Source organism: Pedobacter sp. AC212 (assembly GCF_979258625.1).
On record NZ_OZ409870.1, the window covers coordinates 4,037,004 to 4,152,346 of the forward strand.

Genomic DNA, 115,343 nt, shown 5'->3' on the forward strand with positions numbered 1-115,343 from the left:
CTGCTGTGAAAAATTTTAATATGTTCATGTTTTTAGTATTAAGATATTAGTATCTAGTATCAAGACGAATTTCAGTCTATCAATTCCATACCTAGTATCAAGATATTGGTATCAAGTATCAAGGCAAATCACATAATGCAATTTCTCTAGTCATATTAGATTGTCAAAAGTTTAGTTTTTAGTTGGCATCCAGTCTTGATACTTGATACTAACTACTAAGTACTCCCTAAAAATACCCTCCTTTTTTCCTATCCTCCATTGCGGCTTCCGAAACTTTATCATCCATACGGGCGCCACGTTCGGAGATTTTTGAAGCACTGATTTCAGTGATAATATCATCGATCAAAATTGCTTCAGATTCTACCGCAGCGGTACAAGACATATCGCCAACGGTACGGAAACGTACTTGTTTACGAAAAACGACATCTTCATCATCCATATTTAAAAACGGAGAAGCGGCCATCAATTGCCCGTTTCTGGTAATTACTTCACGCTCATGAGAGAAATAAATGCTTGGCAGTTCTATGTTTTCTCTTCGAATGTAGTTCCAAACATCAAGTTCGGTCCAGTTACTGATTGGGAATACACGCACATTCTCGCCCTTGTGGATTTTACCATTGTAAATATTCCATAGTTCAGGGCGTTGGCGTTTTGGATCCCACTGACCGAATTCATCACGAACAGAAAAGATTCTTTCTTTTGCCCTGGCTTTTTCCTCATCTCTCCGAGCCCCGCCAATGCAGGCATCAAATTCATATTTTGCAATGGTATCTAACAAGGTTACGGTTTGCAAAGCATTTCTGCTGGCATTCTTACCTTTTTGTTCTACTACTTTTCCCTGGTCGATTGATTCCTGAACAGAACCAACAATTAACCTTTCACCAATCCTTTCAATCATCTGATCACGATAGTCGATCGTTTCCTGAAAGTTATGTCCCGTATCAATGTGCACCAACGGGAAAGGAAATTTCCCAGGGCGAAAAGCCTTTTCTGCCAAGCGAACCAAAGTAATCGAGTCTTTACCGCCAGAAAATAGTAATGCCGGTTTCTCAAATTGCCCTGCAACTTCACGTAAAATGTGAATCGCCTCGGCCTCTAGTTCATCTAAGTAATCAAAATTATATGTACTCATTTATAAATGTTTGAATTTTGAATGAGAGAATAAGTGACTGTTATGTTCTACAGCATAATCTCTTTTCAAAGTTTATATTCTTTTGTTGTTGTTGTTTGAAAGTTGGAATGTTTTAAAGTTGAATTATATAGTTCCATACATTTCTATTTCTATAACCTCATCCTATCAATGTTAGGGCTTTGGTTTATTTTGTGCTTTCCTCTCCTTGAAAAGAGGGATTTAAAGTTTCTACGGTTAAACATTCGGTTTAAGGCTGCTGCCCACGGTTTCCCTCTCTTCAAGGAGAGGGATGCAGTGAACCGCGTTTAATTTTTGGCTTTCATAGGGTGAGGTTTTTGCAAGCGTCTTAATCACCCCTCAACCTTTTTACCCTCAACCCCCACAGCTTCCGTAGCATGCAAGCCACATTCCTTTTTACTTTGGTCTTCCCACCACCATCTTCCGGCTCTAAAATCTTCACCAGGTTGTACTGCTCTTGTACAAGGGGCACAGCCAATGCTCGGAAAACCTTTATCGTGTAAAGTATTGTAAACGATATTATTTTCTTTAATAAACATTTTTACATCTTCCAAAGTCCAGTCGAAAATGGGGTGGAATTTGATCAGTTGATTACCTTCATCCCATTCTAAATCGTGCATATCTTCGCGGTTAGCACTCTGTTCAGCCCTAATCCCGGTTACCCAGATTTCGTTTCCCGTTAACGCTCTTTTCAACGGTTCGATTTTACGGATATAACAGCATTCTTTTCTATTCTCTACTGATTCGTAAAAACTGTTTGGACCCTTCGTATTCACCATATCCTGCAGCAATTCATTTTTAGGATAATAAGCGTGAATGGGTTTGTTATAAACTTCTAACGTACGGTTCCAAACATAATAGGTTTCTGGAAATAAGCGACCCGTTTCTAGTGTGAACACTTTTATAGGAATATCATTGGCAAAAATTAAATGAGTGATGACTTGGTCTTCCCAACCAAAACTAGTTGAAAAAATAATTCGATCTGCATATTTATCTGCCAAATACCGCAATTTCTCAATTGTACTTAAGCCTGTAAGTTCCGCCTTTAATTGCTCTACTCCCATCACTAAATTAATTTTAAAATAAACAAGATCACACTACGCAAACTTACGATCATTACGATGATCCCAACTGCTACCATGATCGTTTTCGCTGAAATTTTGTTTGAAACTCTTGCCGCTATTGGCGATGCGATGGCGCTGCCAATAATCAATCCTAAAACGGCTTCCCAGTGTTTGCCCCCTAACATCGTAAAAAAAGTTAAAGAACTTAGCGTTGCGATAAAAAATCTGCTGATTTTTACCGTTCCTAATGAAAATAAGGGATGACGGCCACCGGCAATAAGACTTGAAAGCACGATAGAGCCCCATCCGCCACCAAAAGCAGCATCGATAAAACCACCCACAAAACCTAAAAATCCAATCTTTTTTATCTTTTGATCGGCTTTTTTTCTTTTAATGTTGAATGCCTTCATCAAAATTATACCACCTAAAAACAAGGTATAAACAGCAACTACAGGCTTAACATAAGCACTATAATGCTCTAATGATGATAAAATGTATGCGCCTAAAACTGCACCAATCACTGCAGGAATGATGAGTATTTTGAACAACTTCCAGTTTACATTTCCCATGCGGTAGTGCATCCATCCGGCAATTCCATTACTCATCACCTCAGAGATATGAATGGCCATACTGGCTGATGCCGGCGGTAAACCCATGGCCAAGGAAAACGATGCGGTGGTAACCCCATACGACATTCCAATAGCACCATCAATTAAAGCGAATACAAAGCCTGCGCCTAAGAACCAATAAAATAATGGATCAATATTCAGCAGGAAAGTCTGAAATTCAGGTTCGGTATTCCAGAGCGTTAACCCGATAGAACCAATTAATAAAATTGCAGCAGTCCAGATCAGCCACTTAATATTCCGCTCTGCAAAGCTTTTTCGTGGATTGATTAAACTCTGTGTAACCTTATTCAGCTTCTTTACTTTCGAAGAAAAATCGCCGTTAAGTGTTTGCCGCAAAGCACTCATATTTTGTAAGGTTTCATCCAGCTCCGCCGGAATTCCCTCGTTCAAGATCTGCTTTAACCGTTTTGCAATAGTTGGTGATTTGCCGTTTGTAGAAATCGCAATTTTTAAATCGCCTTTTTGAACGATTGAACCCAGATAGAAATCACATAAATCAGGTTTATCGGCTACATTAATAAGCAAACCTTTTTCATGTGTTACTACCCTAATTTCTTCGTTTAAAATATTGTTATTTGTTGCGGCGAAAACGATGTCGATATTTTCCAAATCAGAAATATCAAAGCTTTTTTGTTTCACTTTGATTTGTGGATAATCTGCGATAAGCGCATAAACCTCAGGAGAAACAATTTCGGCTACAATGGTAATGTTAGCCTGGCGACTGTTATTTATAATTGCTGTTAATTTCTCGAGCCCAATATTGCCCGCACCAATTAATAATGTACGTAGCTTATTCAGTTTAATAAAAACTGGAAAAAGCTGATTCCCTTTTTCCTCATCAGAAAAAGGCAACGCATTATCAGGTTGGTTAGGCAATACTTGCATATTGTTTTACTAAGTTTTTAAATGAAGGATGTAAAGAAACTACCTCACCAAAAATTAAAAGTGCCGGCGCCTTAATATTTTCCTGCTGCACTAAACTTTCAATGGTTTCTACTCTTCCAACAACTAGTTTTTCATCTTCAGATGATCCGTTTTGAACCACCGCTGCCGGCAAGTGGTGCCTACCAGCAGCCTTGAAAATTTCTACAATTTTAGCTAGTTTTTTCAAGCCCATTAATACCAAAACTGTCGCATTAGATTCTGCTGCCTGGTAGATATCGTTCGAAACCTCTCCAGAAGTAGTTGTTCCGGTAATTACCCAAAAACTTTCGCTCAATCCGCGGTGTGTTACCGGAATTTGCTGCAAACCCGGAACTCCGATTGAACTCGAGATGCCAGGAATAACATCAACAGGAATGCTGAAAGATGCTGCATAATCCAATTCCTCGTAACCTCTGCCGAAAACGAAAGGGTCGCCGCCTTTTAGCCGAACCACATGGCCGTAATTTAAGGCGTAATCAATCATCAGTTTATTGATGGTTTCCTGCGGATACGAATGCTCCCCAGAACGTTTCCCCACGTATACTTTAATCGCATCAGCTGGCGCATGTTCTAATAAGGCTTCATTGGTTAAAGCATCGTACAAAACAACATCTGCAGCCTGCAAAGCTTTAACACCTTTTAAGGTTAACAAATCCGGATCGCCCGGACCAGCTCCTAAAAGGGTAATTTTTGATTCTTTATGTTGATTAATCATATCGTTTAAATTATTGATTTTTGAATGAGTGATTTAGTAAATGTTTTTACAAGCGATTTTGCTACTTGCATACAATCATTCTCTCATTCAATAATTCACTCATTCCTTACTTTACTGCTACTGCTCTTTTTTCCCTAATCTGATTTAAAAAGGCATCAGCTTCATTGAAGTATTTCTCTGCAAACGCTGCTGTCGGCTCATTTTTATTGATTTGTAAAACCAAATCTGAAAAGTTGGTCGATAAATTAAATTCGCCAGTTTCCACATAGTGATTATCGAACTCTCTGATTACGCCAAACTGGGTGCTGCTGTTAACCCCTTTATCTAAAAGCAAAGATTTTGCTGCGCTTACGAATGTGCTGTAGGTATGATAGATCGCATCAGCGTAAGCACCTTTTTCTAAATTTTGCTTCGCCCAACCAAATTTTTCATCAGCCTCTAAAAGTAGAGTGGCTACTAAATCGATCACTACGCCAGCACATTCGCCAACACCAATGGCAGTTACAAATTGCTCTACATGGCCCCAATCCACAAATTCTTCTTGCTGAAGATTGGTTAAATCTGCCAATGGCTTTAAAAGTTGATAAAAGTGGTCTTTTCCTTTTCTATCATAATATTGGTGGAAATTTTCGTTCTCTTCATTATTTGCTTTAAAATCATTTAAAATGAAATGCAAAACGCTGGTCGCTCTTTTCGATGGCACTTTAATCACCCGTTCTGCCACACGGCCAACACCATTACCAACTGTTCCGCCGCCGAGCATTACCTGTACCGCTGGAACCACTTTCCCCTCGGCTTTTACCGAACTTCCGTGGAAACCAATTTCTGCTAACCCATGCTGACCGCAAGAATTCATACAGCCACTGATTTTTATTTTGATGTTTTTCTCATAAATAAATTCAGGGAAATCGGTGTAAATCACATCTTCCAAAACTTCTGCTAAAGTCATAGAATTAGAGATACCCAAATTACAAGTATCTGTGCCCGGACAAGTGGTAATATCAGCCAGACTATCGAAACCAGCTGTTGTAAAACCAATCTTATTTAATGCTGAGTATAAAGATGGCAAGGCATTTTCGCGAACAAACTTCAGAAGCAAACCCTGATTTTGAGTGATGCGGATTTCATCAGCGACATAAGGCCTAATGGCATCAACAAAAGCACGGGCTTTATCAGTCTTGATATCGCCAACCTGCACTTTCACATAAACGGCATAAAAACCATCTTGCTTTTGCGGAACAACATTAGTTGCCGACCAGTGTTTATAATGCGTTTCGTTAAGAATTTCAACCGCCGAGTATTCTTGTTCTAATGGTAAGGCCGGCTGTTGAATAACATCTCTATCGATTTTAAAAGTTTTTACTTTGTTCGCGATTCGCTCTTCAGCAACAAGACGTAGAACTTCCTCTAAGCCCAACTTCTGAACTAAATACTTTAAACGGGCTTTATTTCTATTTGTTCGCTCACCATAATGGTCGAAAACACGCAAAACCGATTCTGTAAAAGGAATAAGCTGATCTTCATGCAAAAACTCATGAATGGGACTAGCTAAAAATGGTTGTGCACCAAGGCCACCAGCAAACAGCACCTTAAAACCACGTTCGCCGTTTTCGTCAATTTTTGGGATAAAACCTAAATCATGAATATAACTAAAAGCCGTATCCTTATCGCTGGAAGAGAAAGAAATTTTAATCTTTCTGCCCATCTCCTGGCAAATTGGGTTACGCAAAAAATACTTGAAAACTGCATGCGCATAAGGCGAAACATCAAAAGGTTCGTCTTTATCAATTCCAGCATTTGGTGAAGCCGTTACGTTACGAACGGTATTTCCGCAAGCCTCACGAAGCGTAATGTCATCTTGCTCGAGCTTTGCCCAAAGTTCTGGCGTTCTATCCAAACTCACATAATGCAATTGAATATCCTGACGGGTAGTTAGGTGTAAATTGCCACTCCCATATTCATCGGCAATATCCGCAATACGCAACAACTGCTTAAAAGTAACCTTACCAAATGGGAGTTTAATCCTGATCATTTGTACACCAGGCTGTCTTTGTCCGTAAACACCACGGGCTAAACGTAAACTTCTAAATTTCTCATCGTGAATGGTTCCATCTCGAAAAGCTTTAATCTTGTTCTCTAAATCGATAATGTCCTGCTCGACAATCGGATTTTCGAGTTCTGTTCTGAAACTTTGCATATTGTGTTGTTAGCTTTATTCAAAAAATGCCTCTCTTATAACTGAGAAGCATCAAATATTTTATACCTATAAATTATCCAAATACCATCCCCTATTGCGTTTTACAACAATATTGCATCGATATATTACAAATTTGGATAGATATAAAATTGAAGTTCATCTGCCAAATATATAAAGTATATAGGAATAGTAGTAATTTTTATTAAAAAAGTTTTTGTTGTGAATGCTAGAAGTACAGTTAGCTGCAAATCACGCCGAGAAAAATAAGAATTGATTTAGAAAAATCGACTACACTGTGAGGTGTTTTCACAATGTGATGATATGAACAACAAATGTTATAGGATTGCTTCGTTCCTCGCAATGGCGAACTAGCAAAATACGCAATACGCAATTTCGACCGTGATTACCTGCCTGAGGTGGCGAAGCGACGAGCGAAGAAATCTTAATGATACCTACTAATAAAGAAAAAAATATACGAAACGTAACGGTTTAAATACTATCGATACCCAACTTCAACGTATCTTCCCTACCGATGACATCAGCAATGCTGGTTTCACTGAGCACCTTAAGTGTAGCATCTCTTACATCGATAAATGCACTTCGAATACCACAGGTTTTTTCGTCGACACATTCATCACATTTGTGGTAAAAATTTAAGCTGGCACAAGGAACCATAGCAATTGGCCCATCGGTAACACGCATTACCTGTACCAACAGAATTTCTTCGGGCTTTTTGTTTAAACTGTAGCCACCACCAGCACCTTTCTTACTGTATAAAAAGCCGGCGTTCCGCAAATCTAACAGAATTTGTTCTAAGAACTTTTTAGGAATATGCTCCTCCTCAGCAATCTTTGAGATTTGCATAGGTGGTTTTTCTACATTTTTGCCAAGCGCAACAAGTGCTTTAATGGCGTATTTAGTCTTTTTTGATAGCATATATCTTACAAAGCTAATAAATTAAGTACAATTATGAAATATGCAAATAGGTGTTCAGTGAGCATCACTCATTGCCATATATTCAAAAGATGATATAAATAATTATATCTTTAGAAATTAAATTAAGTTAGTGCTTAAAGTTATCAAAACCTTAGATGTTAGCCAGCATAAAATTAGCACAGAATCGAAACTGTTTGCTGTTTTATGTCTTTGTTTATTTTCGATCTCACTAATCAATATCGCCGCAAACTTTTTCCTTGGTCTGGTTTGGTTTCTTAATTTATATATATTTTTAGGGTCCTTCGTCCATTTGGCTTTTTTTTATTACGCCATAAAAGATCGAGTTAGCGAGGCTGGACGATTTTGGTATTTTATTTATAATATCGCATCTATCGCTCCAGCCTGGTTTTTAAACGACGGAATAAAAGGCTCTACCCCATTATTTTTTGTATTCTATTTGAGTATTGCGATGCTATCTCTTTCGTTGCGATATAGATTGATATTTGTTGTCTTTTTTTTTATCATCACTGCACTATGCGTGGTGTTAGAAACTTTTTTCCCTCACCTGCTCATTCCATATCCGAGTGATGATGCCCGGAATATGGATATCATTCTGGCTTTTATAGACATTTCTGTCATGATGATTGTGATGCTCACGATCTATAAAAAAGTGGCAGATTATGATCGCTTTCTGATGGTGAAGAGCAAGCTCAGGTTAGAAAACTCACAGAAGGAATTAATTATTGCCAAAGAAAATGCAGAGGCTGCGACAGTAGCCAAATCAAGTTTTCTGGCCAATATGAGCCATGAGATCAGAACTCCGCTAAATGGTATTACCGGAGCTTCAGAACTGTTGAAACTCACCAACCTTAATCACGAACAAAGCGAGTTGCTCAACACCTTACAAGCGAGTAACAGCATCATGATTGATATCGTTAACGACCTGCTTGACATCTCAAAAATTGAAGCTAACAAGATGGAGATTCACAATCTGCCATTCGATATTAGAAACTGTATTATAAACGTTGAAAACATCATCCGTCCCTTTTTTATTAAAAAAGATTTGGAGTTTATTATCGAAATCGACTCAAAAGTACCTGAATTATTGGTTACTGATGAAATTAAATATAAGCAAATTGTTATCAACCTATTGAGCAATGCTGCAAAATTTACCGAACATGGTTACGTTAAACTGAGTTTGAAATATGCAGATCAAAATGGCTTAAAACAGCTTGTTACTGTAATTAAAGATACCGGAATTGGTATCGACAAGGATGGGATGACTAAGCTCTTTCTTCCATTTTCGCAAATAAATCCATCTGCAACCCGGCAGTTTGGCGGTGCAGGTTTAGGACTTTTAATCTGCAGGAAACTGGCTGAAATGATGGGTGGAAAAATTTGGGTTAGTAGTGAAATAGGTGCCGGTTCGGCCTTTACCTTTGAAATACCTGCAAATTCCTATCAGGAAGTTCCACCAGCCAAACATAAAAAGAGAACAGTCAAAATCACAAACATGGTTCCTATTGCTGGAATGAATATTTTGATAGCTGAGGATAACGTCTTCAACCAGGTGATTACCTCGAAAATGCTGGAAAAATCTGGCTATAAACACATTATCGCAAACGATGGTTTGGAAGCTGTGAAAATGGTAAAAGAAACGCATTTTAATATCATTTTGATGGACATGCAAATGCCAAATATGGATGGAGTTTCTGCATCTAAAGAAATATTAAAATATTATGATGAAAATAATATTGTCCCACCGATAATTATTGGCTGTAGTGCCAATGCCATGCAAGAGGATATTGAAAAATGCTTAGCTGCTGGCATGAAAGATTTCTTAGCAAAACCTTTCACTTTAGATGATCTCCGCATGGTCATGATCAAGTGGACCAAAATTGAAGAACGCATTTAATCAAACAACCGTAAAAATAGTTCCAGTTTGAAACTTAAGTAGCTAACCCCACGTTTAAAATCTATTTTTACATCCATACTTCATTTTTTTTTTATGAAACGAAAGATTAATTTCTTACCCATACTTGCCATAGTTGTTCTATTTTTTGCGCTTAATTCTTATGTGCTTTCAGGCTTTGGCACGCTGAATCAATCTTCCTTACTTGCTCCATTTTTTTGGGTATTCATTATTGGATTAGCAGTTGCCTTATTTTTCGCGATTACACAAATGCGGACGAATGGAATGGGTAAATTTTTCCAAATCATTACGCATGCATTTTTAATCGTGTTTACCGCGGAAGTAGTTTTTGCTTTTTTTCTACTCGTTGGAGATTTATTTCGGTTGGTTCTTTCGATATCCTCAAACTTTAAGCCAGATGGATTTCAGGTGTTGGGGCGAAGCATTTATTGGGTAGATTTTGCCTTTGTGATGTTCTGCCTTACCGTTCTACTGTTCATTTTTGGAATTACGAGAGGCAAATATGCCTACAGGGTGATCAAACACAGCCTTTATTTCGATGATTTACCGGACAGTTTTGACGGGTTCACCATTACGCAAATCTCCGACATTCATGCGGGAAGCTTTACTAAACCAAAGCAGGTGCAAAAAGGCATCGACTTGATTAATGCGCAAAAAAGTGACCTGTTTGTTTTCACCGGCGATTTGGTAAATAATGCTGCTTCGGAAATCGTACCCTATATTGGCCATTTTTCGCAAATAAAAGCGCCATTCGGCCAATTTTCTGTTTTGGGCAATCATGATTATGGAGACTATATCAAATGGCCATCAGAAGCGGATAAGATTAAAAATTTACAGCAATTAAAAAGCTATCATGCCGAACTTGGATTTAAACTACTATTGGATGAACATGTAGAGTTAACCAAAAATGGGGAGAAAATTATTCTTGCAGGGATCGAAAACTGGGGACTTGGATTTGGGGAACGTGGCGATTTGGCGAAGGCTTTAGCTGGCACAAATGTGAACGATTTTAAGGTGTTGCTTTCTCATGATCCATCCCATTGGGAGGCACAGGTGAAAAATAATCCATCAAAAATTCAGCTGGCATTGGCTGGCCATACTCACGGGATGCAATTCGGTATTGAAGCGTTTGGCATTAAATGGAGCCCGGTTAAATATCGTTATAAACATTGGGGAGGCATAAAATTTGAAAACGGACGATATTTAAATGTAAACAGGGGCTTTGGCTTTTTAGGTTTTTCAGGTAGAATTGGAATCTGGCCGGAGATCACCGTGATTGAGCTTAAAAAGAGCGCAAATAAATGAAATCACTTATCATACGCATATATTTAGCCGTTTAATATTATCTTGTTATAAAATTATAAAACAGATGAAGTTATTACTTTTCTTCCTTTTCACATTTTCAATGTCCGAAACACCAACTATTGAAAAAGACAGAGAAAGATGGAAGCCTTATTACTCCGATACCAAACCTCAAAAAAATGCTGAAAACTGGTTCTTACCGTTTGATGTAAGCGATCGGAAAAAGATTAGCAACATCAAGATTATTAGCATTTTCGGCGATCATCGGGATAGTTATTACAAAGGCCATATTCACACTGCTATTGATATTAATCCGGTAAAACCTACAACAAAATTAATTCCGGTTTATGCCATGGCCAATGGCGTAGTTTGTTCCGTTCATTTAGGCGAAAACCAAAAAACGGTGGTGGTTAGACATACTTTTAAAGACGGAAAAACCATGTTTACCAGCTATAAACACTTAAAAGAAGTTTATGTGAGCAACGGGCAACAGGTAGATGAGAAAACCAAATTAGCTCGGTTATTTACAAAAGACGAAAGCAAAAAGTATGGTGGCGACTACCATCATCTTCATTTAGAAATACGCAAAAAGTTTGATGATTACGGGTGCGCAAGCTGGCTTACGTTTAATAATACACAACTAAATGATCGCTTTTATAATCCCCAGGTATTCTTAAAACAATATGTAAAATAAACAGGCTGAATTTGAGGATAAAGCTGATGATTGATCAATGCTGAAGGATTTGAAATTCTACTAACTCCTAATCATCTCCAGATTATTAAATGGAAAATCGTGAAAAGATTAAAAAATCTGTTCAACACCTACAATCGAAATGAATCTGCAAAACATATTCACTATATCTTGTAAGTCAAATTAATAGCAACTCAAACAAATGCTGCTTTATTTAGTTTACCTTTAGGCGCTGAAAATTATAAAGCAATATATGACCATTTATCCTTTACCAAACAACGAGCCTGAGAGATTAAATGCTCTAGGATCTTATAATATTTTAGGAAGTGGCCAGGAACAAGATTTCGATGATTTAACAAAGCTGGCCGCCGAAATTTGTCAAACGCCAATTGCTTTGGTTACCATTTTGGATGACAAGACACAGTGGTTTAAATCGAACTTCGGAACAGAACTCACTCAAACTTCGAGAGAAGTTGCTTTTTGTTCTCATTCTATTGCTGGCAATGGCGATATCATGATCGTTAATAATGCATTAACGGATGCCCGCTTTGCGCAAAATCCTTTGGTTACCGGACATCCGGAAATTATTTTTTATGCTGGCGTACCACTAATTAACCCCGAGGGTTTTGCTTTGGGAACCTTGTGCGTGATCGATCATCAGGAAAAAGGATTAACTGATAGTCAGATTGCTGCGCTAAAAATTCTTGCCAAACAGGCACAGCATCAGTTGGAACTACGGAGGAAGGTTAAAGAGTTGGAGCTGGCCAACGCTGCCTTGAGTGAAGCGAATCTTTTTATAGAAAAGTTTGCACAGCGGGTAGCTCACGACATTAAGAATCCCTTATCCAGCATTATTTTATCTGCAGAATCTTTAAGGAAGAAATTCGATACACAGGGCGATGAAAAAGCAGTGAGACTAATTCAAATTGCCTTGCGCTCTGCCAGGAATTTGGTGACCTATGTTGATGACATGCTTGATTATTCGAAAGCACCATCAACCTTGTTAGCTAGGCAAGAAGATGTTGATTTTCGTTATCTTTTGGAGAACTTAATTCCGATGTTGAATGTGCCTCAAGATTTCGAGATTACCATGCCTGAAAGCGTAAGCATCAAAACTTCTAAAATTGCGATGGAACAAATTATGCTCAATTTATTAAGCAATGCCATTCGCTATAACGATAAAAATAAGCCACAAATCCAGGTTTCTTGTTGTTTAGAAGATGATCAATATGTATTATCTGTGAAAGATAATGGCAGAGGAATTTCACCGGAGAACCTACAAAATATTTTTCGAGAAGGCTTTACGGCCCAAGGAAATGATCGCTTTAACCGAAAAGGAAATGGCTTTGGGCTAGATGCGGTAAGTAGCCTGGTAGCCAAACTGCAGGGCAGCATTAAAGTCGACTCGATATTGGAGCAAGGAACCACCATTTTTATCTCCCTTCCTGCTTAATTAATCTTTAGCGATATCATTTTTAATCAAAAAGTGATAACGGAAAGTCACAGCTCTATTAAGCCAGACTTATACCTAATCGTATTTAATAGCAATACCTATAATTTTTTTGAGCCTAGTGCTTTATCAACCAAAATTCCATTTACCATTTTTAAGTTAAATGTTAGCTTACGTTTGGCTCTCGATCGACTAAAAATTGAGAGGGAAATGCACAAAAAAAGCCGCCCCTAAATTTGAGACGGCCTTAACCTATTGAATATACTTTATTAGTTAGTAACCATTGTTACCGAATTCGGCAGCATTGGTAATGGCATCTAAAAAGTATTGTGGAATCGGCCTAACCGTATGTTTCTTCGGATCGAAGTTAGGGGCAATAATAGGGTTGGTTTGCTGAAAGTAAGCAGTTGATAAGTTTCCGGTTCTTTTCAAATCAATCCAGCGGGTATGCTCACCAGCCAACTCTCTACCACGCTCTTTTAAAATGTATGCCACATTCATTTCTGCCGGTGTAGCCAGCATTTCGCTTTCACGCCCAGTAACCGCAGCACGTTTACGAATTACATTTACATAGTTAGACGCTTTCAAAACATCGTTATTAGCTAAGATAGCCGCTTCTGCAGCAATTAGATAAACCTCACCTAAACGCAAAATTGGAATATCTCCCAACCAGTTTTGGTTTGATTGTGCGTACATTTTACCAGAGAATTTTTTGAACGCTGGAAAAATATTAATCAAACTTGGCTCATTCGGGAAGGAAGCCGGTAACTTATAGTTATTCGTAGCAGGGTCAAAAAGATCACTAGGATCTGCAACTAACGCAGGGATTTTCTTTTTGTCTGCCGCAGGAATTGTCCAGTTTGGTGTAAAGACAGAAAGACCTACATCATTAGTCATATTTTTTTCCTCTTCGAAAGTACCACCTGAAGCAAGAAAATAATCCGGACCAGTATAAGCTTGTCTGGTACTTAAAATAGTTTTGCCAACAATTGAAGCATCTTTTTGATAAGCAGTTGCCAAAGCCGCAGTAATTACTTTGTCAGCACTTGCATAAAACTTATAAGTAAAGGTGTTCGCAAATCTGGTATCTGGTGTATTTTCCCTCGGATCGAAAATATTCGTTAGTAGATATTTGGTTGGTTTATACTGTTTAGAATTTGATCTTCCATAAAGTACTGTTGTTTCAGTTGTACCCCATTCCGCACCTCTACCGCCTAAATCAGGCAAGTAATACTGACGGGTACGCCCTCTGTTAAAACCTTCAGGATTTAAACCGGAAACATCAACCGCCTGAAGAAAAAGAAACTCTGTATTACTTTTATTATTTTTCAAATCAAAAGCTTTTGCAAAGCCCGAACGTGTAGCATCACTTAAGTACAATGCAGCATTGTATTTTGCCGGATTGTTAATTAATTCTTCGGCAGTTGTTAATGCAAGTTGTGCATATTGTTCTTTTTCGCCTAAACGAGTGCGTTGTAGGTACACTTTTGCCAGCATTCCATAAGCCGCTTTTCTTGCTATCCGTCCTCTTAAAGCACCTTGAGTAATAGGCAATTTTTCACAGGCAAACTTCAGGTCGGAAATAATTAAATCATAAATTTCCTTCTCCGTACTTCGCGTTGGCTGAATATTATTTCCCTCGGTAGCTGCCGATTTTGTAGTCAAGTAAACTGCTCCAAACTGCTCCACCAAATTAAAGTAAGCCCATGCTCTCCAAAAATAAGCTTCAGCAACTTTTGCATCGATATCCGCCTGTGAGGCAAACCCTTTAACTTTCGAGCTGTATTCGATGGCCGTATTTGCTAGTCCAATTGCAGAATAACAACCTCCCCAAATGGTTTTGAGTGTAGACAAGTTCGTGTTTAAAGTGTTATCGTAGGTGGTAATGCCGATATCCGAACCTGCATAATTGATCCATAAATCAGTTCCCATTTCTGATGGACCGATGAAATCTACTTTACCATAAAAGAAGTAATTATCTACATAAATGGTATTAATTAATCCTTCAAAACCGGATTTATTGGTATAAGCCGTTTCTAGAGTAGTGGCACCAGGATTTACTTCATCAAGATATTTTTTACATGAAGTGGTGCTAAGCGAAAAGACTACAATTAAGCCTAGCGAATATTTATATAATGTTTTCATTCCCTATTTCTTTAAAATTAAAATGATGCATTTAAACCAAAAACCATTTGCCTGTATAACGGAAAGCTATCGTTTCCGGCAGTTTCAGGATCGATATTTTTCAGCAAATCACTCTTTGCAAATACAAAACTGTTATAGGCTGTGCCATAAAATCTAATGCGGCTAAATCCAGCTTTGGTACTTACTTTGGTTGGCAGGGTATAACCTAGCGTAATGTTTTTTATTTTAAAATATGATCCATCAACAATTGATAGTGCACTGATTAGATTGTTATTTACTGCCCCAAGCGTTGGTCTTGGAAAATCATTAGTTGGATTGGTTGGTGTCCAATAATTATACGTATCGGGCTGTGCAACAGAATTCCAATACCCCAAAAGTTGAGCATTAATGGTTTGTCCGTACCGCATGGTCATAAATACCGTTAAATCAAATCCTTTGTAGGCGAAGGTGTTTTGTAAACCTAAGCTAAAATCTGGTGTATTGTGCCCAAGAATCATTCTATCTGCGGCAGTGTACGGGTGAACGCCATTATCACTCACACCCGATGCATCGATTCTAGGTACAGTCGCCAATTTCATATCGCCAGGTTTGGCGCCATATTTTGCAGCCTCCGTTTCTTCACCTAATTGCCAAATACCCAATTTTTTATAACCATAAATTACCGTTTGTGGCAATTGGCTGCCCACAAAAAGGTTATTGGTAATTAACGAGGTTGCTGCTACAGAGTTTCCTAAGTCAATCTTCGTTAGCTCTTCTGTAGCTCTGGTAAAAGTAAATGCAGAATTCCATCTGAAATTTTTCGTATCGATATTTCTACTGTTAATAGTGATCTCAACACCTTGATTTTTAGTTTCACCAATATTAGCGTAAATGAAATACTGGTTTTTAGCATCGTAGCCACCATCCGTTGGCGGCAAATTCCTCGGGTATAGTACGCCCTTAGATTTTGTGTGGAAGTATTCGCCGGCAAAATCTACTCTTCCGTTAAATAACGTAAAATCCAAACCTAAGTTGAAATTGTATGAGCGCTCCCAGGTTAAGGCTTCGTTACCTAAAGCACGATTGGTAGAATACAATGGTAATGCAGTAGAACCTCCTAATGTAAGTGGAAAATCGCCAGATCTTGAAGCCACCAAAGTGCTGTTATTGTAAGCAGGGATATTTGGATTTCCGGCAACACCATAACCCGCTCTTAATTTCAGGTTAGTTACATAAGCCTTACTAAATTCCATAAATTTCTCGTCACTAATACGCCACGCCGCAGAAACTGATGGAAAAGTAGACCATTTATCAATTAATTGCGATACACCATCCCAACGATTGGATGCCTGAAAAAGGTATTTTCCTTTGTAACTATAGTTTATTCTTCCGGCGAACGACATTCTGTTTTGTTGCGTATAACCGGTTGCTTTAGTGGTAGACAACGTTGCAGCTGCCAGATTATAGAACTTGTAATCATCAAACTCAAGCCCAGTACCATAAATAAATGAGCGTTCTCCTCTTCTATCTTCGAATGATGTAATCCCTGTTACAGTAAACTGATGGTCCTTTGCAATCGTAAGATTATAGTTGACAATGTTCTCCCATAAATAATTGTAAGCAATATTATTTTCATAGCTGGCTTCTTTTGCGGTTCTACCTTCAGAAAGGATATTATAAGAACGTTCGTTTGCAAAAGTGCCTTGTCGGTTAGCCGAAAGGGTTAAACCTAAATTTGAACGGATAGAAAGATTTTTAATTGGCGTAATTTCCACATAAGGATTTACAGCCAGGAAAAGACTTTTTGTATTGTTGATAAATACACCATCGGCGTAATTAGCAATCGGGCTTACCGCAGAAACACCAGCAAGTGGAAGTGCATTTACCGAACCATCTTCATTATATGCCGACCCTAGCGGATAAACACCAAATGCTTTATTAATCCGGCTATTCGTTTGGTCGCCATCCCTTAAGTTAACGGTAGTTTGTAGCCCGGCTTTGAAATATTTATTGAAGTTTACATCTACCCCACCGCGAACATTATAGAATTTGGATTGATCGCCTTGGTAAATACCCTTTTCTTGAATGTAACCCAATGACATGTATCCTTGTACCTTTTCAGAACCTCCACGAATGGAAATATGGTGATTTTGTTGTGATCCGTTACGTAATGTTTCGTCTACCCAATCAACCCATTGGCCATTGTTAATTGCGGTGATTCCCGATGCCGGAACACCTGCATCTGTTAAGTTTGCCGGATATCTCCCATTTGCAGCAAAGTAACGTTCGTTAATATAATTTAACCAGGCATCGCCAGTTAAAGCTTTTGGAAATTCTGCTTTGCCATTAGTACCGTAATAAGAATCAACATCAATTTGTACTTTACCCGCTTTAGCTTTCTTAGTGGTGATCATGATTACACCATTCGCACCAGCCACACCATAAATTGCAGTTGATGATGCATCTTTCAGTACATCAATGGTTTCAATATCGTTTGGATTTAAGCTGTTGATGTTTCCAATAATTCCATCAATAACATACAAAGGATTTTGAGAAGCACCAGGAATTGAACCGACGGTAATGGATCTATTTCCCCTAAGTAATACATTTGGTGATTGACCCGATTGCCCACTGGTACGCTGAATATCCAAACCGGCAACCCTGCCCTGTAAAGCTTCCATTGGGCTACTTACCGGACTAATGGTAATGTCTTCGCTTTTTACACTAGATACTGCACCTGTTAAATCTTTCTTCTTAACCGTGCCGTAGCCCACTACTACAACATCCTCGAGATTAGCGATATCCTCGCTCATCACGATTTTAACCTCTGTCTTTCCATTTACCGGAAATTCAGTCGACTTAAAGCCTACCAAACTTAAAACTAAGGTTTCATTTCCGGTCTCGAGGTTTAGCGTAAACCTTCCGTCTGCATCTGTAGCCACCGCGGCACCGCCACCCTTAACTTTTACCACTACGCCAGGTAGTGGTCCGCCTTTAGCATCCACAACGGTTCCTCTTACTGGAACCACTTTCGTTAGCTTACTTTTTGAGATGGATACCAATGGTTTTGGCGATGCTACCGCAAAAGATAGAATAGGTAGCGTAACCATTCCTCCTATTACACCGAGAATACCGAGTGTCTTAAACAAAGGATTGTTATGTAAATTTTTGCTCATGGATTTATATTGGTTAGTTGTAAAAAGTTCAATAAAATGTCATAAACGTCAAAAATACGGTTATGAATTTGATCTGGAATATTCGCATCACTTTTTTTACAAATGAGATTAATATTCTCTAATAAATTTTATCTAACCACAAATTTAGAGAGGACTCCTAAATTTTAACTGTACGATACTATCGATGAATTATAAAATATTATCTAATTTCTATCAATACTTCAGCAATAGATTTTTGCAAAATTTCCACAGCATTTTCCATCTCTTGTTCATTCAAACTGCCAAAGCCCAGGCGGGTAGCAGTTAAATTTTTATTTTGATACAACATTGTTTTAGGCAGAAACAGTCCATTATCCAGGCATTTTTTTTGGAACTTTATTAAACTAAAACTGGGCAGCCATTCTATCCAAACCGCCAAGCCTTGGTTAGGAACCTGAAATTTAATCAATCCTTCCAGTTTAAGATGAAGCAGCTCAATAAAATAATCCCTCCGCCCCTTGTATATTTTTTTATTTTTCTTCGCCAGGCGATGAACTTCCCCTTCTTCAATCCATTCGGTAAGTACCTGTTCTTTAATTACGTCAACACCGGATGCTAATATGCGTTGATGTTTTTCCAATTCGTTGATGAAATCTGGCGGTGCGGACACAAATCCATAACCAAAACCTGCCGGAAGAGACTTTGCAAACGAGCCAATATAAACCACACTCTTATAAGTATCAATAGCGGCTAATGGAAGCACAGTATTGTTATCAAAATGAAATTCGAAATCGTAATCATCTTCAATGATGATAAATCCGTATTCTTTAGCCAGCTCCAGTATTTCTATCCTTCGCTTTGCGCTTAAAGAAATTGTTGTAGGATATAGATTTACGGAGGTGAGGTAAAGTACCCTAATTTGATGTGCTTTGCATATTTCACGAAGATTGATCACATTAATCCCCTCCTCATCTATTGAAACGGAAATAATTTGAGCTCCGCTATCAAGTATACTCATGTTGGAAAAGTAATAGCCTGGTGAAGCAACAACAACTTTATCGCCAGTATTTATCAATAATTTTAGCACGAGAAATAAGCTAATTTCATGATTTGTGGTGGTGAGCAGATTCAATGGTGCTATTTTTAACCCGCGGGTTAGGTTTAGGTAATTACAAAACTGCGCTTTAAAATTTAGGTGCGCTTGTGTTTGCAGTTGTTCCCAAACCCCTTTATTTCTGTTTCTCTTTAATTTTGAAACATACAATCGGGCCAGTACATCCGTATGCACAAGCCTGGCGTCGGGCAAACCATCATTAAATTGAAGGGATAAATCACTCCCCTCAACTGGATTATCCAGAATGTTTGATTTCTTAAAATCAAAATGGACAGGAACCGGGAGCTCATTTTGCAAAGGACCAATCCCATCTTTCTTAACAACCTGCTTCTGACTCGATAGTATAAAGGTGCCCTTACTCGCCGAAATTTTTATAAACCCTTGCGATTCTAAATCATCAAATGCTTTAATGAGCGTATTTCTATTTACGCCCAATAGCTTGCATAAAATTCTACTGCCAGGCAATTTCGTTCCCTCCGGAAGAAATCCGAGTTGTATAGCTTTAATAAATTCAAAAACGATTTGTAAATAAATAGCGGTTGCGCTTTTCGAATCGAGCTGAATAAAACTTTTAAAAGGAATTTGAACCGGACTATCCATTTTCTTTAAACTGGTATACTTTAGTGGTACGGCAAGATACTACTTTTGAAAAAAATTAGCCAAGTGAAAAGACTTTATTTTGCGTTACTGCTACTCTTCAGTGCAGAGTTATATGCACAACAAAAACAAGATACTGTAATTAAAATTGATGATGTGGTCATTAATGAGAATGGTTTTAAAACCCCTATCTCAAAACAAAACAGAAATGTTTACGTAATCGATCAAACCATGATTGCTAAATTGCCCGGCCGCAGCATCCAGGAATTGCTACAATATGCTAATGGTGTAGATTTAAGGCAACGCGGACCTTTTGGCGGTCAGGCAGATATTAGTATTGATGGTGGGAGTTTTGAACAAACCGTTGTGTTATTAAACGGAACCAAAATTATTGATAGCCAAACGGCACATAACATGCTTAACCTTCCGATTCCGGTAGAGGCAATTGAAAGGATAGAGATTATAAGGGGCCCTGCTGCCAGAATCTACGGTATAAACAGCCTCACCGGAGCAATTAATATCATCACCAAGAAACCAACACATTCTGGTATGCTGGCAGATGTACATGCCGGATCGAACTTCGAAAAAAATACGGAAGGCACTGGAAAAACTTTTTATAACAACGGAGTTCAGTTGGGTGGCGTATTGAGCAAAGCGAAGCAACAGCATTCTCTATTCGGCGGTTACGATAAAAGCAATGGCTATCGTTTCAATACGCAATTCGAAAACACGAAATTGCTTTATCAGGGAAATTTCCAAATTGATGCTACTAATGAAATTATTGCCGCGGCAGGTTATACCGAAAATGAATTTGGCGCCAACGGTTTCTATGCTGCTCCGGGCGATAGAAACTCGACAGAAAAAGTTCAAACTACGTTAGCATCAATACAATCTAAACACATTTTATCTACCCGATGGACTTTGCTGCCACGTTTAAGCTACCGATATAATTTTGATGATTACCGTTATTTTGGCAATGTAAATCCGAATGCAGGAGTAAGTAAACATGCTACCAATTCATTCGCAGCAGAAGTAACCAGCACATACAAAACCAATACCGGCGAACTGGGTTTCGGTGCCGAAATGCGAAGCGAAAATATCAACTCGTCAAATATTGGCACTCACCGTCGAGAAAATGCAGGCTTTTATACACAATATCGCACCAGTTTCTTCGAAAAACTGGATGTAAATGCCGGTGCCTACGTTAACTACAATTCCTCTTATAAGTGGCAAATTTATCCAGGGATAGATGCGAGTTATGCCATTGGTAACGCACTCAAAATAATTGGTAGTCTCGGCACCAGTCAGCGGATTCCTTCTTTTACCGATTTATACCTTAACCAACGACCAGGAAACATTGGCAACCCCGATGTACAACCCGAAAATGCGTTTCAAAGCGAATTGGGATTCAAATTTCTGAAGCGCAATTTCACTTTCAACTCCAGCTTTTTTTATAGAAACATAGATCAATTTATCGATTGGACAAGACTCGTAGCTACCGAACCATTTCAGGCCAATAATGTGGGCACAATGGTTACTAAAGGGATTAACTTCCGCTCTAATTATCATTTAGCTTTACACGAACAGTCAAACTTCAATTTTAATTTGGCTTACTCTTATTTAGATTCGAAGTTCAAAAACATGGCGCAAGTGCTGGCTTCAAAATACCAATTGTCGGCGCTAAAGCATCAGGTTACCAATACTGTAGATTTTAAGTATCATAACTTTTCCGTGCTTTTGGCAACGCGATTTAATCAGCGGATAACCGGGCCATCTTATTGGATTAACGATTTCAGGCTGAGTCAATCTATTAATAAATTCACCATTTACATGGATGCACAAAATATTTTTGACACCCAATATTTCGAAATTGGAGCCATTCCCCTTCCATCCCGTTGGGTAAGTTTAGGGGTAAAATTTGTAACGCTGTAAATACGATAAGCATTTAAAAAACTTATTCGTAATTTTGCAGCAATGATTTTTTATAAAACTGATGAACAAGTGGAGCTGATGCAAATCAGTGCACTTTTAGTGAGCGAAACCCTTTCCGAAATCGCTAAAATATTACGTCCAGGATTGCAGACCATTGAAATTGATAAACTTGCCAATCAATTTATACTTGATCATGGCGCTGTACCTTCGTTTTACAACTATAGCGGTTTCCCACACCATATTATTACTTCAGTTAATGATGTAGTGGTGCATGGTTTCCCAGGTACAGAAACCCTAAAAGACGGTGATATTATTTCAGTTGACGTAGGTGTTATTAAGAACGAATACCATGGCGATCATGCTTACACTTTTGTAATTGGTGAAGCAAGTCAGGACATCCTGGATTTGGTAAGAACAACTAAGGAATCGCTCTTTATTGGTATTAACGAAGCCGTGGTAGGTAAACGTTTGGGTGATATTGGTTACGCTATTCAAAATCACAACGAAAAGCAAGGTTATGGTGTAGTGAGAGATTTCGTTGGCCACGGGTTGGGCAAAAGTATGCACGAAGATCCTCAAGTGCCAAATTATGGCAAACGTGGTTCGGGTTTAATGCTTAAAGAAAATTTGGTTATGGCCATTGAGCCGATGATTAATATGGGCAAAAAAGATGTTTACATCGAAAAAGATGGCTGGACAGTAAGAACTAAAGATGGTAAACCATCCGTTCACTTTGAGCATGATGTCTGCGTGAAGAAAGGCAAAGCTTTAATCCTTTCAGATTATGCGCCAATTGAGGCTGCCGAGAAAGCAAATATTAATTTGAATACAAGCTACCAGAGCATTTCAGCGGTTTAAAACGCAGTAAATATTTTAAGTTGTGGTGGTTACCAGCTGGGAACAACTACAACTTAAAATCAACTTCTTAATTTTCCCTACTTTCCAGGTTAAAGATCTGATTATCGGCACTCGCCCATTCATTATCTTGGTGCGTCACCATGATTACAGTGGTTTTTTGTGCCTCAAATATCAGTTTCAGCCTTTCCATCATCCGGTTTTTGAGCGCAGTATCAAGTGCAGAAAAAGGTTCATCCATCAATAATAATTTAGGCTTGGTAGATAGCGCTCGCAAAATAGCAAGGCGCTGTTGTTGGCCACCTGAAAGTTGTTTTGGATACCGATGTTTAAGTTGATCTAATTCACCTATTTTCAGCAATTCGCGGATATAATTTAAATCCGTTGTGCCATAGCTCAGGTGCTGTTCAACCGTCATGTTCGGGAAAAGTGCATCATCTTGAAAAACGAAGCCAACCTGGCGCTCCTGCACTTTTTTATTGTATTTCGTTTCACTATCGAACCAAATGGAATTGTCGAACTTAATTGTCCCCTTATCTGGCAAGACAAGCCCGGCAATAATTTTTAACAGGGTTGATTTTCCAGCTCCCGAAGGCCCTAAAATTCTGGTTACTGAATTTGATTGGAAAGCGGTTTTCACCTGAAGTGCCAAACTGCCCGAACCATTACCCATTTTTTTTTCAATATCTAGTTCTATCATTCAAATGGGCTTTTAATTGCATTTCTATTGATGATAAAAACGCCTACAACGATGATGAAAGTGATGGCAAATAAAATAAGTGCGTAAGCGTTGGCAGAAGCATAATCCATGGTTTCCACTGCATCGTAAATCGCTATCGATGCTACTTTTGTTTCTCCTGGAATATTCCCACCAATCATTAAAACTACTCCAAATTCGCCCAATGTGTGTGCAAATGCTAACACCATAGCCGTAAAAATAGAAGCTTTAATGTTAGGCAGAAGCACCTTAAAAAAGGTTTGCGTTTTAGATTTACCCATGATGTAAGAAGCCTCTGCCATAGATTTAGGCAGGTGAGCGAAAGCAGCTTTTATCGGACTGACCATAAAAGGAAGACTATAAATAATGGAAGCAATAATCAAACCGTGAAAGGAAAAGACCAGTTGTAAATCGAAATGCGCTTGCAGCCATTCGCCAAAAGCATTACTGGGACTAAAAGCCAAAAGCAAATAGAAACCAAGCACCGATGGTGGCAACACTAAAGGCATGGTAATCAGCGCTTCGGCAATAAGTTTTAGAACAGTTTGCTTCCGCGATAGCCAATACGCAATAGGAACCCCAATAAAAAGCAGCAAAATGGTAGTAATGGTAGCCAACTTCAAACTTAGCCAAATCGGTTCCAGATCCATTATTTTTTACTGTTAATTTGGGAGATGATAACCATTGTTTTTAATAATTTTTCTGGCCGATGCCGACGAAAGATATTCATAAAATTTTGAAGCGTTATTTATTCCTGATTTTTTTGCATGCGACAGCAAAATAACCGCTTGTTCAATATTTTTATAACTTTTTTGATCTACCCTCGCCCATTTTAGCTTAGCACTAAACCCTTTTTCATACAGAAAGGATTCAGTTGTAAAACCTAAGCTCACAATGCCATTTTGAAGGTAGGTGTTCACTTGCGAGATACTTTCTCCAAATACCAGTTTATGTTTTATTTTGTTCTCTAAATTATAAAATTTTAACGATTGCCGGGCAGCATAACCATATGGTGCAGTTTTTGGGTTGGCAATAGCAATTTTTTTTACCGCATCCGTCGATACCAGATTTTGCCAGTCTTTTATATCACCTTGCACATTTCCACATATAATGAGACTGCCTAATGCATAAAGTTTTGGTTTTTGAATTCCATAACCTGCTGCAAAAAGTTTAGCGGGGAATTCTGTATCTGCAGAAAGAAAGATATCGTAAGGTGCCCCATTCATAATTTGAGTAGTTAGCTTGCCAGATGCCCCAGAAACCACTTCTGTGTTGATGCGTGTTTGTTTTTTAAAATCTGCCTGTAACTTTTTAATCACCGCTTGGGCATTTGCAGCTACTGCAATGCGAAGGGTTTGAGCATAGATTTGTGCATTAAACAGCAATAATATCCCAATGCAGGCCATCATTTTATTGGCAACTGACTTAATTTTTATCATTTCGCAAACTCAATTTTTATACTCATAACTTGTTTTATACATCTCGCCGCCCGCTTATCGTGTTCTACAATAATTCGAAACGGACCTTCAGTAGAAAGAAGCGGCTCATTGTCTACAGTATCTGCCAAAATAATCTTTTCATCTGTAAAATCTGCATCCAATTCGGCCAAAGAAAATACGACCTGATAACCGTCAATCCCTTCAATAATCACATATTTTGTTAAGTTTTGCCCTCGTAAATCTTTACCGAGTGTGGCCCCACCTTTAGCCAAAACCGTAGAAAGTAGCACGCCAGAATATTCATAATTTGTGCTATCACTATCTTTCCGTGAAACTTTAACCCTGGGCATTTTCGCCAAATCGGCTAAGGTTAGCGTGTAAGGTTTAGTAAGCACGCCACTTATCTTTACCACATCGGTAGTTTGGGCGAAGGTTTGTCCAAAAGAGCAGATCAGCAAAAAGGAAAGAATTAATTGGGGGATGATATTGGGTTTCATAAATTCAATAGGTATGCTGATAATCTAAGTGGCAAATATAATTTATAACAATTGGTTTTGGATTTGTTTAATTCAACTTTCGATATTCGTTGGGCGAATGGGCCCACACGCTATTGAAGATTGCGGTAGCTAGAACAACATCATTTTTACGATTATCAAATGCCAAGGATTACTGATATTCCGCCGATTGAAGTTCACATTATGGAAAATGATGAAGATGCTGGTGGTATTGGCGAGCCAGGTTTACCCCCATTTGCACCGGCACTAACCGAGGCTATTTTCGATTTAACAGGAAAAAGGATAAGAAAATTACCATTCGATATGGCAAGTATTTAATTTTTATGCCAATCTTGCGGTTTGGTTCGAATAAAATCCCTGTATGAAAGAAATTGTTGATATTCTGGCTGCTTACCAAAAATCCATCGCCGAAAATAAAAAGTCGGCATTGGCAACGGTTGTAAAAGTAGAAGGTTCATCGTATAGGCGCCCCGGCGCCCGAATGTTGGTAACCGATGATGGATTTTTAACTGGTGCCATTAGTGGTGGTTGTTTAGAAGGCGATGCGCTCAGAAAAGCACTTTCGGCCATTCATCAGCAGGAAAATAAATTGGTCACCTACGATACCACCGACGAAGATGATGCAAAATTCGGTGTTCAACTGGGCTGCAATGGCATTGTTCATATTCTTTTCGAGCCCATTTTGCCTGAAGACAAAGCAAACCCGATTGAGATTTTAAAAGCAGCAAATAGCCGACGGGAAAACTGCGTTATTGCCACTTTGTTTTCATTAGAGAGCAAAAATCAGCCCGGCTCAATCATGTTATTCAGGGAGAAAGATAGCCTGGAAAAAATAACTGATGCCATTATAGGTTCCATTAAAAATGATGCCTTTGATGTATTAAAGCTGGGGCTATCAAGGTTTGAAAGTTACGCCATTGATGGGCAGGATTTTGATGCTTTTCTGGAATTTATCCCTCCTCCTATTCAGTTAATTATTGCCGGCGCAGGAAACGATGCACAACCGCTTGCTGAGATGGCAAACATTTTGGGTTGGGAAATTACCGTTGTTGATGGCAGGCAAACACACGCTTCGCAACAAAGGTTTCTGAATGTGAAACAGGTTTTAGTAGCCAAGCCAGAAGCCCTTTTACCACAAGTAGAAATAGACGGGCAAACCGCTTTTGTGTTGATGACCCATAATTACAATTACGATACGGCACTTTTAAACTTGCTCTTACAAACGAATGTGCCTTACATTGGCACCCTAGGGCCAAAGAAAAAGTTGATCAGAATGTTGGAAGAGCTGAATCAACCGGAAAAGGAAGCGAGGATAAATGGCCCGATTGGTCTGGATATTGGAGCGGAAACTGCCGAAGAAATTGCGATTTCTATTATTGCAGAAATTAAAGCCACGTTTTCTGGCGCATCTGCAGGGATGCTGAAAGACAAGAAAAATCCAATTCACGTTTACGATAACAAAAGCAGTTAATGAGCACCGCAATGATCATTTTGGCCGCAGGAAACTCCAGCAGATTGGGAAAGCCGAAACAGCTGTTAACCTACCAAGGCCAAACTTTAATTGATATTACAATTGCAGCATCGGTAAAAACGAAGTTTCATCCGATTGTGGTCGTATTGGGTGCTTATGCCGAAGAAATAAAGCAACGCTCTGCAGTAGCTGGTGTTTATTATGCTGTAAATGAGCGCTGGGAAAATGGCATGTCATCGAGCATTTCTTTCGGCTTAAGAACCGCGTTAACTATCGAACCTAAAATTGAAAATGCTATCTTTACAGTAGCAGATCAGGCACATATTAAGGCGGAAATATTCAAACAGTTAAATTCTGTTCATCAATCGACACTAAAGAACATAGTTACCTGTGCATATGCTGAAACAACTGGCACGCCAACATTGTTCAACAAGAAATACTTCGAGGAATTGCTAAATTTAACCGGTGAAACTGGCGCTAAGCAATTACTAAAAACGCATGGCGATGATACCGTTAACATTCCATTTGAGTTGGGAAAGATTGATATTGATACTGAAGCAGATTACAATAATTTAATTAACAATAAATGATAGCAGATTCGTTTGGAAGGGTGCATGATTATTTGCGAATATCGTTAACCGATAATTGCAATTTCCGCTGCTTTTATTGTATGCCAGAGGAGGATTATGATTTTACTCCAGCATCGCGTTTAATGAAACCTGCTGAGGTACTCGCTTTGGCAGAACTTTTCGTAGCGCAAGGGGTAAAAAAAATTCGTTTAACCGGTGGTGAACCACTCGTTCGTAAAGATGCTGCAGAAATTATAAAGGGCTTAGGCAAACTCCCGGTAGAATTGGTAATGACTACTAACGGAACCCGCATTGCGGAAATGTTGCCTGTTTTAATCGAAGCGGGGATTAAAACCATCAATATCAGTCTCGATACTTTACAGCCTGAAAAGTTTTTCATGATCACCAGGCGTGATGTTTTTCACCAGGTGAGAAGTAATATCGAACTATTATTACAGCATAAAATCGCCGTAAAAATAAATATGGTGGTAATGAAAGGCCTTAATGATGGTGAGATAAATGATTTTATCAAATGGACAAAACACAACCCTATTCAGATCAGATTTATAGAATTTATGCCTTTTTTAGGTAATAAATGGACAAGCAACAAAATGTTTTCGCTACAGGAAATATTGCATGTTGTAGAAGAAGATTTTACCGTGTTGCCTGTAGAATCTGCGCCTCATGATACGGCCAAACACTTTATGATTCCTGGTCATGAAGGGTCATTCGCCATTATTAGTACCATGACCGCTCCTTTTTGCAGCACCTGTAACCGCATGCGCTTAACCGCTGATGGCAAACTGAAAAATTGCTTATTCTCTGATGGGGAAACTGATTTGCTAACGCCATTAAGAAACAAGGAGGATGTACTTCCCTTAATATTTGCCTCCATTTGGAGCAAGAAAAAGGAATTGGGCGGACAACTAATTACACACTTTGAAAACCTGGATGCTGACGCGATAAAAAACCGAAGCATGATAACCATTGGGGGATAAATGATAAGTGTTGAAGAGGCTAGAAAGCTAATTGGAGACCATATTTCTCCACTTAAACCAGTTTTAAAACCACTGCAGGAAGCTGCTGACCATATCCTTTCGGAAGATATCACTGCCGCATTCGATATTCCTGCTTTTCGTCAATCTTCTATGGATGGTTACGCTATCATTTTCGACGATGTGCATGAAGAGTTGAATTTGATTGGCGAGATGGCTGCCGGAACTGCTCAAAAATTAACCATATCCAAAGGTCAAACCAGTAGAATATTTACAGGCGCACCATTGCCGGAAGGTGCAGATACGGTGGTAATGCAGGAAAAAACCAGTAAAAAAGATGACCGCATCACGTTTGATGATGAGAGGCTGGTAAGGGGTGCAAACGTGAGGCAAATTGGTTCAGAGATCCGTACTAGCGAGCTGGCTATGGCAAAAGGTGATTTACTTGGCCCGGCGGCATTGGCCTTTTTAGCTGGCATTGGAGTAAGCGAAGTAATGGTTTATCCCAAGCCAAGTGTGGCCATAATCCTTACAGGCAACGAATTGCAGCAGCCAGGCTTACCCTTACAATTCGGACAGGTATACGAATCAAATTCTTATTCGCTTGCCGCCGCTTTAAAGAACGAAGGCATTTTTAATGTCGAGATTTTAAAAGCTGAAGATTCTTTAGAAACATTGACGGCTGTTTTGAGAGAAGCTTTAGTCAGAAATGACGTGGTTTTGCTCACTGGTGGTGTAAGTGTTGGAGATTACGACTTTGTGCTTCAAGCTGCGGCGAATTGTGGCATAAATCAAATTTTCCATAAAATAAAACAGAAACCTGGAAAGCCACTATTCTTTGGAAAAAAGGAAGACAAAGTTATTTTTGGCCTTCCAGGAAATCCATCTTCCGTATTAAACTGTTATTATAATTATGTGGTTCCTGCGTTAAACCAGCTTTCAAATAAAGCAAACAGTATAAGCTCAATTCTGGCGGAATTAACACACCCCTATCAGAAACCACCGGGATTAACCCATTTTTTAAAGGGAAATTACAAAGATGGAAAAGCTACACCGCTTGGTGCTCAAGAATCTTACCGATTGAGTTCTTTTGCCCAGGCAAATTGCCTGATTCAATTGAATGAAGGGCAAGAAAATTTCGTTGCAGGAGAAACTATAAATGTGATTTTGATTTAGGATTTGATTTAAAATGGAGATAGAAATCATCAGCTTTGGAAAAATATCAGAATTCATCAGCAATCAAAAAATGACCATTGATTGTGGAACGACTGATGAGTTGAAGACACACCTTGAAAATATTTTTCCGCAGCTTGCGGGAATGAAATACAAATTAGCGCTGAATAAAAATCTTGTTCAGCAGAATAGTGAGATCAAAGATAGCGACAGCATTGCAATTATGCCACCATTTTCAGGAGGATAAAATGAATACGGAACGATACCAGAGGCAAATTATTCTAGGTGGATTCGGTATCGAATCTCAGCAGCGCTTAACCAAAGCGAAAGTTTTGGTTATCGGTGCCGGCGGTTTGGGTTGCCCTGCGCTACAGTATCTTGTAGCTGCGGGTGTTGGCTGTATTGGCATTGCCGATCATGATGTGGTGGAACTTTCCAATCTTCAAAGACAAGTCCTTTTCGGGATGGATGATATTGGATTACCGAAAGTGGAAGTTGCGGCGAAACGGCTTCAGCAAATGAATCCAGAAACTGAATTGATCCTCCATCCTATTTTGGTTAACAGAACAAACGTTATCGAAATCATTTCTGGCTATGATCTCATTTTTGACGGAACAGATAATTTTGAATCCAGATACTTGATTAACGATGCTTGTGTCTTGCTTAAAAAACCATTGGTATTTGCTGCCGTTTCTGGCTTTGAAGGGCAAATTGCTATTTTCAATGTGGCCAACGAGTTTGATATTAGCACCAACTATCGCGATTTATTTCCTGTTCAACCGGGCGCTAACGAAATTCCTAACTGTGCCGAGAATGGCGTTCTGGGTGTTCTACCAGGAATTATCGGAACGATGGCGGCAGGAGAAATTATTAAATTACTTACTAAGATTGGCAAACCGCTAATTAACAAATTACTCCATTATAACCTGCTCAGTCAGGAGCAATATGAGATCAATATCAGTCCTTCAGATGAATATCAAAAAGTAACAACACAAGCCGATTTAATGAATAATAATATTGAGAATCCGATACAAAGTTACATCGAGATTGATGCTGAAAGGATGATGGAGCTGAGTAAAAAAGATTCTACCCTAATTATCGATGTTCGGGAGCGGCATGAATTCCCGAGACTAAATGCCAACACTTTCCAACAAGTTCCCATGTCGGAATTTGATAGATTTGCCTCCTCGACCATCAGGGCAGATCACATTGTTCTTCTTTGCCAACACGGCATCAGAAGTGTTGCAGCAGCAGAAAAACTGCATCAAAGATATGGAGATACAAAAATAATATACAGTTTAAAAGGCGGTATCGCTAAGTGGAGAAACCATTTTTTAACTTTTTAGTATGAGCGAAAAGAAAATCAAAAATATATTTGTCGACGGCCAGGTTTCACCAGAATTTATAGCCAAGAGCATCGCTAACCACAATACCAAAACCGAAATCGGTGGTCATAGTATTTTCATGGGACAAGTGAGAAAGGATGAAATTGAAGGAAAAATGGTTTCAGCAATTGAATATACTGCATTTGAAGACCTGGCATTAAATAAGATGCACGAAATCAGGGAGGAGATTTTTGACAAATATCCCCTGAGTTGCATGCACATTCACCACAGTTTAGGCACAATCAAAGCTGGTGAAATTTGTCTATTCGTATTCACCTCTTCGAAACACCGTAAACCTGCTATCGAAGCCTGCAACGAACTGGTAGAAAGAATTAAATCAGAACTTCCCATCTGGGGAAAAGAAATATTTGCCGATGCAAGTCATCAGTGGAAAGAAAATATTTAAAAAATGGTCAACATCACAAAGAAATCAAATACCTTAAGAAAAGCGATTGCAAGTGCAACAGTTAGAGTTTCCAAACAAGAAACCATCGATGCTTTAGTACAAAGAAAAGTACCTAAAGGTGATGTGTTCGAATTCGCCAGAGCAGCCGGTTTATTTGGCGTAAAACGCACTAGTGATGTTATTCCGGATTGCCATCCACTTCCTGTTGAATATACTTCCATTACTTTTGAGATTAAAGAGATGGAAATTGAGATTTTGGTTGAGGTGCATACCATTTACAAAACTGGTGTTGAAGTCGAAGCCATGCATGGAGCTTCGGTTACGGCGCTAACGATGTATGATATGCTGAAGCCCATTGATAAAGGCATAGAAATTAAAAACATCAGGTTACTTGAGAAATCTGGTGGAAAATCAGATTTAAAAAACAAAAAATTCGCTGAGCTTAAAGCTGCTGTGGTCGTTTGTTCTGATTCGATTTTTCAAAATCAAAATGAAGATTTATCGGGCAAAGCAATAATTGCCAGGCTGGAGCAATTTGGAATCGAAACCTTAAAGTACGATGTTGTGCCCGATGATGTGGATGCAATTAGAAAGGTGGCTACTGAACTTTCTAATGATCAACACCAGCTATTGATTTTTACTGGCGGAACCGGTTTATCGCCACGTGATGTTACACCGGAGGCCATTACGCCACTTTTAGATCGCGAAATTGAGGGCATTATGGAAACCGCAAGGCGCTACGGACAAGAGCGAATGCCTTATGCCATGCTTTCACGCGGTGTTGCTGGCTTTATTGGAGATACGCTGGTACTGACTTTGCCAGGATCGAAAAACGGAGTTGAAGAAACAATAGATGCACTTTTCCCGCAAATACTACACTTATTTAAAGTTAACAAGGGGCAAAAACATTAATGAACGAAAGGTTTTTATCCTTCGTTTTTGAAAAATTTTATTGCTTCTTTAATGTTCTTATCGGTTAGCAAATCATCGAAATGGTCTTGTTTTGAAATTGGTACATCGGGAACAATATTTGGATGATAAACGCCATTTCTATCACTGTAGTAAGAAGTTGTTAAGGCCATTGTCGCATCAAATGGAAGCGGCCAGTAAATATTAGCGGTTGTGGCACCGTAGGTAGCTTCTCCTATAAATTTAGTATTTGGCCTCCCTTTAAATGCAAACGCTGTTACCTCTCCAGAGCTGGCCGTGAAGACGCCTGTCAAAACAGCTACCTTTGATTGATCTAACAATGCTCCGTTTGGTGTAATGTATGACATCTTCTTATTTTCAAATAGATAATTGCCCGCTCTTAATTCATCTACACTTTGGGGTTTCTTATTCACATCCATTACGCCCCAAATTTTATTATCTCCCAGAAAATCATACAAAGCCAAAAGCATTGGCATAGAATTTCCGCCGGTATTGAAACGTAAATCAACTATCCAACCTTCAATTTTATTATTGTTTTTAATAGCGGCTATCTGGTCATACATCGGCTGAGAAATTTTGTGAATGTTTTCGGCGCTCAAATCGAAAAAGACCATTGCAGGCATTAGAATGTAGCCATATTTTTCTCCAATCACTTTTGCCTCAAAGGCAGGCTTACTATCGTACTTTTTCTTCCATTGCTCGCTGTAAGCATCTTTCGAAACTATTCTACTTTTTGCGGCATACTTTTGTTTTTGGTAATAAACATTACAATGAGTTGCTCCAATTTGCTTAAATAGAAGCGGTAGTTCATTTAATGATTGATTAAAATTGCCGTAAGAGGTTAACTTTTTGTTTGTTTCAGCTTCAACTGCTGACCAATCTACGCTTCCCTTGTGTAAGAATTTCTTTTTTAAGGCAGAAAAAACTTCCTTATAAAATATCGCAATACTATCCTGGCTTGTCTTTTTCTGAGCCTTTAAATTAAGAGAAGCGCTTAAAACAAATACGAGCAACAAAATTTTTTTCATCAATTCTTATTCAAAATATTAATCAATGTTCAGCGATTATAAAACGATCAACGCAAAACCGCAGAACTTTATGAATCAGACGATTTTTTTGAAAGAATGGTTGCAAGTTGTCTTCTGGAAAGCTTTTCAATCGTATAATACAATGATCAACAACAAGCTACCTCACTTCGAAAGAATAGCTACCGGCTGAAATATTAATGTTATTAGCAATCAGCTTTCCATCTAAGTATACTTTTTTTCCATTGATAACAGGAATTTCAACATTAGCTGTAGCATTCGCCGGAACCTTAACGTCGTACTTAACACCCTTGGCATTCCGCTTCCATGAAGATAAAATGGTGCCATAAGGGCTCTCGTGACTGGCCGTAAAATGATCTAAACCTGTAACAAAATGTGGTCGTAAAAGAATGTTTTTAAACCCAGGATTTTGTTCATCGATTTTGATACCGCCAATCCCTTTAAAAAACCAGGCACCTATTTCACCAAACATCATATGGTTATCAGAAATATCTCTTGTGGCTTTCATATCCCAGTTTTCGAGCAAGGTAGTCGCACCGTTTACAATCCACCAACCCCAGCCCGGGTAAGTATCCTGCGAGGCCAGCTTGTAAGCCGTTTCGGCTTGTCCATTATCGCTTAGCGCATTTAAAACCGCTTTAGCCCCTAAAACGCCAACATCTATGTGCATACCATCTGCAGCTACTCTTTTTGCCAAATTTTCGGCAACCCGCTGGCGATCGGTATCAGCTACTATATTCCACTGCAAAGCCATGCTCAATTCTGTTTGCACACCCGAACCGTAAATTCCGGTTGCCGAATTGAAGTACTTATCATTGATGGCTTTTTTTATTTTCGCCGCCAATGCGCTATAGGTTAAATAATCGTTCTGGTAATGAAACAGTTTTGCCGTTTTCGCTAAAATATCAGCATCCACATAAAAATAAACCGATGAGGTGTACTCCAGGTTCGATGTAGATTTTACGGGTACCCAATCTCCCCTGCCAAAACTTGTTAAACCATCCTTACTTGTGCTGTTGATATAATTTACATACTGTTTAATGTTCTTATAATTATCTGCAAGCGCTTTAGTATCGCCATAAAATTGGTAAATATTCCAGGGAATGATGGCAATAGTGCTGGTCCAATCGGTCCCATTTGCGGTGCCGTAACCCCATCCGCCTGTTGGAATGATATCTGGTAAAACACCGTTTGGCTGCTGCTCATCGCGGTGGTCACCCATCCATTTCTCATAAACCGTTACAGCGTCGAAATTATACAGGCCGGTTTCTACAGCAAAATGCCCGTCGCCCGTCCATCCGTTCTTTTCCCGTTGGGGACAATCTGTTGGAAAGCCAAATAAATTTGATAAATAGGAGTTGTTTGTTGCCCACCAAATTTTATCAATTAATGGGTTTGATGATGAAATTTTGCCTATCGCAGGTACATCGCTGTGCATAAAATAACCCACTAAGCTTTTTTCTTCCAACTTAATAACCTTGCTGGAGGTAACCTCAACATACCTAAAACCTTTGTAATTAAACAAGGGCATAAACTCTTCTTCTCCGCTACCTTTTAAAATAAAAATATCGGTCTGGAAGGGATCTTTGTCATCTTTAGGGCGATAATAAACATCGATGTTAGATAAGTCTGCACGACCATTCGAATCTAACCTTTCTGCATGTTTTAACCGAATTACTGTTCCTTCTGGCCCTGATACTTTTAGTTTTGATACGCCTGCGATGTTTCTTCCCAAATCAAAAAGATAGGTAGTATCATTAAATTTGCGCAATTTTTTTGTCATTATTTCCTCTACGTTCCGAATGGGATGCATGCTTTGTGCAACAATGTTTCGGGAAGGAGAAGCCCTTAAAGTGATACCTTTCCATTTCGAATCATCAAAATCTATGGTGTTCCAGCCTTTTTGTTCCAGGCGGGCATCGTAATGTTCGGCGGTGTAAATATTGTTCGATATAATGGAGCTCAAACTTGTTTTCCAATCATTACCTGAGGTTACGATATCAGTTGAACCATCGGTGTAAGTAATCCGAAGATCGAGGCAAAAAGTCGGCCGTGCCCTCCACGGTGCTTTATCAAAATTCCAAACCGCTAATGCCTGATGATTGTACCAGCCGTTCCCCAGCAACACACCCACCGCATTTTTTCCCTGTTTAAGCTGTGATGTAACATCATAAGTTACATATAAATTTCTTCTATCAAAACGGGTATACATGGGATCTAACCGATGATTACCTACTTTTTCCCCATTTAAATAAAGTTGGTACAAACCCGATGCAACAATATAGGCCCTTGCGGACTTGATTTGTTTACCGGAATCAAAAACCTTTCTGAAATACGGTGCCGGTCTGGTATCAACGTCATTTCTGTCGCTAATCCAGGTGCCTCGCCAGTTTTCCATCCCCATCATACCTGTTTCAAAACTCGAGATCGTTGACGAAACCAATTTATTATCTTTGTCAGCTACCAAAACCCTCCAGTAATACTTTGTAAACGGCCGCAAAGCCCTACCCTTGTAAACTACTAAGTTGCTACCTGAAGATATTTTACCCGAATCCCAGTTAACATTAAGCTTCCCCGTTAGGTTAAGCGAATCAGTGCCCACAATAACTTGATAGCTTAATTGCAAAGCGCCTCTTCTATCGTCATTCATCTTCCACGATAGCCTTGGCTCTGGATTATCGATGCCAATGGGCCGCACCAAATGATCACATTGAAGACCAATTATTTCTGCTGCAGCAACAACTTGTATTGTCAGCGTGAATATGAACGAAAGGAGAATTAATGTGCTTATGGATTTATTCATTGTTTTGATGCTGCTATTTGATGCCTGATTAGTTTGATTTGGTTAATAAAAGCTTGATGGAAAATATAGGCTCAAGAGCAAATAAAATCACATCAATCGTTTTAGCAATGGCTCGAATATAAAAATATTAAAGTCAATTATCTTCCAACTATCCATAATAACGATTGTCTCTTTTTTGTTTCAATATCAAAACAAGACTTAATAATTCTTTATGCGAATCCATTACCGAGCAAAGCATAATAAAAAAGCAAGCTTACAAAAACAAAATAAAACACCCCAAAGACGATGACTGGAACTTTGTTTATGATTCTGAAAATCCAGACGAAGGCAGGCAAAAGTTGTAAAGCGTGTAAGCCAAAAAAATGTGCTATTCTTAAATCTCCATGCTTTATGCTCCAGTTAAAAAACCAAATTCCCTGCCCACCATCGGGAGCGCCAACGGTATGCGCCATCCGTTGACCGATAAAGCCACCCTGAAAAGCAAAAAAAATAGAGATAATTAACCCTAATCTAATGGCCCAAATCATAGTTTCGGGTAATGCTGATGATAACGGTTTAAAAAACCGGATCGATAAAGCGAGCGAAAATATCGTTTGTAAAACGATAACAACCCCCATCAACGCATATAATATGATATTATAGGTGCCTGTCTGATTGAAGTGAGATAGCTCGCCCCTCGCCGCCTGAGTGGCAACACACAGCATCTCGAAGCTCATTGCAAAAACAGTAAACTTGACAAAATATTTTTTAATCTTCTCTCCCTCGATGTAACCCAGCAATACCACCCAGGTAAGCGAATAAATGGCTATGGAAAGCGCAAACTTAAGTGGCTTGATCCATAAATTGATGCCCAGCACTACCCGGTTTTCAAAGGGCAATAGGATCAGGAAAAACAGGGCCAACAACAGGTGAATAACACCACAATAAAATAATAACTGAGTAGCACTTTGGCGATGCCTGATTAAATTCAACAATGTTTTCATTGGGGCAAAATTGCTTAAAAGAAAAGCATGCAAAAATAACCTAGGTTACTTATTTCCGTTTAACGTTTTAAATTTTCCTGCCCGCAATATTTCTCCTGATTCGACTTAAACTTTGAGGGTGTATGCCCAGGTAGGTGGCCACATGTTGGATTTGTATTCTTTGTAATATTTTTGGGTAGGCTTTAATAAGATTAAGATATCGCTCTTCTGCAGACAAATTGGCGAGATCATACCGGGAGCGCCCAATACTGATAAAAAGGTTTTCGGCAATCAATCTTCCAAAGCGCTCGAACCTGGCACCCAGTGAATAAAGCTCCTGCATATCGTCATAGCTGAGGCAATAAATTTCAGTATCTTCCAGGGCCTGGATAAAACTGGCCGAAGGTTGCCGCGTCAAAAAGCTTTCATAGTCACCAAGCCACTCGCCTTCAAAAGCAAACCAATGGCTTTGTTCGCCTTTTTCAGTGACGGTGAAATATCGCAATCCGCCACGATTGATAATAACCATAGACTTGCAAATATCCCCGGTATTTAGGATAAATTCATTCTTCTTTACATTTCGCCGTTTGAGGCGTTTCATAAACAGAAGGATTTCCTCCTGATCAAAATCAACCAGTTCAGTTAAAGCACTGATGACATTTTCGTCCATAAACCGCAGCTACGTTTTGCGTAAAGATAAAATGTATTTATGATACCTCATCAATCGGAACTCCTTAATAAAGCGGATGGATTTACAATCTCAAATTAACAGTTATCAAAACTTTTAAACGGATGACCACTCAATGTCCTGACGCTACTTACCAGACTTTCGGCTGTTGAGAACTAACTGAGCTACGAGTCCATTTTGTTTATACCTTCGCCTTTTATTTTAAATGATCTAATTAACGCATCCCAATAGACATTTAAAAAACAATGAAATTTAAAAACATCCCAATCTATTCCGGATTTGTCGCAATCCTGCTGCTATCCGCGTGTTCGAAAAAAACCAACATTACAGACGAGCCAACCCTCCCATCCAAACCACCTACAACCTATGCCATTACCGAAACTTTCGAATCTGGTACTAAAGGCGCCTACGCATTAGACAGTGTTCAGCTTTTAACAGGGAAATGGACTATGAGTGATGCCCTGATCGGCAACCTTGCCGCCGACGCCAAAAACGGTGCAAAATCGGTGAGATTGAGAACGGGTTACCTCTCCATGAACTTTGACATCGCAGGCGCTAAAATGATTTATGTTTCTCATTCCAAATACGGTACAGATGCCAACTCCATCTGGCAACTTTTGGCCTCAACAGACGGTGGCAAAACCTACGCCCAGACGGGTGCAGATATTGCCGAAACCAGCACTACTTTGGTAACCGATTCGTTCAAAGTAAGTACCACCGGTAAAATTCGTTTTCAGATTAAAAAAGCCGGTACCACAAGAATCAATATTGATGACATTATTTTTAAAGGCACTGGCGATCCAGGCATTACGGTAGGTGTGCCTGATACTGATCCTGCGGATAACGGAAACTCCACTACCCCAACTCCTGGAAGAGGAACACCAGAAGCTGGTGCTGATGCCCCACCTGCAGGAGGCGATAATTCCAACTTATTATTTGGTAATCCTTCCGGCGCCCTCGCTTCAGTTGTCTCCGCAGAGAATTATCTGATTGATCAAAAATATTATGTAGAAAGTTATAGCATGACCCGCGGTATTCCGAACTGGGTAAGCTGGCATTTAGATCCAAATAACTTCAATGGAACGGCAAGCAGAAAAGATGATTTCGCTTCATACACCGGACTCCCAACAAATTGGTACCAGGTGCAAAGCAATAGCTATTCTGGCTCTGGTTTCGATAGAGGGCACAATTGTCCGAGCGGTGACCGTACCAGTTCCAGCACTGCCAACTCCGCAACTTTTTTAATGACCAACATGATCCCGCAAGCACCAAACAACAACCAGAAAACCTGGGAATCTTTTGAAAGTTACCTTCGTGGCCAGGCATTAAATGGTTATGAAGTTTATGTGATTATGGGAAGCTATGGCACCGGTGGCATTGGTTCGGCAAGCGCATCGGTAGTCAATACCATCAACAGCGGAAAAGTAACTGTTCCGGCAAACGTGTGGAAAGTGGCTGTACTTTTGAAAACAGGTGATAACGATTTAAGTCGTGTAACTTCTTCAACCAGGGTAATCGCCATCAATACACCCAACATCAACAGCACCAGTGCAAGCTGGAAAGATTACATAGTATCCGTAAGAGACATCGAAGCAGCTACAGGCTACAACTTGCTTTCTAACTTACCGCAAAACATCCAGGATGTAGTGGAAAAGGTGAAAGATCCAGGAAACTAGTACATAAAAATCTTTTTCTAACTGCAGAGGCTGTCTCATAAATCAGTTTATCTTTGAATCTTGTCACGTTGAGCTTGTCGAAACGCCTCAAAAAGCATATTTCGCAAGCCCTTCGACAGGCTCAGGATGACATTTTTTATTTATGATACAGCCTCTTTCACAGTCAAGCTGAATAGTAATCGATATTTACTTGCCTGATCATCCATCACTATTTGGATAAAGTGATTAATATTTACCTTAAGGAATAAATATTTGAAGCTGTCCCTTCATCAGCTGATGAAAACGCTGGCTAAGAAACATTACTCACTCATCATAAAATTCGCAATCCTTGCGAAGATAAGATCGTGGATGCTAGAACCGTCGATGCGGTAAAATTCACCCATTCTTTTTTGTATGTAACCTTTAAAAGATTGATTAATCATAATTCTATATAATCCTTCTTCACCTTTAACACCACTAATCACGACCACTTCACTCCCGATTTTTAATTCTTTTAACGTTGTTGCTGCCTTGAAATTCATAAGGCAAAAATTACTAAATTATTTAGCATAAAGAAAATTGTTTATCAACATAGTCTAGAAAATAATAAACCTACAGGGTTTAGAAAGTTGGTTCACAATAAATCTCTTTGCTGCGAAATTTCTTATCTTTAACTCCATTAGCTATGGAAAAATTAAGTCTACAGTTTCTCTTCTATGTGCTCTTAGCGCTCCAAACTATCGTTGTGCATACTCGAAAGCCTTATCACTTGAAGATGCCATCGACCAACTGTGCTGCTATTAATTCAAGTTTCTTTGTATCATTTTAACCTTTGGTCCGCAAAAATTTAAACATGAAATATGTATTCATTTTACTCCCAATATTTTCGTTCAAATCTAGAGCACACAAACTTAGGTGTTAAAACAGTGGTAGTGTTTGCAGGTGCAAACCATAGAAAATACATGCAGGATATTTTCAGCCGCATGCCCGGGGTAAGAGTTCAAAATATTAATGAGGTTAAATGATCACCAAGAAAAATTGAATATAGCAAACACAAAATAATAACATACCTGAGATCAACCAAACGGGCGGGGATTGAAACCCTTACTATACACAATTAATATAATATGGAAAATAAAAGTGACGATATACGAGGAGCGATAAAAATTTTCATTGCAAAACGCTTCAATTTGCACATTGATAAGGCCAATGAAAGTGAAGTGGTGGATTCGATTTCAAGAAACTCCATCTTTGTAGGTGGCCCACTCTGGACACTTATCTTTGCGATCATTATTGCATCTGTAGGACTGAATGTGAATTCCACAGCAGTGATTATTGGTGCAATGTTGATTTCACCGCTAATGGGTCCAATAATGGGTATAGGCCTTGGAATTGGAACGAATGATTTTGACCTCGTTAAAAAGGGAGGAAGAAACTTACTCATTGCCACGATCATTAGCATTATTACTTCAACCATATATTTTTATATTACCCCGCTACACGAGGCGCAGAGCGAACTGCTAGCCAGAACCACTCCTTCTATTTGGGATGTATTCATTGCTTTTACAGGAGGACTTGCAGGAATTATAGCCGCCACAAGGAGAGAAAAAAGTAATGTGATACCGGGCGTAGCTATAGCAACAGCGCTGATGCCGCCACTTTGTACAGCTGGCTACGGCCTTGCAATGGGCAATTGGCTTTATTTTTTTGGTGCGCTTTACCTGTTTTTTATCAATAGTATTTTTATCTGTATCTCTACTTATCTTATTGTACGTTTTTTAAAGTTCGATAAAAAACATTTTGAAGACCCCGGGGTAGAGAAAAAAGTATCGAGATATATCCTTATCAGTGTTCTTGTCACTATTATTCCAAGCATTTATCTCGCTTATGGCATTGTACAGAAAAGTATTTTTGAAAGCAATGCGCAGACTTTCATTCGTGAACAGTTTAATTTCAAAACAACACAGGTGATTAACCGAAACCTTCGTTACTCAAAAGGCGAAAAAGAGATAGACTTGTTGTTAATTGGCGCCGAACTTCCACAACAACTTATAAATACTTTAAAAGGTAATCTTAAAAAGTATAAGCTGGAAGGAACGAACTTAAAAATAAGACAAGGACTTAACGCCCGGCAAGAAATTGATTTCTCACAAATAAAGGCGAGTATTATGGAAGATGTTTTTAAAAAGGAACAACAACCCGGTAAAACTGTCAAAATTGATAAATTTTCTCAGCCGTTGCCAGAGATTAGGGCCGAATTGATTCCCCTTTTTCCAGAAATCAAGAGCTACGTACTTTCTCATGTCGTAATCAACCGGTTGGATACGCCAGTTAAAGATACATTAACACTTTTTAGCGCCGAAGTTTCGAAAATACCTACAGCTACAAACCAGCTCCGCATACGTTCGTGGTTAAAAGAAAGACTGAAGGTAGATACTGTTAAAACGATATTTGAACCGAAATAAAATATTTAGCGGATAACAAATCATCGTTAGGAGTTACGTAATACCAAAAAAAAAGCTAATTGCAAGTTTGATATTTTTTTAATTAGCTATCTATTATATTTTCTTTGCATTGACAAACCTTAAGCTCTTAAAAACCATATTTAGGGTTTGAACGATGCTACGCATATTCAGGTTTGATGACCAACAATTTCCGAATTTCAATCCATCAAAAAAGCCAAACAGATAACATTGCATTAATATCCTGGTAATACGTCGCAGGCATCTTTGTGCCGACAAGCACCTGGTGGAAAATTCTTTAAAAAATTGGCAAATAAAGCACCAGAACAATCATTCTGGCGACTTAGCAATGCTCTATAAACGCTGGTCGATCTTGCTTCGCGGTTACGCCGAGTACTATCTCAACGATTCTGAAGAAGCCAGCAGCATTGTCAACGATGTGTTTTTACAACTCAGTAGCCAGAAAAACGATATCGAAAATATAAAGGGTTATCTGTTTAAAGCGGTAAAAAATGCCGCACTCAATCAAATCTCCAGCAACAAAAGGAAAAAAATTCAATACCTGGAGAGCCAGGAATTAGCGGTTCTTTCTGATCTTTCGCAACCCGCAGTATTTCCACCTTCCGAATCTGCACAAATGGACTTTCTACAAAAAACCATTTCGCAATTACCACAAAAGCGTCAACTGGTTTTTCGGATGCACCGCATAGAGGGTTTTAGTTACGCAGAAATTGCAGAACTCCTGCAGATTTCGCACCGAACCGTAGAGGATCATCTCGCAAAAAGCATGAGATTTATCCATGAGCAGGCTAAACATTTCTGTAACGAACAGTTAACAGAAGCTTAATCTAGCCAGCCCGTATTTTCTGCTTTCAAATCTGTCCTTCATCATGAGTACCTACAAACGACCATGAAAGACGAAATTTGGAATAACATCATCAAAAGATTTACAGATACAGAGACGATCAATTCCCGGCAGGCATTAAATAGCTGGCTTGAAGAAGATCCTGAACACCAAAATACCTTTAACGAAGCGGAAAAAATCTGGAAATGACTGGGCAGCTCATGCCAGAAGAAAGTGAAGATCTTCCTCAATTTGAGTTAGAACATTCCAACACTGCTCCAAAACTAACACTGCGGTCGGTTTGGAAATATGGTTTGGCTGCTGCCAGTATTGGTGCCTTATTGGTGCTGGGCAGCTTGTTCTACAGAAAAAGTATTATTCCACAAACCTCAACATACATTACTCAAACCGCAGCGGCAGGAAAGCTACTGGAGATTAATCTTCCAGACGGATCAAAAGTAAATCTAAATGCGGGTAGCTCGATTCGGTACAAGAAAGACATGTTAAAAGATTCCATAAGGATTATTCAGCTATCGGGCGAGGCTTTTTTTGATGTGAAACACCAACCAACCAAACCTTTTGTGGTAGAAAGCCGTAAAATTAAAACGGTTGTATTTGGCACAAGTTTCAACATTAGGGCATACCAAAATGAAAAGCAGATACAAATCGGGGTAAAAACGGGTAAAGTCGGCGTATTGAAGAGCGGTTCGCCAACTTCTGCTCCCATCTTTCTCCTGCCGGATCATCAGATTTCCTTCGACAACCAAACGGGACAATTTGCTGCGGTAACAAGTAATCACGATGTAGATGCTTGGCGAAGTGGTACGCTTATTTTCGACGAAACGCCAATAATGGAGGCATTGGAAACCATAGCCAGAAGGTTCAAAGTAAACTTTGACACCAAAGGGTATCAACAAAGCTCTTGTAAGCTCAATGCTACATTCGAGAATAAGGATTTAAAAACGATTCTCAAAACGATACAAACTGTAATGAACATCAATATCAAACAAATCGATCAAACTATTTATGTAAAAGGAGGAAACGCATGTAACGGAAACTAAAAAGCCGATCCCAGATAGGAAACGGCCTTAATAGGATCGATCAATGGCCACGAACCGTCGATTGATCTGGAAATATGAATAAATACGAACATTTAAACACACCCAAATTTATGAAAAATTTTAATGGGGCTAGCCGCTCTGTGAAAATAATTATGCGAATAAGCTTGATTTACGCTTTTACCTCTATCCTCTTTATCAACCTGTTGCAGGCTTCTTCGGCCAATGGACAAACCGGATTGGATAGAAAAATAAACCTTGAACTGAAAAACGTTTCATTGAAAGTTGCCTTTAAAGAAATTGAGCATAAAACAGGCGTAAGCTTTGTTTACGTTAATTCTGCTATTACCGAAAACAAAGTAACTGTTATCGATCGCCAGAAAACTGCCAGAATAATTCTTGAATCATTACTGCAAAAAAATTCACTGATCATGATTGAAGAAAATGGAATGGTGATGATTAAAAGCAAACCTCAGGTGCGGAAGATTGCAAAACCCGGATCAATAGTGGGTTATATTAAGGATAAGGAGAACGATAAAACTTTACCTTATGCAACTGTGGTATTAAAAGGCGCCAACAGAAAATTTATCACGGATGTAAATGGCTATTTCATTATCGATAATGTGCCGGTAGGTAAAGCAGTTCTGGCCGTAAATTATATTGGCTATTCGCCCAGTGAGTATACAGTAAGTATTGAAGATGGAAAAATCACCAATGTTGAGCTAAAAATTTCGGGATTGAATAACGACATGAAAGGCATCACCATTAATGGGATTAGACGTGGAGAGGCGGTTGCATTAAGTAGCATGCGAAATGCAGATAACATTAAATATGTGCTTTCTGAAGAACAAATTGAACGTTTTCCGGATGCAACAGTTGGTGAGGCGATGCAAAGAGTTCCTGGAATTGCCATGGATTACAGTTACGGATTACCGCGAAACATCATCATCAGAGGGCTTGATCAATCTATGGGCTCGGTAACGCTGAATGGCAACAGATTGCCTTCCACTTCCACAAGTTCCAGGGAAATAGATTTAAATGGAATTTTATCTTCTACGGTAGAAGCCATTGAAGTCAACAAAACGCTCACCCCAGATATGGATGCTGATGGCACATCAGGATCGGTAAATATTATTTCTAAAACACCAAAACAGGGCCAGGAACAACTTCAGGTAAAAGGTTCATTCGGTCATAATTTCTTATTAGATAAGCAAAACATCGATGGTTCCATCACCTACGGAAAGCGAAATAACAAATGGGCATACCTTGCCGGGGTTAATTACAGCAAGAGCTTTAGAGGCGAAGATCGCGTTCAAAAAGATTATGATACCTATGAAATTAATGGACAGGAAAAAGTGTTGTTATCCAATTTAGAACTTGAAGGTTCTGATTTAAGACGTGAAAACCTGGGCTTGCAAGCAGAGCTCGATTTTTTCCCTACGGAGAAAAGCCAGATTTACCTGCGAGGATCTTTCAATAAGTTTTATGAACTTCAAACCAGAGGAACGAAAAGTTACAGCATTGGCGATTACACCGATATCAACCACGTAACCGGTGTAAACATTGGTTCGAGTGGTTCGCCGAGAAATTACAACCGCGATTTGACCAGTTTCTCATTAGGCTATAAAACCGATTTTAATAACTGGAAAGCGAACGTAGACTTTACTTACTCCACCGGTTTATACGATCAACCGCTATATTTTGATGGTTATTTCAGCAATACAGGTCTTTCAGCTGCGCTGGATGTATCTAATCCTAGAGCCCCTCAATTTGATTTTGGAAATGTAGATGCCAACAATGCCGCAAATTATAAAACAAACTATTACACCAACCGCCATCAGATTGCCCATGACAAAGATGGTCAGGCATCGGCAAACTTGCAACGCACTTTCGATCTGAGCGAAAAAAATAAATTGATGGTCAAGTTTGGAGGACGCTACAAGTATAAAGAAGACGACCACACCAGAGATTATTATCAATATACTTTAAAAACAGGGACACTATCGCTTTCCAACTTCCTTGGAAACTATGAGCGTGAGAAATATTTCGATGGCAATTATAACCTTTCGGGAGCAATTGCCGATGGTTATCTGGTAGAAGAATATTACCAAAACAACAAATCACTTTTTGTAGATAACACCACCTATATCCGTCAGAACACCGACCCAGATACTTACAATGGTAGCGAAACATTGGCCGCGGGTTACGGAATGGGAAAACTAACCTTAAACAAGTTTGATATTATTGCTGGTTTGCGTTACGAACGCACCGGTTTCAATTACAATGGAAATATTGTAAATTTTGATAACACCGGTAATTATGTGAGTACCAATAAGGTGAACACGAAATCATCTTTCGCTGGATTTTTCCCGAGTTTAAATCTAAAATATGCTCTGGATTCGAGAACCAATTTTAGGGCTGCAGTAACCAGATCACTTTCCCGTCCTGGTTATTACGATCTTGTACCGTGGCAGGAAGTGGAACCTCGAAGAAAACGGATGAAAATCGGTAATCCGAATCTTGATCAAGCGACATCCACAAATGTCGATTTCTTATTTGAGCATTATCTAAAATCCCTTGGTCTAATTTCGGGTGGTGTATTTTACAAAAACATAGAAAACTATATTTTCGAAAGTATTTACACCCAGGTAGGCGGGCAGTTTAATGGCTATCAGGTAACACAAACCGTTAATGGTGCTAATGCGCATGTTTACGGCTATGAAATTGCCTGGCAGCAACAGCTTACCTTTTTACCAGGTTTCTTAAATGGCTTTGGTGTCTACGGTAACTTTACTCAAATTCAATCTAAGTTTACTGTTCCTGGAATAGTTAGCGAAAGAACGGTTAGACTCCCATCTATGCGCCCGAAGGTTGGAAATGCTTCTTTGTCTTATGAGAAATATGGTTTCTCTGGTCGTATTTCTGTGAATTTCTACGATACTTTTATCTCCGAACTGGCAGAGGTGCAAGCAAATGATTTGATGGAAAAAGGTAGAGTGCAGTTAGACTTTTCAGCATCACAAAAGATCAGCAAAAAGTTCTCCCTTTTCATGGGAATCAGCAACATCAATAACGCCCAAATCATACTCGATTATGGTGATGGACGCCCGAACGACCACAAATATTATTCATCATGGGCCAATCTCGGCTTCAAATACACTCCTTTCCAATAATGAAAATGAAAAAAATTATTTTATCCATAAGCCTTTTAATATCTACCGCCATTTACAACCAGGTTAAGGCACAAAATTTTAACGCAGGTCCTTTTCCCGATCGGATCATCCTCACCTGGTCTGGCGATCCTAAAACCACTCAGTCGGTTACCTGGAGAACAGATAGCACAGTAAGTATAGGCTACGGGCAGATTTTGCTGGAAAGCAGTTCGCCAAAATTAGAAAAGCCGGATGCGAAGGAATATCAAGCAGTCACTTCTACTTTAAAAGGCAAAGAATACCAATCGGCAAATTATCACAGCATCACTTTTAGCGATTTGCAACCAGATCGTTTATACACCTATCGGGTTGGCGATGGTAAAAATTGGAGTGAATGGTTTCAGTTTAAAACTGCACCAGCTACAGACAAGCCCTTTTCTTTTATTTACCTTGGCGATGCACAGAACGATATCCGTTCAAAATGGTCGAGAGTAATTAGAAAGGCCTTTGCCACACATGGCGATGCCCGTTTTATTGTTCATGCCGGAGATTTGATCAACAGATCAAACAACGATAATGAATGGGGCGAGTGGCACTTTGGTGGAGGTTTTATCAATGGGATGATCCCGAGTATTCCATCATCGGGAAACCACGAATATTTTAGAGATGAGCAGCGTACGTTAACTTTAGATCCGCATTGGCAGGCGCAATACACACTACCAGAAAACGGTCCTGAACAGTTAAAAGAATCAGTGTATTATATAGATTATTCGAATGTGAGGGTAATCTCGCTCAACTCGCAAATGATTGTGCTGGATTCTACCTCATTAAAATTGCAAGCAAAGTGGCTTGAGGATGTCTTGAAAAATAATCCCAAAAAATGGACAATGATCACTTATCACCACCCAATTTATTCTACGGCAAAAGGGCGTGATAATAAAGAATTCAGAGAATTATTTAAACCACTTTTTGATAAATACCATGTCGATTTATTGTTGCAAGGACATGATCACACCTATAGTCGTGGTCAAAACCTGCCTTTTGGAACTTCGGGCAAAGTAGGCGGACCGATGTACGTGGTTTCAGTAGCTGGACCGAAGATGTACAAGGTGGATGTTAACCCAAAATGGATGGATGTTTTTGCCGAAGATACGCAGCTCTTCCAAATCATTTCTGTAAATGGTGACGATTTGAACTATACGGCTTACAAAGCATCTGGAGAAGTGTTTGATCAGTTTAAGCTGAAGAAAACTTCTAAAAACAAAGCAGCGGAATTTACAGATCTGAGAAAGAACAAATAATAAAAAAAACTAAATAAAAATGGCTCAGATCTTCATCTGTGGCCATTTTCAATTTTGATTGGAGCGTTGTAATGTTGCGTTATTTAATTTGAACACCGTTAATGCGAAGCTTCGTCCAGGTTCCTGGAAAACCCTGCCCCTTAATATAACCGACCACAAAGGGATGTCCTTTCAAATTCGGATGATAAATGGAATCGAATGAAAAGCGCATTTCGGAATCTGTTTTTTCGGTAACGGTAACCTGTTGGTCGGTATCAGTACCCGACCCCATGGTAAAAAACACATCACCAACTTTTGCACTAAAGTCGGCTCGTATAACCCTCAAGTCTGGATATTTTGGATCACTAGCGATAAGTTTACCTTGCTCATCAATACGCAAATAAGAAATACTGATCCCATCTCCTCCAATTAAGGAGAAAAACTTGTAGAACAGCTTACCATTGATCAGCGTGCTATCTTGAATTTCCGTGTAGTTTTCTTTGCTGGCATACCAAAGGTTTCCAACCTGCATTGGAAGAAAAGAATCTACTGGTTTAGGTTGAATGACACCAAGGTCTTTTTTACAACTGAGAAAAATAGTTGAGACGAAGAACAATAATAAAAGACTGTTTTTTAGAGCGATATTTTTCATTGGTTTTTGGTTTAGTATTTTATCATCAAAACGAGAACAGATGTGTTTATGCTACACTTGAACGAATATATATTTCATTGATTTGCAGGGCCATCAGCTTTTCTGGTTTGTATCATTTATAAATCTTCGTTTTATAAAGATTGAGTATTAAAAAATTCATCCTTGAAACCGTCGATCGAAGAAAAATAATCCAAACCAAATCCAGTTATTGCTGTTCAGCTAACACCAATATCATCTTTATGAAACAACCGATACAAAACGCATTACTTTTCCTTTTACTGATTACGCTCTTCACCTCATGTAAAAAAAGAAGCATTGAGGATCTCCCCGATTCTTCACCATTTGACATTTATGCCGCAGGAAGAGAAGGCTATGTGGCTAAATACTGGAAAAACGGCAATGCCATAACTTTGGGAAGCGGCTCAGGCTCATCTGATGCAAATGCAATGGTGGTATTGGGATCGGATGTGCATATAGTAGGATATGAAATTAATGCAGCTGGAAAATATGTAGCAAAATACTGGAAAAATGGAAGAGCAATATCACTCACCGATGGCACCAGGGACGCTTATGCCAATGATATTTTTATACAAGGAAACGATGTTTACATTGCCGGTCACGAAATCGCTAACGGGCGAACAACCTATCAGGCCAAGTACTGGAAGAATGGAACGCCGGTAGTGCTTACCGACGAAAACCAACAGGCTATTGCATCGGGTATTGCCCTTGTAGGCAGTGACGTTTATGTGATAGGCGAAAGACGAAATCTTGATTGGCTGACTCCGATTACCTGCTACTGGAAGAACGGACAATTAACCGATCTTTCTGATCGAACAAGAACAGCCGGCGATCAGGCCTTAACACTATCGGGGAACGATCTTTATATGGCATGGTCTGAAAGCTACAATAGTTCAGGGCAGTCTCAAACTCGCTACAGCAAAAACCTGGGGGCACCAGTTCTTATCAATGATGGTTCTGCCGATGTAAGAGGTACTGCTATTGCAGTGAGTGGAAGTGACGTTTACATTGCTGGCTCAGCCATCGGAAGTAATGCCATAGTTGCCAAATATTGGAAAAACGGGGTGCCAGTCGCTTTATCTAATGGTCCTCAAAGTGCCTTTGGTCAATCCATAGCTGTGGTAGGCTCCGACATTTACGTCGCTGGTTACAGTGATGCTGGAGCATCCGGAACAGCACAATATTGGAAAAACGGCAGTGTGGTTACGCTGACCAATGGAAACCAGGCTGCCCTTATCCGAAAGATTGTGGTTGTAAAAAAATAAACCTGGCGGTGAGGCTAAGCGATTCAAAATAAAATTGTCTTATGTAATAAAATCTTAAAAAGGTTCAAAGCAATCTTTGACTTCAGGAATAATAATATACACTTAAAACTCGATGATTTAATCTACTCCCCTATTCTTAAAGGATTAAATTAACGTTATTTAATATTCAGTTTGATATGCAACGGGTCAAGTGTATGCAAGTTCGACAATTGCTTTGAGGGTTTTTTTAATCTCTTCCTGACCGGATGGCTCTTGAAGGTTGATACCACAAAAAGGGTTTTCCTGCATATTGCTATGAAGTGTAAGATAATACACTCCACCCATCAATATCGCATAAATTGCCCGAAAATTCTTATCACTGTCACTGAAGGTTTTATCGAAGATCTCACGCAGTAGCTGATCACCAATATTCTCTCGCTTTGAGTCTAATTCCTTTAAAACAGGTGACTTTTCGCTCAGCCCCCAAGTAATGATCCGTCTCATTTCCTCGCTACTCATCAGGCTATTGAACTGGTTTTCCAGAACCTGGTAGGCAAATGCTTTCCCAGCATCTACTTTACTCGATTCAACAATCTCAGTGATTTCATCCGGACTAATTTTCCAATAGTCCTTGTTATTGAGGTATTCTTTCACCAAGCCCTCTAATCCACCGAAATAGTCATAAATCAATCTTCTGTCCACCTTTGCCTTCTCAGCAACCCTACTGATGCTCACTCCCGAGAAACCATCTTTTTTTAAAATTTCTCCAAGCGCATCGACCAGATTTTTCTTGGTACGTTCCTTGTTCCTGACCGGGCCATCCGTTACTTTTCTTGCCATTTGAATAAACTTTGCTGCAATTTGCATTTTTTTCATGGCACCGTCAAAGCTTCTACCTATTAAACAAAAGGCTGTTTCATTTCTGCCTAATGATAACCTAAAGCTTGAAAGCTGAGTGTTTATTGAACCAAACTAAAAAATCACAAGAATAAATTATGGGCTTTGTTTAACGATAGATGATTCCTCATCGGTTCTTGTTCACCGTATTCATCTCTGCCTTCCTTTAAAAAATTGTTACCTGTTTAAGATTTTGACAAACGTAAAATAAATTTAACTCTCAATGTTGAGATATAATAATATTTTGATAAATTTGAAGCAGGCATTGGGAAATTAATAACTAGAAGCACCCTATAATTTTTACGTAATTCGTAAAGGCATCACCTACTATTGAAACCCATTTTTACAGTTTTGGATAACGTTAGCTTTGTACTGAATGAGATTTTCTCGGTTAAATAAAGTTGGTACATTTTACGATGAAACGATTAACATTTGAAGAATAGCATGCTGCCAGATAAGAATTTGCATCGCCCGTTAACGAATGATATGACGTTAAAACGGAAACACTACCAATCTTGTTTTAACAGAAAAATTATGGTGTTCCTCTATTAAGCCAACATGGTGAGCAGGATAAAATGTTTAGAATTAAGCCTTTAACAATAAATATAAACGAATGAAAACTGAAGTTTCAGATCAAAGTATCGAATCACTAAAAAAACACCGAAACCTGATGAAAGGCGTTGCTATAGGATATGCGCTGGTAATGGCTGTAGCCATAAGCTTAGCATTGTACTTAACCTTTACCAAACATAATGCATATTTACTGGCTATCGTTCCAGTTTGCCTGCTCGTGATGATACCTATCTTGATGAGAGTTAGTCAACTTAATACTGCTATAAAAAACAGAAATAATTGACAGTGGAAGGCTCGAAACATCTAGATCTACATTCCTGCTTAAATTGTCAGTCGGAAACCTCTGGGACTTACTGCGCAAATTGCGGGCAAAAAGCAAGCACTCATCGCTATTCATTAATTCATTTCATGGAACACGATCTGATTCACGGTGTTTGGCATATTGATAAAGGAGTCTTATTTACACTAAAAGAGCTGATTTTAAGACCGGGTGATAGCGTGAGAGAATTCATTCAGGGAAAAAGGGTGAGGTTTTTCAGTTTTGTGACCTTGATTATTCTTTTACTGGCCATTTCGAGTTTACTATCGCCATATGTAAAAATCCATTTATCAGACATCATGCCATTGAACAGTAAGCAGACAATGAGTGCCTATGAGGGTTTCGCCACCAAATACCCAAAGGTGATCATTTTGATATTAATCCCCCTTTACTCTTTATTTAGCTATTTCTGGTTCAAAAAAGCTAAACTTAATTATAGCGAACACCTGGTCTTGAATTCTTACAAGACAGCAGTAGAGCTTATTCTTGCTTTAATATTTACAGTAGTTACGATATTTTACACGCATATCCCTACGCTATTAATCTTCTATTATGTATTTGTAGCGGTAGGTGGCTTCCTTTACAGTATTTGGTTTTATAACCAGTTTTTTACTGGCTATGGTTATTCAAGGAGATCAAAACTGTTAAGAGCAATAATGATCCCTGTCTCTTATTTAATTATTTCGGTGTTGGTAGGTTTTTCAATGGCACTGATCAAGCTGATTAATTAGATAGCACAATCGCCCTCAAATTTTAGTCGAGTGGTTCAGGCAAACAGGAAATTTTAAATGGTGTAAATTACAATATCGAATTTAACCTTATGATTACTATACAGGAAATCAAGCAGCTATCTGACCAAGAGCTTCTTAAAAAACATCAAACAGCAAAATCGAGTTTAATTATTACCTGTATACTTATTGGTGCTTTGGTGGGCGTTGCGATCTATAGCTCAGCAAAAAACGGGCTTGGATTTTTTACTTTTTTCCCTTTATTTTTTGTGTTCCTGATCATTAAGGCCCAAAAAACCAGCAAAGCTATTGCCGCAGAAGTCAAAAATAGAGGGTTAACTTAAGCGATTCATCTTTGAACTACTAACATCAGCCTTCTTCTAAAAGAGGGAAAAGCCTGTCTGTTTAGAAATCAGAATAATCTGCTGGATATAAAAATAAGGTGACGTTTTTGGACACATTATGCTGATACTGAGGCAAACCGCTGATCTTTTTATATTCAGGACCAAAAGCTGCCCAATGGCTATCTCGATCGGCCTTATTATTAAAAGTTGTCAAATACATTAAATTAGGCATTTTACCACCTGAAATCACCTGCCCATAAAAAACAGCATTGAAATTCAACTTTGAAAAAATTGCAACTTCATAATCGTTGAACATCTCAATTTTGTTGAGGGAAAGATTTTCCGTTGCCGCTTCGTAACTTCTTAATTCATAAACCCGTTCATTTTTAGGTGTAGTGAGTTTTGGAAGCGAATATTCTGGCATCGAAGCAAAAGCCTTCAAAATGATTGATTCTATACGGGTATACGGCGGTTCATTATATGACGCATTTAAATAAAGTTTTCCTTTTTCAGCAAACGCTTTATCCTTGCCAACCGTCGTATTGATTCTATCCAGATCCGTTAGCTTTTTAAGCGGTATAAAAACGTAAATCAGCCTATCTGAAGTATCTTTGGCAATCGGTTTAAAAACACCAACATCCTTAATGCCTGCGGTGTGCAAAGCGGGCAAAAACGCAGTTCTTAAATACTCATCAATGATTTTCTCCTGTTGATCAGTTTTAAAATGATATACTTTAATCTGATAATAAAATGACTGCTTTACGGCATAAACATGAGCTGATAAAGCTATGAAAGCAACAGTTGAAAAAAGGATTCTTTTGAGGAAGGATTTCACGATATGATCTGATTTAAATTAACATCTACAACTTTATAAATAAGATTTTGTTTAGTCCAAATTTACGATAATCCTTATTTGAAAATCATCTATTTCAAAAATGGTGGTGCACCATCATACTCTAATACTAACATAAAGTAATTTGATATCACTATCTATGGTATTTAAGGGAAACGTTAAGTTTTAAAAACCGTGCTGTTTTTTGACTTTCATCCCCACGATTGGCCGCTCAATCATCATCAACCATCAGACAATACTAGTTCCCCGAAAGTAAGGTGGTACAATTTACATCTGAAAAAAGATCCCACAGCCATTAGTATTTTCACTATTGTCGAAATCGAAAGCACTCCTGATCATTACACAAGGTGCTGAACCATTCAAGAGCCTCGGGATACAATTCGCTAACTATCCAGGCATAACCTAAGCTTGTCAAATCAAGATGTAATAAATAAAGCTTAGAAGAACTCACTTCTCAAAAACTTGTATCACAAAACAGAGTTTAATAAATTTATAGAAGAACGTGTTAATGATGCAATAAAGAAACAATCGATACGTCGTCTACGCTTATAATTTTAAACCAAAATGCACTCGATATAGCTGCTAATGGTACAGATCGGAAAATCAACATTAGAAATAACTATGACAATAACACAGAAAACAATTTGGATGCGCTATTTACTACTTGGGGTTTTTAGCTTGAGTTTTTTTGGCTTTTCTTGCAAGAAAAGAGTCGATTATGCACAATATGCTGAATTCCATTATATAAACTCAACAAGCAAGAAAATAGTAATGGACTATCCCAAGAAAAAATTCGCAATTGAAGCTAATGGAGGGGAATATTATTTTGAGGTTAAAGGGATTGGGCCTAAAACGATCTCACCAGACAGCTATAATTTTTCACTCCCGATAAATTTAACGGAAGAAAATAGAATACCCGTTACAATAAAAATTGGAGAAAAATGCTTTACTTCAACAGAAACAAGCGAACATACTTTAATTAATGTAAATAGTTATCAAATCGAAAAAATTGATGAGGGCCATTACAAATTCACCTACACCTTTACCGAGGGAGATTATAACCTTGCAGTAAATTGCCCATAGTTTTGAAATTTTGAATAAAGATTGAAGTTTTGGAAATAAAAATGAACTAATATGACGACAAACTATCCACCTGATAAGAATTTTCCCCGCCTCAATTCTAACCTGATTATGCTGTGACAAATAAGAAATTAGGGAAATATCATATTATGATAATATAAACGCAAGTTATCCAATGAAGCAATCCCCACGACATGGGGTGAGTGAAAAGATAACATTATAAAAAATTATGACAATGGTACAGAAGCACATGTCGAAACATTATTTAATCTTAGGCTTAATTATTAGCATTGTCTCTATTTTAGGAGGTTGCGTAAAGGATAACTTTTACGACCAATACGGTCAATACCAATTTATAAATGAAACGAATTATAATATCACTTATAATACAGGCTTAGAAGAATTTAATATTCTGCCAAAATCAACAATTATTTATGAAGAAAAATCTAGAGGTGAAGGTGAAAAACCTGAAGCTTCAAGTTATAATAGCCCATTTAAATATTATAGTAGTGATTTAGTAATTAAATTTAATGGTTTAAAATGTTTAGTAAATATTAAGGATGATGATGTAAATAGTATTAGAAACATTAAAAATTATACAGCTGAACGTGTAAGTGATGTAACTTATAGGTTCACCTACACTTTTACCGAAGCTGATTATAACCGGTCGGTAAATTGTCCATAGCATTATTCTCGTAAGCCATTTCAATAAATCAGAAGCAAATGTCGAAACATTATTTAATATTTGGCTTAATTATTAGCATTATCTCTATTTTAGGAGGTTGCGTAAAGGATTTCACAATGGTGGGGGAATTCCATTTTGTGAATAAAACAAACTATAGCATTACTTACCAAAAAGGTTTGGAGGAATTTAATGTATCGCCAAATTCTACCACAATTTTTAAAAATCAAGCGAGAATAAGTAAAAAAAAATCACAGGAGGATAATTATAACACGCCTCTTGCTAACTTCAATAATATAAAAATTAGCTTCAATAACGTTAAGTGCTTAATAGATATAAAGGAAGTAGATATTAACAGCGTTAGAAATATTAAGAACTACAAAGCTGAGCGTATAAATGATGTAACCTATAAATTCACCTACACTTTTACTGAGGCTGATTATAACCGGGCAGTAAATTGCCCATAGTTTTGATTTGAGAAACCTATTTGAATAAACCAGATGCGCATATTGAACGGATTTAATCATTGGCTTAAGGTATTGGGATACCTTAAGATATCCAGATCGCTAATACAAAAGATAATCTAGACAAAGGTGGGATCTTGTTCTAGACCGTGCACTCACTTATTAAATAATTTCTAAAATACTCATAATTCAAAGTTTAGTTTTATGATTAATGAACTAGGATTAAGCCACTTGTTTCTCTTTTTAACGCTACATAATGTTGGAAAGACAACAATATTGACAAAAGGTAGAATTTGGTAGGGCAGCGATTTTTCAACATAAACATTTAATCTCACAAAACGACAGCACCCCGAGAAAAGTACTAGGGCATTACAAAAACAAATAAAACAACATGAATAAACCAGCTTTTGAAGTTACTTTAAATGGACAAAAAATCGCCACCGCTCAGATCGAATCTGATTTTGGTGTCGTAACAACAATTGTTACTTGGGTTAGGCGGGACGACAATAGCGAATCATTAGATGTCAGTATTAGTGGGCGAGACTCGATAGCGGAGAAAAACATAAAATGGGCTGCCCAAGATCTGAAAATAGGTGATAAATTAGTAGTTTCAATTATTGATGAGACGACTACGCAAACTGATGAAGGAGTAATCGAAATTTTTGATTCCATCACTGTTTTAGATCACAAATTGATGACCTATCATAAATTAAAAGAGGAACTCAAAGAATATTTAAATGAGCTTTAGTATCAGAGAAAAAATTTCTCACAAAATGAAGGTAATATTCCTCAAATTTCCATTTTTTATTTTAGGTCCATCCAGTTTTTGAAACCTTCGGTAACTTGGACAGTGATACATTTATTTTATAAACATTGTTGCCTTTAGTTAATTATCTTTGAGCATGTTTGAGGTATTTGAAGCATACTTACGTGATTGGGTTGAAATTTCAGATGATGAATTAAAAATCATTCGTGCGGCTAGCACGGAGAAAACTTTACGCAAGTGGCAATCTCTCCTGCACGACGGCGAAGTATGGAAAATCAACTGTTTCATTTCTTCGGGTTGCTTCAGGCTTTACCGTTTCGGCAATGATGGAACAGACCATACCTTGCGTTTCGGGGTGGAAAACTGGTGGATCAATGATCAGGAGAGCTATAATCACGGAACACCATCGCTAAATAATATTGAAGCCTTGGCGCCCAGCACCGTTATCATCTGGACGAAAGAGCATTGGGAACATTTAATGATGACCATACCTGCAGTGAAACTGTTTTACGAGAAGCTTCTGGCCCGGGGTTACGAAACGAGCCAGCATCGTATTTATTCCTTGATCAGCGCCTCAGCTGAAGAAAAATATATTGAATTTCAAAAGACCTATCCCAAGGTATTTAATAAAGTCCCTTTGCATATGGTAGCTTCCTATCTAGGGATATCTAGAGAAACTTTAAGCCGTATCAGAAAACAGTTTACGAAACCAAAATAAGAGAGGGACTATCATTTGTGATAAACCCTCTCCCTTTTTTATGCTATTGGATGGAGACTATTTACCTCGCTAACACTTTCCAATAAAGAAGCGACATGTAAAATAGTTGATTCTGCCTGCCAACTCCCTACAAGCTGTACCGCGATCGGTAATCCTTCCTTACTGGTGCCGAAACGCATAGCGATTCCAGGTAAGCCGGTGATATTGAGCGGCACAGTAGCGCCTTGAAGATAAGTTGCATCTACTTTTTGTCCATCGATCACAAATTCCGCTATACCATGCTTATGGGCAGGAATTGGCAACACGTGGGTAAGCAGCACATCGTATTTCTGAAAGTATCCGGCAAAGCCATCTCTTATCCGCTCAGCCGCCTGTTCAGCCGCGATAAAATCTTTCATCGACGTGTCGGGCAGGGAGAGCATCGTTTTGGCCATTTTATAAAGCTCATCCTCTCTTCTGCCTGCCGTAGCCACCCTGAATGCTTCTTTCATTTCCATCACATGCAGCTTGTTGAAAACATCAAGTGCAAAATCTCGCTCAAGCGCAGGTATGTTCACTGGCTCCACGGTAAGGCCAAGATTTTTCAGTGCACCGGCTGCAGCTTCTACAGTAGCGGCCACCTCAGCATCAACCGGACCAAAGCCTGGCCCCACCATCCATCCTATGCGAAGTTTGCGCTGAGGTGAGCTACCCATTCCGGAATCAAACCCGACTGTGCTGCTTGCAAAAGCATCAAGACCATCAGCACCTGACAGTACAGAAAAAGCCAGTTCCAGATCCCGGATACTTCGGGCCATAGGTCCAACATGCCAGAATCGGCGAGGTTCCCGCGGCCATATCCCGGTCATGGGTACCCGGCCATGTGTAGCTTTGAGCGATACAATCCCGGTCTGGGCTGCAGGTCCACGTACCGAAATGGCAAGGTCTGTGCCTAAGCCAAGTGGCGACATGCCTGCAGCTATAGCGGCTGATTCACCCCCACTGGAACCGCCCGGTGTACGGCTCAGGTCCCATGGGTTGTTAGACCTGCCGCTGAGTAAGTTATCACTTTCTATCCAGTAAGAAAACTCTGGTAGATTGGTTTTTGCAAGCAAGATTCCGCCAGCTTTTTTCATCCGTGCAACACTGGTGGCGTCTTGTTCTGGAGTACGTCCTTTGAAAATCGGCGAACCCCGCTGGGTCAGAACATTTGCAGTATCTATTGAATCTTTCACCGTAAACGGGACGCCATGCAAAGGGCCAATTTTATCGCCCCGCATAATTGCCGCTTCCGCATCTTTTGCGGACTTCAACGCGTGCTCTGCAACGGTGACAATAGCATTGATAGCTGGGTTCTGAGCCTCAATACGGTCGAGATGTACTTTTACAACTTCTACCGGTGATATTTCTCGCCTACGGATCAAATCTGCCAAAGTACTTGCATCCTGATAGTAAATTGGATCTGTTTTGCTGGTTTGTGTTTTCATATTGATATCGCTTAATCTTGTTCAAAAATGAGCACCAGTACATTGAAGTGCTTAAACAAAAATGAGAACTAATGGCGAGGGGAAACGAAGTCAGATAACACAAACTGACGTTGACATTTGTCACAACTTTCAACTAGGTGAACGGCAATCATTCTATTTTTTTGGATTGCAAAGGAATATAAATACCAAGTTTTCAGTTTCGAAAAACGAACTTTTATATTGTTGATTTTATACGACAATGTAAGAAGCTTCCTCGCAAGATGAGTTTTCAGATGTGACCATAGAGAATTACTATGTAATTAATATTAATTTAGGAAATCCGAACATTATAATTTCAGTTTGTGGGCACATTTATTATAGATAAGCAAACCTTTAATGATCTAAACATTTTCTCAGAAAATGTAAGTTCAAATTCGATATTAAATTTATTTAAGTATACAAGAACGGTAGGTGGTAGAAAACGATTAATTGAGATTATGAATCATCCGCTCAACAATCGCGATGAAATCATTTCCAGGCGGGATGGTATTAGGTTTTTTTTTGATAACCAAATTAATTTTGATATCAGAAATGAAGAGATTGATTTGATTGATTTCTATCTTGAAAGCAAATTTAAGCACTTTAAAAATAATCCACTTGATGCTTTATCGGATTACTTAATACGTAATTCTAGTAATAATTATTATATTATAAAAACTGGGCTCAAGTATCTTATCAAGATTACAAAATACATTTTAAACTTCATAAACGATCAAAAAGCAAATAACCCTCCAATACATCTTCTAGAAATTTTTGATGAGATTCTTGATATCATTGATGGAGGTGTTTTGATGAAAGCTTCATTGCTCAACGAAAAACATCTTCGTTTCTTAGATGTAACAAAGTTAGACAGAGCTATACGCGGAGCAGAAAAACATAATATTAAAAAATTCCTACAACTGATGTATGAATTAGACGTTTTTGAAAATGTTGCTTTAGTAGCCGCTTCTAAAGAATTTTCGTTCCCGATTTTTAATATTGAGGAAGATTTGAATATATCTATTACTGGCCTCTTTCACCCTTCGATTAAAGAGCCAGTTAAAAATGATCTCCAGATAGATGTTACTAAAAACATAATATTTTTAACAGGATCTAATATGGCTGGAAAGTCCTCGTTGTTAAAGTCCCTGGGATTAACAATTTATTTATCTCACCTAGGCTTTCCCGTCCCAGCAGAGGAAATGAAATTGAGTGTGCTTAATGGTTTGGTAACTACAATTAATCTTCCTGACAATATAAACGATGGTTTAAGTCATTATTATACGGAAGTGAAGAGAGTAAAGGAGGTTGCAGAAATCTTGTTAAGAAGCCAAAATGTTTTTGTAATATTTGATGAACTGTTTCGAGGAACTAATGTAAAGGATGCCTATGATGCATCTTCTCTAATTATATCGGAGCTACAAGCTATTCAAAATTCAGCATTTGTTATCTCTACTCACATCATAGAGCTTGCTACCTCTTTAAATAAATTTAAAAATATCTCATTTCGATACCTAGACACCTATTTTGAAAACAAAAAACCGATTTTTACTTATTCACTTAAAGAAGGGATTTCCAACGAAACTTTAGGAATGTACATAGTAAAGAATGAAGGGATCGTGGAAGTCTTAAAACTGGCTGCAAAAAAATCTTTATATAAATCTTAGTTTTCTACTTTCAATCTTTAAATTCGATTTTCAAAACCTGGGGACTTTCTTGTTTGTAATTTTAGATATGAATTTCAGAGTATCTTGTCTCAAAAAACGAATGTATCCCCCCTTCCTTTTTACTAATGATTTCCTTAAAGATCGGCAAAACCAAATCGCTCGTGAAGTGTTTAGATGTTAAAAAATTAAAGCCCTTGTCATTGAAATCATTATCGAAAACCCGTTGGCGGATTGAGCCGGGCCGTATAACAGTTTACCCATATGGCCTATCCTATATTCTTGCTGCCGTACTGTCCATTTTTTTCCTGAGCGGATACCTGGTCTATCTTTATTATCTCCGAAATTCTTTTACTTCTTCCCTGCCAATACTTATTATCCTGATAGCGGTAGTTATCTTATTCATCCTGTGGGCGGGCACATCTGTAGAGTTTGACATTAGTGCGGGCGTCATGCGAAAAAAACTAATGGGCTTGCTGACTATATCCTCCCTTCCATTTTCTAAAATATACGGCATTTCACCTGTTTCCAACATGGCTGGTTCTTATACCTACAGGTTATTTAAAAAAAATGATCGATATGGAAAAGGGATATTGGTATCATCCAGTTATGGAAAAAATGATGATCCCAATGCAATCGGCTTTGTCGATGAGGTGATCACACCTCTACACCGTTATCTGGAGGCGCATGATAGCCCGGGAGATTTCGCCCCACAGTATATTGATGAGTATAAGTTTTTTATCCCAAATGGTGGCGCATACATTCTTAAAAGAAACAGAATCGGCAGTCTTCTACTTGGCGTTGGTCTTTTGGCTATAGGCATTCATGAACTTACGCCTTATGCATGGCTGGGCGGCGGCTTTAATATCGGGAGAGTTTGCTTTCTGCTCTTTACCCTGGTTGGAGGACCAGCGATTATCCTGTCAGGTTTTACCGAAATTACTCTTGACAAGGGTTCCAGAATGCTCACGCGAAAAAACCCTATCGGATTGGGGAACAGAGCTTATTCATTTGATGATTTTAATGGAATCCAAACGGTTAGAAAATCAACTAATATGATTTATTCGGGAACCGATGTACAGGTATATTTTTTAAGACCTGGTAGCCAGAAAGAAGATGTATTGGTTCTATCAAGTTTTTTTAGCACAAAAAAAGTGGAACGTTTTGTAGCGGAAGTCAACAGCATCCTTCTTTAACAAACCACATAAGTTCAATAGACTAGTAACTCAAATCAAAAGAAATTAAATACAGCAAACGATTAGTCAAATTAGCTGTCATCAATGGCGACCCAAATTGAAACTCACAAAGAATATAGATCTAATGATTTTTTCTTCAGGTTCCGTATTATTTATTAACTCATCAACTAAAAAATTAAAGAATGAAACTAGGCATTGGCAAATAGTAATTTGAACAAAAGAAGAAAATATGCAGGGATTTACTTCAAAGCTTATATTCAACCTATCTTATATAACAAATCGCGAATTACATCACTTTGATATCTGCTTCCTGGAAAGCAACCATAATGCGCAAAAGCGTCTCGCTTTTAAAAGCGGCTTCTACATACACATTGTTAACCCAAATTAAAACTTTAATTTCCACACTATCGGCTGCCAAATTATTAACTAAAATTTCTGGTGGGAGCTTGTTTACGGTGTGGACTGATCCTTTAATCACTTCGGAAATGATTTCCTGAACCTGCTGCATGTTAGCGGTGGAGCTTACTTTGATTAGTAATTCGGATTTCAGATAATCATTGCTTAACGTCCAGTTGACCAACCTGCCGGAAAGCAAATCACCATTTGGGATGATCACTTCTGAGCCTTGTGGCGTGAGTAATTTGCTCGACCGGATACCAATATCCTGAACCTTACCTTTTTTATCTGCAAGTTCTACATAATCACCAATACGGAAGGGTTTCTCGAAGATTAAAATAATGCCGGAAACAAAGTTGTTCACAATATTCTGCATACCTAATCCAATTCCAACACCAAGTGCGCCCAAAACAACGGTAAGTTTATCCATCGGGAGGCCAGATGCAGTAAAAGCCAGAAGCAGTCCAATCACGATAATGATTAACCGAAAAAGTGCCACTTTTGAACCCTTGTGATCACTGGCGCCATCGAAACTGATTTTTTGTTCGCCAAAAAATAGCGGCACATGTTTTTGTAATTTATTGGAAACGTATATAATGATGAAGAAGAAAAGCACATTTCCAAGCGAAAAGTGGATGCTGCCGAAACTTCTTTCTTTGGAGAGTACGCCAGTCATCAGGCTATAAATCCCGGACGACATCCCCAAATTGTTAAATAAGATTAAAAGCCAAACAATAAAACTGAATACCTTAAGTACCTTTTTGAACTGCGATTTCATTGCATCAGGATTTAACCTGGAGAAGAAACCTTTATTGCAAGAACTTATTTTGATCTGTAGTTCGAGTGCATCCAGCATAATCTGAATAAATACAGCCAGCGAAATCATTTGCGTCAGATTAATGACCCCAGCAATGCCAAAGACTTTAGATAAGCTGATTCTGCCAAACACATTCATGATTATCGCCAGCCCATTCATCAATACCAGCACCCAGATAACTAATTTAATGAACCTTTTGGAAAACTGCGGAATTTTTGTTTTCCCATACATCCTCACTCCTAAAAATAGAAAACCCAAATGGATGACCAACAAAATCAATCTTGGCAAGAGCGCCTCACTGATCAGGCTCGAAGCAAAAACCAGGAACACAAAGCCACCGAGAATCATAAACCACAACCTTAGCGCTTCTTTTGGCAAAACTCTTCTCAAGTGGATGGTAATCAAAATCATTAAAATAAGTTGTACCACCTCGATAAAAATAGAGGGTGCATCGGAGTGAAAGGCGAGCAAAAGACATAAAAGAACAATGGAACTGGCCATAATGGGATAAGCCCGCAAATAGTCGAATTTGAGTTCTCCTATCTTTCGTTTAACTGATAAACGACTTGCTGTTACAAAGTTCCGGTGAACCCAGATAAAAAAAGCCAGCACAACAATCAGTAGCACAACGCCTGTATCCCAGATTGAATTGATAAAATATTGGAAGATTTCTCCCTGTCCGAAATAGGCATCGGACAACCTTGAACCAATTTGGCTAAACCCAAACAAGCGTAAAGGTGCCGACCAAATGTATGGAACTTCCCTGTTTGCAGCAATTCGTCCAGATTTTTCTAGCTGGTCATCAAGGGCAACCTGTAAATCATTTACCTCACTACTCATGGAAGAACTTTTCGCCAAAAGCTTGCTTACTTTTGAAAGGTTTTTGCCTGTAACCTCTCCTGTTTCGTGCAACCGGGTTTTTATTTGCAAGAGTTGAGGTCTGTACAACATTTTTTCTGATTCTTCCTGATCTGCAAGAAGCAGCGAATCTGAACTGAGGTCAATTACCTGTTGCGACATTCGCTGAAGTTCAGAATTGGTTTTGACCAGGCGTGCAGAGATTGCCGAAAGTTCAGTCTGCACATCTTTGAGGATCAGTTTAAAACTAACCAGGCTTCTGCTTTCTGCATTACCTTTTCCGTTGCCAAAATCCCTTTTTACGGAAGCAATACTGGAACCAAGTACTGCCAGCCGATCTTGAATTGCACTCACATCATAGCCTTTTTTATTAGCTGCATTAATTTCCGTAATGGCCGCCTGGGCAGTCTGGATTCTGAACAGCAATGTATCAGGGATAACCTGAACAGAATCCTGCGCTCTTTTTAAAGAATCTTGTGCCCTGGATGATCCTACCCAACACAGCGAGATTGTCAATAAAATGATAAGATTCAGTAAAGCTTTTGGAACCTGGGATTTATACATTTTTTTAAAAGTGATTTGAGTTGATAACGGGCCATGATTCTGGCGTCTGCTAAAATAGCACATTATCAGTTTTGCTTTAAGTTTATTTGAAAATATCAATTAATGAGCTCACCTTCTCCCTAAATTTGGTTACCTCATAGACGGCATGGCATTGTCGCGATTGAAGAACATGACTTTGCATATAAATGGGAAAAAATCGCTCGTTGATGTTATTCGAGATGCCCATTCCAACATCTCAAATAACAACAAAACTGGGATGCTTTAAGCAACTAATGTTGTGCTGATTCTCCGTTTAATGCTTCTTTTTCCAGATAAGTTTTTAAAGCTTCCAGCGCTTCTTTCCAACCTTCCTCGTGTGGATGTATTCCTTCAGTTTCACTTTGATTCTCCTGTGTGATCGTTAGTTCAGAGCCTTCTTCCGCAGCTTCAAAGCCAACGGTAAGCAGGTAATTACCATTTTCAAGTGCTGCATCATCAACGATCCAGTTCCAGGTATAAACCAGTTTTTGTTCTGGAATTACAGATTGATACATGCCCTCGATGGTTAATTTACCGGTGGTCTCGGCTTCACTTTCGAAATGATACGCAACTTTTCCGCCTTCCTTAATATCGTTCTCAACATTTGAAAGTGTTTTCCCTGTTGGTTTCCACCAGGCTTTCAATGCAGATTCATCTGTCCAGGCCCTGAATAATGTTGCGGTGTCAACATTAAATTTTTCACTAATTTTAATGGGTTCGTTTTTCATGTTATTGATTTAAAAGTATAATTTACAACATCAAAAAACTGGAAAAGTTCAATTAATCTAAACTTCACAGGTGGCTATTGAGTTTTAGCTTAACGAGAAAATCTTATTATTAAACCATGCGCCACCGTTTCCTAAAAAGCCGCAGCAACAAAGGTTTTCATGCTTAAACAAGATTTAAACCAAGTTCTTCGAGCCTGCTCATAATCCATACCGAGATCCCAAATAAGAAAAACCATGTTCGGTGTTAGTGTCAGAAGTTATTGTTCAGATTATTGCTAAGACACGAATTAATTCTACGGCCGTTTACCATTACAGTACAGGCTCCGCATTGTCCGTGGTCGCATCCTTTCTTTGTACCGTTTAATTTAAGATGTTCCCTGAGGGCATCAAGCAACGTTGTTCTGGTATCAAGTGCTAACTGCTGTTTTTTCCCATTTACAACAAACGAAACATCTGCTAAAGAAATTTTATTTGATTTGCCAGCCGCTATGCCTGTAACTTTAGTAGCAGCTATAGCCGAAATCGCTGCCGTTGTGCCAATTATCATCTCCCTACGGGACAGCTTTAAACGATTATCATTTTCCATAAATTTTTATCAGATGATTACTCTCGAAGCTACGTTTACATTGATTTTCATATCGAATGATGTTCTAGTTGTTCTCAAATTTCACGACAACATTTCCATTGGCTAAAGCCGTGGCAAGTCGGTCGGGATTGTCAACATAGCCCAGTTTTGTATAGCTGTATGACGTGTTGAAGCCTTTATAAAATAAAACAAGAGTCTTGCTTCCGTAAAGCGTTAAATCGCCCACTTTGATATTTCCACCAACCGAGGCATTGGCGGGCAAACTGTTTGGCAGATCGTAATATTTTTCGTTGCCGTTCAGTTCCGTCATATTGATGGTGAGCGGCAACCTCGCCCTCAAAGCGCTCGCACTTGGATTGTCATAAAGCGTTACCGAAAATACATCGCTGCCTATTGTAATTTTCATTTTGGTGGTAGATGGGTTGGTAGTAATTAAATTTGAATCTTCATTCTCCTGGATTGAGATGGTTTCATTACCCTTTTCGCAGCTTGCCATACCTAACGACAGGGAAGCAAACAGCATCATGCTTGTTAATACATTTTTCATCCTGGCTTCTATTTTAAGTGGATTTTAAAGAATGTTTCCAGTTTATCAAATGGGATCAGATCGGTTTTATCGTAAAGGTCTACATGGCCTGCACCTTTTACATAAACCAGCTCTTTGGGCATCGCTGCTCTTTTGTAGGCGTCTTCGCTAAATTCTTTTGAATGCGCCTGGTCTCCGGTAATGAAAAGCAGTGGACGTGGAGAAATGGTTTCGATATCATTGAAAGGATAAAAATTCATAAATTTCGTATTACTGCTTAAGGTTGGTTTTGTTGTGGTTTCTTTAGATGCTCCTTTTGGCGTGTATTCCCCACGGGGAGTTCTGTAAAAATCGAAAAACTCACGCTGGATTGGATGGGTGTTTGCTTCCAATTTTAGAACTGTTCCGCCAGTGTATTTAGTTTCACCACCTGTAAATTCGACATATCTCTGTTGCGCTGCCTCAGCAATAATATGCTTTCTTTGTTCCAGGGTTTGTGAATGGTTCAGCGCATCACGGTTCGCCGATCCCATATCATACATACTCACCGTTGCGATGGCTTTCATCCGGGGATCGATCTTCGCAGCACTGATCACAAAGCTTCCACTTCCACAAACACCGATAATACCGATATTATTCCTGTCAACAAATGGTCGTGTTCCCAAAAAGTCGACGGCCGCACTGAAATCTTCAGCATACACATCAGGCAAGACCGCATTACGTGGCTCACCCTCACTTTCTCCCCAATACGAGAGGTCGATCGCTAAGGTGATAAAGCCTCTTTCAGCCATATTCGAAGCGTACACATCGGCGCTTTGTTCCTTCACTGCCCCCATCGGATGACCGACAATAATTGCAGGGTTTTTCATTTTTCTGTCTATATTATTGGGGATGAAAAGATGCCCTGCAACTTGCATTTGATTTTGGTTCCTGAAGGTAACCGCATACATGGTTACCTTATCACTCACCTTAAACGTGGTATAGTTCTTTCCTGATATTTCTTTCATCGGTAGTGAATTTGATGTGGATTGTGCGACTGCCGTACCATAAGAAAAGATCGCAGTCAGCGCTATAAAAAGTAATTTTTTCATGTTAAATGTTTTTAATGAATTTTGCCGGAACTCCCCCGACAATTGTATCTGAAGCAACATCTTTGGAAACAACTGCTCCCGCGGCAACAACGGCGTTTTCTCCGATGGTTACACCCGGAAGTATGGTTGCACCCGCACCAATCCATGCATTTTTTTTGATGTGAATGGCTTTTGGAACCAATGAATGCCTGTCCTCAATTGATATTGGATGTCCTTCAGATAGCAGACTTACTTTCGGAGCGATAAATACATTGTCCTCAATGGTAATTCCGCCCAGATCCAAGAACACACAATCGAAATTGATAAATACATTTTTGCCTATCTTGGTATGCTTCCCATAATTGATATGCAAGGGCGTAAAAACCACAACACTCTCATCGATTTCCGAACCCGTTATTTGGCTTAAATAATTTCTTATTTCATCGGGATCTGCGGTACTGTTCATCTGTATCAGAAGTTTCTTGGTCGCAAAAGATTCTTCCCGCATTCTGTATGCTTCGGGATCGTTCGATAAAATGGTTTCCCCATTGCGTAACCTCTTGAAAATATTCCTATTGCTCATTGTCCTGATTTTTATACTGAAACAAAGATAAAAGGAACTTAGAGGTATTCTGTTACATTTATTTCGCAAGTAATGTCACATATCACCTATTAATGGATAAATAAGAGTACGTTGACCCATCTGACCAGTACAACATTTGTTGCAAGTTTTAGATTGTTATATTTGATAAATGAAATGAGTTTATGAGAATCATTAACTCAAGATCCAATTCTATTAGCCTGTGTATTAGATAATGCCTCAGAAACATCCATCATTATCAAATATTGCGGGAATAATGGAAAATACACACATTCAAATTAGCTAATGGATAAGTTAACGGACTTATTGGTGTATATAACTTATTACTTGGCCGGATTATAAACTTTGTTTTTCGTGCATGATTCAATTATTTTATCAGAAATTAATGCATGACTGGATAAGCCAATCAGGTTAACCCCTTTCCGCAAATTTGTTAATCAACCGACGAGTAATTCTATAGAAAATTTATTTTTGGTTGAGCGGGGTCAACCCTTTCTGGTTTATGCAAAAAACACTTCATCAACATAAAATCGTCGAACCAATAATACGCGAATCAGTAAATAAACGACAACCCCTAGTTTTCAGGTTCATGATAAAGGGGAGCGCCAGCTGACATCTCCCCCTACCAATCATCCAACTAAAACTATTTTTGTAGCGCCTATTAAAATGAGCCTGACACAATTTATTTAATGAACCTGGACATGCAAAAAGCTAAATAATAGCTATTGTACTTCTTTTGAAATGTTTTTCTATTGCATGTTTATAATCTGTCTTTGTCCACAGATCTTATATTTTTAGATAGAGACTCAGACAAAGACAATTTTGTCAGGTTTGTTTTTCAGGTGATGAAAGCAATTCAGCTTAATTAAAGAGCTACTGATAAGCTCTTTCAGAAGCACTTAGTTTACCACTTTGACCTGACTAGCCTTGACGAGCAGTTTGACATTAAATATCATATGAGGATCCCGATACTGTCCAACTGTCATCTTGATAATCCCAAGGTTTCGCTCAACCCTCTTGTCAAAAACCTTTCTTCCGCCGATGATCACAGTTACCGGTTTATCCAGATCTACCAGCTGATCGTTGAGATTTAGTTCAAGCTCGCTAAAATCATTTTTGGAAACCAGTATTTGGTTACCCTTAATTTCTACCTCTGCTTTCTCCCCAGCTGCTGTTTTTTGAATTGAGGTAGACAGCCAGTAAAAGCGGTCCTGCAGGCGATTGTCCTGAACCCAGATTACCTTTTTTGGCAACGTGTTTCTCACAAAATTTGCCATCCACGGGATGGCTATGGTATCCCTTTTATCCATCCAGTGTGGTTTATCGGGATATAAATGAAACTCATGTGCATAGCCTCCCGGATCTTGCGCACGTAAGCTATCAAGCTTTCCGTTATACCTGGCGGCTAAAGTATTTCTGTTGTATGCGGAGTCCAGGCCACCCATAAATATGGAAAAGGGCAGATTTCGAAGATTGCGCATATCAGCATCTCCGGGATGTCCTGCCATCATGGAAGCTGCTGCAAACCTATCGGCCATGCGGGGTGCCAACTGAAACACCCCGTCGCCACCCGCAGAATATCCAAGAATATAAACTTTATCCGGATTAACGTCCTGAGAAATAACCGCATATGTGATTATAGAGTCCAGCATATTATCAATATGATCCTCATGCCACAAATTCCAGGTATTAGTCGGAGCTCTTGGTACCACCACTAAGCCTTCCTTGATGTTATAAAGCGTTCTCTGGTTTTCCCACTGCTGATTATTAACCGCAACGGGAGCCTGTCCACCACCATGCAGCGAAATATAAAGACTTCGTCCCCCGGCGGGTTTATCGCCAAAAACGCGGTAAGCAATTGCCATTTTATATTTTTCAAAAGTGATTACTCCCTCTCCCCAGGCACGTTCAGCAGCAGGCAATAGTCTTTTTTTCTCTTCATTCCATTCTTTCTGTGCAGCATTCTCAGCTTGCAGTTTAGTTAGCTTTTTTTGAGCTAAAACATCTGGGCACCAAAAAAGCATGAGCAAGCACGCGATCATTGCGCTACGAAATGGGATTAATATGTTGTTTTTCATTTTCCGTATAAGTGTTTAGTCTTTTAAAAGTTGGAGAATGCCTTCGTTTTCTATAATGAGCATTCCCTGGCGGTCAGAGGTGATTCCATCGTCCAACAAATAGGTATATTTCGGTATAGTACCGTTCATGATGGTAGGCAAATACTTAAATTGTATGTTCCCGTTATTTTTCCTGAGTTCCTCACCGACTTCAATAATATGAGTAGAGATAACAAAAACAGTGTTTTGATACTTCGAAAAAGCCTTGGTAACCAATAAGGTTCCATCATAAGCATCCTTAACATTGGTGCCTTTGAAAAGTTCATCAAAAAGGACCACAAAACTTTTCCCCGAGGCTACATTAACCGCCGCTTCCTTTACCCTTAACACCTCCGCATAAAAGTGGCTATGTCCCATTTCCAGATTATCTGCCATGTTGATAGAGGAAAACAGGCCGTCTCTCACTGAAAAACGCATAGATTTTGCTGCAATCGGGAATCCAAGGTGCGCCAGATAGACAGCAATTCCAAAAGATTTCATGAGTGTAGATTTTCCAGCCATATTTGCTCCAGTCAAAAAAACCATGTTTTCAGGTTCGCTGAAACGCAGGTGATTGGCCACGCCTTTGGGCAATGCCGGATGGCGAAGTGAATCAATTTCCATGGTGTTATCCGTTGCATTTAACGATTCGGCATAGGAAAAGTTATTCAACGCGGCGACTTTGGCTACTGCAGTGTAAACATCCAGATGAAATAGTGTCTCCAATAGCAATAACATTTCTTTCCGTAAGCGCTGTCTCAACATAAAGTCAAACTCAGCGATCTGATATAGCGGCATTTCGTTTAGCACTTCGTTTCCAATTAGCTTACCTAAACGCGTATCTTCAAGTACAGTCTTCAAGTTTGCGATCAGGTCATCCAGCGAAGAAGAAGATCGATCCTGGTATTTATTCAAAAAAGCATTGGTGGTATTCAGGATGGAAAGCATAGCAGTTAAACCCTTTACAAGATTATCATACTGCTGCTCTCGTAAAAGAACCCCTCTGATTTTTTTGCTGTAAACTTTAACAAGTGAGATAAAATAGAAATCATTATTCTCTTCAGCTAAGTAGTCATCTGCATCCTTAAAATGATCGCTATTAAATGGAAAGTCTAAACCACTTTGTTGTATGTACTGAAAAATCCCACTGCGTTTATTGATATTTTCAGCGTCTGTAAACGGGGCGTTAAACATTTGCTGCAGAAGTTTTTCTCCGCCTGCAGTCTTTACCTTATTGAATAAGCTGAATATCGAACCGGATCTGTATTTACCCGATAAGTTAAGATCACTCCGGGTTTGTTTGTCTATTATAAAACTCATATCAGCCTTGTTTATTCTGCTCCAGTCCAGATTCTAGAATTTCCAAAATTCCTTCATTCATAATAATTAAAAGTCCGTGTCTATCTGCAGTCAGCCCTTGCTGTATCTTATAAGAATACGAGGGCATATTTTCCTGCATGCTTGTGGGTAAATAAATGAAATTGATACCATTGCATCTTTCCATCAAAACTTCTCCGGCTTCGATGATGTGGGTAGAAATCACAAACATACTATTTCGTTTAAGCGAGAACGCCTGAGTAAAGGCGATAGTTGCCTCACAGGCATCTTTTACATTTGTGCCGCGAAACATTTCATCAAAAAGCACAAAGAGGTTTTTACCGGATTTTAACTCAGCTGCAATTTTTTTCACTCTTAAAACTTCTGCATAAAAATGACTCGCACCCATCCCGAGGTTGTCAGGCAGGTTGATAGTGGTATACATCCCATCCAATACGGAAAATTCCATTTTTTCGGCCGGAACAGGAAAACCCATGTGTGCAAGAAAAAGCGCAATACTGAAAGACTTCATAAAAGTCGATTTACCTGCCATGTTAGCGCCAGTCAGGAAGACCACATTAAGATCGCTTCGCATCGTGATAGAATTGGCTACAGCCCGATCTATATGGGGATGAAAGAACCCCTGCACATCCAAAACCCGCCTGTCCATCGGCAAGGCTTTCGCAAATACAAATTTCCTTTCTGTCGCTACTTTAGCAATCGCGAAATAGGCATCCAACTGATACACAAAATCAAGGACGAGGAAAACCTCTTCTCTGTGAAGGAATCTAAAAAATTCGTCATAAGCAATGAATTCCCTGGCAGAGGGGCCTCGTCCACTGTGCAGCTGGAGAATGCTGGAAAAATCCGGATCGTTTAAAATATTTGCAATAAAATTAAACCTGTCGGCAAATGGATGTTCGAATACCGTCTCCTGAAGTTTGAGAAAATCGCGTAATTGTCCCAGCAATTTAATTAAAGCGGCAATTCCCTGATGAATTAAAGCCGTATCCGAATCTAGGGCAACTAAGTTGTTGATCCGCGAAGTAAGCGAATCTTCTTTAGCCGACAATTTGGTCCGTTCATCCTTCATCCTGATATAAGATTCGATCGGATCGAAATGATCCAGACTTATCGGAAAATCCCCTCCGGATAATTGCAGGTACTGGATAATGGCGGCCCTGCTATTTATTTTTTGGACATCTGTAAGTGGCGAGCGAAACATTTCCTCCATGACACCTCCCCCTCCTCGAGTCTTCGTTTTATTAAAGATTTCGAAGATAGACTTCTGACCTGGTCGGCCAAAGATATTCAGGTCATCCAATGTTTGCTGATCGGTTTGAAAAGACATATTTATTTTCTTTTTCTACGAATTAATATCAAACTGCCACAGGCCAACAACATACCCGGCACAACCCATAGCAGTATTATTTTGATTAATTTAACCTGATCTTTTGCTAAGAAAAGAACGGTATCCTGCGGCGACGGCCTAAAGCTGCTTATCGGGAATGCGCCATAACTCAACCAACTGAATAGTCCGGTGTTAAACACGAAATTTGCTGTCCTCATATTAAAGCGGTTTAGCTCTGCATTTGACATTAGATCTGCATCAGAAAGAACAATAATGCGCTGATCTTTCCCTTTTACGTTCCTCCTTAAGCTTAGCGCAAGTGGCAGGGATTTCTTTAGGTCGCCTTTTGCAGGCTCGAATTCAACCACTGCCGAGTCATTCAAAAACTTATCTCTTTTTAGCCAGCTTCTGCCCGGGTCGGTTACCAATAAGGGATTGATAACAAAATCACTGTGATTCTCGACCGAAAGTGCTCCAGCTGATGGCATAGACACCACAACACTATCCTGATGCACTTTTGCCAATGGCAGAAACATCCCTGCAGCTGCTCCTGTTAGAAAAGGTGCGGCGAGATCAGGCTGAAGTTGCTTACTCTGTTGAACGATGGTACCTTGCATAAACTGAACGCCCATTTGCTGCAGAATCGGATTCAGAATACTTTGTTTACCCGGTTCTCCCGATAACATTAAGTTTCCGCCATTATCAATGTACGTCTGCAAATTTTTCAATGCTGAAGAATTAAGCGCAACTTTTGGATCTGCAATCACTAGCGCAGAAATTCCTTGCGGAACGGCTGTGCTCGACAGGGCGATGGTATCCACATCAAAACCTTGATTCAACAAAGAACTTCGAAAAGTTTTAAGATTGGTAAGGGCCTGGTATTCCCGATCGCCAATTTTATTGATATTACGCTCCAGTTCTCCCGTTGCAAAAAGAATTCTGGGCATTTTTGCCTGAAGTAGTCTTTTCAAGGCAGCTGAAACTTCGGTTTCAGACGGCCAGTGATCGTTATCAGGAAAAACCCGTAAAAAAGTTTTGCGCCCCTTATATTTTAACTGCATGATGTAGAAATTGGGCTCCTTTGAAAGGTCAATATTTTTTCGGATTTCTTCCGGAGTTTTGAAATCGTCGAGGTTCAGGTTCAGATTTTCAGCCACCTTTGCCGCTACCTGAGTAAGGGTCTTGCCTTTATTACCATTCATAACCCCTCCACCTTGCGCAAGCGTGTCATAATACATCACCGTTTTAAGCTCGATATTATGTTTGAAACGGACGTAAGGCAACCATTGATTAATATTTTTCTGGTACGATTCAGGATTTCCATCTTCCATAAAGCCGCCAAATAGATTCATATATCCGGTAACTTCTAAAGGTTCATCTCCAAGTTCACGAATAATCTGCTGAGTGGAAGGTTTAAGGGTATTGGTTTTATTAGTTGTCACATCAAAATAAATGATCAACTGGGGAATTGAACTAATGTATCCGATTGCAATGGTAGTGATCACGATTAAGCTATACCGCAACACCTTTGCTGACGCAGACGTAGTTTCCATCCCCGATTTCAACTTGTAGATCGTTAAACTCACAAAAAGAAAGATGATTGCAAAAAAGTATATTATCCCGTTACTCGTAATCAATCCTGCAAGCATCCAGTCGGTACGGCCGGCTACAGATAAGAAATAGGTTACATCCCTTAAAAACGGAATACCCTTCCAAAGGCCGGAAACGTTATATAAAATTCCAAAAGTTACAAAAGTGCATACTGCAGCTACAATCTGGTAAGTAGTGAGCGAAGACATGAATAAGCCAATTGCCGAATATGCGCAAAGTAACAGGAAAAGACCAAGCACGCCACTCATTAACATTCCTACATCTGGAGACTTCACAAAAAAGCAGCTTAAAATGATATATAGGGAGACAATACTTACCATTACAATGCTCATGACCATCATAGCGGTAAACTTCCCTAACACGATATCGCTTACTCTGATGGGTGAGGAATAAAGTAACTTGATAGTACCACTGCTTATCTCGCGGCTAATCAATCCCATGGTAAGTAGTGGAAGATATAGATAAAGGTTTCCCATTACCGTGGAAAATACTCCGTTAGCGCCGGAGAAAATCTGGGCTATAATACTGAACGGGATTTTATAGCCGCCTTCCTGCACCTGTACCATTCCTTCTACCCCTTTCACAAAGACCAGGCCGCATTGGACCATAAAAATGATGATGAGGAACCACGCAATTGGAGAATAAAAAAGCAGCTTCAACTCTGTTCTGGCGATTCTGAATATTGTTTTCATTAAGAATATGTTAAGGGATTAATGTTGTGAAAGTTGTTTAAATATTTCCTCGACCGAGTTTTTTTCAAGAGTGATTTCCTGTAAACGCCAACCATTGTTTACGCTTTGAGTTACGATCGTCTCTGTAATTTCAGGCTCTCCACTAAAAAAGAGGCGAACAAGCCTGTCATTGAGTAATTCAACCCTCATGATCCCCTGAATAGCCTCGAGTTCCGCGATATTGGGCATATTGTTCAAATGAACGAGCATACTGTGGGGTTCGATGTAGTTGTTGAAAGCATCCATTGTATCTTCGAAAACTATTTTGCCGTTTTCAATCATTTTGATATCCCTGCACAGCAACTGAACCTCAGAAAGTATATGGGATGAAAAAATTACTACCCTGTCTTTCGCTATTTCTCTGATCAGTGAACGCACTTCTATAATCTGATTTGGATCCAGGCCATTCGTTGGTTCATCTAAAACCAGTACATTCGGCCGATGGACAATGGCCTGAGCGATTCCAACACGTTGGCGGTACCCTCCAGAAAGGTTTTTTAGCAAACGGCTACTGAAGTGACTGATGCCGCAACGGTCTTTTGCCTCTTCTACAGCATCTTTTTTGATCTTGCCAGACATGTTTCTCAGCGATGCACAATAATTCAGATATTCATCAACCGTTAAGTCCAGATACAATGGTGGATTTTGTGGAAGAAACCCAATTTCCATCTTGGCCTGCATGGGGTCGTCCCGAAAATTAATACCATTAATATATACGGATCCCTCTGTTTGATTTAGTGATCCGCAGAGGATATTCATTGTGGTGGATTTACCTGCCCCATTTGATCCCAGCAAGCCTACGATACCAAAGTCGGAGATTTCTATATTGATATCACGTATCGCCCAGCTACTACTGTAACGATGTGACAGATGCTCTATTTTTACTATACTTTGTTTCATAATTTTAATTTTTGGACATAAGTATCCTTTATCTATGGTTATCTACCCACAGATAAAACCTTATACCTTTATTTACTCCGGGTTTTGAATAATTTCGGGATTCTGGTTAACGATGATAGAAGAAAAAGGGAAAACGTATCCGTTGCTATTTGGAAGCAATGTATAGGTCTGCCCGGCAAATTCCCTGATGAGCGGTTTCGCAAAAAGAGCATCTTTATTTAATCTTTTCTGGTCAAACCATCTAAGCCCCGTTCCAAAGAACTCCCTCCTACGCTCATCAACGACTAACTGCAGGGCTTGCTGGCTGTTTGCGGCAGCAAGTGATATCAGGTCTGCAGGTTTGAACCGGAATTTTCGGAGATCATTGAGTATTTTCACCGCGGCGTCCGTTTGTCCCAGGCGTGCCAGACACTCGGCTCTTATTAACCAGGTATCACTTGTAGTTAGCCCCACAGATGCCGGATCTACCCCTGCCCCTGCAAAAAAACCTCTTCCCGAAAAATTTGGATAAAAATTTGTGGCATTTCCGGGTCTGGTGAATAGCGTATATCTGAGATCCTTGGTACCGAGTAAAGTAAGCAGATCATTACTTAACTGTAGCGCTCCATAACTGATTCTTGGAACTTTACGCAGGAGCACTTCCTTGTTTTGCAACAGGTTAGGGAAAGCGACGGTGATAAACTGATTATAATCTGTCAGTTCGCCAAAAAGTGCAGTCGATTTTTCTGCGGCATCCAAAGCCGATTCATACCGGCGCATGTTGAGATAAACCCTGGAGAGCAAAGCGTAGGCCGCTGCACGATTGGGTTTTACAGAGTTGACCTGGTTGATCGGTATCAACGGTATCGCAATCTCAAGATCTTTTAAGATCTGCGTATATACTTCGGCTACCGTGGCTCTTTTAAGATTCACAAAAAGTTTGGCTTCCAACAATAACGGAACACCAGGATCCTGGTCTGCCGTGGCCTGGTCATATTGTTTTGAATAGGAATTCACCAAGCTAAAATAGGTGAAAGCACGCTGAATGAGTCCTTCAGCGTAAATGGCATTTCGTTCATCGGGTGTACCGCCTTTACTTTCTAAAACTCCTGCGATAACGGTGTTGAATGTATAAAGGGCCTTATACATGGTGTTCCAATCAAAATCGTCAGTTTTATCTGTGTAAAATGGTTTTCGCCAGGTATAGGCAGCAACTCTCGATGGATCAAAAGCTACATTCTGTTGAACAGCCGGATCGTTGAAACTGATGTCATCGCTACCCAAAACTGCCGGGAGCCCACAACCGATGCCCGAATCGTTGATATTGTTCATTAATAAACGGTAGTCGTTTGTATATACCAACACCCGTTGCCCTTGAACGGGAACATCTTCTACATATTTGCGGCAGGAGAAAAGTGCCATGGTTAATACAGCGATCAAAAACATTTTTAATACGCTTATAGTCTTATCTTGATGCATTATAAACTCAGATTAAGTTGAAAAGAATAGGTTCTTACAGGAGCCAATTGATATGTCGTGCTTGCACTATACAAGTAATCAGGGTCAATCCCTTCTTTATTAGCCGCCCATATCATACCTAGATTGCGACATATAGCCGACGCCGTTAACCCCTTGATTTTAAGTTTGGTTGCAAGGTGCTGAGGAAGTGAATAGGAAAGTCTTATCTGCTGAAGCTTTACATTGCTTCTACTACGTACCAGCAAATCAGAGTTAGCATAACGCTCTACGCTGGAATTATAATTGAATCCCATTGAATAATCAGCATTAATCCCAGGAACATTTGTATTGGCTTCATCTCCAGGATTTCTCCACCGTTGTGCGAGATCTCCTGCACGGCTCACAAAGGCACCTAACACGTCAATGGAGGGTTTGCGAAATACGCCACCGAGCTGGTATTGGAATTGAAAGCCAAGATCAAATTGTTTGTAGGTAAAGTTTGTATTATAGGCACCAAACCAGGGAGATGCCGTTCTTCCAGAATATGCTTTTATATCGTAGTAAGGGAAATCCCAGGTATTATAATATTTACCGGGAACTTTAGGATCTTCGATAAGCGTTTCTCCTTTATTATCAAGACCTGCAAATTTGTACGAGAATAAAAAATCAGTTGGATAGCCGTCATGGATAATCTGACCCTGCGAAACATCTTCATTGCCAATTGGCAGTTTAAATCGCTCATCATGAACTACATTGGTATTATAGGAAAGGTTAACACTGTTGTTCCATGTCCACTCTTTAGAGCGGATCAATGCGAATGACAAGCCTAGATCAACCCCTTCGCCATCAAGCATGGCTGCATTAAAAATTGTATTAGAAAAGCCATAGGTAGCATTTATAGGCAGTTCATAAAAAATATCAGTGGTTTTCTTTTTATAGTATTCCAGGGTTCCTGAAATCCTGTTCTCAAACAAGGAGAATTCGATACCGTAATTAAGCATTTTTGTTTTTTCCCAAGCCAGATTCTCTCTTGCAGGCCGGTTTATGCCAGCTGACGGTAACCCTGTATAGGCGTTGGTACCGAGAAGATCAATCACTGTAACCGGGGCATAACCCTGAGGGGCGTTACCAGTAAAGCCAAGGGTGAACCTTGCAGACAGACCACTCAGCCAGTTGATATCTTTAAAAAGATTCTCTTGTTTGATATTCCAGCTAACTCCTGTTGACCATAAAGGTATTGCTCTTTTACGTCTTTCTACCCCTAACAGGTTTAAATCATCAAAGCGTGCACTTCCCGAAATGGTGTATCTGGTATTGAAGGTATACGAGCCATTTGCGTAATAGGAAAGTGCTCTGGTTGTCCTTTCGATAACTGGCCCTGATGTTGCACCGATAACGGGCCTTTGACCAAATATGTCCAGATAACTTACGCTTGGGTTAACGGGCGAATAGGAATTTATTTCCTTATTGTACCCATATCTAGCCTCACTGCTGCTTTTGTTAAAAACTTCCCGAATCTCATTACCGATGACAATGTTAATTTCATGTTTATTGTCCCAGTTTTTACTTGCGTTTAATTGTCCCCTTAAATTATAGCTTCTTACCAGGGAATTATTAAGGTCGAGTTTCCCTCCATTCGGAATACCATAAACCAGTCTGCCGAGGTTATTGATGCTAGTACCACGGTTAACAAGGATACGGGCCTCATAGCTTTCCGGCTCTTTGTAATTTTCCCGTTCATTGAAATTTCTTCCTATATTACCCGAAAGGGATAGACTAAGCCACGATGTAATTTTTCCAGTAATATCGACGTTAAGTCCGAGATTATTGGTCGTATTTAAAGTGTTATTATAATTCAGCTCATCGATAGGCGAATACTGAAATGGAAGATATCCTAGCCTTTCGAAATTCCTTGCCTGAGCGGGAACCATGAACACATCGTAATAAATGTTTGTCCCATCGGCATTTTTCAGCATATCGTAAGGGCGAAGGCCTAACCCCGACATGCTCATTGCCTGAGCTGATGCCGGATTGGTTTGATCTGTTGTATTGGCATAACTTATTGAGCTATTGATGGTAACCGCCCCTTTAAAAAGTACTGATGATGACCCCAGATTAAAAGAATAGCCCTTATTTTTATTTGCTTTATATACCCTATCATCGGTGTAGTAGTATCCAGACATGTGGTAAGAACTGTTAACTCCACCACCAGATAGTGATAACGTATATTGTCTGGTTGCAGGTCGTTGAAGTAGATACTTGTCAATTTGATCACTATTATCATTTTGGGCAAGGGCGGCAAGTTCAAGATTCATTTGTGTTTCTGAAATCTCTCCACGTTTGTTTCTGAATATAATGGCCTGAGCTTGTGTATTGTTTGCTGCACGAAACGATGATGGCACCGGATCCATAAAAATATTGGCATTGATTAAGTCTTTTTCCAGCGCAATATAATCTGTGATAGACATCATTTGTCCGAAATCCGTTCGGGGCTTAGCACTTGTGCTATAGGTGGTGGTAAAATTAACGGCAGGAGCAGAATTCTTTTTGCCTTTCTTAGTGGTAATCACGATCACACCATTAGCGGCCTGAATGCCCCATATTGATGATGCAGCGGCATCTTTTAAAAATGTCACTTGTTGAATATCCTCCGGATTAAGTAAATCCAAGGCACCTTTAGCAATTGAAATCTGCGATGGAAATCCATCAACTACCAGCAATGGTTCAACACTAACCTGGGTATACTGCCCTACAATTGTAGAGATGCCCCGAATGTTTACCGTACCGTTCCGGCTTTGCCCTGCTATTGTTTTGGTAGAAATATTTACTCCCGGAACCAGTCCTTGCAGCCTCTCCAGTAAGCTAATCGTCGGAAATTTGGCAAGCTCCTTTGCGGTGACTATACCAAATGAGCCGGTCGCACGATCTTTGTTTAAATCCTGATAACCTGTGCTAACCACGGCGACTTCCTCCAGCACTGCAGTAAGGGGTTTCATCGCAATAGCAACGGTTTTTTGTCCAGTTAAAGTAAGTGTATCAGATTTATAACCAATAAAACTAGTCACCAAGGTTTCCTTTCCCGAAAGATTCAGAAAAGAAAATGTCCCATCAGGACCAGTTCTTGCCGACTGCTTCGTTCCAAGGACCGAAACATTTGCCCCTCCCATTGGCTCCCCTTTTTCATTCAGAACCAATCCCCTGATATCGATTTTAAAAAATACTGCGGAGAGGCGATCTAGAAACGAACTCTCTTTTTTAAGTACAATAACCATCTTATCCTGGATTTCAAATTTGAGGGGTTGCTCCTTGGATATGATCTCCAGCACCTCGGGAAGGTCGAGATTTTTTACCCTGATATTGATCGGCTGGATCGATCTGAGTAAATTTGCATCGGCTACAAAATCAAAGCCACTTTGATTTTTTATCTTTGAAAAGATTTGTGTAATCGATGCATTTTTTTCTGAAAGGGAAATTTTTTGAGCAAATCCGGCAGCGGAGACCTGCATCAAGGTTGCTAACAGAAACACGCTGGTTAATCGCATAGTGAGCAAGATTTTATGGTATACCAGATTAGGCATACCTAGATTTACGGTATATTTTCTATACATTAGCTTTAGTTTGGTTTGTCAGTGTACCTCTACTTTCCACGGGAAAGGCATACTGTAGGTTTAGTTGATAGCTTTGTTTGTCGGCGAATGCCAAACTATTCCAGGTCCCTGGTTCGGGGATCTGGCTTATTTACTGAGTTAATTCGTTACGTACACCCTCCTTCCTTCAATTTTAAAGTGAACTAATTTAGTAGTTTCCAAAGCCTTAAGTATCTGGCTTATATTTTTTGTTCTTGAAACATTGCCAGAGAAATTGCCTTTGGGAATCTCTCCAGGATAGATAACCTCGATATTATACCAGCGAGATACATCACGCATGATCTCCTCGATATTACTACCATTGAAGATGAAATCCCCATTTTTCCAGGCTAGTGGCACATCGGTGTCAACACTGCTGATATTAAGTTTCTCTTCGCTTAAAACGGATTGTTGCCCAGGAGCGAGAACAACCTCATCTTTATAGGCTATTTTTGATTTTGCGTTCCAGGTAGAAGCCATGTAAGAGATTTTAACCCTCCCCTCTGCCAGCGTAGTGATTTCCCTTGGATCATTGCTATAGGCTTTCACATTAAAGTATGTTCCTAAAACCTGAACCTCTTGATTAGCTGATTTTACAATAAATGGATGTTTTTCATCCTTTGCTACCTCGAAATAAGCCTCTCCAACCAGTTGAACTGTTCTACTCTTCAGATTTTTGAAAGAGGAGCTGAATTTTATCGATGAGGCTGCATTCAGCCATGCTGTGGAACCATCCGGTAATTTGACACGAAAGGTCTGAGCATTTGCTGTTTTTAGCATATTTAATCCTTCTCCATCTGAAATCTGCTCATTATCCATGTTATAGATAATTTCTCCAGATCGACTTTTAGATATCCTTACTCCTGATTCAATTGCAATTTCTCCATTGTTCACTTCTGAGAGATTAATACTCTTTCCGTTTGCCAGTATTAACGTAGCGCCGGTTTTCCCAGGAGGGATATCTTTTTTTGAAGCAATTGAGGTGGTGATATTTTCCTTCTCTGTAAAATAATTAAAAACCAGATATAGGGATACGATTAATAAGGCGCCGATGAATGAAGCTGCAATAGCTATACGAGGGAAAATTTTTCTGATAGTCTGACGACCCTGAGGCTGTTCAATAATATTTTTAAAGATCTGCTGCGAACGAAACTCATCAATTTCGATAAGTTGTGATTCACTCAACTTGAAATCCGTATCGAGCAATCTAAAAAGTTTGTCTTGAGTCAGGTCCTCATCCAGAAGATTGCTGAATTCCTCCACCTCTGCCAGAGTAGCTGTCTTGGAAAAGAATTTCCTATATAAATAAATTATTCTTAAGTCTTCTTGCTCTGGCATAATTTAAGTGGGCGCAGACTGCCCTTTTTATATATAATCCATGAGAACGCTTTTAGGGGGTATGGAAAATGAAAAAAAAATCAGATTAATCTGAAGATCACTAATAATGCAACAATATCGGTATGCGTTTTAAGATATGCCCTAAGAAAACGGAGTGCCAATTTCATATAGCTTCGTACGGTTTCTACACTCAAATTCATCTGTTGCGCAGCCTGTTCGTACTTAAGGCCTTGTATATGGCAGAGCTCGTAGACCATTTTCTGTTGAGCAGGCAAAAGTGCTATCCCCTCGGTGAGTATTTTTCTGGTATCTGCCAAAAGAATCTCTTCCTCCGTTTCATTATGTTTCTCTGTCCACGCCTTTCCCATTGCAAGCTCAGTTCTGGCTTCAAGTACTTTGCGCCTCAGTATCTGAAAACTCTGGTTTTGGGCCAGGGTGAGGAGATAAGCCGATATGTTGCTATCAGGCCTCAGGCTTCCGGCATTTTGCCAAAGCTTTAGCATCACCTCTTGAAGAACCTCTTCTGCCAATACTTCAGACTTTAATATATAAAAAGCCTTATTGAAAACTTTTTTTTTATGCAGTTCATAAAGAAGCTTGAATGCATGTTGATTTCCTTGTGCTACCTGACGCAACAATTTATATTCATCAACGACTGGCTTGGTATGGATGTGCATGAATAATCAAATATACAGGATTAATTTGAATGCATTAAGCGAAAACACGGCCGGCCGCTCCATTCACTAATTGATTCACTCAAGCCTGATGATAAATTGGTTTGCCCACTTTGTCCTTTTTTAACTTTTTTTTCCTGTATGTCAGATCAGAAGTCATTTCATTTGAAGGAATATTGCCAATGAGCATTTTAAACTGACCGCCTTGGCCAATGCTAATCAGGTTAAAAGCCAATATTACACTAGTTGCATACGCCTTTCTGCTTGCAATCGGGTAATTTTTTATGTAGTATTGATTAATGAATCCCTATCATCGCCATCTCAAGAATTTTTTACTATCCTTGTTTACCCTGATAGGCGTTTTCTTGAGCCAAATTGCGTTTGCTCAAAGTAATAGTCCGTTGAAAACGAAATCGGACAGCGTAAGAGTTAAGACAGAAAGTTTTCTCGAGAAAATGCAGGCATTTGCCAAAAAATCGGAAAAGGAAAGCAAAGAGGATTTTAAGACAGACAATATCTCGCTCATACAACTCAAAGTCATTAATGAGATTCGCGTAAACACAGAAAATGCAAAGGCGTTTCTGAAAACCTCTCAAGATACTTCCGTTATAACAAATCACCTAAAAGATCTTAAATCTGTATTCAAGATAGCGTCTGATGGTGTGTTTATTAATATGGGTTCGATACAAACCTACCGAAACCTTGCTTCTACGAAGCGAATTCTAAGGGAGCTTTTACAGACCACAACTTTAATAAAGAGAAACCTCGATACCAGACAAAAGTCTTTTACCGCATTTCATTACAAACTTGATTCTCTGTCGTCTATTCCTGAGCTTTTCGCTTTCCCAAAAGACTCTTCCTCAGTAGTTGATTATTTAAAAACACTTGGAACTGCTGCCTATGAAACAGCTCCTTTGGATTCTATCCTAAAGGCTCGGAGTTTGCAGGTGCAGAAACAGCTGAATACCTATAATTTAGCAATTAGTCAACTTACCAATAGTATTGAACAGGTGGAGCAGTACGAGCGTAACATGACCTATAATTCATTGGCCCGCGAATTACCAAACATCTGGCAGCATCCGAAACACTTTCGTCACTTCAAAGAGATCATTAGCTTTTCCATTGAAAAGAATCTGCTCACTTTAAAATATTATGTGGGCAATAATATAGGTAGGCTCTTGCTGATTTTTTTATTGACTACCTGTTCTTTCTTATATCTCAGGGCATTAAAAAATATTTATAAACTTAAAGGTCTTCTCAAAAGTGACTTGGATGGTCAGCTCGCCATCCGCTACCCATTATTATCGGCAATGGTAATTGTGTTAAGCCTATTCCAGTTTATCCTCATCTCACCTCCATTTATACTTAGTTTAGTTATCTGGATAATCAGTGCTATTTGTCTTACCATTTTGTTTAGAAATTTCATCACCAGCTATTGGATGAAGGTGTGGCTGTTCATGGTGGTGGTACTTTTGGCTGCCTCATTTGGTAATATTTTACTTCAGTCGTCCCGCGATGAACGTTGGTTTATGCTCGGTTTCTCAATATTGGGTGCAAGTGCAGGAGTAGTTATACTTCTGCAAAAAAGGTATGCTGAGCTGAAAGAAAAATGGATCTGTTATTCCATTGGTATCATGGTCGCATTTGAACTTATTTCTGCTATCTTCAATATCTATGGCCGTTTCAATCTTTCTAAAACATTATTCCTGGTCGGATTTTTAAATGTAGTTATATCGATCATTTTCCTTTGGGTGGTCAGATTAATCAACGAAGGACTTCTCCTGGCATTCGATGTTTATACCGTGCAGGATAGAAAACTTTTTTATCTGAATCTGGGAAAGGTTGGCAGCAAAGCTCCGACTATTTTATATTTCCTGTTAGTAGTGGGATGGCTAGTGCTCATGGGCCACAATTTCCCACAGTTTGATCTCCTTTCCAGGCCATTGCTTAACCTTCTGGAGAGCGAACACCGCATAGGAGATTATAGCTTTAGCATTAATGGACTTTTGCTATTTTTCGGCATCATGGCCATAGCAGTCATCGCATCAAAAATTGTTTCATTTTTCACCTCGGATGACCATCTTGTAAATAGTAGAAACGGGCAATCTGTTAAAAAGGGTTTAGGTAGCTGGGTGCTCTTGGTGAGACTTGTGATACTTTGCACAGGCTTGTTTCTAGCACTGGCTGCCGCAGGTATTCCACTTGACAGGATTACCATCGTCATTGGTGCTCTGGGGGTAGGAATTGGTTTTGGTTTACAGACTTTAGTGAACAACTTAGTCAGCGGGTTAATCATTGCATTTGAAAAACCGGTAAATGTTGGCGATCTGGTGGATGTGGATGGCCAGGGAGGAACAATGAAATCAATAGGATTTCGCAGTAGCGTGATTACCACTTTTGATGGTGGGGATCTCGTGATGCCAAATGGCGATCTTTTGAATTCGCATTTAATGAACTGGACACTCGCCGGAGGAAGAAAACGAATGGCCATCAATATTGGTGTAGACTATGAAACAGATCTCAGAAAGTGTAAGGCGTTAATTATTGAAATTCTGGAAAGTGAAGATAGGATTTTAAAAAACCCGAAGCCTGTTGTCCAATTTGAATCATTTGGAGAAAATGCTATTGATCTTAATATACTGGTTTGGACAAGAACCCTGAAGGAAAATGGCTCAACAAAGAGTGACCTGATCATCGCCATAAATGAATCTTTTAGGCAAAACAGCATTAAAATTCCATTCAGCCAGCAGGAAATTTATTTACATAAGACAGAGGATTCTTAAATTTAATGGCCGAGAATTTTTAAAGTGATATAATGAATAGCAGATTCATTTAAGCCATTCAGGGCAAATGACAACTTCAACTGCAGCGAAAAAAAAAACTGCAAACAGAAAAAGTCATAAAAAACGAACGTAAAATAATTTACCGATTGAACATTGATATTTTCGCCCAATTGTACAAATCTTCTATCTTATTTACGTTTAAAACGATTAAAATTATGGGCTTATTCAACAGTAATTTTAGGTTGGTAATCAAACTCAATCAACCCTTAACCAATTATTCTTATTATGAAATCATTTAATATTCTATCAATCATAGTAGCTGCACTGATCATATCTTCATGTGTGAGACATGAGGGCACAGACCAAAAGAATCAGGAAGTTCAATCTGAAACAGTTGAGATTGAAAAACAGGATATACTCATAACTGAACCATTATCTAAACAAGAGCAAACTAAATTAAAGCCAGAAGATGTTGTAAAAAGGTTAATGGATGGAAATAAAGATTTTGTAGAGGATAATCTTACTGTAAGAAACACTGCTGAACGGGTAAGAAAAGCATCTTTAGGCCAATATCCCAAGGCGGTGATTCTCTCCTGTTTAGATTCCAGAGTTCCAGTCGAAGATGTTTTTCATAGTGGAATCGGAAATTTATTTGTGGCAAGGGTTGCAGGAAATATTGTTAACAACGATATTCTAGGAAGTATGGAGTACGCATGCAAAGTTTCGGGAGCAAAAGTGGTATTTGTTTTAGGACATGAATATTGTGGCGCAGTAAAATCTGCTATAGATGGTGTTAAACTCGGAAACATAACCGGCTTACTTGAAAGGATAAAACCTGCGGTATTTAAGGTAGCAAAAAACTTTACACCTAAAACAGATTCCTCTGATGCCAGATTTGTTGAAGATATATGTGAAGAAAATGTAAGACAGGCGATTATCGAAATCCGGAAAGGGAGTCCCATCCTGAAAGAAATGGAAGACAAAAATCAAATTTTAATAGTTGGAGGTGTATATGACATGAAAACCGGAAAGGTTTCAATGCTTGACTTGAACTAAATAATAAAAAGTTCAAGATACCAAAAGGATTGGCGGGTACAAAGAAAGAATTTAAGCTATCAAACCAACTTTCGAACTTTCAAAATCTGAAAACTTATAATTCATTTAGAAAACTATAATCAATAACCTGAACTTTAATCAAAGTGCTTTATATAAATCGAACCCAAAATGAGAATAATAGCATTGCGTCAAACAAAGCCTGTACTTGGAAATTTTATGCTATAGACTTAACATTTCAATGGTAGTTGTTCAATAAACAAGTGATGTAGTTAACTTATCAAAGTAAAATATCGGAAACGATGTTAGCAAAGCAGCTACTCATCATTTAATTAAAACATATTAGATGCTATTTAGAACTCACGCACCTAAATCCGGTATGTTCAAGGCCGGTATCAGTCGAAGTTTTCATTCTCGAAGTAACTTTATAGCCCTCACAATAGGATGCGTTGCACATAAAAGAACCTCCGCGAACAACTTTTTTTGGTACGCTTGGTTCCATTGGATCAAAACTATCTGATGGGCCAATTGGATTTGTAGCTGATCCACCAACCGTTTTATAATAATCTGAACGGTACCAATCACTGCACCATTCCCAAACATTTCCGGCCATATCAAACAAACCATAACCATTTGGCTTGAATTGTTTTATAGGCGCAAGGCCTCCAAAATTATCCCAGTTTGTATTGCTAATTGGAAAATTTCCCTGCCATGTATTGGCTTTTGCAGCGCCTTTCTCAACATTCTCATTTCCCCACGGATATAGGCTCTCTTTCAAACCGCCTCTTGCTGCATATTCCCATTCCGCTTCGGTAGGCAAACGCTTTCCAGACCATCTACAATAAGCCATCGCATCATCCCAGGAGATATGAACAACTGGATAATTATCTTTTCCATTGATATTGGTTTTCGGTCCATGGGGATGTTTCCAATCAGCTCCTTTAATCCAGCGCCACCATTGAGCAGCATTATCCAAACCATCAATCGATTGAGGTTGATAAAACACCAGTGATGCGGCAACAAAAACACTATCTGGTGGCTTTGGAGTTCCTGCAGGCAGTTGTTTTTTCATTTCCTCCCAAACTGGTTTCCGTTCTGCAGTTGTTATATATCCCGTTGCATCCACAAACTTTCTAAATTCTGCATTGGTTACTTCACTAACATCCATCCAAAAAGAGGATAGTTTGACCTTGTGTTGTGGGTACTCATCTTCTCGTCCTTCTTTATCCTTAGCGCCCATATTGAACGTTCCTGCAGGAATCAGAACCATGCCGCGATGACTAACTTTATTGGCAACAAAACTTGAGGAATCCTTTAGCACTCCGAACCTATCAGGAAGATTTTGCTCGCAAGAGGCCAAAGAATCTTGCTTTTGTTTTTTTTCGATCCTATTTTTTGAATCGGAGCACGTTAAACAAAAGATTGGCAGTAATGTAAAGATTAAAGTTTTAACATCCCTCATATATGGAATCACAAAAAATTCAAATAGCACATAAATAAAGCTAATACATCCGAAGTTACTAACTAACCGTTGATTAACTGATGTTTATTAACGCTTTGATTTTATTGATTTTAGCATAAACTTTGATAGATCATCTGCTGCTTTATCATTCTTGAAACTTTGCGGTAACCTACCATTGGCATATTCATTATACAACCATGGATCACCAATGGCTAAAACAGTTCCCTTTCCATATTTAGAAATCACCATTGCAACCTCGCCTTTGCTAGTTTTTAAAACTGGCGTTGCTGTATGGCTTATGGAAATAGAAGAAGCGTCTTTAATAAAAATCTTTTTGGAGGTTTTAAATATCCGGTTGTTGCTTATAGTTATTGCTCCATCTTCGAAATGGGCATCATCTATAACATGAAGGATTAAATCATTATTAAATTTGAACCCAAATTTCTCCGCTAAAATATTGAAGTATTCCAGGTCTGCATTCGCTTTATCATTCCCTAAAAGCAATAGAACCCCTCCCCTTTTTACCCAGGCCGCTATTGCATTTGCATCCTCTGCATTCATGTAGTTTGGTTTAGGATTATCTTTCAGGTGATCAGGATCTACAATGATGTAAACATCGCTCGCTGCCAGCGTTTCCGCTGTTGGTTTTTGAAAAAGTACGCTAATTTCTTTTGCGCCATTACCCTTAAAAGATGCACCTAAAATAGAGAAACCGGTCATTTCCGTATCGTTCCACAAATAATGAAAAGGTAGGCTTTGTCCATTTGCGCTTGGCTTGGTTTCGCTGTTAAAGTAATGATCCAGCGTAACAACTTGACTTTGAACATAGCTACTTATACTAATTATTGCCGCTGTGAAGATGAATTTTAAATAGGTTTTTGTCATGATTAATTATGTGTGGATAATTTGGTCTAGCCTTTTTCTGAATCTAACTTGATCAGGTATTCGGTCGGCATACAACCATAGTATTGCTTAAAAGCTGTTGAGAAATAAGATGGGGAGTTGAACCCGCACATATAGGTAACCTGGGCCATCGTATATCGCTTGCTTTGCATCAATTCAACTGCCTTTTTAAATCTGATGGTTTTAACGAAATCAGTTGCTGATTCTCCCGTTATTGCCTTAAACTTTAGATAAAGGTTAGATCGGCTCATGCCAATCTCCTGACAAAATTTTTCTACTGAAAAATCTGAATCGGATAAATGTTTCTCTACCACATCTATTGCTTTTTTAAGAAACTCTTCATCAAGGGTATTGAAGGCCAGATTTTGAGGAACCACCTCCCTACTGCCGCTGTAATAATCTATCAAACGTTTTCTAGCTTTCAACAGGTTGGCAATTTTGGCGGCCAGCATCTCGATGGAGAAAGGCTTCGTAATATAATCATCAGCCCCCATTTCCAATCCCTTAATCTGCTGATCGATTTCTGATTTCGCCGTGAGTAACATCACAGGAATATGAGAAGTATTGATATTCTGTTTCACCCGTTTACAAAAATGCAAACCGTCGAGCTCTGGCATCATCACATCGCTCACAATCAGATCAAAAGCCTGTTCTTCAAGTATTTTGAGTGCCATAAGCCCGTCAAACGCAACGGTAATCCGGTAGTCTGTTTCAAAATATTCCCGCAAATAATCTAGTATTTCTTGGTTGTCATCCACTAATAACAAATGGCTTTTGTGCATGCCATCTGCTTCAACAACATTGGAATCTTCCAGAACCTCTTCAACATTTTGATCCGCTTGGCTGGTTAATGCTTCAGATACAGTAGAGAGTTCATAAATCTTACTGTCTTTTTTACCTAAATCGCCATAGGCAATATCTGAAGTTGGAATTGAAACCGTGAAAACACTTCCTTTACCAATTTGGCTTTCTGCAGTGATAGATCCATGATGCAGTTCAACCAGTCGTTTGGTGAAAGCCAGACCGACGCCTGAACCCAGGTTCATTTCCTGATTGTTGACCTGGTAAAAACGGTCAAAAATTTTGGCTAGATCATCCTGATCAATCCCCACACCGGAATCGCTTATTTTGATAATGGCATAATCTTTTGAGATAGATAAATCGATACTGATTTGATCTTCATTTTTAGTGTATTTAAATGCATTGGAAAGCAAGTTGAACAATATTTTCTCCATTGCATCATGGTCAAAAAAGAAAGCAAGCTTTGCCTGAGTAGAGCGGTAAGTATATTTGATATTTTTTTGATCTGACAAAGGCTTGAAAGATTCGTATATCTCATGTATAAAACTTACAATATCGCTCCATTCTACTTGCAAACGTCGTGTTCCGGTTTCTGTTTTCCTGAACTCGAAAAGCTGATCGACGAGATTATATAACCGCTTTGCATTCGTGAGCATCATTTCATGACGCTTTGTAATCGCTTTTTGCGCAAGTGGCTTATTGATCATTTCTTCAAGTGGAGCAAGAATTAAGGTTAGCGGCGTTCTCAGTTCGTGTGAAACATTGGTAAAAAAATCCATTTTCATCTGATTGATGTATCGAACTTTTTCTTTATCCACACGTTCAAGCTTTAACTGATGCAGTGCTCTAACACGCTCTGCAATAATTCTGTAAGCGACATAAGCCCCAACTACAGCAAAAGCGAATACCAAAGTGTAAAACCACCAGGTATTATACCAGGGTGGCAATACGTTGATTTGCAAACTTCGCACTGCACTGGTTTCTCCATTCGGGCCCACGGCCTTAATTTTAAAATGGTATTTACCTGCTTTTAAATTATTATAAACCACCTTCAAATCATCTGTTCGCTGCCAGTTTTCATCCACACCATCCAACATATAGAGGTAGTGGGTTCGGTTAGCTGATATATAATTGAAGGCATTGAAACGGATGGTAAACTGCTTATATTCAGAAGCGATCGAGATTTTATTGGTTTGATCCAGTGGATTTTCGAGTATTTCGGTTTCATCGCCCATATTCACCATTCGGCCGAAAACCTCAAGTGCGGTAAAGGATACTTTTAATGGTAAGGATTGTTGTTTTATATTCGATGGATAAAAATAAGAAACCCCGTTAATGCCCCCGTAAAGTAACATACCATCCCTTGCTTTGCAAAAAGCATAATCATTAAACTGATTATTCTGCAATCCGTCGCTTTCATCAAAAGTTTGCGCTGATTTGTTCGCTGGATTGTAGCGGACAAGCCCTTTGTTTGTAGAAATCCACAGGTTTCCTTCCTGATCGGATTCAATTCCATAAATGGTACCTGTGATAAAATCTTTTCGGCTTCGATGTGTGATGAACGTTTGGCTTGCTTCATCGAACAAACTCAAGCCTTCCCTTGATCCAACCCATATTCGCTGATTACTGTCTTTAGTTATACAGGTAATTACATCATCACTAATTTGAGATTTGGCGGTATTCCCAAACAGCATATTGTCCGGATAAAGCAAAGTAACTCCATTGGTTGTACCGATCCATATCCTACGCCTGCTATCTTCAAAAAGGTAAGTGATATCATCAGAGCTCAACCTTTTGCCAGCCTTATCCAAATGGACGTGAGAAAATAGCCCCTTTTCTGAATCAAATTGGTCTAATCCAGACCGGGTTCCCACCCAAATTCTGCCCTTATAATCTTTCAGCACACTGTATACCAAGTTACCGGCAATTGAATTTGGATCATTTTCATCGTGTAGAAAACGCTTAACCAATCCGGTAGCGGGGTTCAATATATTTAAACCGCCATTATGCGTTCCGATCAGTACTTGCTCGCGATCATCAAAAGCGATAGCTTTTATGTTGTTGGATGCCAATGTGCTGGCACTGCGCTCATTGCTGGTATAATAGCTAATCGTGTTGTTCTTTCTATCCCAATAATTCAGCCCCTTATCATTGGTACCGATCCAAAAATTACCTTTTTTATCCTGACTGATGGCGCTAACCACCTCATCATTTAATGATAATTTGCCCGTGTTTTGACTCAGCAGGTTAAACTTGATATCATTGCGATGATAATAATTTACCCCTCCATAAAATGTACCCAACCAGATCCCATCTTGCTTATCCCTGAAAAAACACCGAACTGAATTCTGGCTAATGGTGTAGGGTTGGGAAACCTGATGAAAATAATTATCAAACAGTCCGGAAGCAGCACTAAGAATAGACAAACCTTTGAAGGTTCCAAGCCAGATATTCCCCTGGGTATCTTTCCCTACACTCCTAATGTTATTATCGGCAATACTGTTCGCATTCGCTTGATGTAAAAAAATTTTCTTTTGTTTCGTTTCCGGATTGTAGCGAATCAATCCAGCTCCTTCTGTGGCCACCCATAAAACGTCCCCATCCAGATAAACTTCATTTATCGCTGCTTTCTCCGAACCCAGATCAATTTTTGATAATTGGTCCTGATTTCCCGATCTTTTGAAGAGCCCAACATCTGTTCCGATCAAAAGATCTTTTTTCCAGTTGCCGATATAAGCTATTTTCTTAATTCCATAATCGAAGAAATTAAAATTTACTTCCTCAAAAGCCTTTGATTTTGGTGACAATTGAAAAATACCACCAACAACTGATGTTGCCCAAATATTATGGTGTTCATCTTCAGTAATCGAAGAAACATACCACTCCCCTAAACTTCGAGGTAATTTATAGTTGATAAACTCATCTTTGGCATAATCGTATCGGCTAACGCCTTGATTACCTCCTATCCATAAATTACCCGCATGATCGACAAATAATGTGCGAATGTAATAAGATTGAAGGCTATTTGGATGAGCCTTAACAGGACGGTAGACTTTGAAGCCTTTGCTATCATAGCGATTGAGTCCGTCCTGCGTCGCCATCCAGATAAATCCCAGCGTATCTTGCTTTATCGAGAAAACGGTACTCTGAGAAAGTCCCTTGCTTACAGAAATATTCCTGAAATTACGATCAGAAACTTGCGCTTCCGAATCGCTAGTTATCAAAATAAAGCATAATACAAAAATCGCATTCAGCCACCTGAATCGGAGCCAATTTGCTTTTTGTATGATTGATAACTTCTGTAGAAGCATAGAGTTTTAGATAACCTGATGATTAAATATTCAAGATAAGCATTTATAAGTTTGCATGATCCAAACACTTAACAATACGAAGTTAGCGATACATCATGTAAGCCACTTTTAAATTTGGTTAAAAATCTTTTAATAGTGATCAATTTTAACATGTTAGTTAGCACTATCATATTTCAAAACATCAGGAAACTGATCGACCACCTCTTTTTTGACAAGCTTACCATTGATCATTTCGAGCAAAACAGAACTTCCCTTTAGATTTGAAACAAAGGCCTTCCCTTGAAATTTTACCGGCATATCACCATAAGTAAATAACGATTTGCTTTGCGCTCCATCTATTGTTAATGCAGCCTTTTTCTCGCCATTCAATTGGGCCTTAATATGCCACTCTCCTAGCCTTACTTCACAAATTCCTTCATTGCTATCAGGCATTTTAATCACTTCCACCTTACCGGTTTTAAGTTGTATAATCGTTAAGAACCTAAAGTTTTTGGATGGCAGAGACGTGATGCCCGCATGCCATTGATTTTTGAAATCTTTGATTGCACCTGCATCATCAGTAACCTTATTCCAGTTTTCCGCAGGTTCAGAAAATTGATTATGTACCACCAGGTTAATCGGACTGTTCGCAAAAACTGTAGTCAGGCTGCGTACAGAATCATTTTCAGTTGTGAAATCCTTTCGATTTGTTGGATTCGAATTTTCTGCTTGCATCTTACTGTATGGTGCATGAAACTGAGTGGTCCATTTTACAGGTTTGTTGGCTGATAGTTCATCGTAAAGCACAATATATTCGCCCGCAAGCTGAAGCATGTGCCTACGATATAATGTTACTCCCGATTCCCCATAGACGTTTCCTTTACTCGGCTGGACTTTGATCTGATCGAAGCGGTTCAGCCAAAACTCACTTTGAATCTTACCGTAAGCATTGCTGGCATCTCCCAAAGCATATTGAATGTTTTTACCACTGATCGATCTTGGTATCCAACCAAATCCTTCTTCGCCAATCTTTTGACTGATGCTATCGGCTAAAATTGTTGAATATGCCCTGGAACTTCTGTAATAAAAAAGGTTATGTTTATCGCTAAAATTGCTATAGTACCCGCTTCCACCAAACAGTACCTTACCTTTATAATTTACGGTAAAAGCATTTTGTGAAGCATGTCCGTGACCTGATGCACCAAAAGGACTGCTTAATAAATAACTGCTTAGGTTATTTCTGGCATCGTTGAGGTTTTCATGCATGGCCACAACGCCTACATCGTTGAATGCCCTGCTTTTGGGTAAATCATCAAAAGATTTTGTTGCGATCTTTCGGTCTGGCTTGTAATTAAGCAGTCTAAAAAGCAGATAATCATCCGTTCCTCTGAAATATTCAGGATTATCGATTTTTATCTTCGCCACATAATTGTTTAGATAGGGATTATTTACTTTAAGAGCTAGTGCATCTGCAAACCAGGCTTCTCCTTTTACGATGTATGGAATATTTTCCCACATATCACCCGTTGCTGTCGAGGCAGAACCGTTAGGATGCGTATAGATGAGATAATAGGGTAAGTTTTGCATCCAGGGAAGCTTAAAATAATCTACTCCACTAAAATCACCGAACATTTGAGAGAGGTAAATAATCGATTTAAAGTTAACCCTAAAATAGCCATTTCCTTCATGCCAACCTCCATCAGTTGTACCCAAAACCGGAAACCTCGCCGACCACACTTCGTACATATAGGTTAACCATTCTTTTGCTTCCGGTACTTCGTTAATTACTGAAACTGTTGCAATAGCGAGGTTTCTTAAAGTGATTTGCCAAACATGATTATCGCTCACATGAAGCTCAAAACGGTTGGGAAGATGATCATAAACCCTCTTCGCCCGCATCGTAATCATATTTTTTAAGCTGAGCCTTTCTTCTTGATTTAAATAATCGTAGCCCGCATCATAAAACCAGCCCAAAGCTTCCAACACTGCGCCACTTGTAAAGTCATCGCCGGTTGCCAAACCATTCGGATCCATGCTGGCAATGTTCAACGCCCTTCTTTTAGCATCCAGGATGAAACGTTTGTCTTTTGTTAACTGGAAGGCAATGCAAAGATTTCTAACTGGTGTGCCTACTGCATCACCAAAGCCGTGGTACATCCGCTCGATAATAATCTTTTTTTCCAAAGGTGTTTTACCTGTGGTATCAATAATTCTTTGAGGTTTTTCGACGGGAAGCGGCTCCAGCATCAATTTTTCAGCGAAAGCAATAAACTTTTTAGCTTCAGGATTTTTGAGATTTCTGTTGTAAAAGTCGTCTCCAATCTGGTTCATGTTCCACAACAATGGATGTGACCCTTCGTTCCGTTTTAGCACAGTTTCGATTGATGGAGAAACTGGTAAACTGGCGTACTTGGGATCTATTAAAAAGTTGTAGGTTTCAGACCAAATCCAGTTGTTGCTGTTTTTAAGTGCGTAGCCATATTTCCAATACCATTTGCCAGGTTTCAAAGCCTGATGCAAGGGATAAACAGCCCATCGCTGTTCCGTGCCCGATATCACATTATTTTGAAACTTTGGATCTGTGGCTAACATCACTTTATATTTTACGTTTCCGATATTGGGATCTTCCGGAATCTCACTACCACTTTCCATTGGTAAAACCTTATTCTTACCATTCGTGCCTGGCCATAATAAAGCTGGTGCATTGGTTGGAACCGTTATACCATTAGCTGGATATGGCCACTCCCGTACTCGGGCATGAAGTTTTGCTTCATTAACTTTTTTTACACCTATCTGCTGTGCGAAGGAATTAAGCGAGAGCAAGGAAATAAAAACTGCTATAAAAATTTTCATTATCATATATTGATATACTTTACTACAAACCTGAATTAAATTTATCGCCATTTTTCGTGCACCATTGCTTAAGGTAATTTCTCATTTTTAATAATTTGTTTTTGCTTGCATTTTCCTTAGCCAGATTATGCATCTCTCCCGGATCCTTTTTCAGGTCGAACAGTTGCTCACGCAGTAGCCCTTTATTGTAAACGATATACTTAAAATCCTTTGTGATCACCGCTCTTCCACTAATACCCAGCAATTCTTCATTATCGGCGAATTCTGTTTCTATCACCAATGTATCACGAAGTGAAATGTTCGGCTTAATCAATCTTTTACTTAAATCTATTCCTTTCAAATACCCTGGCATCTTTACAGCGGCAAGCCCACAGATTGTTGGAGTCATATCAATGCCATTGCAAACCAGCATATCATCTGTACGGGATTTTATTGACCCATCCAGTTTGGAAATGATAAAGGGGACTTTAGCGGATTCTTCATATAAAATCTGTTTCTGATTCCAGCTATGGCCAGCGTATCCATCGCCATGATCTGCAGTGAAAATGATAATCGTATTCTTTTCTACCCCATATTTTTGAAGAGAACCCAGTAGCATTTCGATATAACTATCCACTTTTTCGACCAAACGGTTGTAAGCCCATCGATATTGACGCCACTGATCTCCGGTCCAGCCTACTGATGGGTAAGTGCGCAAACCAACCGTTTTTTGCTGATCCCTTACAATTTTAGGTTCCAGTTCGGGAATTCGCCAGTTTGAAGGTAAGGGCGGGCACTCCGCTACAGGCGGTGCATTTGAAATGACATCCATCTTTAACGTCTCACCCCTTGCCCACTCGCAAATATCATGGGGATTTAAAAAGGAAGCAACCAATAAAAATGGCTTATCTTTATTTTCCTTAATAAATCTGGCGCAAAAGGATGGCGTTGCGGCATCATTATAATCCAAGAAATTGGTATTTTCTATGTAATTGAATCCATGTTGGCTAACTTTGCTTGTGGGCACAGGCAAGTGCCACTTGCCCACATATCCAGTTTGGTAACCTTCATTTTGAAATATTTTACCCATCATCAGTAGGCTATCTGGCCATTGCCCATCTTTTTCAGGCGCATTGCCAACAAAACCTGTTTCATGAGGCATTTTGCCGCTAAAAATTGAAGAACGCGATGGCGTACACAGAGGCTGCGCACAATAAGCCTTGGTAAAACGAACGCCATTTTTCGCAAGTTTATCCATAGCAAGGGTTTTTAAATATTTATTCCCCGCAGCACTCATGGCTTCAGCAGTCTGCTGATCGGTCATGATGACAAGTATATTGGGCTTGCTATTTTTCTGTTGTGCAATTGCTCTAAAACCTACAACTGCCAAGGCAAGGAAAAATATAAATTTTAAAAACGTACTATTTTTAAAATTGAAAGTTTCTACAATTACTGACATATCAGAATCCAAATTAGGCGTCATTTGAAAAGAATAAGCTCTTTCCATAAAATTAATTGAAACTAAATGCTAATGCCGGATTCATCTTTCCGACTAAATTTTCAGGAACATCCACTACAACTGTCTCACCGTCGATTTTCCATTTTACAGCCTTATCAGTTGCCAGTAACTTTATCTTCGCTCCCCTTTTTGGTATATTACCTTTCCAGCTTAAAGTGGCTGGTAACTTCTCACCTTCTTTGATGCAGACTATGGCATATCTTATCATTCCATCTTTGCTCTGCGTAAACCAGGTCAAATCATCGTTGTATTTCTCGGTTATACGCGTTCCGTAAATCGCTTTACCATTCAATTTAAGCCAATTACCTACTTCTTGTAGCGGCTGCTCAACCTCTTTAGGGAATTCTCCTTCGGGCGTTGGGCCAAAGCCCAATAACATATTACCACCTTTAGCTACTATCTCTGCCAAACTATGGATCACCCAGGCGCTAGATTTGGTTTTCTCTTCCTTGCGATAACTCCAGCTTTTGGTTAATGTAATGCAAGTTTCCCAGGGATCTTTCATCTGAACTTTAGGGATAGATTGCTCAGGTGTTTTAAAGTTCTCATTCGGGCCGTGAATTGTCCTGTCAGCCACTAATATACCTGGTTGTGCGACTCTAGCCATTTTTACGATGCGGTTCATGTCTACATCTTGTGAATATGCTGGATAAGGTGCCCGCCCCCTTTTATCAGTTGCAACTGGATTTTCTAATTCTCCTTTTTTAGGTGAACGTATCCAACCGCCGTCAAACCATAGTACATCTATGTTACCGTAGTTGGTAACGAGCTCATTGATCTGATTGTAGGTAAAATCCTTAAATTTTTTCCAGCGTTCAGGAAATTGATTGGTATTATAATTCACATTTCGGCTGGAAGTCGGTTGGCGATCCCACCAGAAGAAAGAAGAATGCCAATCAGGCTTGGAAAAATAAGCTCCTATCATCATCCCCTGTTTTCGATAAGCCTCAAATATGTATTTGGTTACATCTGCTTTAGGATTATTCTTGAACGGACCGTTGGTTATTTTATAATCGCTTTGTTGGGTATCGAACATATTGAAACCATCGTGATGTTTTGTGGTAAATACGATATATTTCATCCCCGCATTTTTAGATATTTCTGCCCACTTTTCGGGATTGAATTTTACCGGATTAAACTGATTAGCCAAATTCCAATACCATTTTTTATAGGCTTCATAACTCATAGTGGTGTCTCTTTTTGGCCATGACTCCCCACAAATCGGCCAGCTTTCCTGAATTCCAGCTTGCGAATAGATACCCCAATGCAAAATAACTCCAAATTTAAGATCTTGCCACCTATCCAATTTTTTCCGAACCAAAGGATCAGATGGATATTCGTACTGTGCAGAAGGATTATAAATGTCTTCTTGTGCATGGACTAATATCGGAAGACTAAGAAAAAGAAATAATGTTAGTTTTAGCATGATTAAAATCCTGGATTTTGTCTGGTAATATTTTTGTTTACATCCAACTCATTTTGTGGCAGTGGATAAAGTTCATGTTTACCCTTCACAAAGTTTGTACTCGCTACATAAGCATACTGTGAACGTATCGCTTTAACAGCATCCTGGGTTGATTTTATCTTATCTCCAAGTAAATTCCATCTAATCAAATCAGATCTGCGCATACCTTCGAAGCACAATTCCCATGCTCTCTCGTTTTGAATTCTTAGCAGAAATGCATCCTTAGACAATCCTGTTGGTAAATCTACAGTTGCGTTTGTACGCTTGGGTTGTAGGCCAGCCGTTAATACAGCGCCCGTACCTACACCGTTAATGGTAAGGGTTGGTGGTGTTGTATAGCCACTGCCAGAATTTAAAATAGTTACTGCTGAGATTCTTCCAGATGTAATTACGGGTACTGCATAAGCATCAACGCCAGAACCTGTGATGCTAATTGTTGTAGCGGCTGTGTAACCAGTTCCACCCGCAGCAAGTGTAATCGTAATTGCACTTCCCATTGTGTTGGTTCCATAAGCTCTCCTCCTCACCGTATTAATTGCATCGTAAGCTTCTATCGTGGGCCCGTTATTCAATTCATTATCAATCTCTGCTTTCATCAGCAAAACATCTGCATAACGCATGGCAACATAGTTGATGTTAGTGTAGCTTCTTTCCAAAGCTGAGTTTTTCTGATACTCGCGGCTCCACTTCCCAGGTGTCCAGGTTTCATCTTGTCTGGCGGTTAACAGTGGTACACGGCTTCCATTTGCATCCAGGCTGTACCTGGCAATTGAAAAATCACGACGAAGGTCGCCATTATCGAAACTGGTATAAAAAGAGGCTGGAACAAAAACTCTATTTAATGTACTACTATAAAGACCGTTGGCAGTTAAGCCGGCATTAAAATAGCCAAAGCTTGAACTCGAGGTTGTGGTAACGGTGGGCGTGTAGAAAGAAATTTCAAAAAGACTCTCTTTTGGCTCGAAAACCTGCTGCGATTGATTTTTGAAGACCTGGCTATAACTGCTGTTCAATTGGTACAGTCCTGATGCAATCACTTCATTTACCTGCGTTTGGGCTATCTGATAATATTTCGCGTAATCATTTGCCGTTTGCATGGTACCATTTGCCCTTAACGAATATCCCCCAGCAAATAGCGCCACACGTGCCAATATTGCTTTCGCCCCAAATTTGTTAATGCGCTCATCAATTGGAAGAGATGCCGGCAACACGGCAATAGCTTCCTGCATATCCTTCATTACCTGCTCATAGATTACAAAACGATCGGTAAGGGCTAATCTTAAGTCATCTCCGGTAACCGAACTTTTTGTTTTAAATGGTACATCGCCCCAAAGCCGAATCAGTTCTGAGTAGTAAAATCCTCTTAAAAATTTTGCTTCGCCCAACATCCTATTTAGATCAGCTTTTTCAGCAGCCGATCCACTAGTAAACAAATCCATTTGCGGAATACGTTCAATAACCACATTTGCACGATCAATGCCTGCGTATAGCGTTGACCATGTATTGTAAAACATTGAATTTCCAGCCAGGTAATAATAATGCGAAACCTCTCTAAAGTCGTTCACGGTAGTTCCAGGGCTCAAAAACTCGATATCTGTGTCGGCATCAAATACCAATGGAATGTTCCAGGCATAGGTATTTGGACTTTTCATTGCCTCGTAAACACCCAAGGTGGCCGAGTAAGCTTCACTCACAGATCTAAAATAATTTGCTGATGTAAACGCAGAATACGGGGTGGTTTCAATCGATTTTTTGCAGGAAACCAATGGCATCAGTGCAATTAAACCAATCACTAAAATCATTCTGATGTTGATATTTATATTTTTCATTTCGATCGATATTAAAGGGACAAACTTAATCCAGCTACAAAAGATTTTCCTCTCGGATAGGCACTGAAATCTACCCCAGGCGTTAATGGATTATTAATCACGCTTACTTCCGGATCATAACCAGAATAGTTTGTAAATACATGCAGATTATACGCAGTGAAATAGATTCTGGCATTTTTGATTTTTACTTTCTCCAACCATTTCTTTGGAAAGGTATAACCTAAGCTCACATTGTTGATCCTTAGAAAAGAGCCATCTTCTATAGCATATCGGGTTAACCGACCTGCAGTAACACCAGCAATAGAGGCAACTGTATTTTTTCCACTGTTCAATGCTTCTAGTTCCGCAGGATTGGTTACCAATTGCCCTGACGCATTTATATTGGTCCATCTATCGGCCTGAAAAGCAAGATTACTATTGTATTCACCTGTTATGGCCAGATTGTTTTGGATATTGGCATTGTAGATATCATTGCCATAAGTGAAATCCAAAAAGACACTTAGGTCAATTCCCTTATAACTAAAGCTATTGTTAATACCACCCGTGAACTTAGGATTCGCATTTCCGATAACAGTACGGTCAAAATCATTAATCAGGCCATCTGGAGTACCATTCGGACCACTTATATCTGCGTATTTGGCATAACCTGGCTGCACCACGGTTCCATTGTTTACCACACCACTTTTTAATGTATAAGTATTGGTAGTCGAGTTAAAATTAAAATCATTTACCTGATACAATCCATCACCGATGTAACCGTACATGATACCAACAGGCTGTCCAACCTGCAAAATATAATCATTAAAAGAAGTATTATAGCTGCTCACCAGTAACGAATTTTCTTCATTACTCAATTTTAAAACTTTTGTTCTGCTGAATGCAATGTTGAAATTGGTATTCCACTGAAAAGCGGCATTCCGGATATTCACCGTGTTCAGCGTAAATTCGATTCCCTTGCTTGATGTTTCACCAATATTCTGGAGCTGAGTAGTAAATCCAGAACTGGCCGGAATCCGGGTATTGTATAATAGGTCCTTTGAACGGTTATCGTAAATATCTGTTGTAAGGGTTATTCTTTGCTTCCATAAACCTAAATCCAAACCCACATTACGCTGCACTACCGTTTCCCACTTTAAAAATGGATTAGATAAATTAGACTGATAAGCAGTGCTGATAATCTGATTGTTTAAAGGATAATTACCCGTAACAAATGTACTTAGTGAAGCATAGTTTGCAATCCGATTGTTACCAGAACTTCCATAACTCACACGTAACTTTAAATCAGAGAAAATTTTGTTGCCTTCCATAAAAGGTTCCTGTATAATCCGCCAGGCTAATGCAGCCGAAGGAAAATAACCAAATACATTTTCCGATCCGAATTTAGAAGAGCCATCTCTTCTTAAGGAAGCACTCAATAGATACCTGCCTTTGTAGGCATAATTTCCTCTCGCGAAGAAAGAAAGCAATTTATCATCTTCGGCATAAGATGTTGGAAAACCCGCCACAGTACCAGCGCCGAGATTATCAAAACCATTATTAACAGGCGGAAAGCCACTTGCTGATGCTGAAAAATTTTCCAAATAATTATAAATATATTCCTGGCCGATTGAAATATCCATTTTATGGTCTTTCATAAATGTGTTGGCATACGTTAACACATTATTAAAGGAAACGCGTTGGGCGAGTGCATCACTAATGCTTCCGCTAGGTCCACCCGCACGAATCGCCTGAATGTTAGCCGCATCGATGAATGTCTTAATCTTATTGATTTGGCTGGTATAGCTAATCAAACCGTTATAAGTAAGGTGATCGAGAATATTGTACCTTGCAGTTGCACTGGCGTTTAAACTTTTGATTGATTGTTTAATCTGGCGAGAATTGAGCGCAATCAGAGGACTTTGAAAAGCTGGATTCCCCTGGTTATCCAACGGATCAATGGCATCATCCAGTAAATCAAGATCATTGTTATTTTTTCCGTTTATCGGGCGATACTGAAGTAAGGTTTGCAGAAAACTTAACCGGGCATTACCTCCCGTTTGTGTTCCTCCAGTTCCATAAATTGCCTGATTCGAATAATTTACAATGCCTGTCACTACCCCCTTTTTCCCGATATTGTTGGTTACCGTCAGTTTAGCGATATCCTTATTTGCACCGCTATTCAATAATAGTCCATCATTGTTATTTTTGGAATAGAAAAGATTGTATCTGATTTCGCTGTTACCGCCGTTGATGCTAATTTTATGGTACTGGTTCATAACCGTTTTACCTAACACCTCATCTTGCCAGTTTATTCCAGGTCTGTTGCCATAATTGATCTGTAGGGAATCAAAAGAGCCATAGGTATTGATAAATCGCTGAAGCCTGGTGGCATCTCGAACTGAATTTTCGTAAGCATACTGCGCATATTGAAGCGGACTCAATACAGGCAAATATTTGCTTGTAATTCTTGCACCTACGTATCCATCATAGTTTATAGTGGTCTTCCCGCCTTTAAGTTTTTTGGTGGTTACCAAAACCACGCCATTGGCCCCACGGGCGCCATAGATAGCAGTGGCAGAAGCATCTTTCAATACATCAATCGATTCTATGTCCATCGGATCTAAAAAAGCCAACCCTTCCGTTTGTGGTACACCATCCACCACGTATAAAGGTTCGTTACTTTGCGTAATCGAAGTTCCCCCTCTAATTTTAATCGATGGCTCAGCCCCAGGATCTCCGCTACCCACGGTAACCTGCATCCCGGCAATTCTTCCCTGCAATGCCTGGGCAACGTTCTGTACAGGCACTTTAGCAATTTCAGTTCCACTGATGGATGAGACAGACCCTGTTAGACTTCCGCGGGTAGTTTCCTGTCCGTAGCCTGTAACCACAACTTCGTTAAGTGTATTGGATTCGTCCTGCAATTTTGCATTGATATCAGTTCTGTTATTCACACTGATTTCTATCATTTTTGATCCCACGTACCTGTAAACAAGTATGGCATTTGCGGGCACTTTAATTTGATAGGATCCATTTTGTGAAGATATCACCGCGTTCTTCGTGCCTTTTTCGAGAATTGTCGCACCTGGGATTGGTTGGTTAGTTCCATCTCGAACCACGCCTTTTACCGTAATCACAGTTTGAGCTTGCGATACTGCAACTAAGCATAGCAAACATAGCATAAGTACGATTTTTTTCATTTTAGTTAGGTTAGTTTGGTATATATTATTGGTTAGCTATTTAGATATTGTATTTGCCGAAGTTCGATTGCAAATAGTCAATCATTACCGAAAACGAATCTAGGTTTTCGAATTCATTATGAGTTTTAAATTTGATTAAATCAGTATCAAAATTGGTTAATAATGCTGTTAGATGATCATCTTCTGCATAACAGGTTCGGTTGCACCGTATTTTTGAAATACGTTTGCTGCACAGCCCAACAATCCAGCCTTATTACCAAGGCTAGCAGCAACAATTTGGGCAGCACCTGGTCCTGTGGGTATGGCCAATGCCAATACCCGTTTTTCAATCTCTTTGGTATAAAAGGAACCAGACTCACTAATGCCCCCACCAATAATTACTTTTTGTGGATTGAACAGATTGATAAAACTTACAATTCCTGTAGCCATGTAATCGAAATGAGATTCCATCACTTCCATCGCCTCACTTTCCCTCAACATGTACCGACTAACGATATATTTAGCATCAACATGATCAGGAGCGTCTTTACTAATAGCTTGATAGTGATTGACCATTGCAGTAACAGAAGCATAGGCTTCCAAACATCCCCTGGCCCCACATGCACAGGCCTTACCTTTATGATTTACGATGATATGCCCCAGTTCGGTTCCCCTGTTCTTAAACCCACCGTAAAGTTTACCATCAATTAATACAGCGCCTCCTATTCCGGTACCCACGGTAATAAATACCGCGTCACTACAGTCTTTCGCTGCACCGTAGGTGAGCTCACCGAGCCCCATAAGGTTTGCGTCATTATCAATGATGATGTTTTTTCGCGTAATCAGTTTTAAAATATTCCCCAGCTCTACATTTCTAAACCCCGGTAGATTGATTCCACCTGCAATTACTATATTATCCTCAATGATACCGGGAAATCCTACACCAACCCCAAGAATGCTATCAGCATATCTTTTGGTACAATCATTAATTACTTCGGTCATGTGGCCGATTACAGCACTGTGTGTTTTAACGTTTTTCAGCGAAACAGTTGTTGTATATAAAATTTCACCATGGGCATTTACAACTCCGCACTTGATGGAAGATCCGCCAACGTCTATACCTATTGCATTTAAATGGTTCATATTAAAACAGTTATTTAGGTTGAGATAATTTATGATTAGTATACCCTTGCGGTATTGAACATAATCAAACCCTAAAGTACATGCATTTCGAAACTTATACTTTCAATTTTAGCCCAAAGTATTTAGGTTTTGTACAATAATTACAATTGGTAGATGAGAAAAATCTAACCAAAGCATGCGTTTTTAAAGCTTTCCATTGAAAACCCTTTTTGATCAAAATCTAAAGCATTTTAACGAAAATCGAAATCGGAAACCGTTTGCCTGGCCTAACTTCACAATTGCTTATTAAGCAGTTTATTTAACCAGCAAAAATATAAATCTCTCTGATGAAAAAAGTCCTTAACATATTCCTTATTAGTGCATGCAGCTTTAAAAGTTACGCACAACAAGAAATGCAGTGGTTTTCCAAAGCAACACAAGTAGTCGAGTTTCAACTAAAGAAAGCTGCAAATACCTACAGGCCGGGAAAAAATCCGCGTTCGGTTAATCCCGATGGAACCGTAAGGCTGGCTCCGTACAAAGACTGGACAACCGGATTTTTTCCAGGCTCGTTATGGTATGGCTATGAACTTACGGGAGATAAAACGCTGGCAGCTGATGCCAAACGATTTACTTTAGCCTTAGATTCGGCAAGGTATATCACCAATACCCATGATGTTGGTTTTATGCTTTACTGTTCTTATGGAAATGCGTATCGCATCACTGGAGACAAAGAATATCTTCCAGCACTGAAAGATGGCGCAAAGCATTTATTGAACCGTTTCGATCCTAAAATCGGAGTGATCAGATCATGGGACTTCGCCTGGTGGAATTATCCGGTTATTATTGATAACATGATGAATTTGGAATATTTATATTGGGCTTCAGACATTTTAAAACAGCCCAGCTATGCCAACGCCGCCAATGCCCATGCATTAACCACTATAAAAAACCATTTCAGGAAAGATTTTAGCTCTTATCACGTTGTAGATTATGATCCGAAAACAGGTAAGGTTATTCGAAAGGCAACACACCAAGGTTTGACTGATGAATCGGCTTGGGCCCGCGGACAAGCATGGGGATTGTATGGATACGCCATGTGCTATGCCAATTCAAAAGACGAGAGATTTTTGGCTCAGGCCGAACATATTGCATCTTTTATCATGAATCACCCAAAAATGCCAAAAGATAAAGTACCCGCCTGGGATTTTGATGTCCACAATGCACTGGACACCGCAGAGCGAGCGCCGAGAGATGCTTCGGCTGCAGCAGTAATTGCTTCTGGATTATTGGAACTGAGCACTCAGGTTAAAGATGGCCAGAAATACTTCACCTATGCGGAAGATATATTGAAATCACTTTCATCTGATGATTATCTAGCGAAACCTGGTGAAAACAAATATTTTATTTTAAAACACAGTGTTGGTGCTTTCCTTTATAATTCAGAAATTGATACCCCACTTGATTATGCAGATTATTATTATCTGGAAGCACTGACACGATATAAAGAAATCAAGAAAATTGATTTGCAATCAATTAAAAAACCTTAGTCATGAAATTAAATATTTTCATCATTCTCACCATCGTTGCAGTACCCTTTGTAAGTTTAAGGGCTCAGGAAAGCCCTATTTCAAAAGAAGACTTCATTGATATTAATCTGACCTATCCAGGGTTAGAGAAAGTAAATCAACGCTTTCAGTCCAAGCAGTACGTTGAAGCTGCTCAAGAACTGTTAAGCTATTATCGCAACCGAAAAACTATTCGCCATCCTGAATTCAATATTGGAGATGAGCAGCGTTTCAGAGGAAAATCTATAGGGAATGCGAATCAGCAAAAGGCAGATAACGCATTGTTGCACAAATTTCAACCCCACAAGGGATATGGTTTTTTTGATTATGGACAAGATATCAACTGGCAACTTTGGCCGGTTAAAGACAATGAGGTAAAATGGCAGCTGCATCGTGTATACTGGTGGCAAGCAATGGGTTTGGCTTATCGAAGCAGCGGTGATGAGAAATATACCAGGGAATGGGTTTTTCAGTTCCGTGACTGGGTAAAGAAAAATCCATTAGGTTTATCGGCAGATAATGATGCCTACGCCTGGAGGCCGCTTGAAGTTTCTGAAAGAATACAAAGCTTACCTGGAACTTTCAATTTATTTCTATCATCATCTGAATTTACGCCAGCATTTTTAATGGAATTTTTAAAGTCTTTCCATCAGCAAGCAGATTATATTCCACAACATTATTCTGAAGAGGGAAATCACCTGTTATTCGAAGCACAAAGGATATTGTTTGCAGGGTCATTTTTCCCTGAGTTTAAAGCATCGCCATTCTGGAGAAAGAGCGGTATTGATGTTTTAAATACCGAAATCAAAAAACAGGTTTATGCCGACGGTGTGCAATATGAGTTATCCCCGGCCTACCACGTCGCATCCATCGATATTTTTCTTAAAGGTTACAATGCAGCAAAAATGGCCGGGGTTGAAAGTGAGTTTCCTGAAAGTTTTAGCGAAACCATTGAGCGTATGATCATGGCCAATATTGATTTCTCATTCCCGGATTATAATGCGCCGATGTTTGGCGATTCCTGGATTGCTGACAAGTCTGGAAGAATAAAATTGTATCAGGCCTGGGCTAAAAGCTTTCCGAAGAATAAAGTAATCCAATATTTTGCCACAGAAGGAAAAGAAGGAGAACTTCCTGATCACCTCTCTCACGCATCAAGCAATGCAGGTTTTTATACGTTCAGGAATGGGTGGAATAATCAATCGACAGTAATGGTTTTGAAGGCAAGCCCACCGGGAGAATTCCATGCACAGCCTGATAATGGAACCTTTGAACTTTATGTGAAAGGTAGAAATTTTATGCCTGATGCTGGCGCTTTTGTCTACAGCGGCGATGCAGAAATTAATAAACTTCGTGAAGAGTACCGCCAAACCAAAATGCATAATACACTTACTTTGAATGATCAGAATATGGTGATTACAAATGCTAAGCAAAATAAATGGAAACTGGGTAAAATGATGGATGTATTGACATTTACCAACCCCAGTTATAAGGATTTAGATCATAAGCGAACTGTTCTTTTCATTGATAAAAAATATTTCATCATTATTGATAGAGCAATCGGTTCTGCAACAGGAAAACTGGATGTACGCTTTCATTTGAAAGAAGATGCCAAACCAGTTTACGATAAATCAAAAAACCTTGTTTATACCACTTATAATGATGCTAACAACTTGTTGATCCAATCACTCAATTCAGATAAAGTGACTTTGTTGGAAGAGCAAAGTAAAGTTTCTTACGAGTATAGAAAAGAAATGCCTCGACCAGCGGTAGCTTTCCAAAAACGGAAGGTAGATTCAACAACACAATATTTCATCAGTGTGATTTACCCTTTTACTGGTAAAAAAGCACCAGAAATAACAATGAAAGAAAATACTGGAAATGACTTTGTCCAAGGTAAAATAGATTTCTCATTGATGATAAACGGAAAAGGTCAGAACATTAAAACCAATATTAATCAGTAGAGATTATTTGTTCTACCTTATTATAAACTCAATCTAACCATAGGCACCTATGAAAAACGTAAATATTATATCGCCGAAATATCTGATATTTTTTACACTAATAGCGGTGTCTTGTAGAAAAGAAAGCATTGTTGACAGCCAAGGTAGTGTTCAAACACTATCTTTGAGTAATAAAAACAATGTTAAAAAAGCGGGTGATATATTTAATAATGGCGACACTATCTTAAATGTAAATTACGAAACTGGTACCTTTGATTCAGGAATTACAGGTTTGACGGCTACGCATGCGAGTGCTGCAGATGCCGCCTACATGATCAACCCAGCAGGAAATGGTAGCGGTTATGCCATTGCGCACAAAATAGTTTATGGCGATACCACCTATAATTCTGATGGAAACATAAGAAGTGAAAGTGATGCAATAGCTATACAGCAGGCAAGGTTTTTTCCTGGCGATGAACGTCGTTACGAATTCAGTATTTTATTAAAGGACTGGACGCCCTGGGTTTCCGGGCCAACCTACGAAACAACTATCTACCAACTTAAAGTATCAGGCAATTCTACATCCGGATCTGGTGTTCCATTACAATTTCGAACAGCAAGAAATGCAATGCGTTTAAGATATGAAGGTTCTACCTCTATTAAAGACATTATTACTGATTTGCGTCCATATGTAAATCAATGGTTAAATTTCAGGGTAGATGTACTATGGGCAAACAATAATACAGGCTATATGAAAACCTATATGAAGCTTCCAGGACAAACAAGTTATACCATGGTTGACGAAAAAACGAACTATCACACGTTTGCCGGCGATGTAAGTATTGGAAATGTAGGTTACATTAAATGGGGAGTTTATGTAACTCAAGCGCCTTTAACGCGTATTGCTTACCATGATAATATCAGAATTATCAAGTTGCCGCTACAATAGGATACCCCATCCAATAGAACTAGAAATTGATCTTTTTGGCTAAACAAATTAAACTGATTTCGAAATTATTCTAATCTACTTTAAGGAAAAATAAATCCAAAAGCCCTCGACAAAAAGATGAACTTAGGGCCAACAGAAATGCTACTTAAAAATACCATCCGGTAGTATCGCAGTCCAGGATTTAGGAAAACTTTTAATACCAAAGATTTCGGCTATTACTCTCGAAGTGTTTCTGTTACTGTTATAAATTTGAGCAATACCCGAGTTTTTTATTTTGGGTCCGGTAATTGCCCAGGGAATTTGCATTTCCTCCATACTCACACCTCCGTGGCCAGTTCCTTTACCGCCGTGATCAGTGATAAGTAAAAAATATGTATCCCGGGCCAGATTATTCACTTCCAATTTCTTAACAAATTCACCAATAGCCTGGTCTGCTTCTTTAACCGCCTCAATGTATTCGTTAGACATCCACTTAAAGCCATGCCCAGCATGGTCAATTCTCACACTATATAAAAAAACGAGTTGTGGACTTTTTTTGTTATCCAGAATAAATTGCCCGGCTGATTTATAGTTATCAGCAAATCCATCTTTCTCTTCGAATGAGGCTACATCTAAATATTTTTTATTCATCGAATTGATTAACTCAGCCCAATTGTAGTAAAATGCAGTTTTAATCCCTGGTTTAGCATCTTTCAAAATCTTGAAAATGGAAGGAAAATATCCCTCACTGTCTACATCCGAAGCCTGAAGCTCGTGCTTATTTAAGGTCCAGCTGTTACTGGTAACACCATGTTCTTCAGGACCAGATCCAGAAAAATGGCTAGTCCAGTTTGGAAGCGTTACGGATGGCATTACCGGTCTGGTATCCAGAGAAATGAGTCCTTTAGCAAAAAGTTTATCAATGTTTGGATGTGGTATTTTACTAAACGCTTCAGATGAAAAGCCATCTAAACCGATAATGACTACACGTTGGCCAAAAACTGTTGATACAGATGTCATGAAAAAAATCAACAGAATAGATACAATTTTTAGAGATTTCATATTTTTAAAATTTACATTGAACAAAACCTACCTCTTATTCACAAAACGGACTGCCCAGACACTTATTGAAGATAATATACATAAAACGGAAATAATGATGAAGATACTATTTGTACTTCCGGTGATATCGATAGCATAGCCCAGAATTGGTTCTCCAAATGCAGCGAACATATATCCTGTCATATTCATAAAACCTATGCCGGTACCCGTTAAATTACTACCCAACAAATCCGGACTTAGTGGCCAGAAGCATGCCTGTGGGCCATAAACAAAGAAACCAGCAAGCAACATCAGCGTGCCTCCCAAAACCAGATTGTGCACAGGTGAAATGTAAACTAATCCTGCAATGAAAGCGCTCACCAGCATCCCAAAGGCGATGGCTTTTATCCTGTCTTTTTTAAATATGCTGTCAGAGAGCATGCCAAAGGTTAGTGCACCGGCCGCCATTCCTACAGGCAATAGGAATGTTACCCATAAGTTTCCCGGATTTTCTTTCCAATTTCCTCCCAGATAATGAACAGGAACCCAAAATATAAGTCCGTATCGTGCCATACTTTCAAAGCCGAAGGCAAGTGTGGCAATCATAAATTTCTTATTACCCAATACTTTGCGATAACGCTCCACCCAGCTTAACTCGTCTTCTTCTTTGATCACTTTTCTCGAAGTCTTTTCGGGTTTATCTCTGGCAATAATCATAAAAGCAGTGGCCGAAATCAGCAGTAAAAGTACAGGAAGGCGAAATAGCATTCTCCATTCATATCCTTGTTGTAACAAGATGATGGAAAGCAAATAGGTTACCACAGAGGAAAGACCAGCAGCCATTGTATAAAATCCAAATGCCTTGCCACGTTCCTCTTCACTCCACCAGTTATTAATCAGTTTAGCACCGGGTGCCCATGCCATCGACTGAAAGTAGCCGTTCAACGCCCATAAAATCATGATTAAGGTTGGATTGCTAGAAAAGCTTATTGCAACATTGGTCATAATGGAAAGGTATGCACCAGTAGTGACCATAATTCTTGCACTAAGCCGATCAGCAAGATTGCCATTAATCAGCTGACCTATTGAATAACCAATTAACATCGCGAAACTAATCCAACCGATTGTTGCATAAGGAATATTCAAATCTGAAGCCATTCCCTTTGCTGCCCATCCGAAATTGTGCCTGCCGGTGTAGAAGAACAAGTAGCAGAACATGGTAATAAGCAACATTTTCCATTGCTGAACCCGGAATTTTTTATCCATTATAAATTGATTTTTAAATCTTCCAGATTAATTCCCACCCGGAGTGGCTTATGTTCTACCGCATAGGCAAAAGCTTCATCAGCTTGATATAGATTAAACTCTTTTGCAACAACATCCTTAAAAGGGTAATCATCATGATGATGGTTGATGAATTCTACCGCGGAGATAAAATCATCATAGTTGTAATTGTGGAGCCCTTTGATCGTAATTAGTTTGCGGATGATTGACTCGGGGTCCAGTTGTAGTTTTCTGGTTTTGAATACAGCTCCGATCCAGATGGCTGTTCCCCCAATAGCTAAACTTCCCAAACTGTTTTCCATGGCTTCAACTGAACCACTCATATCGAAGGCGATATCAATTGATTCGGGAAGAGCACTTGATCCGTCGTTCAATAAATGCACATCTGTCGCCCCGAACTTTCTCGCTACTCTTAACCTTGCATCATTTATATCTGCCATGTGAATGGCTTTTGCACCATGCTCACTACACATTGCGGAACAGACCATTCCTAAAAGGCCGCTGCCCGTAATAAGGATATTTTTGTTCTTCAAATCTCCGGCAAGCCTTAGCGCACCAGATACAGTTGCCACTGCACAGTTAATTATTGCAGCAACGGCTAAAGGCACATCAAGATCAACTTTTAAAACAGCTGTGCCTGGTTTGAGTATGCAGTGGGTTGATAATCCACCATGCAATGAATCTTCTGTTGTGATCTGGGCATGGCCATATTTAAACAGTTTGTCTCCTTTTTGCGGCATTCCCAACTTCGACATTTCCGAATCAGGATCTGAAGAAAATATACTCCAGGTTACTCGGTCACCCTTTTGAAGAAGATTACCCAAGTGATCTTGCTGGGAATGTTTATGTGAAAACGATACGATCTCTCCAACAATTTCATGTCCAAGAACAGTGGGAACCTTTTCGTGCCTTAAGCCACAATAAGTATGCAGGTCACTTCCACATATTGTAGTATAAAGATTTCTGATCAAAATCTCCCCATCTCCAAGTTTTGGGATTTCTCTTTCCAAAATTTCCATGGGCTCTCCATGTCCACTAAATGCGGCTAGCTTCGCATAACTCATTGTTATTTTTTTAAAAGTTTAAATGTTTTAGCATCTATTGAGAATGCTGATGCCTGATGTTCTTTTGCATTGCGGCTTAAGATGTTATCCACAAAAAAATAGGTTGCTTTAAATTCTGTTTTACTTACCTGAGCGATAAAATAGCCGTGACTCTTGATATCCCCAAACACTAAATGGGGGTTGATAGTTGAATCGGCCAGCATGTTTTCAAACTCAATTATTTCTTTATTCTCTTTCCTATCTCCGTTTTTTGAAGTGATTGAGGGAGTTAACAATTCCCATGCAATGGGTTTTTGAGTATATGGCTTGGTGTAGTTCATAAATTTTTCCTCTTTGTTGACAGCCAAGACGAAGGATTCATGATGATCACCGGTAAGAAAAATAGTATTGCCTGAAACTTCCTGATTCAGAAGATCGAGTATCCTAGCCCTTTCATAGGGGTAGCCCAGCCACCAGTCATTATATTTAGGAAGTTTAAAGCCATCAGCCACAGCATAACCAGAGAACATCACTTGATTTGCAATGAGTTTCCATGTTGCTTTACTGTTTTTTAGTTCATCAGCAAGCCAGTTGAACTGGCTTTTACCCAAAATAGCTCGATCCGAATCCCCAAACTCTTTTTCACTGCTTTCCATCTGTCTGGTTCTGCCAGCAATGCGTTCATCCATGAGATAAAGGGAAATATCATTTCCAATTTCAAATTTCCTACGTATCTGGCTGGCATTTTTTGCCCGTACAGGCATCCACTCCAGATAGGCCTGAATAGCCGTTTTTTTCCTTAGTGTCCAAGGGCCTTCCTTCTCCTGATGGTTTTTAGCACCGTCCTTATATGCATCATTGGCTAATTCATGGTCATCCCAAATTAAATAGAAAGGTTTCTGCTGATGGAGGATCTGTAAATCAGGATCTGTACGGTACTGCGCATATCTGGTTCTGTAATCCTGCAAGGTGAGCACTTCATGTCTGGGTGAATTTATTCTACCCGATTCAGGATTGCCATATTCTCCAGTACCGTACTCATAGATATAATCACCAAGGTGAAGTATAAGATCTACCACTTCTTTTTCTGCCAGAAAACGAAATGAATTAAAATATCCGTCTTCCCAGTTACTGCAGCTCACTACAGCCATTGAAAAAGTGCCACTATCCAAAGAATTTGGAAGGGTCTTTGTCAATCCGATCGGAGAAACCTGCCCATCATAAATAAAACGGTAATAATACCGATTCCCTGCACTGAGTGCTTTAACATCAACCTTCACAGTATAATCTGCCTTGGCTGATATAAGCTTCGTTCCTGTTGCAACCAATTGTATAAATTCCAGATCTTGCGAAACTTCCCAGTTGACAACTTTTCTCTGAGGATCAGAACTAGAAATCCTTGTCCAGATGATCACCCTATCCTGCAAGGGGTCACCGGAGGCTACCCCATGCAGAAAACAGTTGCTGTTAGATTTTCCCGCCCCGGAAAGCATCACCGGGAGAGGAATGAGCAGCGCTGTGGTGAGAATAAATTTTCTTCTGGAAATTTTCACATGCATTAGAATTGGAATTCAAATATGTCTTTGTATGCGTTATAAACCGGATGAGCGGTAGTATATTCCTTTATAACCAACGTCGAGTTTGCTTTTGAGGCATTTTCATCTAGTTTAAGGTTTGTAGAGCCTGTCAAGGTATAATATGTACTGATCCCGCTAAAGGCAAAAGTTAAATTTTTCGCGTGCGTCGGCTTGCCATACTTCATCACGCCGATGTTATTAAATATGCTCAGAGGCCTAGTCGACTGATAAGAGTTTGTCTTAGCCATCAATCGGAAGTGCTTCAATCCGGAAGTGTTCGAAGCGTAGATGCGTTCCAACTCTGAAAACAATTTAGACCCGAAATTGTCCGTTTTTTGATGGTACATATTTACTTTGAGGTAACGGTCTCCGCTGGTAGTAGCCATCTGGGAAACGTATTTCGCTACAGGGTTAAAGTTGACATCCCACGCATTGCCCTGAACCGCAGCACTATCTGCCTGCCCAGCTACATAGGTTCCCGCTGGTGATAGTGGTA

90 protein-coding genes (2 of these 90 cut by a window edge) are annotated in these 115,343 nt (G+C 39.2%); 38 read left to right on the top strand and 52 right to left on the bottom strand.

Going from position 1 to position 115,343, the window contains the following annotated elements:
• The 7 genes from ACZZZC_RS17185 to ACZZZC_RS17215 all read right to left on the bottom strand — a co-directional run.
• Window positions 1–28, bottom strand: the beginning of a protein-coding gene (locus ACZZZC_RS17185; RefSeq protein ID WP_463487753.1) for a sulfate adenylyltransferase subunit 1. Its footprint begins 1,223 nt before the window's first position; the window shows 28 of its 1,251 coding nt (coding positions 1–28); the start codon lies at window positions 26–28; the stop codon falls past the left edge of the window.
• Window positions 29–226: 198 nt separating this feature from the next.
• Complete coding sequence (gene cysD / locus ACZZZC_RS17190) at window positions 227–1,132, bottom strand: sulfate adenylyltransferase subunit CysD (protein WP_463487754.1); 906 nt, start codon at window positions 1,130–1,132, stop codon at window positions 227–229.
• 350 nt (window positions 1,133–1,482) lie between these two features.
• A complete protein-coding gene (locus tag ACZZZC_RS17195; RefSeq protein ID WP_463487755.1) occupies window positions 1,483–2,214 on the bottom strand; it encodes a phosphoadenylyl-sulfate reductase in 732 nt (243 codons plus the stop codon).
• A gap of 2 nt (window positions 2,215–2,216) precedes the next feature.
• Window positions 2,217–3,728 carry a TSUP family transporter gene (locus ACZZZC_RS17200; RefSeq protein WP_463487756.1) on the bottom strand — a complete coding sequence of 504 codons (1,512 nt, stop codon included), beginning with the start codon at window positions 3,726–3,728 and terminating at the stop codon, window positions 2,217–2,219.
• A complete protein-coding gene (cobA, locus tag ACZZZC_RS17205) occupies window positions 3,712–4,482 on the bottom strand; it encodes a uroporphyrinogen-III C-methyltransferase (RefSeq protein ID WP_463487757.1) in 771 nt (256 codons plus the stop codon). Before cobA ends, ACZZZC_RS17200 begins: the two co-directional genes overlap by 17 nt.
• 106 nt (window positions 4,483–4,588) lie before the next feature.
• Window positions 4,589–6,679: a HEPN domain-containing protein gene (locus ACZZZC_RS17210; RefSeq protein ID WP_463487758.1), complete on the bottom strand. Its 2,091-nt coding sequence runs from the start codon at window positions 6,677–6,679 to the stop codon at window positions 4,589–4,591.
• Between the two features lie 489 nt (window positions 6,680–7,168).
• Window positions 7,169–7,615 carry an RrF2 family transcriptional regulator gene (locus ACZZZC_RS17215; RefSeq protein ID WP_056849678.1) on the bottom strand — a complete coding sequence of 149 codons (447 nt, stop codon included), beginning with the start codon at window positions 7,613–7,615 and terminating at the stop codon, window positions 7,169–7,171.
• Between the two features lie 130 nt (window positions 7,616–7,745).
• On the opposite strand from ACZZZC_RS17215, the gene ACZZZC_RS17220 reads away from it, so the two are divergent.
• From ACZZZC_RS17220 to ACZZZC_RS17235, 4 genes are all read left to right on the top strand, one after another.
• Complete coding sequence (locus tag ACZZZC_RS17220) at window positions 7,746–9,530, top strand: ATP-binding protein (RefSeq protein WP_463487759.1); 1,785 nt, start codon at window positions 7,746–7,748, stop codon at window positions 9,528–9,530.
• A 93-nt stretch (window positions 9,531–9,623) separates the two neighbouring features.
• Window positions 9,624–10,853: a metallophosphoesterase gene (locus tag ACZZZC_RS17225; RefSeq protein ID WP_463487760.1), complete on the top strand. Its 1,230-nt coding sequence runs from the start codon at window positions 9,624–9,626 to the stop codon at window positions 10,851–10,853.
• 64 nt (window positions 10,854–10,917) lie between these two features.
• Complete coding sequence (locus ACZZZC_RS17230) at window positions 10,918–11,544, top strand: M23 family metallopeptidase (protein WP_463487761.1); 627 nt, start codon at window positions 10,918–10,920, stop codon at window positions 11,542–11,544.
• A 250-nt stretch (window positions 11,545–11,794) separates the two neighbouring features.
• The gene (locus ACZZZC_RS17235; protein WP_463487762.1) at window positions 11,795–12,994 is read left to right on the top strand and encodes a GAF domain-containing sensor histidine kinase; all 1,200 of its coding nucleotides are present in this window, start codon (window positions 11,795–11,797) and stop codon (window positions 12,992–12,994) included.
• Between the two features lie 270 nt (window positions 12,995–13,264).
• Here the strand turns inward: ACZZZC_RS17235 and ACZZZC_RS17240 are convergent, their stop codons facing one another.
• The 3 genes from ACZZZC_RS17240 to ACZZZC_RS17250 all read right to left on the bottom strand — a co-directional run bounded on the left by ACZZZC_RS17240 (window position 13,265) and on the right by ACZZZC_RS17250 (window position 19,984).
• Window positions 13,265–15,136: a RagB/SusD family nutrient uptake outer membrane protein gene (locus ACZZZC_RS17240; protein WP_463487763.1), complete on the bottom strand. Its 1,872-nt coding sequence runs from the start codon at window positions 15,134–15,136 to the stop codon at window positions 13,265–13,267.
• Window positions 15,137–15,153: 17 nt separating this feature from the next.
• On the bottom strand, window positions 15,154–18,291 hold the full coding sequence (locus tag ACZZZC_RS17245) for a SusC/RagA family TonB-linked outer membrane protein (protein ID WP_463483277.1): 3,138 nt from the start codon (window positions 18,289–18,291) through the stop codon (window positions 15,154–15,156).
• 199 nt (window positions 18,292–18,490) lie between these two features.
• Window positions 18,491–19,984, bottom strand: coding sequence for an aminotransferase-like domain-containing protein (locus tag ACZZZC_RS17250; RefSeq protein WP_463483278.1), 1,494 nt, complete (start codon window positions 19,982–19,984; stop codon window positions 18,491–18,493).
• A gap of 63 nt (window positions 19,985–20,047) precedes the next feature.
• Between ACZZZC_RS17250 and ACZZZC_RS17255 the strand changes: the two genes are divergently transcribed.
• Together ACZZZC_RS17255 and map are read left to right on the top strand one after the other, a co-directional pair.
• Window positions 20,048–21,913 carry a TonB-dependent receptor plug domain-containing protein gene (locus tag ACZZZC_RS17255; protein WP_463483279.1) on the top strand — a complete coding sequence of 622 codons (1,866 nt, stop codon included), beginning with the start codon at window positions 20,048–20,050 and terminating at the stop codon, window positions 21,911–21,913.
• Between the two features lie 42 nt (window positions 21,914–21,955).
• Window positions 21,956–22,771: a type I methionyl aminopeptidase gene (map, locus tag ACZZZC_RS17260; RefSeq protein WP_463483280.1), complete on the top strand. Its 816-nt coding sequence runs from the start codon at window positions 21,956–21,958 to the stop codon at window positions 22,769–22,771.
• Between the two features lie 67 nt (window positions 22,772–22,838).
• Here the strand turns inward: map and ACZZZC_RS17265 are convergent, their stop codons facing one another.
• The 4 genes from ACZZZC_RS17265 to ACZZZC_RS17280 are packed head-to-tail and all read right to left on the bottom strand — an operon-like array spanning window position 22,839 to window position 25,422.
• Window positions 22,839–23,468 carry a sulfate/molybdate ABC transporter ATP-binding protein gene (locus ACZZZC_RS17265; RefSeq protein ID WP_463483281.1) on the bottom strand — a complete coding sequence of 210 codons (630 nt, stop codon included), beginning with the start codon at window positions 23,466–23,468 and terminating at the stop codon, window positions 22,839–22,841.
• Window positions 23,465–24,136 (bottom strand): molybdate ABC transporter permease subunit, encoded by a 672-nt coding sequence (gene modB, locus ACZZZC_RS17270; protein ID WP_463483282.1) that lies wholly within the window; start codon window positions 24,134–24,136, stop codon window positions 23,465–23,467. Before modB ends, ACZZZC_RS17265 begins: the two co-directional genes overlap by 4 nt.
• Window positions 24,137–24,148: 12 nt before the next feature.
• Window positions 24,149–24,925 (bottom strand): molybdate ABC transporter substrate-binding protein, encoded by a 777-nt coding sequence (modA, locus tag ACZZZC_RS17275; protein ID WP_463483283.1) that lies wholly within the window; start codon window positions 24,923–24,925, stop codon window positions 24,149–24,151.
• Window positions 24,922–25,422, bottom strand: a complete 501-nt coding sequence (locus tag ACZZZC_RS17280; protein ID WP_463483284.1) for a molybdopterin-dependent oxidoreductase — start codon at window positions 25,420–25,422, stop codon at window positions 24,922–24,924. The genes modA and ACZZZC_RS17280 overlap by 4 nt, the downstream gene beginning before the upstream one ends.
• A 159-nt stretch (window positions 25,423–25,581) precedes the next feature.
• Between ACZZZC_RS17280 and ACZZZC_RS17285 the strand changes: the two genes are divergently transcribed.
• From ACZZZC_RS17285 to moaCB, 9 genes are read left to right on the top strand one after another with little or no spacing between them, the layout of a single operon-like run.
• Entirely contained in the window at window positions 25,582–25,758 is a 177-nt protein-coding gene (locus tag ACZZZC_RS17285; protein WP_463483285.1) for a hypothetical protein, read from the top strand.
• A 43-nt stretch (window positions 25,759–25,801) separates the two neighbouring features.
• Complete coding sequence (locus ACZZZC_RS17290) at window positions 25,802–26,911, top strand: XdhC family protein (RefSeq protein ID WP_463483286.1); 1,110 nt, start codon at window positions 25,802–25,804, stop codon at window positions 26,909–26,911.
• Window positions 26,911–27,501 (top strand): nucleotidyltransferase family protein, encoded by a 591-nt coding sequence (locus ACZZZC_RS17295; RefSeq protein WP_463483287.1) that lies wholly within the window; start codon window positions 26,911–26,913, stop codon window positions 27,499–27,501. The genes ACZZZC_RS17290 and ACZZZC_RS17295 overlap by 1 nt, the downstream gene beginning before the upstream one ends.
• Complete coding sequence (gene moaA, locus ACZZZC_RS17300; RefSeq protein ID WP_463483288.1) at window positions 27,498–28,478, top strand: GTP 3',8-cyclase MoaA; 981 nt, start codon at window positions 27,498–27,500, stop codon at window positions 28,476–28,478. Before ACZZZC_RS17295 ends, moaA begins: the two co-directional genes overlap by 4 nt.
• Window positions 28,479–29,651, top strand: a complete 1,173-nt coding sequence (locus tag ACZZZC_RS17305) for a molybdopterin molybdotransferase MoeA (RefSeq protein WP_463483289.1) — start codon at window positions 28,479–28,481, stop codon at window positions 29,649–29,651.
• A gap of 13 nt (window positions 29,652–29,664) precedes the next feature.
• Window positions 29,665–29,895 (top strand): MoaD/ThiS family protein, encoded by a 231-nt coding sequence (locus ACZZZC_RS17310; RefSeq protein WP_463483290.1) that lies wholly within the window; start codon window positions 29,665–29,667, stop codon window positions 29,893–29,895.
• A 1-nt stretch (window position 29,896) separates the two neighbouring features.
• Window positions 29,897–30,994, top strand: coding sequence for a ThiF family adenylyltransferase (locus ACZZZC_RS17315; protein WP_463487764.1), 1,098 nt, complete (start codon window positions 29,897–29,899; stop codon window positions 30,992–30,994).
• A gap of 1 nt (window position 30,995) precedes the next feature.
• Entirely contained in the window at window positions 30,996–31,439 is a 444-nt protein-coding gene (locus tag ACZZZC_RS17320) for a molybdenum cofactor biosynthesis protein MoaE (protein WP_463487765.1), read from the top strand.
• Between the two features lie 3 nt (window positions 31,440–31,442).
• The gene (moaCB, locus tag ACZZZC_RS17325) at window positions 31,443–32,351 is read left to right on the top strand and encodes a bifunctional molybdenum cofactor biosynthesis protein MoaC/MoaB (RefSeq protein ID WP_463487766.1); all 909 of its coding nucleotides are present in this window, start codon (window positions 31,443–31,445) and stop codon (window positions 32,349–32,351) included.
• A 14-nt stretch (window positions 32,352–32,365) separates the two neighbouring features.
• On the opposite strand, the gene ACZZZC_RS17330 is transcribed toward moaCB, so the two are convergent.
• The 4 genes from ACZZZC_RS17330 to ACZZZC_RS17345 form a co-directional block, all read right to left on the bottom strand.
• A complete protein-coding gene (locus tag ACZZZC_RS17330) occupies window positions 32,366–33,397 on the bottom strand; it encodes a S41 family peptidase (protein ID WP_463487767.1) in 1,032 nt (343 codons plus the stop codon).
• 157 nt (window positions 33,398–33,554) lie between these two features.
• On the bottom strand, window positions 33,555–36,218 hold the full coding sequence (locus ACZZZC_RS17335; protein ID WP_463487768.1) for a glycoside hydrolase family 78 protein: 2,664 nt from the start codon (window positions 36,216–36,218) through the stop codon (window positions 33,555–33,557).
• Between the two features lie 209 nt (window positions 36,219–36,427).
• Window positions 36,428–37,201: a hypothetical protein gene (locus ACZZZC_RS17340; RefSeq protein ID WP_463487769.1), complete on the bottom strand. Its 774-nt coding sequence runs from the start codon at window positions 37,199–37,201 to the stop codon at window positions 36,428–36,430.
• Window positions 37,202–37,268: 67 nt separating this feature from the next.
• Window positions 37,269–37,850: a Crp/Fnr family transcriptional regulator gene (locus ACZZZC_RS17345; protein WP_463487770.1), complete on the bottom strand. Its 582-nt coding sequence runs from the start codon at window positions 37,848–37,850 to the stop codon at window positions 37,269–37,271.
• A 263-nt stretch (window positions 37,851–38,113) separates the two neighbouring features.
• On the opposite strand from ACZZZC_RS17345, the gene ACZZZC_RS17350 reads away from it, so the two are divergent.
• The gene (locus tag ACZZZC_RS17350) at window positions 38,114–39,544 is read left to right on the top strand and encodes a DNA/RNA non-specific endonuclease (RefSeq protein WP_463487771.1); all 1,431 of its coding nucleotides are present in this window, start codon (window positions 38,114–38,116) and stop codon (window positions 39,542–39,544) included.
• 299 nt (window positions 39,545–39,843) lie between these two features.
• Here ACZZZC_RS17350 and ACZZZC_RS17355 read toward each other — a convergent pair whose 3' ends face one another.
• Window positions 39,844–40,065, bottom strand: coding sequence for a hypothetical protein (locus tag ACZZZC_RS17355; protein WP_463483299.1), 222 nt, complete (start codon window positions 40,063–40,065; stop codon window positions 39,844–39,846).
• Between the two features lie 585 nt (window positions 40,066–40,650).
• On the opposite strand from ACZZZC_RS17355, the gene ACZZZC_RS17360 reads away from it, so the two are divergent.
• From ACZZZC_RS17360 to ACZZZC_RS17385, 6 genes are all read left to right on the top strand, one after another.
• The gene (locus ACZZZC_RS17360) at window positions 40,651–41,988 is read left to right on the top strand and encodes a TIGR00341 family protein (RefSeq protein WP_463483300.1); all 1,338 of its coding nucleotides are present in this window, start codon (window positions 40,651–40,653) and stop codon (window positions 41,986–41,988) included.
• 283 nt (window positions 41,989–42,271) lie between these two features.
• Window positions 42,272–42,832, top strand: coding sequence for a sigma-70 family RNA polymerase sigma factor (locus ACZZZC_RS17365; protein ID WP_463483301.1), 561 nt, complete (start codon window positions 42,272–42,274; stop codon window positions 42,830–42,832).
• Window positions 42,833–42,895: 63 nt separating this feature from the next.
• Window positions 42,896–43,039 carry a hypothetical protein gene (locus tag ACZZZC_RS17370; RefSeq protein WP_463487772.1) on the top strand — a complete coding sequence of 48 codons (144 nt, stop codon included), beginning with the start codon at window positions 42,896–42,898 and terminating at the stop codon, window positions 43,037–43,039.
• Window positions 43,036–43,890, top strand: a complete 855-nt coding sequence (locus tag ACZZZC_RS17375; protein WP_463487773.1) for a FecR family protein — start codon at window positions 43,036–43,038, stop codon at window positions 43,888–43,890. The genes ACZZZC_RS17370 and ACZZZC_RS17375 overlap by 4 nt, the downstream gene beginning before the upstream one ends.
• A gap of 110 nt (window positions 43,891–44,000) precedes the next feature.
• Complete coding sequence (locus ACZZZC_RS17380; protein ID WP_463483303.1) at window positions 44,001–47,060, top strand: TonB-dependent receptor; 3,060 nt, start codon at window positions 44,001–44,003, stop codon at window positions 47,058–47,060.
• 5 nt (window positions 47,061–47,065) lie between these two features.
• Entirely contained in the window at window positions 47,066–48,340 is a 1,275-nt protein-coding gene (locus ACZZZC_RS17385) for a purple acid phosphatase family protein (RefSeq protein WP_463483304.1), read from the top strand.
• Window positions 48,341–48,419: 79 nt separating this feature from the next.
• Here ACZZZC_RS17385 and ACZZZC_RS17390 read toward each other — a convergent pair whose 3' ends face one another.
• Window positions 48,420–48,971, bottom strand: coding sequence for a hypothetical protein (locus ACZZZC_RS17390; protein WP_463483305.1), 552 nt, complete (start codon window positions 48,969–48,971; stop codon window positions 48,420–48,422).
• 239 nt (window positions 48,972–49,210) lie between these two features.
• Between ACZZZC_RS17390 and ACZZZC_RS17395 the strand changes: the two genes are divergently transcribed.
• Entirely contained in the window at window positions 49,211–50,254 is a 1,044-nt protein-coding gene (locus ACZZZC_RS17395) for a hypothetical protein (protein ID WP_463483306.1), read from the top strand.
• A 186-nt stretch (window positions 50,255–50,440) separates the two neighbouring features.
• Here ACZZZC_RS17395 and ACZZZC_RS17400 read toward each other — a convergent pair whose 3' ends face one another.
• Window positions 50,441–51,109 (bottom strand): TetR/AcrR family transcriptional regulator, encoded by a 669-nt coding sequence (locus ACZZZC_RS17400; protein ID WP_463487774.1) that lies wholly within the window; start codon window positions 51,107–51,109, stop codon window positions 50,441–50,443.
• A gap of 634 nt (window positions 51,110–51,743) precedes the next feature.
• Between ACZZZC_RS17400 and ACZZZC_RS17405 the strand changes: the two genes are divergently transcribed.
• From ACZZZC_RS17405 to ACZZZC_RS17415, 3 genes are all read left to right on the top strand, one after another.
• Window positions 51,744–51,986, top strand: a complete 243-nt coding sequence (locus ACZZZC_RS17405; protein WP_463487775.1) for a hypothetical protein — start codon at window positions 51,744–51,746, stop codon at window positions 51,984–51,986.
• Window positions 51,987–52,111: 125 nt separating this feature from the next.
• Complete coding sequence (locus ACZZZC_RS17410; RefSeq protein WP_463483309.1) at window positions 52,112–52,753, top strand: DUF3667 domain-containing protein; 642 nt, start codon at window positions 52,112–52,114, stop codon at window positions 52,751–52,753.
• Between the two features lie 89 nt (window positions 52,754–52,842).
• Window positions 52,843–53,094, top strand: a complete 252-nt coding sequence (locus tag ACZZZC_RS17415) for a hypothetical protein (RefSeq protein ID WP_463483310.1) — start codon at window positions 52,843–52,845, stop codon at window positions 53,092–53,094.
• Window positions 53,095–53,155: 61 nt separating this feature from the next.
• Here the strand turns inward: ACZZZC_RS17415 and ACZZZC_RS17420 are convergent, their stop codons facing one another.
• Window positions 53,156–53,929, bottom strand: coding sequence for an NIPSNAP family protein (locus ACZZZC_RS17420; protein WP_463483311.1), 774 nt, complete (start codon window positions 53,927–53,929; stop codon window positions 53,156–53,158).
• 639 nt (window positions 53,930–54,568) lie between these two features.
• Here ACZZZC_RS17420 and ACZZZC_RS17425 point away from each other — a divergent pair.
• The 5 genes from ACZZZC_RS17425 (at window position 54,569) to ACZZZC_RS17445 (ending at window position 57,657) form a co-directional block, all read left to right on the top strand.
• Window positions 54,569–55,030, top strand: coding sequence for a hypothetical protein (locus ACZZZC_RS17425; RefSeq protein WP_463483312.1), 462 nt, complete (start codon window positions 54,569–54,571; stop codon window positions 55,028–55,030).
• 232 nt (window positions 55,031–55,262) lie between these two features.
• Window positions 55,263–55,712, top strand: a complete 450-nt coding sequence (locus ACZZZC_RS17430; RefSeq protein WP_463483313.1) for a hypothetical protein — start codon at window positions 55,263–55,265, stop codon at window positions 55,710–55,712.
• A gap of 38 nt (window positions 55,713–55,750) precedes the next feature.
• Window positions 55,751–56,176 (top strand): hypothetical protein, encoded by a 426-nt coding sequence (locus ACZZZC_RS17435; RefSeq protein ID WP_463483314.1) that lies wholly within the window; start codon window positions 55,751–55,753, stop codon window positions 56,174–56,176.
• Window positions 56,177–56,564: 388 nt separating this feature from the next.
• Window positions 56,565–56,921, top strand: a complete 357-nt coding sequence (locus tag ACZZZC_RS17440; RefSeq protein ID WP_463483315.1) for a hypothetical protein — start codon at window positions 56,565–56,567, stop codon at window positions 56,919–56,921.
• Window positions 56,922–57,075: 154 nt separating this feature from the next.
• Window positions 57,076–57,657, top strand: a complete 582-nt coding sequence (locus ACZZZC_RS17445; protein WP_463483316.1) for a Crp/Fnr family transcriptional regulator — start codon at window positions 57,076–57,078, stop codon at window positions 57,655–57,657.
• Between the two features lie 38 nt (window positions 57,658–57,695).
• On the opposite strand, the gene ACZZZC_RS17450 is transcribed toward ACZZZC_RS17445, so the two are convergent.
• Complete coding sequence (locus ACZZZC_RS17450) at window positions 57,696–59,123, bottom strand: amidase (protein WP_463483317.1); 1,428 nt, start codon at window positions 59,121–59,123, stop codon at window positions 57,696–57,698.
• A 341-nt stretch (window positions 59,124–59,464) separates the two neighbouring features.
• Between ACZZZC_RS17450 and ACZZZC_RS17455 the strand changes: the two genes are divergently transcribed.
• Window positions 59,465–60,808 (top strand): MutS-related protein, encoded by a 1,344-nt coding sequence (locus ACZZZC_RS17455; RefSeq protein WP_463483318.1) that lies wholly within the window; start codon window positions 59,465–59,467, stop codon window positions 60,806–60,808.
• Window positions 60,809–61,008: 200 nt separating this feature from the next.
• The gene (locus ACZZZC_RS17460) at window positions 61,009–62,001 is read left to right on the top strand and encodes a hypothetical protein (RefSeq protein WP_463483319.1); all 993 of its coding nucleotides are present in this window, start codon (window positions 61,009–61,011) and stop codon (window positions 61,999–62,001) included.
• 286 nt (window positions 62,002–62,287) lie between these two features.
• Here ACZZZC_RS17460 and ACZZZC_RS17465 read toward each other — a convergent pair whose 3' ends face one another.
• The 15 genes from ACZZZC_RS17465 to ACZZZC_RS17535 form a co-directional block, all read right to left on the bottom strand.
• Window positions 62,288–64,636 (bottom strand): mechanosensitive ion channel domain-containing protein, encoded by a 2,349-nt coding sequence (locus ACZZZC_RS17465; RefSeq protein ID WP_463483320.1) that lies wholly within the window; start codon window positions 64,634–64,636, stop codon window positions 62,288–62,290.
• Window positions 64,637–64,905: 269 nt separating this feature from the next.
• Window positions 64,906–65,382: an SRPBCC family protein gene (locus ACZZZC_RS17470; RefSeq protein ID WP_463483321.1), complete on the bottom strand. Its 477-nt coding sequence runs from the start codon at window positions 65,380–65,382 to the stop codon at window positions 64,906–64,908.
• Between the two features lie 250 nt (window positions 65,383–65,632).
• Complete coding sequence (locus ACZZZC_RS17475; RefSeq protein WP_463487776.1) at window positions 65,633–65,968, bottom strand: 2Fe-2S iron-sulfur cluster-binding protein; 336 nt, start codon at window positions 65,966–65,968, stop codon at window positions 65,633–65,635.
• A 64-nt stretch (window positions 65,969–66,032) separates the two neighbouring features.
• Entirely contained in the window at window positions 66,033–66,515 is a 483-nt protein-coding gene (locus ACZZZC_RS17480; RefSeq protein WP_463487777.1) for a cyclophilin-like fold protein, read from the bottom strand.
• Between the two features lie 8 nt (window positions 66,516–66,523).
• On the bottom strand, window positions 66,524–67,585 hold the full coding sequence (locus tag ACZZZC_RS17485) for an alpha/beta hydrolase (protein WP_463487778.1): 1,062 nt from the start codon (window positions 67,583–67,585) through the stop codon (window positions 66,524–66,526).
• A gap of 1 nt (window position 67,586) precedes the next feature.
• Window positions 67,587–68,147, bottom strand: a complete 561-nt coding sequence (locus ACZZZC_RS17490; RefSeq protein WP_463487779.1) for a DapH/DapD/GlmU-related protein — start codon at window positions 68,145–68,147, stop codon at window positions 67,587–67,589.
• Window positions 68,148–69,064: 917 nt separating this feature from the next.
• Entirely contained in the window at window positions 69,065–70,243 is a 1,179-nt protein-coding gene (locus ACZZZC_RS17495; protein ID WP_463483326.1) for a hypothetical protein, read from the bottom strand.
• Between the two features lie 15 nt (window positions 70,244–70,258).
• Window positions 70,259–71,581: a MutS-related protein gene (locus tag ACZZZC_RS17500; RefSeq protein ID WP_463483327.1), complete on the bottom strand. Its 1,323-nt coding sequence runs from the start codon at window positions 71,579–71,581 to the stop codon at window positions 70,259–70,261.
• Between the two features lies 1 nt (window position 71,582).
• A complete protein-coding gene (locus ACZZZC_RS17505) occupies window positions 71,583–72,929 on the bottom strand; it encodes a MutS-related protein (protein WP_463483328.1) in 1,347 nt (448 codons plus the stop codon).
• A gap of 2 nt (window positions 72,930–72,931) precedes the next feature.
• Window positions 72,932–75,232 (bottom strand): Gldg family protein, encoded by a 2,301-nt coding sequence (locus ACZZZC_RS17510; RefSeq protein ID WP_463487780.1) that lies wholly within the window; start codon window positions 75,230–75,232, stop codon window positions 72,932–72,934.
• A gap of 18 nt (window positions 75,233–75,250) precedes the next feature.
• Complete coding sequence (locus tag ACZZZC_RS17515; RefSeq protein ID WP_463483330.1) at window positions 75,251–76,171, bottom strand: ABC transporter ATP-binding protein; 921 nt, start codon at window positions 76,169–76,171, stop codon at window positions 75,251–75,253.
• Window positions 76,172–76,243: 72 nt separating this feature from the next.
• Complete coding sequence (locus tag ACZZZC_RS17520; RefSeq protein WP_463487781.1) at window positions 76,244–77,596, bottom strand: RagB/SusD family nutrient uptake outer membrane protein; 1,353 nt, start codon at window positions 77,594–77,596, stop codon at window positions 76,244–76,246.
• 32 nt (window positions 77,597–77,628) lie between these two features.
• Window positions 77,629–81,216: a SusC/RagA family TonB-linked outer membrane protein gene (locus ACZZZC_RS17525; protein ID WP_463483332.1), complete on the bottom strand. Its 3,588-nt coding sequence runs from the start codon at window positions 81,214–81,216 to the stop codon at window positions 77,629–77,631.
• A 138-nt stretch (window positions 81,217–81,354) separates the two neighbouring features.
• Window positions 81,355–82,572, bottom strand: a complete 1,218-nt coding sequence (locus ACZZZC_RS17530; protein ID WP_463483333.1) for a FecR family protein — start codon at window positions 82,570–82,572, stop codon at window positions 81,355–81,357.
• Between the two features lie 80 nt (window positions 82,573–82,652).
• A complete protein-coding gene (locus ACZZZC_RS17535; RefSeq protein ID WP_463483334.1) occupies window positions 82,653–83,249 on the bottom strand; it encodes an RNA polymerase sigma factor in 597 nt (198 codons plus the stop codon).
• A 398-nt stretch (window positions 83,250–83,647) separates the two neighbouring features.
• Between ACZZZC_RS17535 and ACZZZC_RS17540 the strand changes: the two genes are divergently transcribed.
• A complete protein-coding gene (locus ACZZZC_RS17540; protein ID WP_463483335.1) occupies window positions 83,648–86,029 on the top strand; it encodes a mechanosensitive ion channel family protein in 2,382 nt (793 codons plus the stop codon).
• Between the two features lie 285 nt (window positions 86,030–86,314).
• On the top strand, window positions 86,315–87,085 hold the full coding sequence (locus ACZZZC_RS17545) for a carbonic anhydrase family protein (RefSeq protein ID WP_463483336.1): 771 nt from the start codon (window positions 86,315–86,317) through the stop codon (window positions 87,083–87,085).
• A 346-nt stretch (window positions 87,086–87,431) separates the two neighbouring features.
• Here ACZZZC_RS17545 and ACZZZC_RS17550 read toward each other — a convergent pair whose 3' ends face one another.
• The 9 genes from ACZZZC_RS17550 to ACZZZC_RS17590 form a co-directional block, all read right to left on the bottom strand.
• Complete coding sequence (locus ACZZZC_RS17550) at window positions 87,432–88,442, bottom strand: formylglycine-generating enzyme family protein (protein ID WP_463483337.1); 1,011 nt, start codon at window positions 88,440–88,442, stop codon at window positions 87,432–87,434.
• 189 nt (window positions 88,443–88,631) lie between these two features.
• Entirely contained in the window at window positions 88,632–89,429 is a 798-nt protein-coding gene (locus ACZZZC_RS17555; protein ID WP_463487782.1) for a DUF4350 domain-containing protein, read from the bottom strand.
• A 26-nt stretch (window positions 89,430–89,455) separates the two neighbouring features.
• A complete protein-coding gene (locus ACZZZC_RS17560; protein WP_463487783.1) occupies window positions 89,456–93,472 on the bottom strand; it encodes a hybrid sensor histidine kinase/response regulator transcription factor in 4,017 nt (1,338 codons plus the stop codon).
• A gap of 240 nt (window positions 93,473–93,712) precedes the next feature.
• Window positions 93,713–96,391 carry a DUF4962 domain-containing protein gene (locus ACZZZC_RS17565; protein WP_463483340.1) on the bottom strand — a complete coding sequence of 893 codons (2,679 nt, stop codon included), beginning with the start codon at window positions 96,389–96,391 and terminating at the stop codon, window positions 93,713–93,715.
• A 22-nt stretch (window positions 96,392–96,413) separates the two neighbouring features.
• Complete coding sequence (locus ACZZZC_RS17570; protein ID WP_463483341.1) at window positions 96,414–97,877, bottom strand: sulfatase family protein; 1,464 nt, start codon at window positions 97,875–97,877, stop codon at window positions 96,414–96,416.
• Between the two features lie 4 nt (window positions 97,878–97,881).
• Window positions 97,882–99,315 carry an alpha-L-fucosidase gene (locus ACZZZC_RS17575; RefSeq protein WP_463483342.1) on the bottom strand — a complete coding sequence of 478 codons (1,434 nt, stop codon included), beginning with the start codon at window positions 99,313–99,315 and terminating at the stop codon, window positions 97,882–97,884.
• A gap of 2 nt (window positions 99,316–99,317) precedes the next feature.
• Window positions 99,318–101,183 (bottom strand): RagB/SusD family nutrient uptake outer membrane protein, encoded by a 1,866-nt coding sequence (locus ACZZZC_RS17580; RefSeq protein ID WP_463483343.1) that lies wholly within the window; start codon window positions 101,181–101,183, stop codon window positions 99,318–99,320.
• 11 nt (window positions 101,184–101,194) lie between these two features.
• Window positions 101,195–104,362, bottom strand: coding sequence for a SusC/RagA family TonB-linked outer membrane protein (locus ACZZZC_RS17585; RefSeq protein ID WP_463483344.1), 3,168 nt, complete (start codon window positions 104,360–104,362; stop codon window positions 101,195–101,197).
• Window positions 104,363–104,530: 168 nt separating this feature from the next.
• Entirely contained in the window at window positions 104,531–105,484 is a 954-nt protein-coding gene (locus ACZZZC_RS17590) for an ROK family protein (protein WP_463483345.1), read from the bottom strand.
• 326 nt (window positions 105,485–105,810) lie between these two features.
• On the opposite strand from ACZZZC_RS17590, the gene ACZZZC_RS17595 reads away from it, so the two are divergent.
• The 3 genes from ACZZZC_RS17595 to ACZZZC_RS17605 are packed head-to-tail and all read left to right on the top strand — an operon-like array spanning window position 105,811 to window position 109,923.
• Window positions 105,811–107,013, top strand: a complete 1,203-nt coding sequence (locus ACZZZC_RS17595; protein WP_463483346.1) for a glycoside hydrolase family 88 protein — start codon at window positions 105,811–105,813, stop codon at window positions 107,011–107,013.
• 2 nt (window positions 107,014–107,015) lie between these two features.
• Window positions 107,016–108,995, top strand: coding sequence for a heparin-sulfate lyase HepC (gene hepC, locus ACZZZC_RS17600; protein ID WP_463483347.1), 1,980 nt, complete (start codon window positions 107,016–107,018; stop codon window positions 108,993–108,995).
• Window positions 108,996–109,044: 49 nt separating this feature from the next.
• A complete protein-coding gene (locus tag ACZZZC_RS17605) occupies window positions 109,045–109,923 on the top strand; it encodes a heparin lyase I family protein (protein WP_463483348.1) in 879 nt (292 codons plus the stop codon).
• Between the two features lie 141 nt (window positions 109,924–110,064).
• Here ACZZZC_RS17605 and ACZZZC_RS17610 read toward each other — a convergent pair whose 3' ends face one another.
• The 5 genes in view from ACZZZC_RS17610 to ACZZZC_RS17630 are tightly spaced (at most 27 nt apart) and all read right to left on the bottom strand, a layout consistent with a single transcriptional unit that may run on beyond the window.
• The gene (locus tag ACZZZC_RS17610; protein ID WP_463483349.1) at window positions 110,065–110,964 is read right to left on the bottom strand and encodes an alkaline phosphatase family protein; all 900 of its coding nucleotides are present in this window, start codon (window positions 110,962–110,964) and stop codon (window positions 110,065–110,067) included.
• A gap of 27 nt (window positions 110,965–110,991) precedes the next feature.
• Window positions 110,992–112,209, bottom strand: a complete 1,218-nt coding sequence (locus ACZZZC_RS17615; protein ID WP_463483350.1) for an MFS transporter — start codon at window positions 112,207–112,209, stop codon at window positions 110,992–110,994.
• Window positions 112,209–113,291: a zinc-binding dehydrogenase gene (locus ACZZZC_RS17620; protein WP_463483351.1), complete on the bottom strand. Its 1,083-nt coding sequence runs from the start codon at window positions 113,289–113,291 to the stop codon at window positions 112,209–112,211. The genes ACZZZC_RS17615 and ACZZZC_RS17620 overlap by 1 nt, the downstream gene beginning before the upstream one ends.
• Before the next feature lie 2 nt (window positions 113,292–113,293).
• Window positions 113,294–114,823, bottom strand: a complete 1,530-nt coding sequence (locus ACZZZC_RS17625) for an alkaline phosphatase D family protein (protein ID WP_463487784.1) — start codon at window positions 114,821–114,823, stop codon at window positions 113,294–113,296.
• Window positions 114,824–114,828: 5 nt separating this feature from the next.
• Window positions 114,829–115,343, bottom strand: partial view of a hypothetical protein gene (locus tag ACZZZC_RS17630; RefSeq protein ID WP_463487785.1) — the final stretch only. The gene runs 958 nt beyond the window's last position; only the last 515 of its 1,473 coding nucleotides appear in the window; the start codon falls outside the window, past its right edge; the stop codon is at window positions 114,829–114,831.

Coding starts and splice junctions, on each gene's coding strand:
- cysD (WP_463487754.1), bottom strand. CDS start 1,132: ATGAGTACATATAATTTTGATTACTTAGATGAACTAGAGGCCGAGGCG.
- ACZZZC_RS17195 (WP_463487755.1), bottom strand. CDS start 2,214: ATGGGAGTAGAGCAATTAAAGGCGGAACTTACAGGCTTAAGTACAATT.
- ACZZZC_RS17200 (WP_463487756.1), bottom strand. CDS start 3,728: ATGCAAGTATTGCCTAACCAACCTGATAATGCGTTGCCTTTTTCTGAT.
- cobA (WP_463487757.1), bottom strand. CDS start 4,482: ATGATTAATCAACATAAAGAATCAAAAATTACCCTTTTAGGAGCTGGT.
- ACZZZC_RS17210 (WP_463487758.1), bottom strand. CDS start 6,679: ATGCAAAGTTTCAGAACAGAACTCGAAAATCCGATTGTCGAGCAGGAC.
- ACZZZC_RS17215 (WP_056849678.1), bottom strand. CDS start 7,615: ATGCTATCAAAAAAGACTAAATACGCCATTAAAGCACTTGTTGCGCTT.
- ACZZZC_RS17225 (WP_463487760.1), top strand. CDS start 9,624: ATGAAACGAAAGATTAATTTCTTACCCATACTTGCCATAGTTGTTCTA.
- ACZZZC_RS17230 (WP_463487761.1), top strand. CDS start 10,918: ATGAAGTTATTACTTTTCTTCCTTTTCACATTTTCAATGTCCGAAACA.
- ACZZZC_RS17235 (WP_463487762.1), top strand. CDS start 11,795: ATGACCATTTATCCTTTACCAAACAACGAGCCTGAGAGATTAAATGCT.
- ACZZZC_RS17240 (WP_463487763.1), bottom strand. CDS start 15,136: ATGAAAACATTATATAAATATTCGCTAGGCTTAATTGTAGTCTTTTCG.
- ACZZZC_RS17245 (WP_463483277.1), bottom strand. CDS start 18,291: ATGAGCAAAAATTTACATAACAATCCTTTGTTTAAGACACTCGGTATT.
- ACZZZC_RS17250 (WP_463483278.1), bottom strand. CDS start 19,984: ATGGATAGTCCGGTTCAAATTCCTTTTAAAAGTTTTATTCAGCTCGAT.
- map (WP_463483280.1), top strand. CDS start 21,956: ATGATTTTTTATAAAACTGATGAACAAGTGGAGCTGATGCAAATCAGT.
- ACZZZC_RS17265 (WP_463483281.1), bottom strand. CDS start 23,468: ATGATAGAACTAGATATTGAAAAAAAAATGGGTAATGGTTCGGGCAGT.
- modB (WP_463483282.1), bottom strand. CDS start 24,136: ATGGATCTGGAACCGATTTGGCTAAGTTTGAAGTTGGCTACCATTACT.
- modA (WP_463483283.1), bottom strand. CDS start 24,925: ATGATAAAAATTAAGTCAGTTGCCAATAAAATGATGGCCTGCATTGGG.
- ACZZZC_RS17280 (WP_463483284.1), bottom strand. CDS start 25,422: ATGAAACCCAATATCATCCCCCAATTAATTCTTTCCTTTTTGCTGATC.
- ACZZZC_RS17285 (WP_463483285.1), top strand. CDS start 25,582: ATGCCAAGGATTACTGATATTCCGCCGATTGAAGTTCACATTATGGAA.
- ACZZZC_RS17290 (WP_463483286.1), top strand. CDS start 25,802: ATGAAAGAAATTGTTGATATTCTGGCTGCTTACCAAAAATCCATCGCC.
- ACZZZC_RS17295 (WP_463483287.1), top strand. CDS start 26,911: ATGAGCACCGCAATGATCATTTTGGCCGCAGGAAACTCCAGCAGATTG.
- moaA (WP_463483288.1), top strand. CDS start 27,498: ATGATAGCAGATTCGTTTGGAAGGGTGCATGATTATTTGCGAATATCG.
- ACZZZC_RS17305 (WP_463483289.1), top strand. CDS start 28,479: ATGATAAGTGTTGAAGAGGCTAGAAAGCTAATTGGAGACCATATTTCT.
- ACZZZC_RS17310 (WP_463483290.1), top strand. CDS start 29,665: ATGGAGATAGAAATCATCAGCTTTGGAAAAATATCAGAATTCATCAGC.
- ACZZZC_RS17315 (WP_463487764.1), top strand. CDS start 29,897: ATGAATACGGAACGATACCAGAGGCAAATTATTCTAGGTGGATTCGGT.
- ACZZZC_RS17320 (WP_463487765.1), top strand. CDS start 30,996: ATGAGCGAAAAGAAAATCAAAAATATATTTGTCGACGGCCAGGTTTCA.
- moaCB (WP_463487766.1), top strand. CDS start 31,443: ATGGTCAACATCACAAAGAAATCAAATACCTTAAGAAAAGCGATTGCA.
- ACZZZC_RS17330 (WP_463487767.1), bottom strand. CDS start 33,397: ATGAAAAAAATTTTGTTGCTCGTATTTGTTTTAAGCGCTTCTCTTAAT.
- ACZZZC_RS17335 (WP_463487768.1), bottom strand. CDS start 36,218: ATGAATAAATCCATAAGCACATTAATTCTCCTTTCGTTCATATTCACG.
- ACZZZC_RS17340 (WP_463487769.1), bottom strand. CDS start 37,201: ATGAAAACATTGTTGAATTTAATCAGGCATCGCCAAAGTGCTACTCAG.
- ACZZZC_RS17345 (WP_463487770.1), bottom strand. CDS start 37,850: ATGGACGAAAATGTCATCAGTGCTTTAACTGAACTGGTTGATTTTGAT.
- ACZZZC_RS17350 (WP_463487771.1), top strand. CDS start 38,114: ATGAAATTTAAAAACATCCCAATCTATTCCGGATTTGTCGCAATCCTG.
- ACZZZC_RS17355 (WP_463483299.1), bottom strand. CDS start 40,065: ATGAATTTCAAGGCAGCAACAACGTTAAAAGAATTAAAAATCGGGAGT.
- ACZZZC_RS17360 (WP_463483300.1), top strand. CDS start 40,651: ATGGAAAATAAAAGTGACGATATACGAGGAGCGATAAAAATTTTCATT.
- ACZZZC_RS17370 (WP_463487772.1), top strand. CDS start 42,896: ATGAAAGACGAAATTTGGAATAACATCATCAAAAGATTTACAGATACA.
- ACZZZC_RS17375 (WP_463487773.1), top strand. CDS start 43,036: ATGACTGGGCAGCTCATGCCAGAAGAAAGTGAAGATCTTCCTCAATTT.
- ACZZZC_RS17380 (WP_463483303.1), top strand. CDS start 44,001: ATGAAAAATTTTAATGGGGCTAGCCGCTCTGTGAAAATAATTATGCGA.
- ACZZZC_RS17385 (WP_463483304.1), top strand. CDS start 47,066: ATGAAAAAAATTATTTTATCCATAAGCCTTTTAATATCTACCGCCATT.
- ACZZZC_RS17390 (WP_463483305.1), bottom strand. CDS start 48,971: ATGAAAAATATCGCTCTAAAAAACAGTCTTTTATTATTGTTCTTCGTC.
- ACZZZC_RS17395 (WP_463483306.1), top strand. CDS start 49,211: ATGAAACAACCGATACAAAACGCATTACTTTTCCTTTTACTGATTACG.
- ACZZZC_RS17400 (WP_463487774.1), bottom strand. CDS start 51,109: ATGAAAAAAATGCAAATTGCAGCAAAGTTTATTCAAATGGCAAGAAAA.
- ACZZZC_RS17405 (WP_463487775.1), top strand. CDS start 51,744: ATGAAAACTGAAGTTTCAGATCAAAGTATCGAATCACTAAAAAAACAC.
- ACZZZC_RS17410 (WP_463483309.1), top strand. CDS start 52,112: ATGGAACACGATCTGATTCACGGTGTTTGGCATATTGATAAAGGAGTC.
- ACZZZC_RS17415 (WP_463483310.1), top strand. CDS start 52,843: ATGATTACTATACAGGAAATCAAGCAGCTATCTGACCAAGAGCTTCTT.
- ACZZZC_RS17425 (WP_463483312.1), top strand. CDS start 54,569: ATGACAATAACACAGAAAACAATTTGGATGCGCTATTTACTACTTGGG.
- ACZZZC_RS17430 (WP_463483313.1), top strand. CDS start 55,263: ATGGTACAGAAGCACATGTCGAAACATTATTTAATCTTAGGCTTAATT.
- ACZZZC_RS17435 (WP_463483314.1), top strand. CDS start 55,751: ATGTCGAAACATTATTTAATATTTGGCTTAATTATTAGCATTATCTCT.
- ACZZZC_RS17440 (WP_463483315.1), top strand. CDS start 56,565: ATGAATAAACCAGCTTTTGAAGTTACTTTAAATGGACAAAAAATCGCC.
- ACZZZC_RS17445 (WP_463483316.1), top strand. CDS start 57,076: ATGTTTGAGGTATTTGAAGCATACTTACGTGATTGGGTTGAAATTTCA.
- ACZZZC_RS17450 (WP_463483317.1), bottom strand. CDS start 59,123: ATGAAAACACAAACCAGCAAAACAGATCCAATTTACTATCAGGATGCA.
- ACZZZC_RS17465 (WP_463483320.1), bottom strand. CDS start 64,636: ATGTATAAATCCCAGGTTCCAAAAGCTTTACTGAATCTTATCATTTTA.
- ACZZZC_RS17470 (WP_463483321.1), bottom strand. CDS start 65,382: ATGAAAAACGAACCCATTAAAATTAGTGAAAAATTTAATGTTGACACC.
- ACZZZC_RS17475 (WP_463487776.1), bottom strand. CDS start 65,968: ATGGAAAATGATAATCGTTTAAAGCTGTCCCGTAGGGAGATGATAATT.
- ACZZZC_RS17480 (WP_463487777.1), bottom strand. CDS start 66,515: ATGAAAAATGTATTAACAAGCATGATGCTGTTTGCTTCCCTGTCGTTA.
- ACZZZC_RS17485 (WP_463487778.1), bottom strand. CDS start 67,585: ATGAAAAAATTACTTTTTATAGCGCTGACTGCGATCTTTTCTTATGGT.
- ACZZZC_RS17490 (WP_463487779.1), bottom strand. CDS start 68,147: ATGAGCAATAGGAATATTTTCAAGAGGTTACGCAATGGGGAAACCATT.
- ACZZZC_RS17495 (WP_463483326.1), bottom strand. CDS start 70,243: ATGAAAAACAACATATTAATCCCATTTCGTAGCGCAATGATCGCGTGC.
- ACZZZC_RS17500 (WP_463483327.1), bottom strand. CDS start 71,581: ATGAGTTTTATAATAGACAAACAAACCCGGAGTGATCTTAACTTATCG.
- ACZZZC_RS17505 (WP_463483328.1), bottom strand. CDS start 72,929: ATGTCTTTTCAAACCGATCAGCAAACATTGGATGACCTGAATATCTTT.
- ACZZZC_RS17510 (WP_463487780.1), bottom strand. CDS start 75,232: ATGAAAACAATATTCAGAATCGCCAGAACAGAGTTGAAGCTGCTTTTT.
- ACZZZC_RS17515 (WP_463483330.1), bottom strand. CDS start 76,171: ATGAAACAAAGTATAGTAAAAATAGAGCATCTGTCACATCGTTACAGT.
- ACZZZC_RS17520 (WP_463487781.1), bottom strand. CDS start 77,596: ATGTTTTTGATCGCTGTATTAACCATGGCACTTTTCTCCTGCCGCAAA.
- ACZZZC_RS17525 (WP_463483332.1), bottom strand. CDS start 81,216: ATGTATAGAAAATATACCGTAAATCTAGGTATGCCTAATCTGGTATAC.
- ACZZZC_RS17530 (WP_463483333.1), bottom strand. CDS start 82,572: ATGCCAGAGCAAGAAGACTTAAGAATAATTTATTTATATAGGAAATTC.
- ACZZZC_RS17535 (WP_463483334.1), bottom strand. CDS start 83,249: ATGCACATCCATACCAAGCCAGTCGTTGATGAATATAAATTGTTGCGT.
- ACZZZC_RS17545 (WP_463483336.1), top strand. CDS start 86,315: ATGAAATCATTTAATATTCTATCAATCATAGTAGCTGCACTGATCATA.
- ACZZZC_RS17555 (WP_463487782.1), bottom strand. CDS start 89,429: ATGACAAAAACCTATTTAAAATTCATCTTCACAGCGGCAATAATTAGT.
- ACZZZC_RS17565 (WP_463483340.1), bottom strand. CDS start 96,391: ATGAAAATTTTTATAGCAGTTTTTATTTCCTTGCTCTCGCTTAATTCC.
- ACZZZC_RS17570 (WP_463483341.1), bottom strand. CDS start 97,877: ATGGAAAGAGCTTATTCTTTTCAAATGACGCCTAATTTGGATTCTGAT.
- ACZZZC_RS17575 (WP_463483342.1), bottom strand. CDS start 99,315: ATGCTAAAACTAACATTATTTCTTTTTCTTAGTCTTCCGATATTAGTC.
- ACZZZC_RS17580 (WP_463483343.1), bottom strand. CDS start 101,183: ATGAAAAATATAAATATCAACATCAGAATGATTTTAGTGATTGGTTTA.
- ACZZZC_RS17585 (WP_463483344.1), bottom strand. CDS start 104,362: ATGAAAAAAATCGTACTTATGCTATGTTTGCTATGCTTAGTTGCAGTA.
- ACZZZC_RS17590 (WP_463483345.1), bottom strand. CDS start 105,484: ATGAACCATTTAAATGCAATAGGTATAGACGTTGGCGGATCTTCCATC.
- ACZZZC_RS17595 (WP_463483346.1), top strand. CDS start 105,811: ATGAAAAAAGTCCTTAACATATTCCTTATTAGTGCATGCAGCTTTAAA.
- hepC (WP_463483347.1), top strand. CDS start 107,016: ATGAAATTAAATATTTTCATCATTCTCACCATCGTTGCAGTACCCTTT.
- ACZZZC_RS17605 (WP_463483348.1), top strand. CDS start 109,045: ATGAAAAACGTAAATATTATATCGCCGAAATATCTGATATTTTTTACA.
- ACZZZC_RS17610 (WP_463483349.1), bottom strand. CDS start 110,964: ATGAAATCTCTAAAAATTGTATCTATTCTGTTGATTTTTTTCATGACA.
- ACZZZC_RS17615 (WP_463483350.1), bottom strand. CDS start 112,209: ATGGATAAAAAATTCCGGGTTCAGCAATGGAAAATGTTGCTTATTACC.
- ACZZZC_RS17620 (WP_463483351.1), bottom strand. CDS start 113,291: ATGAGTTATGCGAAGCTAGCCGCATTTAGTGGACATGGAGAGCCCATG.